The organism is Microbacterium sp. S1037 (assembly GCF_048381605.1).
GTDB lineage: Bacteria > Actinomycetota > Actinomycetes > Actinomycetales > Microbacteriaceae > Microbacterium > Microbacterium testaceum_B.
Window position 1 is genome coordinate 280,804 of the sequence record NZ_JBLWIG010000003.1, and the last position, 111,793, is coordinate 392,596.

Here is a 111,793-nt window from a genome sequence, read left to right on the forward strand (position 1 = left end):
GGCCTTCAGCCCGGCCCGCACCTGCTGCACGGCCTGACCGCCGGTGTAGGCGCCGAGGGCCCGGACGTACTCCTCGGTGTGCAGGAGGTTCCAGAGGTTCTCGGCCCCGCGGCGGGCGAGCGTCGCCTCCTCGCGGACGCTGCCGCGGAGGCGGACGACGTCGTCGGCCGAGAACGTGCGCTCGATGCCGTCCCAGCGGGGGTCGGCATCCCAAGCGGCACGGAGCTCGGCGGCGGTCTCGGTCTGGTCGCCGGGGCGGAGCGGCGGCTGCGCGGGGGTGGCCTGGATCGTCATGAGCGTTCTCCTTCGGGATTCCGGGGCGTCGGTGCCCCGTGGAGACCACTGTGGGCGAAGAACAAGATCCATTCCCGACATTTCTCGTGTGAAGATCGCGCGATCTTCCGCTTCTGTGAGAACCTGCCGGTATGGACACCGGCGTCTCGATTCCCGCGGCATCCCTCCCGCTCGACGATGAGGGAGTGGACACGCTCACCATCGGCCGACGCATCCGACAACTGCGCACCGCGCGCGGCATGACGCTCGACGACCTCGCCGGAGCGGTCGGTCGCGCGCCCAGCCAGATGTCGATGATCGAGAACGGTCGCCGTGAGGCGAAGCTCACGCTGCTGCAGGCGATCGCACGTGCACTGGAGTGCAAGCTCGACCAGATCCTGGATGCCGAGCCCCTCGACGCCCGCGCCACCCTCGAGCTGTCGGTGGAGCGGGCGATGCGCGGGCAGACCTTCCAAGCGCTCGGGATCGCGCCGTTCCGCGTGGGCCGTGCGGTGCCGGACGAGGCGCTCGCCGCGATGCTCGCTCTCCAGGCCGAGATCGAGCGCCTCCGGGAGGAGCGGTCGGCGACGCCCGAGGAGGCCCGGCGCGCGAACGTCGCCCTCCGTCGCCTCATGCGCACGCAGGACAACCATTTCCCGGAGCTCGAGCGCGTGGCATCCGGAATCCTCGAGGCCGTGGAGCACCCCGGCGGGCCCCTCACCCAGCGCGGGGCGAGCGACATCGCCGCGCACCTCGGCTTCACGCTGCACTATGTGCCCGACTTGCCGTCGTCGACGCGCAGCATCGCCGACGTGAAGCATGGTCGGCTGTACCTGTCGACGAAGGTCGCGAAGGGCGACCCGCGCGCGGCGGTGCTGCAGGCGCTGTCGAGTCGGATCCTCGGGCACGGCGAGCCGACGAGCTACGACGAGTTCCTCCGTCAGCGCGTCGAAACGAACTACCTCACCGGCGCGCTGCTCATGCCCGAGTCGCACGTCGTGGCGGCCCTGCGCGAAGCGAAGGAGCGGCGGACCATCAGCATCGAGGACCTCCGCGACGCGTACTCGGTGTCGTACGAGACCGCCGCGCACCGCTTCACCAACCTCGCGACCGTGCACCTCGGCATCCCCGTGCACTTCCTCAAGGTGCACGAGTCGGGGACGATCACGAAGGCGTACGAGAACGACGACGTGAACTTCCCCACCGACCGGCTCGGCTCGATCGAGGGGCAGATGTGCTGCCGGCGGTGGACGAGTCGCGTGGTGTTCGAGGAGGACGACCTCTTCAACCCGTACTACCAGTACACCGACACCGGCAACGGGACGTACTGGTGCACCGCGCGCGTTGAGCAGTCGAGCGAGGGCGCGCACTCGGTGAGCGTGGGCGTGCGGTTCGACGACACGCGGTGGTTCCGGGGGCGGGATACGCCGAATCGCGGCGTGTCGCGGCACGCGGTCGAGACGTGCTGCCGCCGGGCTCCCGCGGATCTCGAGGCGACGTGGCGCGGGCAGGCGTGGCCGAACGTCCGCACGCCCCGGACGCTCCTCGCGACACTGCCGACGGGGGCGTTCCCCGGCGTCGACACGACCGAGATGTACGAGTTCCTGCAGGCGCACGCGCCGGCGGACTGACGGCGGGTTGGTTCCCGGCTGAGGGTGTGGCGTCGGGTCGAGTCTCGGGCGCTCGGGTTGAGGTCGGCGGCGCTGCGGTGGTCGGGGTGTGCCGTCGGGCGGAGTTCGGGGGCTGGGTGGTGGCCGGGGGCTGTGCCGTTGGGCGGAGTTCGTGGGGGACACGCCGGTTCGGGATGCCGGTGGCCCGGCGTGTCGGGTCGGGACTCCGCGTGACGGTCCGGCGGCGAGCCCCGGCCGCGGCGTGGGTGAGTCTCACCGAGGCGCCGAACCGAGGCTCACGGTTTGACCAGAAACCTGACACGTGTAAGGTTTCTGGTCAGTGAGCTCCACATCCCCCCGGAGCGCTTTCGATGAGGAGAGCAGTCATGAAGCACACCCTCGCGGCATCCACCGCGATCGTCGGACTCGTCCTGGGCGGTTTCGCCGCGGCATCCCCCGCCGTCGCCGCGCCGCCCTCGGCCCCGACCGAGAAGCCCGGGCCCCCGGGCCACGCCGGTCCGCCCACGCACGTCGGCCCCGGCGCGCGTGACCTCGAGCGGTACGCCGCGGACACCTGGACCTCGCTCGCGGCGATGGCCCACGACAACACGGGCCTGCCCGACGACAACATCGGCGGTGCGCTCGATGAGTCAACGGCATCCGGATACACCTCGCCGACCAACATCGGCGGCTACCTCTGGTCGACGGTGACGGCACGCGACCTCGGCATCATCGACGCCGACGAGGCGCGCGAGCGCCTCACCGCTACTGTCTCCACGCTCGAGAAGATGGAGCGCAACGAGGGCAGTGGCATGTACTACAACTGGTATGCCCCCGACACCGGCGCGAAGCTGGAGATCTTCCCGACCTCGGGTGAGGTCATCCACCCGTTCCTCAGCACGGTCGACAACGGCTGGCTCGCGGCGGGCTTGCGGATCGTCCGCGAGGCGGAGCCGACGCTCGCGGACCGCGCCGACGCGCTGTACGAGTCGATGGACTTCTCGGCCTTTTTCGACGCGGCGGGCGCGGCGGGTCTTCCGGCCGGAACGAACCGCGGCGGCTTCTGGGAGGCTCCTCCCGGTGACGGCTGCGCGGTCGAGGCACCGATGTACAACGGCGGTGGCGAGACGGCGTTCTACACGTGTCACCACTACGACACGACGGTGAGCGAGAGCCGCATCGCGACCTACCTCGGTATCGCGGAGGGTTCCATCCCGGCATCCGGTCTGTACGGCACGCACCGCACCATGCCGGCGGGCTGCGACTGGGCGTGGCAGGAGCAGCTGCCGACCGGAGACACGCGCACCTACGACGGTGTCGATGTCTTCGAGGGCGTGTATTCCTACGACGGCATGAGCTTCGTCCCGAGCTGGGGAGGCAGCATGTTCGAGGCGCTCATGCCCGACCTGCTGATTCCCGAGGCCGAGTGGGGTCCCGACTCCTGGGGCGTGAATCACCCGATCACGGTCGAGATCCAGAAGCGTCACGGCCTCGACGAAGCCGGATACGGCTACTGGGGCTTCTCGCCCGCCAGCAACCCGTTCGGCGGCTACAGCGAGTACGGCGTCGACATCGCCGGCATCCGGTCCGATGGCTACACCTCGGATGCCGAGAAGACCGACGTCGACATCGACCGCCCCGGCTGCTCGGAGGGCACGAACCCGAATCCGACGTTCGGCGATGGCGTCGTCACGCCGCACGCCGCGTTCCTCGCCCTGCCCTATGACCGCCAGGGTGTGCTGAAGAACCTCCGCGGCCTGGAGAAGAAGCTCGGCGCCTACGGCCCCGGCGGCTTCTACGACGCGGTCGCCGTGAAGAGCGGCACGGTCGCCGAGCGGTACCTCTCGCTGGATCAGTCGATGATCATGGCGGCGATCGGCAACGCTCTCACGGACGACTCCCTCAAGGACTACATGGTCGATGACAGGATGGAGCAGAACCTCCGGCCCGCCATCGAGCAGCAGGTCTTCGGCTCGTCGTGGGGCGCCTCGCGTCCCTGACGGCATGACGCTCGATGTCCGGTACCGCGAGGCGGTACCGGGCATCGGTGTGTCCGGGATGGGGGAGAGGATGCCGATGACCGACGCTCCCGCGCCCCGCGCGCGCCGCGGCAGTTACGCCAAGGGGCAGCAGACGCGGCAGCGCATCGTCGACGAGGCCGTCGTGGTGTTCGGGCGGTCGGGTGTCACGGCCGGCTCGCTGCGGGAGGTCGCCTCGCGCGTCGGCCTCACCCCCGCGGGCCTCATGCATCACTTCGCCTCCAAGGAAGAGCTGTTCGCGGAGGTGCTGCGCCAGCGTGACGAGCGTGTCCGGGCTGCGGCCGGCGATCCGCACGAGCACACCCTCGTCGAGCAGATGCAGAAGGTCGTGGCGCACAACGCCACGACCCGCGGCCTCACCTCGCTCTACACCCTTGTCGTCGCCGAGGCGGGGGACCCCGCTCACCCGTCGCACGAGGCTTTCGCAGAGCGCTATCGCCACGGTGCCGAGACGGCTGCCGATCTGCTGCGCGCGGGGCAGGCCGCCGGCGAGGTGCGCGCCGACATCGACCCCGAGCATGCCGCGCGGTTGCTGAGCGCGGTGATGGACGGCCTGCAGCAGCAGTGGCTCCTCGACGACTCGGTCGACATGCCCGCGCTGTTCGCCGAGTTCGTGCGGGGTTATCTGCGGCCTCCGGCTTGAGCTCTGGCATCCGATGTTCCGTCGCACGTTCGTGTTCGGGTGTGTCGGTGCGCGTGGGGAGCCCGGGGGTGGGCTGTCAGGCGAAGTTCGGGGTGACACACGGGGTCTGGATGCCGCTGGCTCGGCGTGTCGGCGGAGAACTCCGCGTGACGGTGCGGGTGGTGCGGCACCAACCCCCGCGCGACGGCGCGCGCCGCGCGGTGGGGAACGCCGCGTGAGGCGACACCCCGCTCGGGCGTGAGAGGAAAGACCGGTTACGACTGCGCGCGGTGCAGGCCGCGATCGACGTGGGCGCGGATCGCGAGCTCGACCGTCGGCCAATCGTGCACGACCATCGCGTAGTCGAAGCGCAGGGTGACGAAGCCCCACGCGGCGGCGTGGGCGTCGCGCACGAGGTCGCGGTGCCTGTGGTCGGGGGCGGCGTGGTTCTCGGCGCCGTCGACCTCGACGATCAGGCGCTCGCCGATGAGAAGGTCGACGCGTCCCACGGAGACGACGCCCTGCTGCGTCCGCACGTCGATTCCCCAGTGGCGCAAGCGCCACCGGACCAGGGTCTCGAGTCCGCTCTCGGCGTCACGTCGGGCGAAGGCGATCGCCTCGCGACCTGCGGCGTTCGTGTGAGCTTCGAGCCACGTGAGATCGGCATCCTGGATCTTGTTCTGGTGGAGTGCCGATTCGAGGGCGACCAGGAACTCCTCGACCCCGCGGCACCGGAGTACCTGCCGGAGGGTCTGCGCCACCGCGGGGAGGCCGAAGGCGTCGACGGTGTCACGGTCCCAGTGCGAGACCTCTCCGTCTGCGCGTCGATGTCCGCGCGGCTTCAGTCCGACGTGCAAAGGTTCGGGGTCGGCGAGGATCCAGAGGCCATGGTGTCGCGCAGCACTGACGCACGCGGGCGGTCCCCCGAGGAGCGCCGCGCGGATCACGGGCTCGCAGGCGTCGGCATCCGCATACACTCCGCGCCGCAGGCGGATGAGAGACCCCGCCCGCAGCGCGCGGTCGATCGCGCGGCGAGTCATGCCCGTGGCGAGCAGCTCTGCCCGGGTGCGGACGGATGACGTGTGGCACATCGTCCGAGGATGGCCGAAGCGGCCCGCTGCTCGGGGCGGTCTCGCCGCATTCCGTGGATGGGTCGGCGGATTCGTCGTCTGGGGAGGAGGAGTCCCTCGAGTCCCGGGTGTGCCGTCAGGCGGAGTGTGACCCCGACACGCCGCTACGGCGCGCGCCGAAACGGCGTGTCGGCTCCGAACTCCGTCTGACGGCACGGCGGCACGGCGGCACGGCGGCACGACGGCACCACGCGCGTGAGCGGCCGCCCCCACACGTCCCCGGGTTGCACCACGCGAGGTTATGCGCTTAAACTCGACACGACGCACGGAAGGAGCACCCGACGACGGGTGCCTGTTCGAGGAGGAACACGATGAAGAAGACCCGATGGAGCGCCGTGGCCGTGATCGCCGCCGCGGCGATCGCCCTCACCGGCTGTGGGCGCACCTCCGACACCGGTTCCGGTCCGAGCGAGGCGGGCACGATCGGTGACGCCAAGGCCGAGGGCACGCTCACGATGTGGGCGATGGGCGCCGAGGGCGAGGCGCTGCCCGAGTTCGTGAAGACCTTCGAAGAGGCCAACCCCGGTGTGACCGTCGACGTCACGCCCGTTCCGTGGGATGCGGCCTACAGCAAGTTCCAGACCGCGATCGCCGGTGGCAACACCCCCGACCTCGCCATGGTCGGGTCGACCTGGATGGCCGACTTCGGCGACGCGCTGCAGACGGTCCCCACCGACCTTTCCACCGACGGCATCTTCCCCGGCGCGATCGACTCGACGATGATCGACGACCGCGCGACGGGCGTGCCGTGGTACGTGGACACCCGCGTGCTCTACTACCGCACCGACATCGCCGCTCAGGCCGGCTGGAACCAGGCGCCCACCACGTGGGACGAGCTGAAGCAGATGGCCGCCGACATGCAGTCCAAGGGCGGGGCTGACTACGGCATCCGTCTCCCCGCCGGCAACGACTCGTTCCAGGGGAACCTCTGGATGCCGTGGTCGAACGGTGCCGAGCTCGAGAACGGCTCGACCTGGACCCTCGACACCCCCGAGACCGTCGAGGCACTCGACTACTACCAGAGCTTCTACACCGACGGCATCGCCAACCCCGCCGCCGACCGCTCGGCCGGCGCGCAGGAGGCGGACTTCGTCTCGGGCAACACGCCGATGTTCATCGACGGGCCGGCGTTCATCGGTCTGCTCAACGACCTCGGCGGCGAAGGCTTCGGCGACAAGATCTCCACCGCGGTGCTGCCCGCGAAGAAGTCGTCCACCTCGTTCAGCGGCGGTGCCAACCTCGCCGTCTTCGACAACTCCGACAACGCCGCCAGCGCCTGGAAGCTCGTGCAGTGGCTGACCGAGCCCGAGACGCAGGCCGCCTGGTACGAGGCGACCGGTGACCTCCCGGCCGTCCAGGATGCCTGGAAGTCCGACGCCCTGGCCTCGTCGAAGACCCTCGCCGCTTTCGGCACCCAGCTCGAGACCGCCAAGTCGGTGCCCGCCGTCACGACCTGGGTGCAGGTCGCCGCGGCCGGTGACGCGATGCTCGAGAAGATCCGCCTCGGCCAGCAGTCGCCGGCCGACGGTCTCAAGGAGCTCCAGGCCACCGCCGACCAGCTGGGCCTGGGCTGAGATCATGACGCAGGCAGTCGTGGGCGCGACCGGAACGCGTCGTGCGTCCGGTCGCGCCCGCGCCGGCGGGGGATCGAGCCGCCGCCGGCGCCAGGGATGGGTCGCGTGGGGCTTCGCCCTGCCGTTCGTCGCGGTCTTCGCGGTCTTCATGGTCGTGCCGATCGTGGGCTCGTTCGCGATGTCGTTCACCGATTTCACGGCGCGCGACATCCGCTCGCCGTTCGCGGTCAACTTCGTCGGGCTCGAGCAGTACCTCTCGGTGCTCGGCGACCCGGTGTTCCTCACCTCGCTGGGCGTGACCGCGACGTTCGTCGTCGTCGGCATCCCGGTCACCATGGCGATCGCGCTGGCTCTCGCGCTCGCGCTCAACGCCAGCAAGGGACGCTTCGTCTCGATCCTGCGCGTCGGCTTCTACGCCCCGGTCGTGACGAGCATCGTCGCTGTCGCGGTCGTCTGGCGCTACATCCTGCAGCCCGAAGGCCTGCTCAATTCGGCGCTCGCGATCATCGGCATCCAGGGTCCGGACTGGCTCAACGACACCCGCACCGCGCTTCCCTCGCTCATCGCGATGGCGGTCTGGCGCAACGTCGGCACCCTGATGGTGATCTTCCTCGCGGGGCTCCAGGCGATCCCCACCGACGTGAAGGAGGCCGCCCTCATGGACGGCGCCTCGTCGTGGCGGCGCCTGACCTCGATCACGCTCCCGCTGCTGCGCCCGACGCTGCTTCTGGGTGCGGTGCTCATCTCGGTCGGGTTCCTGCAGTTCTTCGAGGAAGCGTTCGTGATGACCCAGGGCGGCCCGCTCAACTCCACCCTCTCGGTGGCCTATTACACGTTCAAGCAGTTCGGCTTCGGGCAGTACGGCACGGCCTCGGCCGCGAGCTACCTGCTGTTCCTGGCGATCGCGCTGCTCAGCCTGGTGCAGTTCCGCGTGCTGCGCTCGAAGGATTGAGGGAGGATGCCATGACACTCACGTCCCCCGCGGCTCCGGCCGTGGTCGCGGATACCGTCGAGCCGCAGCGCCGCCGCCGCCGCTCCGAGAATCGCGTCACCCCCGGTCGCGCACTCACTTACGGCGTACTGGTTGTCGGCCTGATCGTCTGGATCCTGCCCTTCGCCTGGATGCTGCTGGGCTCGGTCAAGACGCAGCGCGAGATCCTGCAGCGTCCGCCGACGTGGTGGCCGCAGGAGTTCACGTGGGAGAACTTCGGCGCCTGGTTCGGTCAGCTGAACTTCGGCCAGTTCTTCGGCAACAGCATCGTGGTGGCGCTGTTCACCGTCGCCGGCAACCTCGTGTTCTGCTCGATGGTCGGCTACGCGCTGGCGAAGATGGACTTCCCCGGCAAGAAGGCGCTGTTCGTCGTCGTCATGGTGACCCTGATGGTCCCGGGCGTCGTCACCTTCGTCCCGCTGTTCGTGATGGTGTCTTCGCTCGGCCTCGTCGACAGCTACGCCGCTCTGATCCTGCCGTTCGTCACGACCCCGCTCGGCGTCTTCCTGATGCGGCAGTTCATGCTCGGCATCCCGGATCCGCTTCTCGAGGCCGCGCGCATCGACGGCGCGGGGGAGCTGCGGATCTTCGCCCGGATCGTCATGCCGCTGTGCGGGCCGCCGCTGGCGACGCTCGGCATCCTGACCTTCCTCGCCTCGTGGAACAACTTCCTCTGGCCGCTCGTGGCGGCGCAGACCGAGGCGAAGTACACCCTTCCCGTCGCGCTGTCGCTGTACTCGACCGGGCAGAGCGCGACGAACTACGGCCTGCTGCTGGCGGGTTCGGTGCTCGTCATCGCGCCGATCATCCTGCTGTTCGTCTTCCTGCAGCGCTACTTCATCCAGGGCATCGCCTCGACCGGCCTCAAGTGAGGCGTGGGGCGTGCCCGCGCGCCCGCCCCGCCCTCCCCGCCCCTGAGCTCCCGCCGGTCCGCGCACCGGCGGCCCCGAAAGGATCCCCCGCATGACCTCCGCCCGCTTCCTCACCGCGCCCGACGGCACGCGCTTCCGCGACCTGAACGGCAACGGCGTGATGGACCCGTACGAGAACCCGACCCTCAGCGTCGACGAGCGGACGGAGGACCTCCTCGGCCGCCTGAGCCTCGAGGAGAAGATCGGGCTGATGTTTCAGACCGTCATCGAGGTCGGCGACGACGGCGAGGTGCTCGAGGCCCCCGGCAAGATCTCGAAGTCGCCGACGACGACGGTCGTCGTGCACAAGAACATGAACCACTTCAACGTGCACGCGATCCGCACCGCCCGGCAGGCGGCGACCTGGAACAACAACCTCCAGGCTCTCGCCGAGACGACGCCGCACGGCATCCCGGTCACGATCAGCACCGATCCGCGTCACGCCTTCGTCGAGAACACGGGCGTGGCCTTCTCTGCGGGTCCCTTCTCGCAGTGGCCCGAGGGGCTGGGGCTCGCCGCCCTCGACGACGTCGAGACCGTGCGCGAGTTCGCCGAGGTCGCCCGCCGCGAGTACGTCGCGGTCGGCATCCGCGCGGCCCTGCACCCCCAGATCGACCTCGCCACCGAGCCGCGGTGGGGGCGGCAGGCGCAGACCCTGGGCCAGGATGCCGCGCGGGTCACCGAGTTCACCGCTGCCTACCTGCAGGGCTTCCAGGGCGACGAGCTCGGACCCGACAGTGTGGCCTGCACCACCAAGCACTTCCCGGGCGGCGGGCCGCAGCTGGACGGCGAGGACGCGCACTTTCCCTACGGGCGCGAGCAGGTCTACCCCGGCGGCATGTTCGACTATCACCTCGAGCCGTTCCGCGAGGCGATCCGTCGCGGCACCGCGGGCATGATGCCGTACTACGGCATGCCGGTCGGCCTCGAGGTCGACGGGCAGCCGATCGAAGAGGTCGGCTTCGGGTACAACCGGCAGATCATCACGGGGCTGCTCCGCGAACAGCTCGGATACGACGGCGTCGTCGTCACCGACTGGGAGCTCGTGAACGACAATCACGTCGGCGACCAGGTTCTGCCCGCCCGCGCGTGGGGAGTCGAGCACCTCTCCGCGGTGGAGCGCATGGAGAAGATCCTGGATGCCGGGAGCGACCAGTTCGGCGGGGAGGAGTGCGTCGAGATGCTCGTCGACCTCGTCCGCTCGGGCCGGGTGTCCGAGGAGCGCATCGACGCGTCGGCGCGGCGCCTCCTGCGGGTGAAGTTCCAGCTCGGGTTGTTCGACGACCCGTACGTCGACGTCGACGAGGCCGAGCGGATCGTCGGCAACGCCGAGTTCCGGGCCCTGGGGGAGCGGGCGCAGGCGCGCTCGCTCACCGTGCTCGTGAACGAGGGCGGCGTGCTGCCGCTGCGTCCCACCGGCGCGGTGTACGTCGAGGGCTTCCGCACCGACGACGTCGCCGAGCTGGGCAGCGTCGTCACCGACCCCGCCGAGGCCGATCTCGCGCTCGTCCGCATCGGCGCGCCGTTCGAGCCGCGCGACGACCTCTTCCTCGAAGCGTGGTTCCACCAGGGCTCCCTCGAGTTCGCGCCGGGCCTCGTGTACCGGCTGCAGCAGATCGCGGCATCCTGTCCTCTCGTTCTCGTCGTGAACCTGGACCGGCCGGCGATCCTGACCCCGTTCGTGGATCACGCCGCGGCGATCGTCGCCGACTATGGAAGCTCGGCCGCGGCCGTGCTCGACGCCCTCACCGGCCGCGTGCCCCCGCGCGGGCGCCTGCCGATCGAGATCCCCCGGTCGATGGATGCCGTGCGTTCGTCGCGCGAGGATGTACCGTCGGACACCGGCGACCCCGTCTTCCCCGTGCACCACGGGCTCGAGCTGGAGGAGCCGGCGACCGTGGGGCAGAGGGGGTAAGGGCGGCTCATGGCTGAGGGGCAGACGACGCGACGACCGACCGTGTACGACGTCGCGAGCGAGGCGAACGTCTCGATCGCGTCGGTGTCGTTCGCGTTCCGTCGTCCCGACAAGCTCAGCGACGCCACGCGGCAACGGGTGCTCGACGCGGCGCGGCGCCTGGGGTACGCCCCCAGCGGCGCCGCCCGGGGGCTCGCGCGGGGGCGGACCGGCACGCTGGGCCTGCACGCCTTCGACCTGCTGCTCGAACGCGCCGACCCCCTCGCACAACCGCTGAGCGGCATGCAGTCCCCGCCGCTCGACACCGGGGGAGTGATCCCTTGGGATCAGACCGACGACGACGTGCTGTCGGACCCGCGGGCCTTCCCCCTGTATGTCGACGAGGTGCAGCGCGGCTTCGAGCTGGAGTGCTGGGCGCTCGGACGCCCGGTGATGCTGAGCAGCGGATCGGATGCCGACGTCTCGGTCGCCGACACCGTCGGGCGCGTCGACGGGCTGGCGATCTTCCCCTCCCCGCAGACCGCGCCGACCCTCGCCCGGCATTCCCTGAGCATCCCCATCGTGCTGTTCAGCGCCGCACCGGCCGACGACGCGCACCACCGGGTCCGCGTCGACAACGCCCGCGGGATGCGCGCGCTCGTCGCCCACCTCGTCGATGAGCACGCCGCGACCGACCTCGCGTTCGTGGGGCGTCTGGAAGCGACGGATGCCGTGGAGAGACGCGACGCGATGATCACGGAGCTCGAGGCCCGTGGCATCCGAAGCCGTCCCGAGATCGTCGACGCGACGGTCCGCGGCCAAGACGACCTGGTGCCGCAGGTGAGGGCGCTGATCGCGGACGGGCGGATGCCGCAGGCCTTCGTTTGCGCGACCGATCAGAACGCGTTCACGCTGCTCGACGTGCTCGCGGCCGAGGGGGTGCGCGTGCCCGAGGACGTGATCGTCACGGGCTTCGACGGCACGCTCGGTTCGCGCCTGACCAGTCCGCCGTTGACGACCGTGCGCCAGCCGATGGAGGCCATGGGGCGAGCCGCCGCGCGGATCCTCGCGGGCGCGGCCGGGGCCCCGCCCGCCGGCGGCCCGTTCGACGTCGTGTTCGAGCCCCGGGTGCTGGTGCGGGAGAGCTGCGGCTGCTGACGTCGGCGCCTGACCGTCGGCGGGTGTGCCGTTGTTCCGGTTCGTCCGGCTCGCGACGGGCCGGGGCAGCCGTGCCGTCGTGCGGAGTCCGTGGGTGACACGCCGGTTGGGGATGCCGTGGCCCGGCGTGTCGGCGGCGAACTCCGCCTGACGGTCCCCGAGGGCCGGTCAGGCCGCGTTCCACCTCAGCCGCGGGGCGCCCAGGCCCGCCCGCACGCCGCCGGGATCGGCCACCGGGAACATCGTGACGATCCGCCCGTCGACGGCGTACGCCAGAGCCACGGAGCCGTCGGGCAGCGGGACGCCGAGCGCGATCCGTGCCGTGCGGCCCCCGAACTCCTCGGTCACGGCGTCGGCGCGGGCCAGCAGGGTCGAGGCCGCCGCGGTCGCGCGTGACAGCAGCGTCTCCGGCGGCGCCCAGGGCAGCAGCGCCCCGGTCTCGAGCCCGCACGCGCGCTCCAGTTCGCCCGACAGCCACCGCTCGCGCTTCAAGCCGTACGGGGTGGGCGTCGTCGAGAGCAGATAGCCGTAGACGTGCAGCACCCCGGCGTTGCCGATCGGCCACTCCGCCGCGAGGCCCGCCCGCTCGTGCAGTTCGTCGAACACCCCGCGGGGGAGCACGGCCGCCCCGATGTTCTCATCGATCACCGTCGAACGTCCCCACGCGTCGAAGCGCCCGGCGGTGCGGTCGTCGGCGAGGGCGGCGGCGAGCCAGGGGAGCGAGTCGATCGCGGACGCGGGGTCGGAGACGGCGAGGTGCGCGGCGGCGTCGAGGGTCTGCACCGCTCCACGCTACGACGCTCCCGCGCATCGTTTACACGGCGTTCATCTGACGTGGACATTCCGTCCACATTTGGAGCGCATCATGGACGCAACGTCCACGACAGGAGCTTCCTTGCCTCGCCCCGTCCTCATCTTCGACTTCGACGGTACCGTCGCCCTCGGCGACGGCCCCCTCTTGGCCTATGCCCGCGCGGTCGCCGCGCACGCGGCATCCGCCGACGCCCTCGTCTCCGCCGTGGCCGCTCGCCTCGCGGAGCCCTCGGGCGACGCGATCGACGGTTACGACGTCGTCCGCCGCGTCGCCGAGGCCGAGGGGATCGGCGACGACGCGCTCGCCGCCGCCTACACCGCCAGTCGCGCCCAGCTCGGCACCCCTGACGCGCCCGTCGCGGTCGCCGCCGGCCTCGCGGAGTTCCTCCGGACCACGGATGCCGAGCGCCTCCTCGTCACGAACGCGCCGGCGACCCGGCTCGACGAGGCCCTCGCCTCGCTCGGCCTGGCGGGACTGTTCGACCGCATCGTCACCGACGCGGCCAAGCCCGCGGGGCTCGAGGCCTTGCTCGACAGCCTCGAGGCGGGCACCCCCGTGCTCACGATCGGCGATGTCTGGCGCAACGACCTCGTACCCGCGCACGCCCGCGGCCACGCGACCGCCCTCGTCGGCGGCTACCCCGACCCCGCCGCCCACCCCACCTACCGCGCCGACACCCTCGACGAGCTCCTGCCGGCGCTCGCCCAGTGGGTGCAGGCCGCCCGTCTTCCGTTCTCCGCCTGATCTCCACCCGACCCGCAGAAGGAATCATGAACACTCGTCGTCTCCGTCTCGCCACGGCCCTCGCCGCGGCAGCCCTCGCCTCCGTCTCGCTCGCCGGGTGCTCCGGCGCCGCCGGTGCCGCGTCCGAGCCTGCCGCCGACCCGAGCTCGCTCGTGCTCGCCCTCGTCCCCTCCCAGGATCAGGCGAACCTCGTCGACACCGCGAAGCCCCTCACCGACATGCTCACCGAGAAGCTCGGCATCCCGGTCACCGGTGTGGTGTCGAAGGACTACCAGGCCGCCGTCGAGGCCATGGGTGCGGGCCAGGCCCAGATCGGCTTCCTGCCGTCGCTGCAGCTCTGGCAGGCCAACGACCGCTACGGCGCGTCGGTCGTCCTCCAGACCGAGCGCAACGGCAACATCACCTACCCCGGCCAGTTCATGACGAACAACCCCGACAAGTACTGCTCGACGCCCGTCGTCGAGCGCGACGGCATGAGCTTCTGCAACGGCGCCGACGCGCTGAAGGGCCCGGCCGGGCTCGACTCGATCACCAAGATCGCGGGAGCCAAGGTCGCCGTGCTCGGTCCCGGCTCGCCCGCCGGGTACATCTACCCGATGCTCGCGCTGAAGGAGGCCGGCGTCGACATCGACAGCGGCTTCCAGAAGGTGCCCGTCACCGCCAACGACGCCTCGGTGCTCGCGGTGTACAACGGCGACGCCGAGGTCGGCTTCAGCTTCTGGGACGCGCGCACGCTCGTGCAGAAGGACAAGCCCGACGTGGGCCAGAAGGTCGTCGTCTTCGGCCTGACCAATGAGATCCCCAACGATGGCGTCGCCGTGTCGAAGGACCTCTCGCCCGACCTGCAGAAGAAGATCTCCACGGCTCTCGAGGAGTACTCCGCGACTGACGAGGGCTCCGCCGCGCTCAAGGCCGTGTACTCGATCACCAAGCTCGCCCCGGCCGACCCCTCGTCGCTCGACGTCGTCGCCCGCGCCGCGCAGGAGCTCGGACTCCAGTGACCACCGGTTCTGCGACCCGGGGCGTCGAGGTTCAGACCTCGGCGCCCTGGGGCATCCGTCTCGACGGTGTCTCGGTGCGCTACCCCAACGGCACGATGGGGCTGCGCGACGTGAGCGTCGACATCGCCCCGGGCGACCTGGTCGCCGTCGTGGGGCTCTCGGGCTCGGGCAAGTCGACGCTCATCCGCACGATCAACGGCCTCGTGCCGGCGACCTCGGGCTCGGTCGAGGTCGGTGGACGCCGCATCGACGGCGCCTCGGGGCGGCGACTGCGCGAGACGCGCGGGCACATCGGCATGGTGTTCCAGAGCTTCAACCTCGCGGGGCGCACGAGCGTGCTCAACAACGTGCTCGTCGGCCGCCTGGCGCACACCCCGCTGTGGCGCACGCTCCTCGGCGCGTACCGGCCCGAGGATCGCGAGCTCGCGTTCGAGGCGCTCGACCGAGTCGGGATGCTGCCCAAGGTCTGGGACCGCGCCTCGGCGCTTTCCGGCGGCCAGCAGCAGCGCGTCGCGATCGCCCGCGCGCTCACGCAGCAGCCGCGCATCGTCCTCGCCGACGAACCCGTCGCGAGCCTCGACCCGCCCACCGCGCGCGGCGTGATGAACGACCTGCGCCGCATCAACGACGACCTGGGCATCACGGTGCTCGTGAACCTGCACCTGCTCGATCTCGCCCGCGAGTACGGCACGCGCATGATCGGCATGCGCGCCGGAGAGATCGTGTATGACGGGCCCGCGGCATCCGCCACCGATGCCGACTTCGCCGAGATCTACGGTCGCTCGGTGACCGCGGCCGATCGGCTCGAGCGATGACCTCCCTCACCGTTCCTCCGCGTCCGAGAGGACGATGGATGCCGTGGACCGCCGCGCTCGTGATCGTCGCGGTCACGGCGGTCATGTGCCTGCCGGGGGTCGGTGTCGGTCTCGACCTCGCCGCGATCGCGCGCAACTGGCAGCAGGGCGCACTCCGCATCGTCGAACTGCTCACCCCCGACTGGACGTTCTTCCCCCGCACGGTCGGCCCGATCCTCGAGACGCTGCAGATGGCCGTCATCGGCACGGCCGTCGGGGCGGCGATCTCGCTGCCGGTGAGCTTCTGGGCCGCGCGGCCCACCAATCCGTTCACCCCGACGCGGGCTCTCGTGCGCGGCATCCTGAACGTGATCCGCGCGGTGCCCGAGCTCGTCTACGCGGCGGTGCTCGTCGCGATGGTCGGGGTCGGGGCGCTGCCGGGCATCCTGGCGCTCGTGCTGTTCAACGTCGGCATCGTCGTGAAGCTCGTGTCCGAGTCGATCGACGCCACCGACGCCGGCCCGCTCGAGGCCGGGCGCGCCGCGGGCGGCTCGCAGACGCAGATCAACCGCACGATCGCGCTGCCCGACACCTGGCCCACGTTCGTCTCGCAGACGCTGTACGTCTTCGAGCTCAACGTCCGCGCGTCCACGGTGCTCGGACTCGTCGGCGCGGGCGGCATCGGCCTCCTCATCGACGCGGTGCGCACCTTCTACCGCTACGACCAGCTGTCTCTCGTCATCCTCGAGATTCTCGTGATCGTCGTGGTGCTCGACACCGTCAGCGACGCGATCCGCCGGAGGCTCGTATGACCGTCCTCGCCCCCGCCCGCCCCGCGGCGCTCGCCGTGCCCGCGCGCCGGCGTCGGCCGCTTCGCACCCTGTCGTGGGTCGCGGTCAGCGTCATCGTGATCGCGGCCTTCTGGTCGGCCGACATCACGTGGTCGCGGCTCGGCGAGCTCCCCGCCGAGATCGTCCGCTACCTCGGGTTGATGTTCCTCTCGCCCAACTGGGCGAAGCTGCCCGAGGCGCTCTGGCAGACGTGGCGCAGCGTCGAGATGGCGTGGATCGGCACGGTGCTCGGCATCCTGATCGCCACCCCGCTCTCGCTCATCGCGGCGCGCGGTTTCGGACCCGCGCCCGTGCGGGTCGCCCTGCGCTTCGTCTTCTCGCTCGTGCGTGCCGTGCCCGAACTCGTCTTCGCCATCATCATCCTCTCGGTCACCGGCCTCACCCCTCTCACCGGCGCACTCGCCCTCGCGGTCGGGGGAGTGGGAACGCTCGGAAAGTGGGGCTACGAGGCGGTCGAGAACGTCGCCCCCGGCCCCATCGAGGCGGCGCGGGCCGCCGGCGGATCGACCGCGCAGGTGCTGCGCTGGGGAGTCTGGCCGCAGGTGGCGCCGACGTTCTTCTCGTTCTGGCTGTACCGCTTCGAGATCAACGTGCGCGCGTCGGCCGTCCTGGGCCTGATCGGGGTGGGCGGCATCGGCGACATGCTCACCTCGTACACCCAGTACCGTGAGTGGTCGACGGTGGGGATGCTCCTGATCGTCGTGGTCGTCGTCACCGTCGCGATCGACGCCGTGTCGGGTCGCATCCGTCGCCGCATCATGGAAGGTCCCCGTGTCCGCTGAGGTGCCCGTCACCGCGCGCATCGCCGCGGTGCGCAACTCCCTGCAGCCGAGCGAGCGCCGCGTCGCCGACCTCATCGTCGACGATCCGGATGCCGTCATCGAGCTCACCGCGCAGCAGATCGCCGACCGCGTGGGCGTGGGGCGCTCCTCGGTCGTCCGCGCGTGCCAGACCTTCGGATACCGCGGGTATCCGCAACTGCGCGTGGCGCTCGCCGCCGAACGGGGTCGCCGGGCGGTCGCCCCGGTCGCACAGGATGGCGCGCTCGGCGGCATCCGTTCCGCGATCGATCGCATCGCCGACGACCTGCGGGCGGTCACGAGTCTGCTGGATGCCGAGGGGGTCTCGGACGCCGTCGCCGCGGTCGTCGCCGCCCGGCGGCTGCTGGTGGTGGCCAGCGGCCTCTCGGCACCGGTCGCGACCGACCTCGCGATGCGTCTGACCGCCGTGGGCCGCCCGGCCGAGACCGTGGGCGACCCGATCGGGCAGCAGATCGCGGCCCGGCACCTCGCTCCCGAGGACGTGTGCGTCGTGATCAGCGGCTCGGGGGCGAACGAGGCGAGCCTGCGCGCGGCGTCCGCCGCGCGTGCCGCGGGGGCGCGGGTGATCGCCCTGACGTCGTTCTCGGCCTCGCCGCTGACCGAGCGCGCCGACCTCTCCCTCGTGCTCGCGTCGGGTGGCACGTTCCGCGACGAGCTCGAACACACCTCCCGCATCGCGCACGCGGTGTTCGCCGAGGCGTTCGTCGACGCGGTGGCCGCCGTCCGCGCCGGCGAGGCCGACCTCTCGCGGTCCCGCGTGCTCGAGATCCTCTCCGACAACCTCGGCGACGCGGGCTGACGTTCCCCGGCCCGTAGGCCCGTGGCATCCTGTGCCGTCGTGCGGAGGTCGTGGCCGACACGCCGGTTCGGGAAGCCGGGATCCCGGCGTGTGGGTGTGGGTTCCGCCTGACGGCTCGGGCCCGTCGGTCCTCGGCATCCTGTGCCGTCGTGCGGAGGTCGTGGTCGACACGCCGCTTCGGGATGCCGAGATCTCGGCGTGTCGGGTGTGGGTTCCGCCTGACGGCTCGGGCCGAGCGGGCGACCGCGGCGGCCGCGTCGGTCCGTGGCATCCTGTGCCGTCGTGCGGAGGTCGTGGGCGACATGCCGGTTCGGGATGCCGGGATCTCGGTGTGTCGGGTGTGAGTTCCGCCTGACGGCCCGGCCCCAGCCCCCGCCCGAACTCCGCCTGACGGCCCGCCCCCCGACCTGACGCCCTGGACCGAACTCCGCCTGACGGCTCGGCCCCAGCCCCCGCCCGTTGGTCCGGTGCCCGACGGCCCCGCCCTACTCCGCCAACCGCAGCGCGGCCCACAGCTCGGCGCGGGCCGAGAACGACGACAGGTCACGACCCAGCACCCGTTCGGCCTGAGCGATCCGCGCCCGCACGGTGTGGCGATGGATGCCGAGCGCCTGGGCCGTCGCCTCGTGCGAGCAGTCGTGCGCGAGCCAGGCGTCGAGCGTCTCGAGCAGCGCCGACCCCTGCTCGGCGTCGTACTGCTGGAGCGGAGCGAGGGCCCCGGCCGCGACGGTGCGGGCGGCCTCCGAGCCGAGGGCCGCGAGCAGACCCGCGCGCGCGGTGTCGGTGAAGTCGGCGACACCGGGCGTCGCGGTCCGGTCGCGCGCGGTGCGGGCCTGGGTCACGGCGCGCGAGAACCCGTCGTACCCCGTCGGGGCGGAGGATCCGACGACGGTCTCGAAACGGTCGGCGATCTCGGCGAGGATGCCCGTCGCCCCCGTGGGGACCACGATGACGAGCCCGTCGTCGCCGCGGCCGAAGAAGAGTTCGCCGCGTCGCTCGTGCGCGCGCATCTCGAGCCACTCCGTCATCGCGGTCGAGCGCGACAGCGCCGCCGGGGTGAGCCCGACCACGACGGGGGCGGTGGGCAGCGGCCCGAAGAGGTCTCGGGCGGCGCGCCGCGCGAGCCCGGGGTCGTCGCTCCCGAGCGCCTGGACGAGCCCGGCGCGGAAGGTGCCGATCGCCCGGCCCAAACCGTCCTGCTGCTCGAGCGCGAGGGCCGCCATCGCGACGACAGCCGTGACGACGCTTCGCGCTTCGTGGTCGAGGTCGTCCGCGGCGATGGCGAGAGCCCCGCGCAGGTTCCCCCCGCGCCCCAGCGTCTGGACGCTGACCGAGACATCGTCGACTCGCAGCGTCGAGGCCGCGCGGGTTCCGCGGCGGAGCATCGTCTCGACCTCGGCCGCGACGCCGTCGACGGCCGCGTCGGCGAGCGAGCCCGCCGGGTGCGCGGTGCGCAGGGCTCCGGCCGCATCGAAGAGCCCGACCCAGCAGTCGAGCTGCCGCGAGAGCTCGGCGAGGGTGGCCGAGAGTCCGTCGGGGCGAAGGGCGGCGAGAGAGACCGCGCGCTGGGCGGCGAGCGACCAGCTGCGGCGGGCGTACGCGTCGGCCGCGATCGCCTCAGCGCCGGCACGGGCCACCGCGATGAAGGGCGTGCGGTACGGCACCTCGAACAGGGGCATCCCCGCCGCCAGACACGCGTCGGTCAGGCCGGACGGGATGCCGTCACGCACGACCTCCGTTCCGAAGCCGAGGGCGCGCACGCCCCGCGCCCGCAGACGCCCCACGTAGGCGGCGTAATCGTCGTCGGAGGCGAACTGCGTCCCGGTCGTCAGGAGGACGAGACCCTCGCTGAGGAACGGCGTCGGATCGGCGAGGTCGCTCGAGTGCACCCACCGCACCGGGCGATCGACGCTCCCGGCGGGGAGCTCGGCCTCGTCCACGGCGAGACGCAGGTGCAGATCGCCGCGCGCGAGGAGGGCGCGCAGGCTCGGCGGCGAGACGGCGGAGTCGGGCATCGATGCTCCTGTACGAGACGTATATGGCAGTGCGAGTGACTGTACAGGGGGGAGAGTGCACCGCGTTGCGCGCCGTCCGTAGCATCGCCGCCATGAGCCTCGACACCCTCCCCACCGTCGGCGGTCCCTCGCTCGCCCAGGAGCGCCGCCTCGTCACCGCCATCCCCGGCCCCCGCTCGCAGGAGCTGCTCGACCGCAAGGCCGCCGCCGTGGCATCCGGGGTCGGGCACACCGTGCCCATCCACGCCGTCGCCGCGGGTGGGGGAGTCGTCGTCGACGCCGACGGCAACTCCCTGATCGACCTCGGCTCGGGCATCGCTGTCACGAGCGTCGGCAACGCGCACCCCGCCGTCGTGAAGGCCGTCCGGGACCAGGTCGCCGCCTTCACCCACACGTGCTTCATGGTCTCGCCCTACGACTCGTACGTCGCGGTCGCCGAGGCGCTCAACCGTCTCACCCCCGGTGACCACGCCAAGAAGAGCGCGCTGTTCAACTCGGGTGCCGAGGCCGTCGAGAACGCCGTGAAGATCGCGCGCAAGCACACCGGTCGTCAGGCGGTCGTCGCCTTCGACCACGCGTACCACGGCCGCACCAACCTGACGATGGCGCTGACCGCCAAGAACATGCCGTACAAGAGCGGCTTCGGCCCCTTCGCCGCCGAGGTCTACCGCGCGCCCCTGTCGTACCCCTTCCGCGACGGCCTCTCCGGCCCCGAGGCCGCCGCCAAGGCCATCAGCCTCATCGAGAAGCAGGTCGGCGCCGAGAACCTCGCCGCCGTCATCATCGAGCCCATCCAGGGCGAGGGCGGCTTCATCGTCCCGGCCGACGGCTTCCTCAACGCGATCGTCGACTGGTGCCGCGACAACGGCGTCGTCTTCATCGCCGACGAGGTCCAGTCCGGCTTCGCCCGCACGGGCGCGATGTTCGCCTCCGAGCTGTTCGGCATCGTCCCCGACCTCGTGACGACAGCCAAGGGCATCGCGGGCGGCCTTCCCCTCGCCGCCGTCACCGGCCGCGCCGAGATCATGGACGCCACCCACACGGGCGGACTCGGAGGAACCTACGGCGGCAACCCGATCGCGTGCGCCGCGGCTCTGGCATCCATCGACGCCTTCGAGAACGAGGGGCTCGTCGAGCGCGCCCGAGAGATCGGCACGCTCCTGAAGGCCCGCCTGCACGACCTGCAGGCGAAGGACCCGCGCGTCGGGGACGTCCGTGGACACGGCGCGATGATCGCGGCCGAGTTCGTCGACCCGGCGACCGGCGCGCCCGACGCTGCGCTCACCGCGGCCGTGGCCAAGGCCGCGATCGCCGAGGGCGTCATCGTGCTCACGTGCGGGACCTACGGGAACGTCATCCGGTTCCTCCCGCCGCTGTCGATCGGCGACGAGCTGCTGAACGAGGGTCTCGACATCGTCGAGGCTGCCCTCGCCCGCAACTGACGAACGTCCCGGCGGCGGCGTCGACCCGACTCCGCCGCCGCCGGGGCCGGCGGGCCCCCCGGCCTCCGCCGGTGCAACACACAGACGTGAACGAGAAGAGAGAAGAGCTCATGGACGAGATCACCCGTGACGTGGTCGTCATCGGAGCCGGTGCCGCCGGCCTCACCGCCGCGAACGACCTGCGCAAGGCCGGCCTCTCGGTCGCTGTCCTCGAAGCGCGTGACCGCGTGGGCGGGCGCCTGTGGACCGACGTGATCGACGGCGCGATGCTCGAGCTGGGCGGCCAGTGGGTCTCGCCCGATCAGACGGCGCTCATCGACACGGTCGCCGACCTCGGGCTCGAGACCTACAGCCGCTACCGCGAGGGCGACAGCGTCTACGTGGGTCCGGACGGCGTGGCCAAGCGCTTCACGGGCGAGATGTTCCCCGTCGCTCCCGAGACCGAGCGCGTCATCGACGAGATCACCGCGCGCCTGGATGCCATGGTCGCCGAGATCGACCCGGACCGTCCGTGGGCGCACCCGAAAGCCGCCGAGTGGGACAAGATCTCGTGGGACGCGTGGCTCCGCGAGCAGACCGACGACGACGAAGCGGTGCGCAACCTCGCGTTCGCGACGGGATCGGCGATGCTGACCAAGCCCACGCACACCTTCTCGCTCCTTCAGTCGCTGTTGATGGCTTCGTCCGCGGGCTCGTACTCGCACCTCGTCGACGCCGACTTCATCCTCGACAAGCGCGTCACGGGCGGCCTGCAGCAGGTTCCCGAGCTGCTCGCCGAGCGCCTGGGCGACGACGTCTTCCTGAACCAGCCGGTGCGCCGGCTCATCTGGGGCGCCGAGACCACGACGCCGGAGCGCGCCGCGGACACGGCGACCGGTCGGCGCGTCGACGACCTTCGCGCCCTGACCGCGCGCGTCGAAGCGGCGAAGTCCTCATCCGCCGGCGTCACGGCGATCGCCGACGGGATCACCGTCCGCGCGCGCTTCGCCGTCCTGGCGCTGGCTCCCGTCCTGTACTCGCGCATCTCGTTCGAGCCCCCGCTCCCGCGTCTTCAGCACCAGATGCACCAGCACATCTCGATGGGCTTCGTCATCAAGGTGCACGCGGTCTACGAGACGCCGTTCTGGCGCGACAAGGGCCTGTCGGGCACCGCCTTCAGCCCCTACGAGCTGTCGCACGAGGCGTACGACAACACCAATCACGGTGACGAGCGCGGCACCCTCGTGGGCTTCGTCTCCGACCAGAACGCCGACGACCTCTTCCGTCTGAGCGCCGAGGAGCGCAAGGAGAAGATCCTCGAGTCGCTGTCGCACTACTACGGGCCCGAGGCCAAGAACCCGATCGTCTACTACGAGAGCGACTGGGGCACCGAGGAGTGGACCCGCGGTGCGTACGCCGCGAGCTTCGACATGGGCGGCCTTCACCGCTACGGCGCCGACCTGCGCGAGCCCGTCGGCCCGATCCACCTCGCCTGCAGCGACATGGCCGGAGCCGGTTACCAGCACGTCGACGGCGCGATCCGCCAGGGACACCGCGCCGCCGACGAGATCCTCGACCGAGCCCGCGGATGAGCGCCGCGGTCGTCGTCGGGTACACCGCGACCGATACCGGGGCCGACGCCCTCGCCCTCGGCATCCGCCTCGCCCGCGCGATCGAGGCACCGCTCGAGGTCGCGCTGGTCCTGCCCGGCGACGCCCGCAGCGTCATCACCCCGCCGGACGCGGCCTACACCCGCCACATCCGCGAGCAGGCCGAGAGCTGGTTGAACGACGCGGCGCGTCGGATTCCGGATGCCGTGCCCCACCGCACCCGCATCCGTCACGCCGACTCGTTCGCCGAGGGTCTCGTGGCCTTCGCCGACGAGATCGGTGCCGGCTACATCGTGGTCGGCGCTGCGAACGGGGGACTCCGCGGCCGCCACCGTCTCGGGACCGTCGCGTCGGAACTGCTGCACTCCTCCGACGTCCCCGTCGTCCTCGCTCCCGAGGGGTCTCGCCTCATCGACCCGGCGCTCGGCATCAGCCGGGTCACCGCCGCGATCGGCAGCCGACCCGGAGCCGACGTACTGCGCGACGAGAGTGTGCAGCTCGCGGCAGCGGCATCCGTTCCTCTTCGACTTCTATCGCTCGTGACCGTCGATCTGCCCGCGGGGCTCGAGACGGGCGCGATCCGCATCGCGGGTGCCGCGCACTCCGAGGAAGTGCTGGCACAGGCTCGCGCCGAGCTTCCCGCCGACGTCGCCGCCGAGGTCGTCGTCGCCGACGGAGACAGCATCGAAGAGGCGGTGCGCGATCTCGCGTGGGATCCCGCCGAGCTCGCGATCGTCGGCTCCAGCCGGCTCGCCCAGCCGCGACGCCTCTTCCTCGGCTCGACCGCGGCGAAGATGCTGCACGAACTCCCCGTTCCTCTCGTCGTCGTGCCACGAAGTCGTGCCGACGTTCCCGTCCAGGAAGGACCGCGGCCATGACCGCACCCGCACCCGCCACCGGCAGTGAGGCCGGCGGTCTGTCGAAGAAGGGCCTGAGCGCCGGCACGATCGGCCTCATCGGCGCCGTCGTCATCGGCATCTCGTGCATCGCGCCCGCGTACACGTTCACCGCCGCGATCGGTCCGACCGTGGGTGCGGTGGGCGTCCAGGTGCCGGCGATCATCCTCGTCGGCTTCATCCCGATGCTGCTCGTCGCCTTCGGCTATCGCGAGCTGAACAACCGGATGCCGGACTCCGGCACGTCCTTCACCTGGGCCTCGCGGGCCTTCGGACCGTGGATCGGCTGGATGGCGGGATGGGGCCTCATCGCCGCCACGATCATCGTGCTGTCGAACCTCGCCGGCATCGCCGTCGACTTCCTGTTCCTGTTGATCTCGCAGCTCACCGGCCAGCCCGGCATCGCCGATCTGGCCTCGAACCTCGGCATCAACATCGTCGTGTGCCTGCTGTTCGTGCTCGGAGCCACCGTGGTGTCGTACCGCGACATGCAGACCACGCAGAAGCTGCAGTACGTCCTCGTGACCTTCCAGGTCCTCGTGCTCGTCGTCTTCGCGGTGGTGGCGATCACCCACGCGGTGCAGGGCAACGCCTTCGACGCGACGCCCTTCTCGTGGGAGTGGTTCAACCCGTTCGCGGTGTCGTCGTTCAGCGCCTTCGCGGCAGGGGTGTCGTTGTCGATCTTCATCTTCTGGGGGTGGGACGTGACGCTCACCATGAACGAGGAGACGAAGGACCCCGAGAAGACACCCGGCCGCGCGGCGACCATCACGGTTCTCACGATCGTCTCGCTCTACCTGCTGCTCGCGGTGTCGATGATCATGTTCGCCGGGATCGGCGACGGGGAATTCGGACTCGGCAACCCGTCCATCCAGGACAACGCCTTCTTCGCCCTGGCCGGCCCGATCCTCGGGCCCTTCGCGGCGTTCGTGTCGCTCGCGGTGCTGACCAGCTCGGCGTCGTCGCTGCAGTCCACCTTCGTCGGCCCGGCCCGCACGCTCCTCGCGATGGGGCACTACGGCGCCCTGCCCGAGCGGTTCGCCAAGGTCAGCCCCCGCTTCTTCACGCCGGGGTACGCCACGATCGTCTCGGCGATCGTCGCCGCCGGGTTCTACGCCGTCATGCGGGTGGTCAGCGTCAACGTGCTCAGCGACACGATCCTCACGCTCGGCATCATGATCTGCTTCTACTACGGGCTGACCGCGTTCGCGTGCGTCTGGTACTTCCGCAAGCAGTGGTTCGACTCGGTGCGCAACGTCTTCTTCACGCTGCTGTTCCCGCTCGTGGGCGGGGTGATCCTCGCCGTCATCTTCGTCACCACGCTGATCGACAGCATGAACCCCGAGTACGGCAGCGGTTCCGAGATCGGCGGCGTGGGACTCGTCTTCATCCTCGGAATGACCATCATCCTGCTGGGAGTGGCGATCATGGTCTGGCAACGTGTGCGCCGCCCGGCCTTCTTCCGGGGCGAGACCCTCTCGATCGACGCTCCCGCCAGCGCTCGCCGCGATCGCCGCGCCACCGCACGTCCCTGACCGACCACCCACCACGACAGAAACGGACCGACACCCATGAGCGATTACGCCGTCGTCAACCCGGCCACGGGCGAGACCCTCGCCGAGTACGACACCCTGTCCGACGCCGGAGTGGAAGCCGCCATCGCGTCGGCCCACGACGGGTTCCGCGTCTGGTCGCGGACCGCGCCCGCCGAGCGCGCCGAGGGACTGCGCCGCGTCGCCGAGCTGCACCGGGAGCGTCGCGACGACCTCGCCGCGATCATCGTGCGCGAGATGGGCAAGCCCCTCGAAGCCGCGCTCGGTGAGGTCGACTTCGCCGCCGACATCACGGAGTACTACGCCGACAACATCGACAGGATCACCGGCGACACCCCGATCGACATCCTCGGCGAGGGCACCGCGGTGATCCGGCGCTCGGGCCTGGGCGTGCTCCTCGGCATCATGCCGTGGAACTTCCCGTACTACCAAGTGGCCCGCTTCGCCGCTCCGAACCTCGCGGTGGGCAACACCATCCTCCTCAAGCACGCGCCCCAGTGCCCCGAGTCGGCCGAGGCCCTCCAGCTGATCTACCGCGACGCGGGGCTCCCCGAGGGGGCGTACGTCAACGTCCGTGTGACCAACGACCAGGCGGCGACCATCATCGCCGACCGCCGTGTCCAGGGCGTGTCGGTCACCGGTTCCGAGCGGGCCGGGTCCGCGGTCGCCGAGATCGCCGGCCGCCACCTCAAGAAGGTCGCGCTCGAGCTCGGCGGCTCCGACCCCTTCATCCTCCTGTCCACCGACGATCTGGATGCCGCGGTCCAGGCCGCCGTGGATGCGCGTCTCGACAACGTGGGCCAGTCCTGCAACGGCGCCAAGCGCTTCATCGTCGTCGACGACCTCTACGACGCGTTCCTCGAGAAGTTCACCGCCGCCCTCGGCGAGGCGAAGGTCGGCGACCCGTTCGCCGAGGACACGGTTCTCGGCCCGCTGTCGTCGCTCGCCGCTGCTGAGCGCCTCGATGAGCAGGTGCAGCGCGCGGTCGCCCAGGGCGCGAAGATCGAGGTCGGCGGCACGCGCGACGGCGCCTTCTACCCGGGCACGGTCCTCACCGGCGTCACGAGCGACATGGACGCGTACGGCGAGGAGTTCTTCGGCCCGGTCGGCACGGTCTACCGCGTCTCGGGCGAAGACGAGGCGGTCGCCCTCGCCAACGACACGAGTTTCGGTCTCGGTTCCTACGTGTTCACGACGGATGCCGATCAGGCGGAGCGCGTCGCCGACCGACTCGAGGCGGGCATGGTCTACGTCAACCTCGTGCTCGCCGACTCCCCGGAGCTCCCGTTCGGCGGAGTGAAGCGCAGCGGGACCTCGCGGGAGCTGGGCCTGCTGGCGGCGGACGAGTTCGTCAACAAGAAGCTCATCCGCACGGCCTGACGCCGACGAGAAGACGGCGGCATCCTTTCTGGATGCCGCCGTCTTCGCGTTTTTCGCGGGGCGTCAAGCGGGCAGGGTGCTCCGGACCTCCGCGGCCTCCCCGTGGCGGCCGAGGCCCTCGAGCGCGTCCCCGAGGTCGATCGCCACCGCCTGGCGCAGCTGCTCCTCGTCGGCCGCGTGCTCGAGCGCCGAACGCAGGACCGCGACGGCTTCCTCGGTGCGCTCGGCGCCGAGGAGGATGCGCGCGGCGACGAATTCGGAACCGCCCGCCTGCGGGACGCCCCCGACCGAGAGGAACCCGTCGGCCGCCTGCAGCGCGCAGGCCACCGCTTCGTCGACCCGACCCGCGTTCGCGAGGAACCGGGCGCGCGTGTCGAGCAGATCGGCGACGAGCCACGGAGCGTCGTCCGCGCGACCGATCTCGATCGCTTCGTCGAGGGGCGTGAGAGCGTCGTCGTCGCCCCGGTACGCCTTGACCTGGGCGAGAGAGTGCAGCGCGTCCGCGAGCATCCCGCGGTTCTCCGGGTCGGTTCGCGCGACCTCGACCGCCGTGGTCAGGGTGTCGACCGACTCGTCCGTCTCGCCGAGGCGTCCGAGCAGTTGGGCCCACGCGACGAGTGCCGAGGCGCGACGAGCGGGTTCGTCCGCTTCTTCGTGCAGGTCGGCGGTGATCTCCCAGGCGCGCAGCGCGTTCCCCCACTCCTCGGCGTGCTCGAAGGCGCGAGCGAGCAGACCGACCGTGATCGCGCGCGACCCGGGAGCCTCGCCGGCCGCCGTCTCGTCCTGCAGGACCTCGTCGATCACCTCCACGGCCTCGTGCGCGGCGCCCGTCGCGAGGAGTGCGCGGCCGAGCCCGTACCGCAAGGCGACCGTCGACTCGCCGGCGGCCTCGAGGCGCTGCACCGCGACGCGGTAGCTCGCGACGGCGCGCTCGTTCTGGCCGGCGCGCTCCGCGAACTGAGCGCCCAGAGACAGGGCGGTCGCGACCACCTGCCCGTCGGCGTCCCACGTGAGGAGGAGTCGAGCTGCCTCGTCGGCGTCGTCGGCTCCGCGGGAGGGGTCCCCCAGGGACTCCCGGAGCACCGCCCGGTCGGTCAGGACGTGGACTCGCCGTCCGACCTCCAGTCGGTCATCCGCGAGGAGTTCGTCGAGCACCGCGATCGCGTCCGCGGGCGCCTGCTTCTCGCGATGGATGTCGGCTTCCGTGTGGGCGAGCGCGTGGACACGATCGATGTCGCCCACCCGTGCGTGGAGCTCGCGTGCCTCGCGGACCGTGCGGAGGGCCTCATCGAGACGGCCGGCGACCATGTGCCCGTACGTCACGATCGTCAGGAGTTGACCTCGCACCCCCGCCGGAGCATCCGGGTGCTCCTCGAGCGCGCGGGAGGCGAACACGTCGTCCTTCCCGAAGAGGGCAGGCCCGAGCTTCTCCTCGAGGTCGGCTCGCGCCTCGTCGCCGACGGCGCGCAGCGCGTCCACCCGTGCGGCGAGCACCTGCGCGGCGTCGTCGAGGCGTTCCTCCGCGAGCAGGCCGCGCAGCAGCTGGAAGGTCAGGGGCAGGCGGTCGGCAGCGTCGGCGTCGTCGAGCACGTCGGCGATCGCGTCGATCGACGAGGCGGTGCCGAGAGCCCCGAGCATGCGCGCGCGCACACGCCTCTCCGCGGGCGTCCATTCGCGAGGCGCCGACACCGGAGCCGCGAAACCCCCGGACGACAGCGGGACGTCGTAGTGCTCGTCGGCCAGGGCGCGCGTGCGCTCGAGGCGCCGCGCGTGCGCGTCGGTCCCGTTGCGTTCGTCGAAGGCTCGCGCGATCTCCTCGGCCCGAGCCCAGCAGAGAACGGCGAGATCGGATGCCGTCAGCTCCGCGTCGCGCGAACCGAACAGCGGCGCGAGCTCCGCGGCATCCGATCCCCGCACCGGAGTGTCGCCGTGGCCCGAGCGGGTCACGGCATCCAGGGCCAGGCCGAAGGCGGCCAGGGCCTCCTGGTGAGCCTCCGCGTTGAGACCGTCGTGGGTGAGCCAGCGCAGATGCTTCTCGATCAGGCTGAGAGCGCGCGCTTCGTTGCCGGTCACGGTGCAGAAGACCACGTGGTCGGCGATGATCGTGAGGTTGTCCGGGTTGTCGCGCGCGAGGCGGTAGCTGCGCGAATGGAAGGAACGGGCCTCGTCAAATCGTCCGGCGCGCAGCAGCGGGAGCAGCACGAGAGCGAGGGCGCGCTCGGGCTCCTCGCCGCAGGTGAATCCGCCCTCCACCATCTCCTCGACGAGGCGGATCGACTCGTCTTCGCGCCCGGTCTCGGCGAAGAAACCGGCGAACTGGCTGCGCACACACGCGTCGCAGTGGCTGTAGTCGTCGCGCGGGGTGGCCTCCAGGCGCTCGCGCAGCGCGGCCGCCTCCTCGATGCGGCCCGCGGCCCACGCGTCTTCGAAGCGGGCCATGAGCGCGCCGCTCAGGCCGACCCCGGCTCGGCGGTAGTGCTGCTCCATGTCGTCGAGCACCGCTTCGATCTGCTCGCTCGCGAACTCGGGCGAACCGCGCAGCGCGCCCGCCATCCACTTGTACTGCCACAGCAGGTCGCCCGCGGGCTCGAGCTCCGCGGGGAACCGCTCGGGGTCGGACTCGTGCTGCGCGAGGCACCAGGCGAACGAGGTCAGCATGAGGTCGGTGTCGCCGATCATGTTGGCGCTCGAGGTCTGCCGGAGACGTGCTTCGTACTCCAGTCGGGTGTCCCCGCTCTCCTGCGCTCGCGCGACCGCCTCGGCGACGAGAGCCCTCTCTTCCGGTCCCCAGGGCGTCCGGTCGATCTCGTCGAACAGGGCGCGGATGCTTTCGGCGGCGGCGGTCATGCGGATCCTTCCGGAGAGATGCGAGGTGAGACGGTCGGGCCGTCGTCGCCGGGCTGCGGCGCCGCGGCGGGCGTGAGGGACGGCGAGGTGGCGAGATCGACGAGGTCGGCGAGAGCCGACGACATCAACGCGCGATCGGCGGTGCCGAGGGGATGATGCCCGGCGAGCAGCGCCTGCACGTACAGCACCTGCACGCCGGCGCTGAACGCCCGGCCCTCGGGAGCGTGCGCGAGACGCTGCACGGTCGGGTTGGTCCAGTTCAGGCACAGGCGCGACGACGGCGCGGCCTGCGTCTCGTCTCGCCCGCGCGTGCCGGCGCGCTCGGCCCGATCGAGGACGCCCGCCCACAGCGCCCCGCCCGCGCTGCGGGCACGGCCGCGATCGAGCGCGCGCAACACCTCGGGGTCGGCGACGAAGAGCGCGGCGGCCTCGGGCCGTTCGAAGGAACGCACGACGACCTCCACGGTCGCGAGAGCGTCTCGCGCGCGGCTCTCGAGCGAGACCACGGCGGCTCGCTGGTCCAGCGGCGGGGGAGCGAGCCGGTCGATCTCGTCGGCCACGTCGACGGCTTCGACACGCACGTCGGGGAACACCTCGGGAAGCAGCCGGACCAGCTCGTCGTCGTAAAGGTAGCCGCCGTTCACGAGCGTCGTTCCGGTGGGCGCGACGCTCACGACCTGCCGGAACGCCTCGACCGTCTCCGCGTAGCGGACGGGGGAGGAACGCCGCACGAGGTCGTCGATCCGCAGTCGTCCGACGTTCGTCTCGACCGACAGCCACGGCACGATGAAGCGCGCCAGCTCGTCGTCGTGACGCACGAGCGATTTCAGGGCCACCTCGTGCACGCCGACGAACTGCGCCAGACGCAGGGGATCGCTCAGCGCGAGGTCGAGGATCCACCGACGCACGGCATCCCCCAGCTCGGTCCGGGTCTGCTCGAGTGCGTCGTCGTCGACGAGCGCCTCGCGGCTCGCGGTGGGGTGAAGGCCCGCCGAATCGACGACGGCCCGCACGAAGAACGCCCAGTCCGGCAGCAGATCCTCGGCCCTCTCGGTGAGCAGCATGCGCTGGAGGTAGACGCGTGTGCTCTGGCGGGCGGTGGATGCCGGGGCGAACGGCAGCACGAACGCCAAGCCGCGCGTCTGCGTGGCGGGCACCGACAGGGGGATGACCGCAAGCGGCTCGGCGCCGAGGAGTTCCCGGCCGTAGGCCGCCTGTTCCTCGCGGTCGTCGCCGAGGAACGGGGGAGGCGCGGTGACGGTCGTCTCGCCGCCCGACGGGAGGTCGACGCTCACCGTCACGGGAAGATAGCGGCCGAACGTCTCGGCGAGCTCGACGATGGTCGCCGTGCTCAGCAGCGAGCGGCTGTCGCCGCGCGGTCGCAGGTGCACGCTCGTTCCCACGGGGATGTCATCGGCGCCGGGGCCGACCTCGAAGGTGCCGTCGGCGTGACCGACCCACTCGACCGGGTCGGTGCCGTGCGCGCTGCGCGAACGGATCACGATGTCATCGCACACCATGAAGCACGACAGCATCCCGATGCCGAACTGCCCGAGGAAGTCGGAGCGCGGCAGGTCGAACATGTCGCGCTTGGAACTGCGGCCGACGGTCGCGAGCAGATCCGCAACGTCGTCGGGGGTCAGACCGACGCCGTCGTCGCGCAGGACGAATTCTTCGGATGCCGCGCTGACCGGCGTGATGCGGACGCGCCCGCCCGCGCCGTCGACCCCTCGGCGTGCGGCGATCGCGTCGACGGCGTTCTGCAGGAGCTCTCGGAGGAACACGCGGGGACCCGAATAGATGTGGCGGCTCAACAGGTCGATCACGCCGCGCAGATCGACCTGGAACTGCTGGGCGGGGGGCTGTGAGCTCATCCGTGGTCCTCGATCCTCACCGGTCGCCGCAGTGTCGGGGGCCAGAATGGCGACCATCCTCCAGCCTATCCAGAGGCCCTCTGCGCGGCACGGCGGGGTGGGGGAGTTCGTCGGCGGTGCGCCCGATGCCGTACACTTGCAGTGCAGTCGAAATCTGCATTCTTTCGCCGTGCCTCGCGCACAGGCGGCATCCCTCCCCGAGAGATCCGTGGCGAAGGCGTGCCGGGTTTCGAATCCTGGATCCATCCGGATCTTAGGGCGGTAGCTCAATTGGCAGAGCAGCGGTCTCCAAAACCGCAGGTTGCAGGTTCGATTCCTGTCCGCCCTGCGCACAGCACACGCTGGCAACGAATAGCGACCTAGGTGGTTCGATGACGCAGGACGAGGCGAAGGGCGAGGTCGTCGCTGACCGCGGCGCGCCCCGCGAGAAGAAGCTCAACTTCTTCGCGCGGATCGCTCTTTTCATCCGTCAGGTCTTCACGGAGCTGCGCAAGGTCGTCACGCCCACGCGGCAGGAGCTGATCAAGTTCACCCTCGTGGTCCTCGGGTTCGTCGTCGTGATGATGGCGCTCGTGTACGGCCTCGACCTGCTGTTCGTGTGGCTGACCAGCGCCGTCTTCGGCGTCCCGAGCACCGCCGGCGCCTGACCGGCGCTACGGCGACGAGCGGCCCCACGAGCGGTCGCACTTCAACGGAAGAGATCATCAGTGTCTGAAAGATATGTCGACGACGCCGATTGGGCGACGGCTGCCGAGCAGTCCAGCGAAGACGACGAAGCCCAGGAGGGCAACGTGCTCGCCTCGCAGGAGCACGCCTCCGACGCGGCTGAGCACACCGCCGTCCACGTCGTGGACGACGCCGACGACGCGGATGCCGACGACGATCTCGACGACATCGACATCACCGACCCGGAGGCTGACGCGATCGTGAACGACGCTCTCGAGATCGACGAGACCAGCGAGGCCGAGGCCGCCGCCGAGGTCCTGAACGACGCCCTCGCCGAGGAGCAGGCCGAAGAGGCCGCCGAAGCCGCCGACGAGGTCACCCCCTACGACGGTCCCGACATCAACGGCGAGCCCGACGCGCCGGTCCTCGACGACGAGTTCGTCGACGAGGTGCAGGCCGCCGCCGGCGTGGTCGACGAGGTCGAGGCATCCGAGTCTCCCGCCGACGCGGCGACCGACGTCGACGAGATCGACGAAGACGCCGACCCCTACGAGGCGTTCCGCGCCGAGCTGCGTTCGCTCCCCGGCAAGTGGTACGTCATCCACTCCTACGCCGGCTTCGAGCGCAAGGTGAAGGCCAACATCGAGCAGCGCAAGTCGACGCTCGAGGTCGAGGACGACATCTACCAGGTCGAGGTCCCCATGGAGGACGTCGTCGAGATCAAGAACGGCCAGCGCAAGATGGTCAACCGCGTGCGCATCCCCGGCTACGTGCTGGTGCGCATGGACCTCAACGAAGACACCTGGTCGGTCGTCCGCCACACCCCCGGTGTCACCGGCTTCGTGGGCAACGCCCACAACCCGACGCCGCTGCGTTTCGAAGAGGCCTTCAACATGCTGAAGAGCCTCGTCGAGGTCAAGGAAGCCGCTCCGGCCAAGGCGGGTGCCGCCAAGGGCGCTCCGGTCGCGACGCGCTCCATCCCGGCCGAGGTCGACTTCGAGACCGGCGAGACCATCACGATCAAGGAAGGCTCCTTCGCGGGCCTGCCCGGCACGATCAGCGAGATCAAGCCCGAGAGCGGCAAGCTCACGGTGCTCGTGTCGCTCTTCGAGCGTGAGACCCCGGTCGAGCTTTCGTTCGACCAGGTCACCAAGATGATCTGACGCCCCGCGCGTCCTCGCGAACGCCCCGTCCGGCCCCGCCGGCGGGGCGTTCGCCGTTCCCCGCGGCTCGTCCCGCGTCGGACGTGTGCGCGACCTCCGCCGGGGCTCCTGCACGCGCGGCCGCTGTGTGGGCCACGCATAAACGCGATCCACTCGCATAAACGCGCTGTGCACGTGTTTTTGTGAGCGAACGGCGTTTATACGCGGCTGCCGCCCGTATGGCGGCGCCGCCGGGTCCCCGGCGCACGGTCGCACGCCCACGGACGCGTCGCTTGCTGCGCGCCGTGCTCGCCGCCCCGCCGTTCCGCCGCACATAAACGCGATCCACTCGCAGAAACGCGCTGTGCACGTGTTTCTGTGCGCGAACGGCGTTTATGCGCGATTGGCGCCCGCGTGGCGGAGCCGCCGGGACCCGGCGCACGGGCGCACCCCGCGGACGAGTCGCTTGCTGCGCGCCGTGCTCGCCGCCCCGCCGAACATAAACGCGATCCACTCGCAGAAACGCGCTCTGCACGTGTTTCTGTGCGCGAACGGCGTTTATGCGCGGCTGCCCCAGTCGGCCGGGGCTTCGCTTCTGCACGTCTCGGTGCGCAACGGACCGCGCTGCACGCCGAGGCTCAGGTCGAGCGCGGATTCCGACCCACGGCCGAAAGGGCTGCGAGGTCGGGGCGTCGCACCGGACGCAACCCGGCTGCGAGCAGCGCATCGCGCAGGGCGTCGACCCCGAGAGCGCCCGCGTAGTCCCAGCGTGCGACGCGCCACCCCTGTCGGCGAAGGGCGTCTTCGCGCTGTTTCTCCGCGCGCAGCGCTTCAGCAGCCGCAGCGGGATCATGCAGGCCGTATTTCGACCACCCGTCGCTCTCGCCGATCACTCGATGTTCCGGCCAGCAGAAGTCCGACCTGTACGTGCGCCCCTCGACTTGATGCTCCGTCTGAAGCGCCGGAGCGGGGAACCCGCACCACTCGATGACGGCTCGGCTGATCGACTCGCCCGGCGACTCGGCCATCGGCACGGCGCGCGTCAGCGCCCACTGCGCCCGGCGCACTCCGAACGTGTTGCTCTGTTCGAGCAGACGTTCCAGGAACTGTTCGGCGTCCAGGCCGAACGTCCGTGACGCCGCATCCGCGACCGCCAGCCCGAGCGCCGGGGGGAGAGCGCGGGCGAGGTCGACGACGACGTTCGGGATGGTCGTGATCCGGATGCCGGCCACCTCGCACGTCGATCGCGGATCGGCGCTCGTGTGCACGGTGACGTCGCCGTAAGACACCGACCGCGCGCGACGTCCGTCGAAGATGTGGATCATGCGCGGCTCCCCGAACACCGGCAGTCCGACCAGCGCCGCTGCGGACTCGTGCGAGAACACCGCATCTCTTCGTGCCACGGCGAACGCGTGGACTCGTACCAGGTAACGCTCCCACGGTGCGAGGCCGTCCCACGCGGTACGAACGGTGTACACACCCGAGCGGACGCGCAGCAGCGACTCGTCGCGCCAGAGTGGCGGTCCGGATCGCGGCGCGCCCGAGGCCACGATCAGCGGTGCGGGCGAGGCGCGGAGCGCCCGGGGTGCGGTGTCCATTCCGCGAGGGTGCCACGTTCTCGCGCGCCGCTCGGGACGCCTGTGGATAACCACCGGCGCGGTCGCCGCATAAACGCGATCCGCGCGCAGAAACACGTGCGCATCGCGTTTCTGTGCGCGGAGAGCGTTTATGCGTGGGGGAACCGCCGCGCCGCACCCGCCCACCCGCGCCGCGGACCGCCCCGCCGGCCAGCGACGCGGCCCCGCCCCCGGCACTCACCCGCGCCGTGACCCCGCCCACCCGCGACGCCGGACGCCAGACGCCCGACGCCGGACGCCAGACGCCGGACACCGGATGCCGCGACGTGGCGTATGATGTGAAGGTTGCTCGTGCGTCAGCACGGCGACGACCGCTGTCCGGAACCGCCGGACGTGCGGGAGAGAGGGAGCCGCGAGGCACCCGCTCGAGAGAGGAAAAGGATATGGCACCCAAGAAGAAGGTGACCGGCCTGATCAAGCTCCAGATCAACGCCGGTGCCGCCAACCCGGCGCCGCCGATCGGCCCCGCGCTCGGTCAGCACGGCGTCAACATCATGGAGTTCTGCAAGGCCTACAACGCCGCGACCGAGTCGCAGCGCGGCAACGTGATCCCCGTCGAGATCACGGTGTACGAGGACCGCAGCTTCACGTTCATCCTGAAGACGCCCCCCGCGGCCGAGCTCATCAAGAAGGCCGCCGGCCTGCAGAAGGGCTCCGCCACCCCGCACACGACCAAGGTGGGCAAGCTCACCAAGGAGCAGGTGCGTCAGATCGCCGAGACCAAGCAGCCCGACCTGAACGCGAACGACATCGAGGCCGCCTCGAAGATCATCGCCGGCACCGCCCGTTCCATGGGCATCACGGTTGAGGACTGAGGGAGATAACAATGGCTACCAAGTCCAAGGCATACCGGGCCGCCGCTGAGAAGGTCGCGCCCGACACGTTCTACACCCCGACCGAGGCCGTTGCCCTCGCGAAGGAGACCGGCTCGAAGAAGTTCGACTCGACCGTCGAGGTCGCGCTGAAGCTCTCGGTCGACCCCCGCAAGGCCGACCAGATGGTCCGCGGCACGGTCATCCTGCCCCACGGCACGGGTAAGACCGCGCGCGTCATCGTCTTCGCCAACGGCCCCGCGGCCGAGGCGGCTCTCGCCGCCGGCGCCGACGAGGTCGGCGGCACCGAGCTCATCGAGAAGGTCGCCGGCGGTTACACCGCGTTCGACGCGGCCGTCGCCACGCCCGAGCTCATGGGCCAGGTCGGTCGCCTCGGTAAGGTCCTCGGACCCCGCGGCCTCATGCCGAACCCCAAGACCGGCACCGTGACCCCCAACCCGGCCAAGGCCGTCGAGGAGATCAAGGGCGGAAAGATCGAGTTCCGCGTCGACAAGCACGCCAACGTCCACTTCGTGGTCGGCAAGGCGTCGTTCTCGGCCGAGCAGCTCGACGAGAACCTGAAGGCCGCGCTCGAGGAGATCGTCCGCCTCAAGCCGTCGAGCTCGAAGGGCCGTTACATCCAGAAGGGCGCTGTCTCGACCACGTTCGGTCCCGGCATCCCGCTGGACGTCAACGTCCTCGTCTGACGACCGTCACCGGAAGCCCCGCTGCGCCTCGCGCCGGCGGGGCTTCCGCGTGTCAGCAGCACCCCGCACCTGCACGGACGTGCAACACGGCGTCATCCGGGAAGACTCCCACCGCGCTCCGTGTTGTGCTGAAAGGCGCTTTCGCGCCTCACCTCCCACCCCCACCACCAAGGAACAGCTATGCCCCGTCGCCGTTTGACCGTCCTCGCCGCCACCCTGGGCCTGAGCGCCCTCGCGCTGACCGCCTGCAGCGGCGGCACGACCTCCGGAGCGACCCCCGGCGCGGGATCGGAGTACGGCCTCGTCTCGGACGGCACCCTGACGGTCGCGACCGAGGGCACCTACCGCCCGTTCTCGTTCCACGAGGGCGCGGGCGACCTGACCGGCTTCGACGTCGAGATCGCGAAGGCCGTGGGTGACAAGCTCGGCCTCGAGGTGAAATTCCAGGAGACGCAGTGGGACGCGATCTTCGCGGGCCTGGATGCCGGCCGCTTCGACGTCATCGCGAACCAGGTGTCGATCAACCCGGAGCGTCAGCAGAAGTACACCTTCAGCGACCCGTACACCGTGTCGCGCGGCGTCATCGTCACCACGGACAGTGACACCTCGATCTCGAGCTTCGCCGACCTCGCAGGCAAGACCACCGCCCAGTCGCTCACGAGCAACTGGTACGAGCTCGCGACCCAGAGCGGCGCCCAGGTCGAGGCCGTCGAGGGCTGGGCGCAGGCCGTCGCCCTGCTCAAGCAGGGTCGTGTGGATGCCACGATCAACGACCAGCTGACCTACCTCGACTACGAGAAGACGAACAGCCCCACGGGCCTGAAGATCGCGGCCCAGACCGACGACACCTCCGAGAGCGCCTTCGCGTTCAAGAAGGGCCAGGACAAGCTCGCGGAGGCCGTGAACGGTGCTCTCGAGGAGCTTCGCGCCGACGGCACGCTCGCCGAGATCAGCCAGAAGTACTTCGGTGAGGACGTCACCCAGTAAGCACGCGCTGTAAACCCCCGCGGACCGCCCCCTCCTCACCTCTAGCGTGGGACGGGGCGGTCCGCCCCGCGTGATGAATCCCGGGCACGCGCCCGTGCGAAGCGGGCGCCCCGCCCGCGTGAAGAAGGAGGCCCATGAACGACGTCTGGTCGTTGATGCTCGACTCGTTCTGGCCGATGGTGCTGGCGGGACTGCGGGGAACCATCCCGCTGTCGCTCGCCTCGTTCGCGATCGGCCTCGTCATCGCGCTCTTCATGGCGCTGCTCCGGCTCTCGCGCAACGTCGTGCTCTCCGGCTTCGCCCGGTTCTACATCTCGATAATCCGCGGCACGCCGCTGCTCGTGCAGCTGTTCGTGATCTTCTACGGTCTGCCCACGATCGGTGTGACGATCGACCCGTTCCCCGCGGCGGTCATCGCGTTCTCGCTGAACGTCGGCGGGTACGCTGCCGAGGTCATCCGCGCCGCGATCCTGTCGGTCCCGCGCGGGCAGTGGGAGGCCGCTCACACCGTGGGGCTCTCGCCGCGCAAGACGCTGACCCGCATCATCCTCCCGCAGGCGGCTCGCGTCTCGGTGCCCCCGCTGTCGAACACGTTCATCTCGCTCGTGAAGGACAGCTCCCTGGCATCCCTCATCCTCGTCTCGGAATTGTTCCGCCAGGCGCAGAACATCGCCGCGTTCTCGTACGAGTTCATGGCCGTCTACCTCGAGGCGGCGTTGATCTACTGGCTGTTCTGCCTGGTGCTCTCGTTCGGCCAGAACGCGCTCGAGAAGAGATTGGACCGCCATGTCGCCCACTGACACTACGCTGCTGCAGGTCACGGGTCTGGAGAAGAGCTTCGGCACCAACCGCGTGCTCGACGGCGTCGACCTCGAGGTCCGCCGCGGCGACGTGCTCGTGCTGATCGGCCCCTCGGGCTCCGGCAAGACGACGGTTCTGCGTTGCCTCAACGGCCTGGAGACCCCGGATGCCGGTGTCGTGGCGTTCGACGGAGGGCCGAGCGTCGACTTCGCAGGGCGTGTGAGCAAAGCCGATCGCACGGCTCTGCGCGACCGATCGGCGATGGTGTTCCAGCACCACAACCTCTTCCCGCACCTCACGGTCCTGCAGAACGTGATCGAGGGACCGGTGCAGGCGCACGGTGTCCCGCGAGCGGATGCCGTCGCGCGCGCCGTGACGCTGCTCGACCGCGTCGGACTGACCGAGAAGCGCGACGCGTACCCCTCGGAACTCTCCGGCGGACAGCAGCAGCGCGTCGGCATCGTGCGCGCCCTGGCGCTTCAGCCGCAGCTGCTCCTCTTCGACGAGCCGACCAGTGCGCTCGACCCCGAACTCGTCGGCGAGGTGCTCACCGTGCTGCGCGAGCTCGCGAACGAGGGCTGGACGATGGTCATCGTCACTCACGAGCTCGGTTTCGCACGCGAGGTCGCCGATGAGGTCCTTTTCTTCGACGAGGGCGTGATCGTGGAACGCGGTGCCCCGTCGGAGCTGCTGCGCCGACCGAAGAAGGAGCGCACGCAGCGCTTCCTCAACCGCCTGCTCCGCCCCCTCGACGGCCCCGATCCCGCCTGACGCCCGGGCGGGTAGCGTCGGAGCATGCGCCTCGAGAACCTGCTCGACATCGACGTCCCGATCGTCCTCGGTCCGTTCGGCGGCCTCTCCTCGGTCGCCCTGACCGCGGCGGTCAGCGACGGCGGCGGCCTCGGTTCGTACGGTTTGTACGGATACACGCCCGACCGCATCCACGACACGATCGCTGCTCTGCGGGCGGCGACCTCACGGCCGATCGCGGTGAACCTCTGGCTCCCGCGGGGCGACGAGGTCACCCCCGCCGACGTCGACGTCGACCCCTTCCTCCGTGCTGCGGCGCCCCTCTACGCGGCCGCGGGTGTCGCACCGCCCGTGCCCCCGGCATCCTTCCTGCCGCCCCTCGACGAGCAGCTCGACGCCGTGTTCGCCGCGCGACCCGACGTGTTGAGCGTCGTGTTCGGGGTTCCGGATGCCGCCACCCTGGCTCGCGCGAGGGACCTCGGCATCCGCGTCCTCGGCACGGCCACCTCGGTCGCCGAGGCGGTCGCCCTCGACGCGGCGGGGGTCGACGCGGTGGTCGCGACCGGAGCGGAAGCGGGCGGGCATCGCGTGTCGTTCCTGCGGGACCCCGCCCAGTCGCTCGTCGGCACGTTCGCGCTGATCCCGCAGGTCGTCGACGCGGTGGACGTTCCCGTGATCGCGGCCGGGGGGATCGCCGACCGACGCGGGGTGGCGGCGGCGCTCGCGCTCGGTGCGGCGGGCGTGCAGGTCGGGACCGCGTTCCTGCGCACCCGCCAGTCGGCCGCGACCCCGGGCCACCGGGACGCGATCGCCGCGGCGGCCGACGTCGACACCGTGCTGACGCGAGCGATGAGCGGACGCCTGGCCCGCGGCATCCCGAACCGCGCGATGCGCGAGCTCGAGGAGACGGGCATGATCGCTCCGTTCCCGGCGCAGAACTGGCTGACCGGGGTGTTCCGGGCCGCGGCGGGCGCGGCGGGCGAGCACGACCTGGTGTCGCTGTGGGCGGGGCAGTCCGCGGGGCTCGCGCGCCTCGACGACGCGTCCGAGGTGCTCGCGGAACTCCGCGCGGGGTTGCCGGGCTAGGTGACCACGCGCCTCAGGCGGTTGCGCGGATCTCGAAGGCGTCGGGGGCCGTCTCGGAGCCGGCCGCGACGTCGACGCGCTCGACCGCGGCCGACGGTGGGCCGTGATGCGCCCACGCAAGGACATCGGCGACGATCGCCGGGTCGCCCGACAGCAGAGCCTCGACCGTGCCGTCGCGACGGTTGCGGACCCACCCCCGCACGCCCGCGCGCTGCGCTTCGTCTCGCAGCGCGTACCGGAACCCGACGCCCTGCACCCGTCCGTGCACCGTGATGGTCACCGTTCGCATGGAGCCATTCTCGTCGCCGAGCCTCCGGCAGCGCGGGGCGTGTTCGTCACGTCGGCGCGCGAGAACCGCGCCCCGACCCCGGCGATGGGGGAACGGACGCGACCGCCGCTCAGTGCGGGAGTACGAGCGAGAATGCGAGCGCGAACATGACCACGGCGATGATCGCGTCGAGGATGCGCCACGCGCGCGGCGTATCGAGCCATCGCCCGAGGAAGCGGGCACCGAAGCCCAGGCCCGAGAACCACACGAGGCTCGCCAGGCACGCGCCGAGCGCGAACGCCCACCGCCCGTCACCGTGAGTGGACGCGACCGAGCCGAGCAGGAACACCGTGTCGAGGTATACGTGGGGGTTCAGCCAGGTGAGGGCGAGACAGGTCAGCACGGTTGTGACGAGGGTCGTGCGGGCCGGGCGGGTCTGCACGATCGTGGCTCCGGCATCCGGAATCGACGGGGATGCAGCGGTGTCGATGCGCAGCGTCTCGCCGCTCGGACGCACGGCCCGCCGAGCGGCAAGGACGCCGTATCCGACGAGGAATGCGGCACCGGCCCAGCGCACGACGACGATGAGCCAGGGGACCGCCTGCAGCACGAGCCCGATTCCCGAGACGCCGAGGAGGATGAGGATCGCGTCCGAGACCGCGCAGACGGCGACGACGGCGAACAGGTGTTCACGTCGAACGCCCTGGCGCAGCACGAACAGATTCTGCGCGCCGATGGCGACGATGAGCGAGAAACCGAGGCCGAGACCGGCGAGCAGGGGAGCGAGCACGCTCCGACGATAGGGGTGCGCGCAAAGAAAGCCCAGCTCAGGATTCTGACGTGCCGTTAGCATTGCTTCATGTCGATCCCCCTCGATCTCGCCCGCACCCTGGCCGTCGTCGTCGAGGAGGGGACTCTGGATGCCGCGGCCCGTCGCCTGCACGTCACTCCGTCAGCGGTGAGTCAGCGCCTCCGCGCGCTCGAGGATCAGCTCGGTCGCGTGGTGCTGGTCCGGTCGAAGCCGGTGCGGACGACCGAGGCCGGCGACGCCGTGGTGCGCCTCGCGCGCCAGCTCGCGCTGCTCGAGCACGATGCGCTGACCGCGATCGGCACAGAGGACGGGGCCGTGGCATCCGTCCCGCTCGCCGTCAACGCCGACTCGCTCGCGACGTGGTTCCTGCCGCCGCTGGCGCGGGTGTCGGCCCGTCGACCGGTCGTGTTCGACCTGCACCGCGACGATCAGGATTTCACGGCGGGGCTCCTCGAGGCGGGCACGGTGATGGCGGCGGTGACGTCGCGCGAGACCCCCGTCGCGGGATGCCGCGTGCGTCCCCTCGGAGTCCTGCGATACGAAGCGGTCGCGACCGTCTCCTTCGTCTCCCGCTGGTTCGCCGACGGCGTCGACACGGCCTCACTGGCGGACGCGCCCGTCGTCGACTTCGACCGTCGCGACGACCTGCAGACGCAGTGGTTGGCGCGTCGGGGAGTGGCGGCGGGGTCGCCTCCGCGCCATCGGGTCCCGGCATCCCAGGACTTCGCCACCGCCGTCGAGTTGGGCCTCGGATGGGGGCTGCTGCCGCGCTTCCAGTCGGCCGCCGGCCTGGCCGAGGGCACGCTGGTGCGCCTCGGGGACGATCCGATCGACGTGCCGCTCTTCTGGCAGCAGTGGAATCTCACGTCTTCCCTCCTCGACGACGTCGCCGAGGAGGTCGTCGGGGAGGGGCGGCGGGTGCTCGCGAACGGCTGAGTCAGTCGTCGCTGACGTGCAGCACGATCTTGCCGCGGGTGTGTCCGCGCTCGAGCTCGGTGTGCGCGGCGGCTGCCTCGTCGAGGTCGAAGACCCGGTCGATGAACACGCGTACGGCACCGGAGTCGATCAGGCGACCGATCGTGGCGAGCGCTGCGCCGTCGGGGATCGTCTTGTAATCGGTGGACCGGATGCCACGCGCCGAGGCCGCCTCGCGGAATCCCGGCCAGGCGCCGGTCGGCACCTCGATCAGCAGACCGCCGGGACGCAGCACCTCGAGTGATCGCGTGCCCGTGTCGTCGGCGACGTTGCCGATGAGGTCGATGACGACGTCGACGTCGGCCACGACGTCTTCGAAGCGGGTCGAGGTGTAGTCCACGACCTCGGCGGCGCCGAGTTCACGCAGCCAGTCGAGGTTGTGGGGAGACCCCGTGGCGATGACGTGTGCGCCGAAGTACGCGGCGAACTGGACGGCGAAGTGCCCCACGCCGCCGCTCCCGGCGTGCACGAGGATGCGCTGACCCTGGTGGGCGAGCGCGGTCTCGACCACGAGGCCCCACGCCGTGAGAGCCGCGACGGGGACGCCCGCGGCCTCGACGTACGAGAGGGCGGCGGGCTTGCGAGCGAGCGAGAGGGTGGGCACGACGGCGTACTCGGCGTAACCGCCGGGGGTGCGGGGGACGGCGGCCATGCCGTACACCTCCGTGCCGACGGGGAAGGGGTGCGCGTCGAACGGGGCCTTCACGACGACTCCGGACACGTCGAGTCCGAGAACGGACGGCCACGCGTCGATCGCGCCCGACATTCCGCGGCCCGCGCGGGTCTTGGCGTCGATGGGGTTGATACCGGCGGCGACAACCCGGATGAGCACCTCGCTGAGCACGGGTGTCGGGACGGCGACCTCTGCGACCCGCAGCGCGTCGGCGGCGCCGGGAGCATCGAAGACGACCGCCCGCATCGTGTCGGGGACCGCGGGGGCGGGGTCGATGCTCGTCTCGGGACGCGTCGATCGGAATCTCATCGGGCGCTCTCTCTCGCGTACAGGCGGCGACGCCGCCGCGGTTCCCCCAGTCAATCGCGCCATTGTCTCCGCGGTGTTACACCTCGGTCACCGTGTCGCGACGGCGCGTTCAGCGCCCCCGGGCCGCGGTGTGCGGTCCGCGTGTCGCCCGTGTCTCTCGCACGCCGACGGCGCTGCGGGCCCGCGTGCTCCGATCGAGTGTCCAAAACACCCGGACGATTCGAGAAATCGTCCAGGTGTCTTGGACACTCAGCGCGGGTTCGCGGCGAGGGGCTTCCGCGGCGCGGGGCTTCCGTGGCGCGGGGCTCCCGCGCAAGGTCGGCGCTCAGTCGCGCGAGGGGACCTCGCCGACGGCGAGGGCGTGCAGCAGCGTCGAGAGGTGACGGATGTCGACGACCGACCAGTCGGCCATCGCCTCGTACAGCCGGCTCTCGTGCGGGGCGCGCGCGTCCGCGAGGCGTTCGTGGCCCAGTTCGGTGACTGAGATCAGCCGCGAGCGACCGTCGTTGGGGTCGGGTGTGCGGCTGACGAGACCCAGGTCTTCGAGTTCGCTGATCGACCGACTGAGGAAGCCCTTGTCGGCCGCCAAGCGCTCGGCGAGAGCCGACAGGGTCAGCGGACCGAAGCGGCTGACGACGGAAAGGGCCTTGAACGTGGCCGGAAGCATCCCGGGGCTCACGCGTTCCGCCGCCTCGGAGACGAAGCGGCGGAACACGGTCATGAGCTCCGAGAACGACGACTCCAGGGCCTGCACGGCCTCGCGGCGCTCGTCGCTCAGTTCGCTCGTCACGTCAGACATCCTCTCCCATCTGAGCCTCGCGACGTGCGCGGCGGGAGGGAGTGGCATCCTGTGTCGGCACCGCGCCGGTCGCGGCGAGGGTCGACATGCCCGCCGGAACCGACACGGTGGCGAAGTCGGCCTCGCTCGCCGCGACGCGCTCCGTGGTCGTCATACGGGTCAGCGGACGGTTCGGCAGGAAGAGGATCGCGATGAGGCTGACCACGGCGACCGGCACCGCGATGAGGAACGAGTGGGCGATCGACTGGGCGTAGATGTCCTCGACGATGACGCGAACGCTGTCGGGCAGCGTCGACACCTGCGGGATGGTGCCCGACTGGAGCGACTGGGCGACCGAGGCACCGTTCGCGCCGAGCCCCATGATCGCCGTCTTCAGGTCTTCGGCGCGGTCTGTGAACAGGCTGGTGGCCATGCTGGCGAGCGCGGCGCCCATGACCGAGACGCCGATCGTGCCCCCGAGGCTGCGGAAGAACGTCACGCCCGAGCTCGCCGCGCCCATCTGGGTGGGGTTCGCGGTGTTCTGCACGACGAGGACGAGGTTCTGCATCGTCATGCCGACACCCGCGCCGAGGAAGAACATGTAGAGCGAGACGAGGGCGAAGTTGGTGTCGTAGTGGATCGTCGACAGCAGGAACGACCCCGCGATCAGCAGCACGCCTCCGGCGATGAGGAACGGCTTCCAGTGGCCGAAGCGCGAGATGAGGGCGCCGACCACGATGGACGAGACGAGCAGGCCGCCGATCATCGGGATGGTCATGACGCCGGCCTCGGTGGGCGTGGCGCCGCGGGCCATCTGCATGTACTGGCTGAGGAACACCGAGGTGCCGAACATCGCGAGACCCGTCGCGATCGAGGCGATCGTGGCAAGGGTGAACGTGGCATCCCGGAACAGGGTGAGCGGCACGAGCGGCTCGGAGGAGCGCAGCTCGACGACGACGAAGAGGACTGCGGCGAGGACGGCGCCGCCGACCATCAGCATGGTCTCGGTGCTGGCCCAGTCGAAGGACTTCCCGGCGTTGGTGACCCAGATGAGGATGAGCGAGACCGCGGTCGACAGCAGGACGATGCCGAGGTAGTCGATCTTCACGGTCCGCTTCGCGCGCACCGGCAGGTGCAGGGTGCGCTGCTGGATGAGGAGCGCGGCGACGGCGAAGGGGAGGGCGACGAAGAAGTTCCAGCGCCATCCGAATGCGTCGGTTATCACGCCGCCGAGCAGCGGCCCACCGACCGTGGCGACGGCCATGACCGCACCGAACAGGCCCATGTAGCGACCGCGCTCACGGGGGCTGATGATGTCGGCCATGATGACCTGGCTGAGGGCGGCGAGGCCGCCCGCGCCGAGACCCTGCACCGCGCGGAAGGCGATGAGCATGTCGGTGTTCTGCGAGAACCCGGCTGCGGCGGTGGCGAGCACGAAGATTGCGATCGCGATCTGGATGAGCACCTTGCGATTGAACAGGTCGGCGAGCTTGCCCCAGATGGGGGTCGAGATCGCGGTGGTGAGCAGGGTCGCGGTGATGACCCAGGTGTAGGCGTTCTGGTCGCCCGACAGGTCGTGCACGATGACGGGCAGCGACGTCGAGACGACGGTCGAGGCGAGCATCGACACGAACGTGCCGAGCAGCAGCCCGATGAGGGCCGGGAGGACGCGCCGCTGAGCGGGCGCGTCGACGGAGGTGGTTGCCATGCGGAACTCCACGGAAGGGGGACGGATGCCGCGACGACGATGGCGCGATTAGTTGACTGATGTCAACGATACGCCTGATGCTTGACTTGCGTCAACTATCAATCGAGGAGCGCGAGGGCGCGATACCTCTCCGTGGGTTCCTGTCGTGCCGGGGTCGGTTGGCGCGCCTGCATGGTGCGGCGGTAGAGCTCGTCGATGAGCGAGGTCGCGAGCCCGACGAGTTTGGCGATCTCGCGCTCGTCGCGGTCGATCCACTGGCAGCGCGGCTCGTCGTGCAGGGGGACGAATCCGTCGTGCTGCTCCCATGCCACGAGGGTCCGTTCCGCGCCGAGGACGTGCTGCTGCCACCAGATCTGCCGCATGTACGTGCGGGGGATGGAGCGCCATGCCTTGTTGGTCGTCTTGATCTCGGCGAGCACCACGCGGCCCTCGCCGTCGACGACGACGCCGTCGGGAGTGGCCAGATGCCGCTTCTCGACGACCGCGTGATACAGGGCCGACGAGGGCTGGATGCCGTGCGTCGCGGCCACCCACGCGGCGATCTCGGGCTCGCGCCGACGACCGTGCGCCGTGAAGGCGTTGCCCGAGAAACTCGAGCCCATGAGCTTGGCGTCCGCCGCGCGCGAGATGGCGTTCGCGCTGGTCAGAGTGGCCACGTCGGTCGCGGTGATGCCGCGCGAGCGCGCGCGGATCCAGGCGACGCGATCGCGCGAATCCGCGACGATCCGGGCGTCGAGGTCGGCGCTGCGGGAGGCGACGAGCTCGGGGGACATGCGTTCGACCCTAACCCCGCTCGGCGGCGGATCGACTGTGAGGCTCGGCGCGTCGGCATCCGGGGTCTTGTCATCGAAGTAAGGGTGACCTAAGTTAAGGGCATGACTCCGGATGCCGAGCACCTCCGTCGCCCCGACGGCGGCCGCTGGAGCGAGCTCGAGGGGGCCGTGCTTCTCGGCGGTGACGCGCGGAATCTGCCCGAGATGCGGCGGATCGCCGCCGCGCTGTCGCCCGCCGCGCACGTGACGATCGCGATCGAGGCGTCCGGCGAGAGGGAGATCGAGCCGTTCGACGCGGGCGACGCGCGGGTGAGCTGGCTCGATCGTTCGCTCGGCGGTCGGATCCGCCCGCGTGGCGAGCGCTTGGCGCAGGCGATCCACGCCTGGTGCGCCGAGTGGGCGTGCGGAGACTCCCCGGTCTGCACTGTCTGGCTCGGCGCACGGACGCCCACGCGCATCGTGCGCATGACCCAGGCGCTACTCCCCGCCCCGCGCGTCTCCTGACGCGCGCGGGGTGCTTCGCCGATGCCGCACACGCGGCGAGCCGTCGCGCGGACTTCTTCCGCGGCGCGCCGACGTGAGGCGCCGCGGGGCGGCGTGTCGGGCCGGATCTCCGCGCGGCGGTACGGTGTGGGAGGGGAGGCGTGCGGACCGGATCTCCGCGCGACGGCACGGCGGGCGGGCAGTGAGCGGCACCGGATTGGCGGGGAAGCGCGGCGTCGGGTAGAGTGGAGCCCAAGCCAAAGACCGTCGGTCATCGGAGTGCGTGCACGCCGATCGAAGCGTCTGCTGAAAAGCAGGGGACCTACGCAGGTAAACGAACTCTCCTTCGGGAATCCGAGCTCCGTGCGCCTGCGCCGGAGCTCTTCTTTTTTGCCCAGACCCCGGTGTCTTCGGCCGGCGCCCCGCCTCCGCGGAGCGCCTCGTACACACAAGGAGTGGCCATGGCGCAGAAGGATGCATCGGTCGCCGAGCTCACGAAGAACTTCGAGAACTCGACCGCCGTTCTGCTGACCGAGTACCGCGGTCTGACGGTTGCCCAGCTCAAGCAGCTGCGCAACGACATCCGTCAGGACGCGGATTACGCCGTGGTGAAGAACACGCTGACCAAGATCGCCGCCGCCAAGGCGGGGGTCACGGGACTGGATGACGAGCTCAAGGGCCCGTCCGCCATCGCGTTCGTGCACGGTGACCCTGTCGCCGTCGCGAAGGGCCTGCGTGCCTTTGCCAAGGCTAACCCTCAGCTCGTGGTGAAGGGCGGCTACTTCGATGGCGCCGCTCTGACCGCGGATGAGGTCAACAAGCTCGCCGATCTCGAAAGCCGTGAAGTCCTGCTGGCGAAGCTCGCCGGTGCGATGAAGGCGACGATGACCAAGGCGGCATACGTCTTCCAGGCGCTTCCGTCAAAGGCCGTTCGCACGGTCGACGCGCTGCGCGAGAAGCAGGACACCGCGGCCTGACCCGGCCCGGCTGATTAACCCGATCAAGGAGATACAACATGGCTAAGCTCAGCACCGAAGAGCTGCTCGACGCGTTCAAGGAGCTCACGCTCATCGAGCTGTCCGAGTTCGTCAAGGCGTTCGAGGAGACCTTCGACGTCACCGCCGCCGCCCCCGTGGCCGTGGCCGCTGCCGGCGCTGCCGGTGGCGCCCCCGCCGAAGAGGTCGAGGAGAAGGACTCGTTCGACGTCGTCCTCGAGGCCGCCGGCGACAAGAAGATCCAGGTCATCAAGGTCGTCCGCGAGCTCACCTCGCTCGGCCTCGGCGAGGCCAAGGCCGTCGTCGATGGCGCTCCCAAGGCCGTGCTCGAGGGCGCGAACAAGGAGACCGCCGACAAGGCGAAGGCTGCCCTCGAGGAGGCCGGCGCTACGGTGACCCTGAAGTAATTTCGCTTCACGGTCGCAGCAACGCGATTCAGAAGGCCCGGATGCCAATGGCATCCGGGCCTTCTTCGTCGTCAGGCGAGAGGGGCCCGTAGATACCCATGGCATCCGGGCCTTCTTCGCCGGACAGCGTGTTCACACGATGGCAACGAAAGAAGCCTGGGAATTCCTGATGAGGTCGTCTACGGTCGAAGAGACCCCCCCGTCGATCCCCCCACCCGACGATGTCCGTCGGATTCGCAGGAGACCCATGTCACCCGTGCCTTCTCGGCGACCCTCGGGCCGCACCGCGACAGCGCTGAGCGCTGCCGTCGCCGCCGCCCTTCTCGGTTCCGCCCTCGTCGCCCCCGCCGCCACCGCGGCATCGCTCGCGCCGACCACGCCCGTTCCCACGGACACCGCCGCGCCGACCTCGACGCCGCCCGCGGAGCCCGCACCGACGGAGACTCCGGCAGCCGGTGCCCCGGCGAAGGCCGCCGAGACCGCCGCTCCGGCGCAAGAGGCCGAAGCCGCGGCCGACATCACGCCCATCCGCGACATCCAGGGAGAGGGCGACAGCACCCCGCTCGACGGTCAGACCGTCACCACGCGCGGCATCGTGACCGCCGCGTACCCGACCGGCGGCTACAACGGCTTCTTCCTCCAGACCGCCGGGACCGGTGGTGAGCTGGGTGCCGAGCACACGGCATCCGACGCCGTCTTCGTCTACGGCTCGCGTGCGGTCGCCCAGGTCGCGATCGGCGACTACGTCGAGGTGAGCGGCACGGCGGGGGAGTACAACGGGCTCACCCAGATCGTCTCGGATGCCGACCTCGTCACCGTTCTCACCGAGGGCGCGGAGCCGGTCACCCCGGCCGAGATCGCGTGGCCGCGAACCGACGAGGAGCGCGAGCGCTTCGAGGGAATGCTGCTCGCGCCGCAGGGCGACTTCACCGTCACCAACACCTACATCACCGGCCAGTACGCGGAGATCGGGCTCGCGGCGGGCACGACGCCGCTGCTCACCCCCACCGAGGTCGCTCGACCCGGCACCCCGGAGTTCGACGAGGTCGTCGCCGACAACGCCGCGCGGGGTGTGGTGCTCGACGACGGCGCGTCGCTGAACTTCCAGCGCTCCGCCACCGACGTACCCCTGCCGTACCTGTCGCTCACCGATCCGGTGCGGGTCGGTGCTCCGGTGACGTTCACGCGTCCCGTCGTGCTCGACTACCGGTTCGACGCGTGGAAGCTCCAGCCCACGCAGCAGCTGACCGTCGACAATGCGGCCGAGGTGCAGCCCGCGACGTTCGCGAACACGCGTACGGAGCGTCCGGCCGACGTCGGCGGGACGGTGCAGCTCGCGAGCTTCAACGTGCTCAACTACTTCACGACCACCGCGGAGGACGTCGGTTGCGACTCGGTCTACACCGACCGCGAGGGCAACCCGATCACGGCGAATCGCTGCCCCGAGCCCGGTCCGCGCGGCGCGGCGAATGCCGAGAACCTGCAGCGCCAACAGGCGAAGATCGTCGCGGCGTTGAACGCGATGGATGCCGAGGTCGTCTCGCTCGAGGAGATCGAGAACTCCGCTGCCCTGGGTGAGCCCCGTGACGAAGCCCTGTCCACCCTCGTCGCCGCGCTGAACGCCGATCTCGGCGAGGACGCGTGGGCCTTCGTGCCGTCGCCGACCGCCCTCCCGGCCTCGGAGGACGTCATCCGCACGGCCTTCATCTACAAGAAGGCGGCGGTCAGCCCCGTCGGCGACAGCGTCATCCTCGACGACCCGGCCTTCTCCAACGCGCGCCAGCCGCTCGCCCAGGCGTTCGCGCCCGCCGGTCGCGACGACGCCGCCTTCGTGGCCATCGTGAACCACTTCAAGTCGAAGAGCGACAGCGACCCGGCCGCGGAGGGCGACAACGCCGCGGGCGACCAGGGGGCCTTCAACGGCGACCGCGTCCGCCAGGCGCAGGCGCTCGTCGCCTTCGCCGGAGAGCAGGCCGAGAGCGTCGAGGGCGGCGCCGTGTTCCTCCTCGGTGACTTCAACGCCTACACGCAGGAGGACCCCATTCAGGTGCTCCGCGACGCGGGATACGTCGACCTGGGCGGTGACACCGGCAAGTACACGTATTCGTACGACGGTCAGTCGGGCTCGCTCGACCACGTGCTCGCATCGCCGGCGGCACGGGAGCTCGTGACCGGCACGGATGTCTGGAACATCAACGCCGGCGAGGCGCTCGCGCTGGAGTACAGCCGCTACAACGCCAACGTGCGCAACTTCTACGACGCCTCTCCCTACCGGTCGAGCGACCACGACCCCGTGGTCGTGGGCATCGACCTGTCGGGGACGACCGAGCTCAACCTGTTGAACATCAACGACTTCCACGGGCGCATCGACGCCAACACGGTTAAGTTCGCCGGCACAATCGAGCAGCTGCGAGCCGAGAAGGGCGACGACCGGTCGCTCTTCCTGTCCAACGGCGACAACATCGGTGCCTCGCTGTTCGCCTCGGCCAACGCCGACGACGCTCCCACGATCGACGTGCTCAACGCGCTCGAGGTGGCGGCATCCGGAGTCGGGAACCACGAGTTCGACAAGGGCATCGACGATCTCACCGGTCGCGTCACCGAGCGTGCGGCATTCCCTTACCTCGGGGCGAACGTCTACCGCGACGGCCAGCCAGTGCTCCCCGGGTACGAGATCGTCGAGGTGAACGGCCTGCGGGTCGGTGTCGTCGGCGCCGTCACCGAGGAGACCGCCTCGCTCGTCAGCCCCGACGGGATCGAGGGCATCGAGTTCCGCGAGCCGGTCGCCGAGGTGAACCGCGTCGTGGCCGAGATCCGCGATCAGGTCGACATCCTCGTGGCGGAGTACCACGAGGGCGCCCTCCAGGGAGAGACGTCGGGAGGCACCCTCGACGACGCGATCGCCCGCGGCGGCGCGTTCGCGCGCATCGTCACCGAGACGGATGCCGATGTCGACGCGATCTTCACCGGTCACACGCACGAGGAGTACGCGTGGGACGCACCGATCCCCGGCACCGACGGGACGCGTCCCGTCCTGCAGACCGGCAACTACGGCGAGAACATCGGCCAGGTCGTCCTGACGATCGACCGCGCGAGCCGCGACGTCATCGGTCATGAGGCCCGCAACGTCCCGCGGCTTTCGGCCGAGGAGGTCGAGGGTGACGACGAGCAGACCGCGGAGAACAGCAAGGCCCTGGATGCCGAGCTCATCGCGACCTACCCCCGTGTCGCCGAGGTGGCCGACATCGTCGACCGCGCTCTCGCCGAGGCCGAGCGGGTCGGCTCGCAGCCGGTCGGCTCGGTGTCGGCGGACATCACGACGGCGTTCCTCGGCGGCTCGTACGTCGACGGTGTCTACCAGGGTGGTGAGCGCGACGATCGCTCCAAGCAGTCCGCGCTTGGCAACCTCGTCGCGGATGCCCTGCACGACACGCTCGCCGACCCCGTGCGCGGTGACGCCGACCTCGCGGTGGTGAACCCGGGCGGTCTGCGCGCGGAGCTGCTGCGCGGCGACGACGGCGTGATCACCTTCGCCGAGGCAAACGCGGTGCTGCCGTTCGTGAACAACCTCGGGACCACGAGCCTCACCGGCGATCAGCTGCGCCGTCTGCTGGAGCAGCAGTGGGGCGACGCGGCCGGACGTGCGGCGACGCTGTCGCTGAGCGTGTCCGAGAACGTGCGCTACACCTTCGACGCCACGCGCGCGCCGGGCGAGCGCATCACGGGCATCTGGATCGACGGGACGCCGGTCGACCCGGCCGCGTCGTACCGGGTGGGTTCGTTCAGCTTCCTGCTCTCGGGAGGCGACGCCTTCACGGTGTTCGACGAGGGGACGGATTCGCGCGATTCCGGTCTGATCGACCGGGACGGCTGGATCGCGTACCTCGGGTCCCACCCCGACCTCGCTCCCGACTTCACCGCGCGGGGCGTTCAGGTGACGGGTGCGCCGGCAGAGGCGGCCCGCGGGACCGAGGCCTCGTTCACCGTGTCGGGCCTCGACCTCACCTCACTCGGCAGCCCCGCGGCCACCGAAGCCAGAGTCACCGTCGGCTCGGGTGAGTCGCAGACGGTCCCCGTGAGCGACGGCGTCGCCGAGGTGACGGTTGCCGTTCCGGCGGATGCGCCTGACGCGCTCGACATCACCGTCTCGACCGCCTCCGGCTCCACCGCCACGGTTCCCCTGCGCGTGCTCGGCGGCGCCGAGGTACCGGCCGGACCCGGTGGCGGCGAGGGCGGCGAAGCGGCGCCGCCGCGCGGCCCCGACGGACTCCCGCGCACCGGTGCCGATACGGCGTGGATGGGTGGCGGAGTCCTCGCAGCCCTCGCCCTGCTCGCGCTCGGTGTGGCCGTGCGGCGTCGCGGAGTGCGTCAGGCCGACTGAACTCGGCAGAGAGCAGGGCCCCGGATGCCACGGCATCCGGGGCCCTGCTCTGTCACGCGCTCCGCGGAGGAGCCGTGGAGGCGCGCACGACCAGGCGTGTGACCGCCTCGGTGCGTCGGGCTGGTTCGTCGGTGCCCTCGATCATCGACAGGAGCAGTCGCGTCGCTTCGACCCCCTGGTCGAGGGGATACTGCTCGACGGTGGTGAGGGAGAACATCTCGGCGTAGTCGTGGCCGTCGATGCCGACCACGCTGAGCTCGGTCGGGACCGAGATGCCCATGCGGCGTGCGGCGATGATGACTCCGATCGCGACCTCGTCGCACGCGGCCACGACACCGGTCGGACGTGACCCCGCGTCGGCGAGGAACGACGCAGCGGCCGCGTAGGCGTCGGTGATCGTCAGCGTCGACGGGACGCTGCGGATACGGACGGCGAGCCCGTGGTCGTTCATCGCCTTTCGGTAGCCGATCGAGCGCTCGTCGACGTCTTTCGCCGGGGCGTCCGTCGGGGGAGTGCTGCCGACGAAGGCGATGTCGGTGTGTCCCAGCGCGATCAGGTGCTGCGTGATGATGCGCGTGATGGCGACGTTGTCGAGGCCGAGTGTCGGGACTCCGGAGAGCGCGTTGCCGATGCTGACGACGGGCTTGCCGATGTTGGCCAGGCGCTCCAGGTCGGCGTCGTCGGGCTCGAGTGCGACGGCGATGATTCCGTCGAATCGCTTCCGGGCGAGGTACGTCGAGTAGAGGCTTTCGCGGTCGTTGGAACCGGGCTCAGCGACATAGAGGGTGACGTCGTATCCGCGGGGGATGAGCGTCTGTTCGACGCCCTCGACGATGGCGCCGAAGTACCACCTGTTCACCTTGGGGACGATCAGGGCGATGGTACGCGTGCGACCGGTCGCCAGGCTCACGGCGCTGGTGGACGGCACGTATCCCAGGGCCGACGCCGCGTCCGAGACGCGTCGACGGGTGTCGTCGGAGACGTAGCCGCCGCCGGTCAGCGCACGACTCGCCGTCGATTTCGACACGCCTGCCAGGCGAGCCACATCGGCGATTCCGCTCATCGGTGTGTTCCTCGGTGTCCGGTCGACCTCCGTGTCGACATCGAAGCAGATTACCTGAGATTCACCCTTTATGGAACCGGTTCCCCCGCGGATCATCGTCCGAGAGCCGCGTGATTTCGCCAGTTATGCGTTCGTAATATTTCGGCGTTGCGCAACTTCTGGTTCTCGCCTACGGTGATCTGGAATCGGTTCCTGACAGAATCCGATGCACCATTGAACTCGAAGAGGAGAGACCACATGGGTATGTCACAGCGGTATCGCCTGCTGGCCCCCGTCGGCCTGCTGGCGGTCGGCGCGATCGCACTCGCAGGCTGCGCCGAGGGTGACAGCGGGGGCGGCACGAGCTCCGGGGGCGAGACCACCGTCCGCATCTCCGGCGGTATCACCGGCAGCGAAGCCGACCTGCTGAACCAGTCGTTCGAGAAGTTCACCGCCGACACCGGCATCAAGGTCGTCTACACCGGCGACAAGAGCTTCGAAGGCAACATCGTCACCAAGGTGACGGGTGGAGACGCCCCCGACATCGCCATCGTCCCGCAGCCGGGTCTGCTGAAGACCCTCATCGGCACCGGTGACGTGCAGAAGGCGTCCGACACCGTCTCGTCGAACGTCGACAAGTACTGGGGCGAGGACTGGAAGTCCTACGGCAGCGAAGACGGCACGTTCTACGCCGCTCCCATGCTCGCCAACCTCAAGGGCTACGTCTGGTACTCGCCGGCGAAGTTCAAGGAGTGGGGCGTCGAGGTCCCGAAGACGCTCGACGAGCTCATGACCCTCACGGCGACGATCCAGCAGAAGACCGGCGCCGCCCCGTGGTGCGCGGGCTTCGCGTCCGGCGACGCCTCGGGCTGGCCGGGCACCGACTGGATCGAGGACATGGTCCTGCGCCAGTCCGGACCCGACGTGTACGACCAGTGGGTCGCCAACGAGGTCAAGTTCACCGACGCGCCGATCAAGGAGGCGTTCGACGCCACCGGCAAGATCCTGCTGAACCCGCAGTACGTCAACGCCGGTTTCGGTGACGTCAAGAGCATCAACTCGGTGGCCTTCGCCGATGTGGCCGCCAAGGTCGCCGACGGCAGCTGCCCGATGACGCACCAGGCGTCGTTCCTGTCGTCGAACTTCCAGACGGTCAAGACCGCCTCGGGCGGCGAGGTGAAGGTCGCTCCCGACGGTGACGTCTACGCCTTCCTGCTCCCCGGCGTGACCGAGGGCAAGCTCGCGGTCGAGGGTGGCGGCGAGTTCGTCACCGCGTTCTCCGACGACGCGAACGTGCAGAAGGTCGTGGAGTTCATGTCGACGCCCGAGTTCGCGGATGCGCGTGTCAAGCTCGGCGGCGTGATCTCGGCGAACAAGGGCGCGGACCCCTCGCTGGCGTCCAGCGAATTCCTCACCGAGGCGATGAAGACGCTGCAGGACCCGAACACCACGCTGCGTTTCGACGCATCCGACCTGATGCCCGCGACCGTCGGTTCGGGATCGTTCTGGAAGGGCATGGTCAGCTGGATCGACGGTACGCCGACCGACCAGGTCCTGAGCGACATCCAGGCCGGCTACAACAACTGACCTCTTGAGGTCCACCCGATGGGTCGTCCGTGCTGCGGGCGGCCCATCGGGTCCATACTTCTCATCTGCCCGGCATGGCCCGGGCACTCATCGGTGAGCACGAAGGCGTGTTCGGGAGGGACGTCATGACCGAGATCACACACGTGGAGAAGACGCCGTCGGCGTCGCCTCCGCCGCGGGGGCGAGCGGCGGCAAAGCCGCGAGACTCCGCGCCACAGCGCCGGACCACGCTCCTCGTGGTCATGGTCGGGCTCATCCTCGTGGTGGCGCTCTTCCTCTTCATGGTCACGAGGGCCCCGGCCGAGACGAAGCCCACGACGCTGGGCTTCTCGCTCAACAGTTTCTTCAACTGGCTCGGCGGACTGAACCCGCTCGTGCAGATCCCCCTCGTGCTCCTGGTCTTCGGCGCCGTCGTGGGACTCCTGCTGCTGCTCATCGAGTACGCGCCGCGCTCCGGAAAGGGCTACTTCTGGCTGCGGCTCGTCGCGTGCTTCGCGATCCCGGTCCTCGCGTTCATGCTCCTGCGTCCGTATCAGAACGCGGTCATCTACGTGCTCGGCATCGCGGTGCTCCTGGGCGCGATCCTCTTCTACGCCGACTACCGTTCGCGCCAGGGAGCGGGCTACCTGTTCCAGCTCATCCTCTTCGCGGCTCCGGCCGCCATCCTGCTGCTGCTGGGCCTGGTGTACCCGGCCATCACCACGTTCTTCCAGTCGTTCTTCGACAAGACCGGTGACAACTTCGTCGGACTCGACAACTACGTCTGGACCTTCACGAACCCCGAGGGCTTCTGGTCGGTCATCAACACCCTCATCTGGGTGCTGCTCGCCCCGACGATCGCCACCGCGATCGGCCTGGCCTACGCGGTCTTCATCGACCGGGCGGCGGGCGAGAAGTACCTGAAGGTGCTCATCTTCATGCCTTTCGCGATCTCGTTCGTCGGTGCCGGCATCATCTGGAAGTTCGTCTACGACTTCCGTCAGGGCGACCAGATCGGCATCCTGAACGCCATCGTCACCGCCTTCGGTGGGCAACCCGTCTCATGGCTCGCCGCGACGCCCCTGGTCAACACCCTTCTCCTCGTCGTGGTGTTCATCTGGAGCCAGACCGGTCTCGCTATGGTCATCCTCTCGGCCGCGATCAAGGCCGTGCCGCCGGAGCAGATGGAGGCCGCCGAACTCGACGGGGCGAGCGCGTGGGAGCGGTTCATCAACGTCACCGTTCCCGGCATCCGCTCTTCGCTCATCGTGGTGCTCACCACGATCGCCATCGGCGCGCTGAAGATCTACGACATCGTCGCCGTCATGACAGGTGGTCGCAATGACTCGACCGTCCTCGCGTTCGAGATGGTCAACCAGCAGCAGCGGTTCCAGAGCTACGGGCACTCCGCGGCCCTGGCGGTCGTGCTGTTCGTCTTCGTGCTGCCGCTGATCATCTTCAACGTGCGCCAGATCCGGAAGCAGAGGGAACTGCGATGACCACCTCGACCGTCGTTCTCGAGCCGACGTCCGACGGGCGGAGCGCTCGTCAGGTCGCCCGCGACACGCGCAAGCACGAGGCCATGGCGCGCAAGCGCCTCACGTCCAAGGGCGCGACGATCGCGGCCGTCGTGATCGCCTTCTTCTGGACCATCCCGACGTTCGGCCTGTTCGTGACGTCGTTCCGGCCCGGATCCGACACCCAGTCGACCGGGTGGTGGACGGTGTTCACCGACCCCAGCTTCACGCTGGAGAACTACCGGCTGGCCTTCACCTCGGGTGGCACGGCGCTGACCCTCGCGCAGTCGTTCCTCAACTCCCTGGCGATCACGATCCCGGTCGTGCTGTTCGCCCTGGCGATCGCGTCGCTCATCGCGTACGCGTTCGCGTGGATCGACTTCAAGGGGCGGAACTTCTTCTTCATCTTCATCTTCGCTCTGCAGATCGTGCCGCTGCAGATGGCTCTCGTGCCGCTGCTGAGCCTGTTCTCGCGTGGTCTGACGATCAACGAGGTCACGATTTTCCCGGGCTTCGACCTGCGCGGCGTGGAGCACAGCTTCGCGACCGTGTGGATCGCGCACGTGATCTTCGCGATGCCGCTGGCGATCTTCCTGCTGCACAACTTCATCGCCGAGATCCCGCACGAGGTCATCGAGGCGGCGCGTGTGGACGGCGCCGGGCACGGTCAGGTGTTCTTCCGGATCATCCTCCCGCTCGCGGCTCCCGCGCTCGCGTCGTTCGCGGTGCTCGAGTTCATCTGGGTGTGGAACGACCTGCTGGTGGCGACCATCTTCGCGCCGTCGTCATCGCTGCCGTTGACGCAGTCGTTGAACTCGCTGTCGGGCACCTGGGGCGACCAGTGGTTCCTGCAGTCGGCCGGTACGTTCATCTCGATCCTCGTGCCGATCATCGTGTTCTTCCTCCTGCAGCGGTTCTTCGTCCGCGGCCTCCTCGCCGGAGCCACGAAGGGCTGACGTCGGGCACGACCGGAGGGGCGTGGCATCCATTGGGGGGTGCCACGCCCCTTCCTGTGTCGGGTGCGCTCACGGGCGCTTGTCGGTTGCGCGGGTGGCGGCGGCGCACACGGGCGCTTACCGGGTGCGCGGGTGGCGGGTGTCGGTACACGGGGCGGGTGTGCGGTGTGGGTGTGTGGTGTGGGTGTGGGTGTGTGGTGCGGGTGTGCGGTGTGGGTGTGCGGTGGCGGTGTGAGGGTCGCGCCCACGCATAAACGCGATTCGCGCGCGGAAACGCGGTGCACTCGTGTTTCTGTGAGCAGATCGCGTTTATGCCGAACGCAGGGGAGCCGGTGCGGGATGAGGGACGCCGGGCAGTGTGCGCCGGGTGGTGGCCCCGGGTCGGGGGCTGCGTTCACGCATAAACGCGATTCGCGCGCGGAAACACGGGGTGCTCGCGTTTCTGTGAGCAGATGGCGTTTATGGCGGATGCCGCGGAGCCGGTGCGGGATGAGGGATGCCGGGCAGTGTGCGCCGGGTGGTGGCCCCGGGGCGGGTGGCTGCGTTCACGCATAAACGCGATTCGCGCGCGGAAACACGGTGTGCTCGCGTTTCTGTGAGTGGATCGCGTTTATGGACGGCCCCGCCCCGCGCCCGACCCGGCCCGGCCCCGCGCCCGGCCCAGCCCGGACCGCGCGGGGCGGCGCGCGGGTCAGGCGGTGCAGGCGAGGCGGGACTGGATGTCGCGCATCGCGTCGATCTCGGCCGACTGGCCGGTGATGATCGCTCGCGCGACCTCTGCCACGCGCGGCTGGTCGCCCAGCTCGATGACCGCCTCTGCCATGGGGATCGCGCCCTGGTGATGGCGGATCATCAGGGAGAGGAACAGGCAGTCGGCGGGCTGGCCCTCGAGGGTGCGGAGCTGGTCGAGCTCGGCATCCGTCGCCATTCCCATCTGCGACAGCAACTCGTCCTGCGTGAGGGCGGAGGTGTCGCCGTGGCTGTGTGCGCCGGACGCCTGCATCCAGGTCATCAGCGGCTGCGGGGACGATTGCGGGAGCCCCCACTGCACCAGCCAGCCGTACATCTCACCGCGCTGGCCCGACTGAGCCGTGGCGATGTCGTACGAGAGCGTGCGCAGTTCGTCGTCGTCCGTCTTGCGGTAGATCTCCATCGCCATCTGCACCGCCTGGGTGTGGTGCACCTGCATGTCGCGGGCGAAGCCGGCGTCGGCCGAGGTCGTGGAGGGATACGTGGGCGCGGCCGTCGCGCCGAACGCCGTGAAGCGTCCGATCGCGAAGGCCACGGCCACGATGGCGACGGTGACGACCGCGACCACGATCCACCGGACCGCGGGGCGTGCGACCGGAGCGTCGTCGGTCATGTCAGGCCTTGCCCGGCCCATCGATCGCGCCGGAGCACGAGGCGTTCGGCTCGGGCACGTTCTGGCTCCGCCAGTACTCGGTGAAGAACTCGCCGATCCGCGGGTCGGTGGGGGAGTCGACCTTCAGCTGGTGGTTCCAGCCGCTCACCGCGACGGGGGTGTCGAGGCCGGGGTACGGCGAGAGGATCGCGTAGCTCGACGGCATGACCGCCTTGAGCGCGTCGATGCCGGCCTGATCGACCTCGTCGGGGTTGTAGGTGATCCAGATCGCCCCGTGCTCGAGGGAGTGCACGGCGTTCTCGTTCTGCTGCGGCTCGGTGTAGACGCCGCAGTTCAGCCAATACGGGTTGTGGGGGCCACCGGCCGGAGGGGTCTGCTCGTACGTGACGGCACCCTGCACGTGGTCGGAGCGGTTCTCGAAGGTCTGCACGCCCTCGATCACGCGGCCCGTGCTGTTCCCCGCCTGGTAGCTCGTCGGGGGAGCGGGGGCGAAGACGAAGGAGGCCACGACGACACCGACGACGGCGAGGGCGGCCGTCGATCCGACGACCCACCACACGAGCTTGCCGCGCTTACGACGCGCGAGCTCTTTCTGGTACTCGGCGAGCTTCGCCTGCCGCTTCTGCTCGCGCTGCTGCTTGACCGTGAGGTCGATCTGGGACTGCTTCGCCGGGTTTCCGCTGCTGCGTTTTTCAGGGGGAGGCGTCATGTGCGGTGTTCGTCTCTCTTCGGGGCGGGACACGTCGGCTCGGGCCGATTCGTCCAGCCTATGCGGATGAATACGGCGTCGGCCTGGGAGGAACCCGCATACCGGGATGGTGGGATGCACGGACCGCGCGATAGTATGACGATGTCGAATCGATTCGAGGTTCGATGATCCCCCATCTTTTTTTCGGCCCGACTCGTTCGGGCTGTCTGTGTTGCGAAACGAATTGACGCGTGCTCGATACTGCTTCTCTCCCCGTCGTCCCCCCGACCTCCGCGCCTGACCGCTCACCGACCGGCGCCATCCGCACCCTCGGCAAGAACCCCGCCACGGCGCCGATCGTGCTGCACCCGGGCGATGCGATCTCCGCCTCCCGCCGCGTGCTGTACATCATCGTGCTCGGCGCGTTGACGGCGCTCGGCCCGTTTACGATCGACCTCTACCTCCCGGCGTTCCCCGTGCTGGAGGCGGATTTCCAGACGAGCGCCGCCGCGATCCAGCTCACCCTCACCGGAACGATGATCGGTTTCGCGCTCGGCCAGCTGATCGTCGGCCCCCTGAGTGACAAGGTCGGTCGACGTCTGCCGCTGCTGTCGGTCACGGCGTTGCACGTGGCGGCGAGCGTCTTCGCCGCGCTCGCCCCCACGCTCGAGACCCTCTCGGTCGCGCGGGTGCTGATGGGGGCCGGAGCCGCCGCGGGAGGCGTCGTGGCCGCGGCGATCATCCGCGATCTCTTCGGGGGACGTCGCCTCGTCGTCATGCTGTCGCGCATGGCGATGGTCTCGGGCGTCGCCCCTGTGCTCGCACCCCTCGCCGGGTCGGCGCTGCTGCTTGTGATGAACTGGCGGGGCATCTTCGTCGTGCTCGCCGTGTACGGAGCGATCATGCTCGTCTCGGCGGTGTTGTTCGTCCCCGAGACGCTGCCGCCCGCGCGCCGCAGCGGCCCCGGCACCACGACGGTCTGGCAGCGCTACGCGAGCGTGTTCCGCGACCGCGTCTTCATCGGCGTGCTCATCATCGGCGCGATGGCCTTCAGCGGGCTGTTCTCGTACCTTTCGGCATCCTCGTTCCTGTTCCAGGTCACCTACGGCTTCAACGCGCAGCAGTACGGCGTGCTGTTCGCGGTGAACTCGGTCGGTGTCGTGGTCGGTGTGCAGATCGCCTCCCGCCTGGCTGCGCGCTTCGGACCACAGTGGGTGCTCGCGGTGTCGACGATCGTGCTCGTCCTCGCGGGTGGGACGATCGTGCTCACCGACCAGTTGGGCCTCGGGCTGTGGGGCACCGTCATCCCGCTGTTCTTCTTCATGACGGCGTGCGGTTTCACGTTCCCGTGCGCGCAGGTGCTCGCCCTCGACCGTCACGGCAAGGCGGCGGGTACGGCGCAGTCGATCATCGGTGCGGCGAACTTCGGCGTGGCGGGCATCATCTCGCCGGTCGTCGGGCTGCTGTCCGCCGGCGCGGGGATCACCGCCACGACCATGGCATCCGTCATGGTGGGCTGCGCGGTCATCGGCGTGCTCGCGCTCTGGCTGCTCGTGCGTCCCCGCACGGTCGAGCGCCTCGCGCCCTGAGAACAGGCGCGAAGGCGCCCTGAGGACGGGTCCGGGTGCGCCGGGAGAACGGGCCCAGAAGACTAGCAGAGCGCGCGCCGAGCTCCCGCGGTGACCCGAGAGACGGCATCATGAACCGATGGATGCCGAATCCGCCGACGAGTCCGCCCCCGCCCTGCGCTCCGAGCGCATCCGGGGGGTCATCGGCTTGACGCTCGTGGCCCTCGCGTGCGGACTCGGCGCCTGGGTCTTCTTCCGCGGGCCGACGCCGTTCGCGATCGACGTGTGGTGGAACCACCTGTTCGTCGCCGCACCGTCACCGCCGCTGCTGGCGTTCGCGTTGGCGATGGATGCCGTCGGCGGACACTGGGTGGCCGTGTTCGTCGTTCCGCTGGGCGGGGCTCTGGCGCTGTTCCTCGCGGGACGACGCTGGGGAGCGTTGTACTTCCTCGCGGCCTCCGTGGGCAGCGCTCTGATCGTGCAGGTGCTCAAACACACGTTCGGCCGCGCGCGACCGGAGGACATCCTCGTGCTGTCCGATCACGGGTCCTTCCCCTCGGGCCACACGGCCAACGCCGCCACCGTCGCCGTGGTCGCCGTCGTGATCTTCCCCGCCCTGTGGGTGCGGATCGCCGGCGTCGCGTGGGTGATCGCGATGGCGTTCAGCCGCACCTATCTGCACGCGCACTGGCTCTCGGACACCCTCGGCGGCGCCCTGGTGGGTGCGGGGATGGCGCTCATCCTCGCCTCGCTCTTCGCCCACCTGCGTCTCCGGGACGATGACCGGCTGGCCGTCCGACGGACCCTGCGACGACCGGATGCCACGATCTCGGGCGCACCGTAGGCTGGCCGCCATGAGCGACAACGGAGCGTCGTCCGCCGGTCCCTCCGACGATCCCGAGGTCGCGCGCCTGCGCGCGGTGGCCGAGGCCGCGGAGGCGGAGGTGCGGCTCGCGCGGGCGCGGGCCGATCTCGCCGAGGCGGAAGCTGCTGCGGCGCGGGCGCGCGCGGCGGCGAGCGGGGGAGATGGGGCTTCCCCCTCGGCGGAGGGAACGGACGGGCCGCCGGTCGTCGGCGGCGAGGTCGCGGACGCCTCGGCCTCCGAGGCCCCGACCCCGCAAACTCCGGCACCGCCGGCATCCGCACCCCAAGCCCCGACCCCCCTCACCGACGCCGAGGTCGCCGCAATCGCCGCCGGCTACGCCTCGGACGCCGCTGCTCTCGACCTCGGCGTGCTCATGAACGGTGGGCCGGTGGCATCCGTCCCCGTCCGGATCCCGCTCGCGATGACCAACCGCCACGGACTCGTCGCGGGCGCCACCGGAACGGGCAAGACGCGCACGCTGCAGCTGCTCGCCGAGCAGCTCTCCGCCCACGGCGTGCCGGTCTTCGCCGCCGACATCAAGGGCGACCTGTCGGGGATCGCCGCTCCGGGTGTGTCCAGCGACAAGCTCACCGCGCGCACGGCGGCGCTCGGACAGGACTGGTCGCCGCGGTCGTACCCCGCCGAGTTCTTCGCGCTGGGCGACGACACCGCCTCGGGGATTCCCGTGCGGGCGTCGGTCTCGGGGTTCGGCCCGCTGCTGCTCAGCCGCGTGCTCGGCCTCAACGCGACGCAGGAATCGAGCCTCGGACTCGTCTTCCACTACGCCGACGAGAAGGGCTTGGCCCTCGTCGACCTGCCCGACCTCCGCGCGGTGCTCACCTTCCTCACCAGCGACGAGGGGAAGGACGAGCTCAAGGGCATCGGCGGTCTCTCCGCCGCGACGGCCGGGGTGATCCTGCGCGAACTCGTCGCCTTCGCCGCCGCAGGAGCCGACACATTCTTCGGCGAGCCCGAGCTCGACGTCGCGGTCTTCCTGCGCACCGCGCCCGACGGCGCCGGCATCGTGAGCCTGCTCGAGGTGCCGAACGTCGCGTCCCGGCCCGAGCTGTACTCGACGTTCCTGATGTACCTGCTCGCCGAGCTGTACGAGGTGCTCCCCGAGGTCGGCGACCTCGACAAGCCGAAGCTCGTGTTCTTCTTCGACGAGGCGCACCTGCTGTTCCGCGACGCCTCGAAGGCGTTCCTCGCGGCGATCACCCAGACGGTGCGACTCATCCGGTCCAAGGGCGTCGGCGTGTTCTTCGTGACGCAGACCCCCAAGGACGTACCGGCCGACGTGCTGGCGCAGCTCGGCTCCCGTGTGCAGCACGCGTTGCGCGCGTTCACCCCCGACGACGTGAAGGCCCTGCGGGCGTCGGTGCGGACCTATCCCGACTCGGGCTACGACCTCGAGCGTGTCCTGCAGGAACTCGGCACCGGCGAGGCCGTCATCACGGTCATGAGCGAGCGCGGTGCGCCGACCCCGGTCGCGTGGACCCGTCTGTTCGCCCCGCGCGCCTCGATGTCGCCCATCCCCGCCGAGACCATGGCGGCCGCGGTCACGGCATCCCCCCTCTTCGCCACCTACGGCACCCCGATCGATCCGGAGTCGGCCCGCGAGATCCTCGGGGCTCGGATGCAGGCCGCTGCCGACGCCCGCGCCGCGGCGGAGAAGGCGAAGAAGGACGCCGCCGACGCCGCCGAGTACGCGAAGCAGAAAGCCGCGATCGACAGGGCGAACGCCGAGGCGCAGAAGAAGGCGCAGCGCGAGTACGAGCGGATCCTCAAGAGCACCGCGGCGCCACGTCGGCGCTCGAGTGCGCCCACCTCACCGCTCGACGACGTGCTGGGGCGAGGGGCGACGAAGAGCATCGTGACCGATGTGATCCGCGGTCTCTTCGGTACGAGCCGGCGGCGCTGAGACACGGCGCTGAGCCACGGCGCTGAGACACGGCGCTGAGACACGGCCCGCACGCCTCGGGGCGTACGGCGGAAGGACCGTGGATGCCAGGGGTCCGGCATCCACGATCCTCCGCGTCATGACCGGCGTACGGAAAGCGGCATCGTCGAGGTGTCGATGAGGGGATCGGAATCCTGCCGCTCCACGAGGGCAGCGGCCTCGGCGGGCGTCTCGACCGCGGGGACCGACCCGAGCAGCGGGCGCTTCGCCGTCTCACGCATCGCGAGGAGGGCGACGAGGCCCAGCGCCGCGAAGAGCATGATGTAGAACGCCGGCATGAGGGTGTTGCCGGTCGCGGCGATGAGGGCCTGGCTGATGAGCGGTGTCGTGCCGCCGAAGAGCGAGACGGCGACGTTGTAGGCCACCGCCATCGCCCCGAAGCGCGAGGCGGTCGGGAAGAGCGCCGGAAGGGCGGATGCCGAGATCGCCACGTAGAACGCCACCGGGACGGCCGCCATGCAGAGGGCGACCATCACGGCCCACATCTCGCCGATCTGCATGATGAGGAACGCCGGCACGAGCAGGACGAGCGCGGAGCCCGCGGCGATCGCGTACACGGGCTTGCGTCCGATGCGGTCGCTCAGGCGTCCGATGAAGGGGAGGGCCGCCGACATCACCACGAGCACGGGAACCGTCGCGACGGCGGCCGTGAGGTTCGACACCCCGACCTCCTCTTCGAGGTAGACGGGCATGTAGCTCGTCAACGCATAGCCCGCCGTGTTCGTGGCGGCCACCAGCGCGATGCCGATCAGCAGCGCACGCCAGTGGTGCCGAACGATTCCGCCGAGACCCTGGCGAGCCAGCGGATCGTCGGCGTCGCGCTCGTCGACCGCGCTCGTCTGCTCGAAGGACGGCGTCTCGGGGATGCGCAGACGGAACCAGATCGCGACGATGCCGAGCGGGATCGCGAGCAGGAACGGGATGCGCCAGCCGTACTCGACCATGGCGTCGGGACCCGAGATCGAGGTCGTGATCGCCGTGACGATCGCCACCGCCGACGCTCCGGCGGCGAAACCGATGTACGACCCGACGTCGAGGAACGACGACCAGAACCCGCGGGTGCGGTCGGGCGAGAACTCCGAGACGTAGGTCGTCGCACCGGCGTACTCGCCCCCGGTCGAGAAGCCCTGCACCATCTTGAGCACGTAGAGCGGCACGATCGCCCACAGGCCGATGGCCGCGGAGGTCGGGAGCAGGCCGATCAGGGCGGTGGCCGCGGCCATCATCGCCATCGTGAGGAAGAGCACCTTCTGCCGGCCGATGCGGTCGCCGAGCGGGCCGAGGACGAAGCCGCCGAACGGTCGCACGAGGAAAGAGATCGCGAAGCCCAGGAGCGTGACCAGCAGGCCCCATGGGTCGGGGAGGTCGGAGGTGAAGACCACCGACAGCGTGACGGCGAGGTAGCCGTAGATGCCGAAGTCGAACCACTCCATGAAGTTGCCGACGACGGTGCCGCCGATGGCGGTGCGGACGCGTTTCTTGTCGACGATGATGACGTCGTCGACGTCGAGCCGGGGAGCGGGGGATGCCGAGGGGGGATTCTCGTTCATCCTTCTAGCGTTACCCCGATCGGTGCCCGGATGCCAGCCGAGGCGCCTCGGCCGACTCGGTGCTAGCGGAAGGTCAGCACCTCGTCGCCCCACGCGCGGCGGAGATCGCCGTCGAGATCGGCGACGACCTGGTCGTGGCGGTCGATCACGAGCGTCGCGCGCGCGTCGGCGCCCGCGGTCGTGAAGGCCGGCCACACGGGCGCGTCCGGCGCCGCGGGCTCGTCTCCCCGGGCGAAGGCGATCCACCGCGCCTGCATGCGGGCCGAGATCAGCTCCGCGACCCGCTTGCCGCCCAATCGGAACGTCGGGTCCTTCGGGCCGCTGACGAGGTTGCCCCACACGTAGGGCAGCTCCGCCGCGTGCGTGGCGCCCAGGCCGATCAGGCGCAGGAACGGCGAGGCGTGATCGAAGCGGTAGAGCCACACCGGGGCCGCGGTGGCGTGTCCCTCCGCCGCCCAGAGCGTCGGCAGGCGGAATCCGATGTCGCGCGCGACGCCGAGCCCCACCGCGCGGTGGCGCACGTGCTCGTAGGCGGCGAGGACCTGCTCGCGGCTGGGCAGTTCGACGCCGGGGTTCTGTTCCGCCATGTCGGCGAACATCTTGTCGATCCGGTCGCCCGTGATGGGGATCAGCGGCGACTTCATGTACGAGAACAGCGAGGCCTCGTCCTTGTTCGTGCCGATGATCAGGGGCACGGGGATGCCGCGGCCCTGGCGCAGCACCGTGATGGGCGCCTCGGGCAGGAGGTCGCCGTCGACGACGGGGGCGAACGCGAGCGTGCCCGGATCGGTCACGGGAACCGCCGAGTACACCGTCCAGCCTGCGGCGACGACCGCGTCGACGGGAGCGTCGCGCAATGCAGCCGGATCGGCGGCATCGACGCCCAGCGCATCGAGGAACTGCTCCGCGACCCGGGTCGCACGCTCGCGGCCGTAGACGCTGGAGACCGGCGACGATTCGGCGATCGCCCGGGAGAACAGCCCGCGCGCCGACGGCGTCGCCAGCAGCGTCGTGACCAGTCCGCCGCCCGCGGACTCGCCGAACACGGTCACCCGCGCGGGGTCGCCGCCGAACGCCGAGATGTTGCGCTGCACCCAGCGCAGGGCGAGCAGCACGTCCTTGAGGGCGAGGTTCCCGTCGAAGCCGGCCCCCGGCACCGCGCCCGAGAGGTCGAGGAACCCGAGCGCGCCGAGGCGGTAGTTGACCGTGACCACGATCACGTCGCCGGTGTCGACCATCGTTGTGGCGTCGTACATCGGCTGGCGCGACGACCCGAAGGTGTACGCGCCACCGTGCAGCCACACCATGACCGGACGCGGGGCCGCGTCGTCGCCTGGAGCCCAGACGTTCAGCGACAGGCAGTCCTCGTTCTGGACGGTGCCCTCACCGAGCGGCATGGCGGGGTTCGTGGGCTGAGGGCACACGGGCCCGAAGGCTGTGGCATCCACCTCTCCCTCGGCATCCGGGGCCGCCAGGGGATCGCGCCAACGACGCTCGCCCGTGGGGGCGACGGCGAAGCGGATGCCGCGCCACGACCGGACCCCGCGGTCGAGGAGGCCACGGAAGGTTCCGGCGGGGGCGGTGATGAGGGGAGAGGTGTCCATGGGCGTCCTCACGCGGTGAGCTGGTGGATCAGGTGGGCGGCTTCGGTCGCGGCGAGGATCGCGAAGAGCACCGTCATGATGACGGCATTGTGCGCGATCATCTCGTCCTTCAGACGGCGCAACGCGGAGACGACGGCGGGGAGGCCCGTCGCGCCGAGCAGCGTGGGCAGCACCAGCGCGAGGGATCCGGCGACGGCGAGCGCGACGCACAGCAGGACGGTCACGGCGACGGGGAGGTGCGCGGCGCCCAGCAGCGCGCCGCCCTTCAGCTCGAGGGGGAGGTTCTTGCTGTTGGTGGCGGCCATCAGCACGCCGAGCCCGGCGGCGCGCGCGGGAGTGATGGCATCCACCGCCGCCAGCCAGCCCGGGGCGACGGGAGCCGTGCCGGGCTTCGGGCGGCCGCGCCAGCTGACCACGGCGAACACGGTGAAACCGACCGTGAGCAGGGCCGTCAGCACGAGCACGACGATCTTCCCGCCCTCGCCGTGCGAGGCGGCCGAGGCCCCCGCCGATGTCGCGGCGCCGACGCCGATGACGGCGAGCGTGACCAGCAGGAACGCGCCGGTGTAGGCGGGGGCGGCGGTGCGGCCGCGCGCCGAGAGCAGGATCGCGACGACGGCGACGATCGGAAGCGGCGAGATCGCCATGCCGACGGCGAGGGGCAGGAGGGAGGAGAGCTCGGACATCGACGCCGACGCTACGCGCGGCGTTCCGGCGTCCCGTCGGAATGTTCGGTGCACACGACAGAACCCGCCGCTGCGGCCGCGTCGTCGACCGCGAAGACCGCCTCGAGCACGGCATCCGCCCCCTCCACCGTGAGTCGCGCCCCCAGGCGCTCGGCGTTCGATCCGGGGCGCAGCCGCGCGTGCGGGGTCGGTGCGCCCGGCGAGACGATCCGCACCCGCAGGCGGGGGCCGCCGGCGGTTGCGGCCACGCGCAGCTCGACGCGCGCGGTGCGTTCGCGCGCGTGCTTCGCCGCGTTCAGCAGGCCCTCGCTCACGACGTCGATGACGTCGCGCGCGAGGGCCGGGTCGGTGCGCAGCGCGGCGCTCGCCGCGTCGGAGACGTCGGCGGAGACCGGCATCGCGGCTCCCCAGGTCTGGAGCACCGGGCCGAGCGAGTCCGCCGCGGCGGGGGCGGTGGGGCGATCGAGAGCGGTGCGGAGCTGCTCGCTGAGCATATGCAGATCGGCGGCGAGGACGGCGACGTCGGCGGGGGCGGCGTCGGGATGCCGGAGGGCGAACTGCACCGCCGCCCCCTGGGCGTCGGTGTGCAGGAGGCCGACCGCGCGGCGCAGGGCAGCGCGGACGCGGCGGGTGCCGAGGTCGTCGGCGCGCCCGCGCGCGGCCACGGCACCGGACAGGCGCCGACGCTCGACGCGCAGCGCATGGGCCGTGCTGCGGCCCGCGGCGAGGGCGAAAGCCAGAGCGGGATAGGCCAGAACGGCGAGGGAGGCTGCGGCGAGCGGCACGCCCTGCCCGACGGCGACCGCTGCCAGCGTCAGGCCCGCGAGCAGGGTGGTCGCGACGAAGACGGCACCGCGGGCCCGGGGTCGGCGCCGCAGCGAGGGGAGTCGGGCCGCGAGATCGGCTGCGCCGCCGGCGAGGAGGGCGACGCAGAAACCGACGACCAGGTCGATCGGCGCGACGCTCCGCAGCGCGTAGGGGAGGACCGCCAGCGCATAGACGCCCGCCGCGAGCCCGGGCGGGGGAAGGCGCAGCGGTGACGCCCGCCGACGGAGGGCGCGCGGAGCCTGTGCGTCGAGCGGATCACCCGGCGCGGGCGGAGCAGCGGCGCGCTCGTCGAGCCGGTGGGCGTGCGCGCGGACATCGACGGCGAGAGCGCGCACGTCGGCCGTGGTCTCGCACCGAGCGGTGGTCAGGAGGTCGGCGGCGGCGAGGATGTCGGCCCGCGCGGCGGCGGCGTATTCGCGCACCCGCGCGGCACTGCCTTCCCACTGGGCGAGGACCTGCGCGAGCAGCGCGTTGGTTTCGCGGATCGACCGCGCCGCGTCCACGAGCGTGGCCGTTCCGATCAGCGCGATCGTCCAGACGACGAGATTCGTGAGGATCCGCAGGGGCGCGTCGGTGGGCGGGGGAACCGGCAGGCCGCCGAGCCGCGAGAGGGCGTCCTGTAGCGGCGGCCGCGCGGCCGCGGTGAGCACCAGCGCCGACACGATCACCGCCGCGCGTACTCGGGGGTCGGAGGCGGCGCGTTCGATCAGGGCGACCCCCGCCCAGACCACCGAGATCCCGGCCGCGCCGGCGGCACCGACGAGCGCGCGCTGGAGCACGGAGAGCCCGACCGGGAGCGGCGCGAGCAGCGTCACCGAGACGACGAACACCGCCGCGAACGTCCACGCGGTGACGAAGTGGCCCCCGGTCACCGCGCGACGCACGGCGGGCCACAGCGTGATCACGCGACGGGGCCGAACTCGGCGAGGTAGAGAGCGCTCGCACGCACGCGGGGGTTCGTTCCGCCCGCCGCGCGCAGATCGAGGCGCGCGAAGATACGGCTCATCGCGCGCTCCACCGCCCGCGTCGTGGTGCCGCGCTCGCGCGCGATCTGCTCGTTCGACCAGCCGCGCGCGACGAGCGCGAGCACCTCGATCTGACGCCGGGTGAGACCGGCCAGAGCGGAGGCGCGCACCGGCGTCGGCGCGGGCGGTGTGGCTCGGCGCAGTGCCGCCTCGACGGCATCCACCACCACTTCGGCCGAGGTCACGTCGAGCTTCGAGACGAACACGGCCCCGGCGGGGCCGCGGTGCCCGGCGACGGCCCCGGGGAAGCTGCTGAGGAACACCACAGCCAGGTGCGGGGCCAGACCGGTGAGCATCGTGGCCAGCTCGACGCCGGACGGGCGCGAGCCCAGGTCGATGTCGGTGAGCAGGACGTCGGGGTCGCTGTCGGCGAACAAGCGCGTCGCCTCGGCGGCGTCCGCGGCTCCGGTGGCCTCGAATCCGCGGTGGACCAGCATGTCGCACAGCAGCGCTCGCATCGCCGGCTGATCCTCCACGACGAGCACGCGTCGCACCCACGCGGTCACCACGCGCCTCACCCTAGCGCCGTCAAGCCCCCGTCGTGGGCGAGGCCGCGGCGTACCGTGTCGGGCATGAGCGAGCTGTCCGCCCCCACCGGCCGTGAACCCGCGCTCGTCGCGCAACCCCGCCCCGACGGGTCGGCACCGCGAGCTCTCGTGCTCGGCGCCACGGGCTACCTCGGCGGACGGCTCGTGCCGCGGCTGCTCTCCGCGGGATATCGCGTGCGGGTGCTCGCCCGCGACGCGCGGCGAGTGGAGGCCTTCCCGTGGGGGCACGACGTCGAGACGATCGAGGGCGATGCGACGGATGCCGAGGCGGTGGCCCGCGCGGTCGACGCGGTCGACGTGCTGTACTACCTGATCCACTCCATGGGCGGCGGCCGGAACTTCGAGGACACCGATCGCCGCGCGGCGAGCACCGTCGCCGACGCCGCGGCCGCGGCATCCGTCTCGCGCATCGTGTACCTCGGCGGGCTTCACCCCGACGACGCCCCGCTGTCGGCGCACCTGCGCTCGCGCGTCGAGGTGGGCGAGATCCTGCTCGCCAGCGGCGTGCCGACGCTCGTGCTGCAGGCCGGGGTCGTGATCGGGTCGGGCTCTGCGTCCTTCGAGATGGTGCGTCATCTCACGGACGTGCTCCCGTACATGCCCGCGCCGAAGTGGGTGCGCAATCGCATCCAGCCCATCGCCGTGCGCGACGTGCTGCACTACCTGCTCGGGGCGGCGCGGGTCGCCCCGAACGTCAACCGCGCCGTCGACATCGGCGGCCCCGACGTGCTGCGGTACGGCCAGATGATGAACGGATACGCCCTCGAGGCCGGACTCCACCAGCGCGCCATCGCGTCGCTGCCCGTGCTCACGCCCCGGCTGGCCTCGCACTGGGTCAACCTCGTCACACCGATCCCCAAGTCGATCGCCCGCCCGCTCGTGGAGTCGCTGCAGAACGACTGCGTGGTGAAGGACCGCGCGATCGACGATCTCGTGCCGCGGCCAGAGGGCGGACTGTTGCCGTATCGCGAGGCCGTCCGACGCGCGCTCGGGCGCGTGAACGACGACGCGATCGAGACCAGCTGGCAGGATGCCGAGGTCTCCGGCGCCCCGAGCGATCCGCTGCCGAGCGACCCGGACTGGGCTGGACGGCTGGTGTACACCGACGAGCGGACGATGCGCACGAGCGCGAGCCCCGCGCAGCTGTGGTCGGTCATCGAGGGGATCGGCGGAGAGAACGGCTGGTACTCCTCGCCGCTGCTGTGGGCCATCCGGGGGTGGATGGACCGCCTGGTCGGCGGCGTGGGCCTCGCGCGCGGCCGCCGGAGCCGGAGCGTCGTGACCGTCGGCGACGCGCTGGACTTCTGGCGCGTGGAGGCGATCGAGCCCGGACACCTGCTGCGCCTGCGGGCCGAGATGAAGGTGCCCGGCGGCGCGTGGCTGGAACTGCGGGCGAGTCCCGACGGCGACGGTGCGAGGTTCGACCAGCGCGCGCTATTCTTCCCGACGGGGCTCGCCGGGCGGCTCTACTGGCTTTCGGTGCTGCCGTTCCACGGCCTCATCTTCAGCGGCATGGCGCGGCGCATCACCGCGGCGGCCGAGTCGGTCCAGCGCGACGACCTCGAACCGAAGGCGAAGGCTGGGCGCATCGCCCCTGAGGTGCCGGAGGTCGAGACGATCCCGTCGGCGGCCGACGCGCGCGCCTAGGCTGGAACGGTGCCGTACACCGCCCGGGTCATCACCGTGTCCGACCGTTCCGCTGCGGGTCTGCGGGAGGACCGCGGGGGTCCGCTCGCGGTGTCGCTGTTGCGCGAGGCCGGTTTCGACTGCGACGAGCCCGTGGTCGTGCCCGATGGCGCCGACAGCGTCGAGGCGGCCCTCCGCGCCGCGATCTCGGCGGGTGCCCGGCTCGTCGTCACGACCGGCGGTACCGGCATCGCGCCCACCGACCGCACGCCCGAGGGCACGGCCCGGGTCCTCGATCGCGAACTCCCCGGCATCGCCGAAGAGCTCCGCCGACGGGGACTCTCCGACACCCCGCTCGCGGTGATCTCGCGCGGTCTCGCCGGGATCGCCGACCCCGGCACCCTCGTGGTGAACCTTCCCGGATCCACGCGGGCCGTGGCATCCGGAATCGCCGTGCTCGCCGAGCTCGCCCCGCACGTCCTCGACCAGCTCGCCGGAGGAGACCACTGATGAGCGCCGTCCGCATCGCCCGCCTGTCCGACGAGCCGCTCGATCTCGACGCGCACCTGCGCGCGGTGGAAGACGACGCGTCGGGCGCCGTCACGACCTTCGTCGGTCGCGTGCGCAACACGGATCCGGATGCCGATGACGCCGTCGTCGCGCTGGAGTACAGCTCGCACCCCGACGCGCCCGCAGCTCTCCACCGCATCGCCGAGGAAGCCGCCGCGGGCACCGACGCGATCGTCGCCGTGAGCCACCGTGTGGGTCGGCTGGAGGTGGGGGAGGCCGCCGTCATCATCGCCGTGGCATCCGGTCACCGCGCCGAGGCGTTCGAGGTGTGCCGGACCGTGATCGAGACGATCAAGACCGATCTGCCCGTGTGGAAGCGTCAGGTCGAGGCCGACGGCACGACGGCGTGGAAGGGCCTGGGCGGCTAGACCGGTCGCGCGACGGTGTGCGCGGCGGGCGGGGAGTGGGGCGCGCGCGGCGCGCAGCCGGCGGGGAGTGGCGCGCGCGGCGGGCGGGGGATCGCGGCGCGCAGCCGGCATAAACGCTATCCGCGCACATAAACGCGTGCAGAGCGTGTTTCTGTGCGCGAACAGCGTTTATGGGGAGCGAACGACGCGGAGCGGTCCGCTCAGCCGCCCGCGAACGGCGGGAGCACGTCGACGTGCGTGACGCCCTCGAGCGGCGCGTCGTCATCATGACGGGTGCCGTCCAGCAGCACGGCGCAGCGGTCCAGGATGCCAGCCAGCGCCGGGTGGTCGGCGACGACCGCCGCTCGCAGCGCCGACAGGGAAGGCTCGGTGCGGTCCTCGGCATCCGTTCCCGCGGCCTCCGCGGCAGCGGCGAAGTACCGGACGCGGACGCTCACGCGCCGGCTCCCGCGTCGGGGGTGGAGCCGGCCGGTTCGCCCGGCCTCGCCCAGTCGCCCGACTTCCCGCCGGTCTTCGACACGATGCGGACGTTCTCGATGAACGTTCCCTTGTCCATGCCCTTCACCATGTCGACGATCGCGAGGGCTGCGACCGAGACGCTCGTGAGCGCTTCCATCTCGACGCCGGTGCGGTCGGCGGTGCCGACGGTGGCCTCGATCTCGACGCCGTCGTCGGTGATCTCGAGATCGACCGACGCACGGTGCACGCCGATGACGTGCGCGAGCGGCAGCAGGGCGGGCGTGGACTTCGCGGCCTGGATGCCGGCGATCCGCGCCACGGCCAGCACATCGCCCTTGGGCGCGGTGCCGTCGCGGAGGGCGGCCACCACCTCGGGCGCGCAGCGCACGAAACCGCGAGCGGTCGCGGTGCGGACCGTGGGCTGCTTGAGCGTGACGTCGACCATGCGGGCGTGGCCCGCGGCATCCAGGTGCGTGAAGGTCATGGAATCAGCATGACATCGAGTGCGTCGCCCACCGACACGGCGGACACCTCCGCGGGCACGACCGCGAAGGCTTCAGCGCGCGCGAGGGAGGCGGCGAGGTGCGAGCCCGAGCCCCCGGCCGTGGCCGGGCGGACGGTTCCCGCGACGAGATCTACCGCGGCCGGGAGGTACTGGCGGCGTCCGGGCGGGGTCGTCCAGGCCTCGGATGCCGTGAGCCGGGCGATGCGCCGATCGAGCACCGCGCGGCCCTGCAGGGCCAGGAGGGCGGGCCGCACGAACACCTCGAACGACACCGCGACGCTCACGGGGTTGCCGGGGAGGCCGAACACGAGCCGCCCGTCGGGGAGGACGCCGAAGGCCTGGGGCTTACCGGGCTGCATCGCCACTCTCTCGAAGGCGATGCGGTCGGACAGGGCGAGGCGCACGGGCTCGTAGGCCCCCGCGCTCACGCCGCCGGTGAAGACCACCACGTCGGCGCGCGAGGCGCGCGCGAGGACGGTCTCGATTCCCGCCGGATCGTCGCCGACTCGGTCGACGAGCTCGATGTCGGCATCGGCCTCGGCGACGAGCGCGGCCAGCAGCGTCGCGTTCGAGTCTGGCGTCTGTCCGCGGCTCGGTGCGGTGCCGGGTGCGACCAGCTCGCTCCCGGTCGAGACGACCGCGACGCGGGGGCGGCGCCGGACGACGATCTCGGCGACTCCGGCCGCAGCGGCAGCCGCGAGAGAGAAGGGGTCGAGGCGCTCTCCGGCCGAGAGCACGACATCGCCGGCGCGGGTATCGCCGCCGCGTCGGCGGATGAACGCGCCCCGTGACGTCGGCGCTCGCCGCACCTCGACGGTGTCGAGGGAGTCGGCGAGGCCGCCGGCGGTGTCCTCGAACGGCACGATCGCGTCGGCGTCGGCGGGCACGGCGGCGCCCGTCATGATGCGCGCCGCCTGACCGGCCGCGAGCGTCGGGTCGTCGGAGGTGCCGGCGGGGAGATCGGCGACCACTCTCAGTGACGCCGGGTGTTCGGCATCCGCCCCCTCGACGTCGGCGAAGCGGACCGCGAAGCCGTCCATCGAGGAGTTGTCGAAGCCGGGGAGGTCGTGCGCGGCGAGCACGGGCTCGGCGAGGGTGCGGCCGGAGGCCTCGGGCAACGGAACGGTCTCGGCGGGGAGCAGCGAGACGGCGGCGAGCACGCGGGAGCGGTGCTCTTCGACGGTCAAGAGGTCGGTCACGTGAGGGCCTTTCGAACCGATGCGGCGTCGGATGCGTTGTCTGCCGCCCGCGGATTGCGCGGAGGTGCGCCGTTCGTCCAGCGTGAGTGCGCCGCCGCGTGCATTTCGCGCAACTTACCGGGGGAGGGGGCTCTCATGGGCGCCTCGCGGGACTCAGGGGGATGACGTCGTGACGGGCGCGCAGCGCGTCGATGACGACCACGCGCCCGAGCAACGGTTCACCGGCGCCGGTGACGAGCTTGATCGCCTCGGTCGCGAGGAGGCCACCCACCTGCACGCAGAGCGAGCCGAGCACGCCGACCTGGGCGCACGTCGGCGGTTCGCCCGCCGATCCGGGCGGAAACAGGTCACCGAGCACGACGGGTGCGTGCCCCTCGGGCGGGGTCGACCAGAACACCGTCACCTGGGCGGCCCATTCCTGGACGGCTCCCCAGACGAGGGGGATGCCGAGGGCCTCGGCCGCGGCGGCGACCGCCTCGCGCGTGTCGAAGGTGTCGCTGCCGTCGATCACGAGGTGGGCGCCGTCGAGCAGCTCGCGGGCGTTGTCGGAGGTCAGGCGTACCGTGCGTTCATGGACGACGGTGAGCGGCGAGAGGGCCTGGACGGCCCGGGCGGCGGAGGTCGTCTTCGCCGTGCCGATGTCGTCGACCCGGTGAGCGAGCTGGCGCTGCAGGTTGGTGCGTTCGACCGTGTCGTCGTCGATGATCACGAGCTCACCGACGCCCGCCGCCGCGAGGGCGAGCAGCACCGGAGACCCGAGGCCGCCGGCTCCGATCACCGCGATGCGCGCGGCCGCGATCCGCCGCTGCCCCTCCTCACCGATGCCGGCGAGCACGGCGTGACGAGCCGTGCGGATGAGTTCTTCGGGGGCGAGGGATGCCACCGGCTCGACGAGCGGCCTCATCCGCCGATCGCGCTCATCGTGCGCTCGGGCTGGACGAAGTCGGCACGCGCGAGCCCCACGCGATCGGAGCCGTGGGCGCGGGGCTTGAGCCACATGGCATCCCGCCAGATCTGCGCGAGACCCTCGTCGTCGGCGCCGTCGCGGAGCGCCGTGAGCAGGTCCGTCTCTTCGTGCGAGAACAGACACGACCGGATCCGGCCGTCGGCGGTGACGCGCGTGCGCGAACAGGCGGAGCAGAACGGTTCGGTGACCGACGAGATGATGCCGACGTGCCCGGCGAGGGCGGTCTCGCCGAGGCGGCGCACCTCCCAGCGCTCGGCGGGGGCTGCGCCCCGGCCGCGGGGGTCGGCGGTGAGGGTGAAGGCCTCCTCGATCGCGGCGCGGATGTCGCGGGCCGGGATGACGTTGGTCGCGCTCCACGACCGGTCGCCGTCGAGGGGCATGTCCTCGATGAAGCGCATCTCGAAGCCGTTCGACACCGCCCAGTCGACCAGGGGGACGACCTCGGTGTCGTTGACGCCCCGGAGGAGCACCGCGTTGATCTTGATGGGGCCGAGGCCCGCGGCGCGCGCGGCCTGAAGTCCCGAGAGCACCTTGTCCAGGTGTGGGCGGCGCGTGAGCTCGGCGAACGTTTCGGGGTGGAGGGTGTCGAGCGAGACGTTGATCCGGTTGAGGCCCGCGTCCTTCAGGGGCTGGGCGCGGCGGTCGAGGCCGACAGCGTTCGTCGTCAGCGAGATCGGCAGGTCGGGATTGTCGGCACGGATGCCGGCGATGATGTGCTCGAGATCCTTGCGCACGAGGGGCTCGCCGCCGGTGATCCGCAGTTCTTCCGCGCCCAGGGAGTGCACAGCGACGCGGACGATGCGCCGGATCTCGTCGGCGCTCATCAGCTGCGACTGCGGGAGCCACGGCATCCCGTCGGCCGGCATGCAGTACGTGCAGCGGAGGTTGCACTTGTCGATCACCGAGACGCGCAGGTCGGTCGCGACCCGGCCGAAACGGTCGAGGAGACCGCCGCTCCGCGGAGCGCCGGCGACAGGTTCGTGCGCGGGGCGCTCAGGATTTGCCGTCGCGGGGCGGACCCCGCCGGTCGTGCGGACCGCGCCGAGCCCGCTCGCCGCGCCGTTCGCGGTCACGGTCGCGCCGAAGGGGACGGCGACCGGACCACGCGTCGCGCTCGCGTGCTCGGCATCCATGGGTCGAGCCTAGGTCAGCGGGAAGGGGGTGAGGGCGTCGCTCGAGAACCGCGCGATACGGTCGTCGCATGCCGAACGCCTTCCGTATCGCCACCGCGGCGCGCCTGCTCGGAGTCAGCGACGACACCGTGCGGCGCTGGATCGACCAGGGCGTGCTGCCGACGACGGGGGCGTCGCCGGTGGAGATCCCGGGCGCGGCCCTCGCCGAGCGGGCGGTCGCGCTCGCCGACGAGCCCGACGACCCCACCGGGATCGCCTCGAGCGCGCGCAACCGCTTCGTCGGCATCGTCACGCGCGTGCGCATCGACGGCGTGATGGCGCAGGTCGACCTGCAGTGCGGGCCGCACCGGGTGGTGTCGCTCATGTCGGCGGAAGCGGCCGAGGAGCTCGCGCTCGAGCCGGGCTCGCTCGCGGTGGCGTCGGTGAAGGCGACGGTCGTGACGGTGGAGGCGCCGCGCGGCTGATCGGCTCGGACTCGATGCGAGCGAAACTCCTGACTTTCGCCGTCGCGCCGCGCTGTGGGGCGTGGTGGGTACCCCTTCCTGATGGTTTCTCAGGAGTTTGGCCCGCTGGTGACCGCGGTCGCGCCACGAGGGATCGGGCATCAGCGGCCCGAGCGGGCGGAGAGCGGATATATTCGACCTGAATATCCGCAAATGCGGATTCATGTCGAGGCGCGTGGCGCCGGGAAAGGAACTCCCATGCGCCGCCCTCTCCGTCTCGCCGGTGTCCTCGCCGTCGCCGCCCTGCTCGCCGCGTGCGCCAGCCCGACGCCTCAGCCCGCGGCATCCGGGGGTCAGCTGGGCGGGACGCTCGAGGTCTACGCGGCGGCGTCTCTGCAGCGCTCCTTCGACGAGATCGCGACGGCGTTCGAGGCCGCGCACCCCGGTGTCACCGTGTCGCCCGTGTACGACGGATCGAGCACGCTCGCCACCCAGATCGGCGAGGGGGCGCCGGCTGACGTGTTCGCCTCGGCCGACGAGAAGAACATGTCGAAAGTGGCGGCCCAGGCCCCTGGCCCGCGCATCTTCGCGGCCAACACCCTCGTCATCGCGGTGCCCGCCGGCAACCCCGGGGGCGTCGAGACGCTCGAAGACCTTTCCCGCGTGACGACGGTGCTGTGCGCCCCGGAGGTTCCCTGCGGTGCGGCATCCCAGACGCTGCTGTCGAACGCCGGGGTGACGGTGAGCCCCGCGAGCGCGGAGCAGAACGTCACGGCCGTGTTGACGAAGGTCGCCGCGGGCGAGGCCGACGCCGGACTCGTCTACGCCACCGATGTCGTCGGGCGCGACGACGTCGAGGCGATCGTGCCCGACGGGGCTGACGCGGTCGTGAACCGGTACCCCATCGCGGCCCTCACGGATGCCCCGAATCCCGCGGCGGCGGCCGCCTTCGTCGCCTTCGTGCTGTCGGACGACGGTCAGCGTATCCTCGCCGACGCCGGGTTCCGCGCGCCGTGAGGGCTCAGGGGTACGTCCCCCGCTGGCTGATCCTACCGGCCGCCGCGGGGCTGCTCTTCCTCCTCGTGCCGCTGACCGCGCTGATCGCACGGGTCGAGTGGGGCACTCTTGTCGGCGATGTGACGTCGGATGCCGCGCTGTCGGCGCTCGGCCTGTCGCTGTCGACGGGGGCCATCGCCACCCTGGTGTGCGCGGTCGTGGGCATCCCTCTCGCGCTGGTGATCGCCCGGAGTCCCGCGCGGACCGCCGCTCTGCTGCGGGCACTCGTGACCGTGCCGCTCGTCCTGCCGCCGATGGTCGGCGGTGTCGCGCTCCTCTACCTCTTCGGCCGCAACGGCTGGTTCGGCGCGCTCGGGCTGCCGTTCACCACCCCCGCGGTCGTGCTCGCGCAGGTGTTCGTCGCGCTGCCGTTCCTCGTGCTCGCGGTCGAGGGCGCGCTGCGCAGTACGGGGGTCGAGTTCGAGCGCACGGCCGCGTCGCTCGGCGCATCGCGCGCGACCATCCTGCGGCGAGTGACGCTGCCCCTCGCCGCGCCCGGGATCGTCGCCGGGGTCGTGCTGTGCTTCGCGCGCGCGATCGGGGAGTTCGGGGCGACCGCCCTGTTCGCCGGCAACCGTCCCGGCGTGACGCAGACCATGCCGCTCGCGATCTACACCGCATTCAACGGCGCCGGCGTCTCGCAGGGAACCGCGGTCGCCCTGTCGCTCCTGCTGCTCGTCACGGCCGTCGCGGTGCTGCTGCTCGTGCGCGGGTGGCGGCCCGGGGCGGGGCGATGAGCGGGTGCGGACCCGCCGATCCGGCGGTCCACACGATCCCGGATGCCGCAGCGCTCCGCGCCCGCGTCGTGGTCCGCCGTCGAGACTTCGCCGTCGACATCGCCCTCGACGTCGCGCCCGGCGACACCGTCGCGGTCATGGGTCGCAGCGGCGCCGGCAAGTCGACGCTCCTCGGAGCCCTCGCCGGACTCGTCCCGCTCGACGGGGGAGAGATCGTGCTCGACGGACGAGTCCTCGACCGCGCTCCGCGCGTGCGCACCGCCCCGATGCACCGCGGGATCGTGCTGCTCGGGCAGGACGCGCGCCTCTTCCCGCACCTGAGCGCCCGCGAGAACGTCGCCTTTGGTCCGCGGGCGGCCGGGGTCCCAGCATCCCTCGCCCGTTCGTCGGCCGACGAATGGCTGGCGCGAGTGGGACTCCCCGGTGCGGGGGATCGCCGTCATGCACAGCTCTCGGGCGGTGAGCAGCAGCGCGTCGCGGTGGCCCGCGCGCTCGCCGCGGAGCCCCGGGTCGTGTTGCTCGACGAGCCGCTGGTGGCCCTGGATGCCGTGACCGCGTCGGAGATCCGCGCGATGCTTCGCGAGTGCCTCGCCGGGGTCACGACGATCGCGGTCACGCACGATGCGGTCGACGCGGCCGCGCTGGCCGACCGGCTCGTGATCGTCGAGCGAGGAAGGGTGACCCAGGAAGGGCCGGTGCGCGAGGTGCTGTCCGCCCCGGCGACCGAGGTCGCCGCGAAGATCGCGGGGCTCGAGCGGCTCGTCGGTGTGGCGCGCGCGGGCGGTTGGGAGGGGGCCGGAATGCGCCTGGAGTCGACGGATGCCGCCTCTCGCGCTCTCGTCGGGAGCGACGGGGTCGCGCTGGCTGCCGTCTTCCGCGCGTCCGACCTGCGGCTGGGAGAAGGATTCCCCGCGATCGTGTCGCACCTCGAGCCGACGCCGTCGGGCGTGCGCGTCGTCACCGACCGCGGGGCTGCCGAGGTGGCGCCGAGTGAGGCCGCGGGGCTCGGTGCGGGAGACGCCGTGCGGGTGAGCGTGGCGCCCGATCGGGTGCGGTTCGTCGCGGCATCCTGACGCTCGCGCCTCTCCGATATCGCGCGGAGCGCCCGCCGGTGGGAGCGCGCCCGCCGTGGCCACGGCTCGCAGTGGCGATGTCGGACCCGTGGGCGACAATCGGCCTATGAGCGAATCGACCGTCACCCGAGCAGCGGGGGCGCGCCTGCTGAGCATCGGCGAGTTCTCGCGATACGTCGGCATCAGTGTGCGGATGCTGCGCCACTACGACGAGCGCGGACTCCTCACGCCCGCATCGGTCGACGCATTCACGTCGTACCGGCGGTACACGCCCGATCAGCTGCGCGTGGCGGGCCGCATCCGCACCCTGCGCGACGCCGGTTGCGGCATCTCGCTCATCGCGGAGCTCCTCCCGCTCTTCGCCACCCCCCACGTGCTGCGGGCGCGCCTCGCTCAGCACGCGGCCTCGCTCGAGACCGCGGCCGCCGAGCTTCACGCGCAGCAGCGTCTGACGCTGTCGTTGGCCGACGCGCTCGACACGTCGCCGGCCGTGGTCGGTGAGCGGGTCTTCCCCGCCGTGCGGACGCTTCGGCTGCGGCGCACGGTGGCCTGCTATCCGGCGGAGGGTGAGCTCTGGGCCGACCTTCGCGACCTGATCGCCCGCCCGGACGGCGCTGACCCGGCGCGCTTCGGCGAGCTGGTCGGCGCCACCTACTTCGACGAGGAGTTCCGCGACGACGACGTCGAGATGGCGATCTGGCGCGACTACAGCGGGCCGTTTTCGCCGCGGGACGGGTTCGACATCGCTGAACTCCCCGCGCAGCGCGTCGCCTGGACCATCCACAGGGGAGACTTCGACACCATCGGGCGCGCGACCGAGATCCTCGGCACCTGGATCGCCGAACACGGGTTCGCGCGGGCGGGTGCCCTGTTCAATGTCTACGTCGTGGGACCCGGGCGCGAGAGCGACCCCGCGAAGTGGGTCACCGAGGTCAACGTGCCGATCGCTTGACCCTCTCACTGTGGCAGGTCCCACTCTCGATGCAGAGGGCGGACGAGCCGCCCGAGACGAGAGAGGTCACACCCATGAGCGACACGAACACCGTGAACTACTTCGAGATCGGCACTCCCGACCCGCAGGCCGCTCGCTCCTTCTACGGGCAGCTGTTCGGCTGGCGGTTCGCGGCCGCCAATCCCGGCGGCTACGCCGCCGTGAACGAGAACGCCGGCGGGCTCTGGGACACGTCGCAGATCGGCGGTGAAGCGTGGGCGGTGTTCTACGTCGAGGTCGCCGACATCCGCGCGACGCTGCAGACGGCGATCGAGCAGGGCGCGGAGACGGTGCGGCCGCTCGTCGACAACGGGACGATCCTCTTCGCCCACCTCGCCGATCCGGCCGGCAACCGGTTCGGCGTGTGGCAGCGCAAGCTCACCGCCTGACGCGTCGCGGAGGGGCTGCGCCGTCGGTGGGCGTCCACGGCACCCGGACGCCGAGTCCGTGCCGCACGACACTCAGCCCGCCGGCAGGGCACCGGCGGGGCTCGGCGCGGCGACGGGACGTGATCAGCGGCGGGACGGACGGGTCAGCCGGAGACGACCCGCCCGTCCTCCATCCGCACCTCGCGGTCCACCAGTCCGGCGGGCACCTCGACGTGCGACACGAGCAGCACGGCACGGTCGCGATCGACCGCGCCGAGAAGGTCGTGCAGCAGGGCCTCGGATGCCGCGGGGTCCACGCCCGCGGTCGGCTCGTCGAGCACGAGCACCGGGAACCCGCGCAGGAGCGCCCGTGCCAGAGCCAGTCGTTGCGCCTGCCCGCCCGAGACGAGGACGCCCCGGTCGCCGACGCGGGTGTCGAGGCCGCCGCGCTCGCGGACCCAGCCGTCGAGCCCCACGCGTGCGAGGACGGCCCACAGGTCGGCGTCGCTCGCCGTGTCGAGAGCGAAGAGCAGGTTCTGGCGCACCGACTCGTCGAACAGGAACGGCGCCTGCTCGATCAGCCCGACCGTCCGGCGCAGGTCGTCGCCGGAGAGGTCGCGCGCCTCGATGCCGCCCACGGTGTACGACCCCGCGTAGTCGAGGAAGCGCACGAGAACGTGGGCGAGCGTCGTCTTGCCCGCGCCGCTCGGGCCCGAGACGAGGACACGCTCTCCGGGGCACACGCGCAGGTCGACGTCGTCGAGCCGCCCGGCGTCGCCGTCGGAGTCGCTGCGGGCGGGCCAGTGCGCCGCCAGCCCGCGGAGCACGAGACCCTCGCCCAGTGCGGGGCCGGTGCCGGTGGCCGCGGGTTCGGTCTGTGGCAGGCCGTCGGGGATGGTCTCGGGCACCGCTTCGGCGATCCGCTCGGCCGCAGCGCGCACCTGCCGCCAGGACGCGAGGGCGAGAGGAACCGGTCCGAACACCTCGAACACGGCCATCGGCAGCAGCACGACGACCGCGAGCCCCGGCCCCGAGAGGGTCCCGCCGGTGACGCCCGGGGCCGCGACCGCGAGGGCGAGCAGCGAGGCGGCGCCGGCGAGCACCGAGACCGTACCGGAGGTGAGCCCCTGCGCCACGCCCCGGCGGACCAGCGCCCGGCGCAGAGCGGCGTCGGCGGAGCGGACGCGCTCGCGCGCGGCATCCAGAGCCCCGTAGGCGGTCAGCACGTCGAGGTTCGTCAGGAGGTCGTGCACCGCGTCGGCGACGGCGGTGCGAAGCGGCGCCACCGAGCGCTCCGCGCGGGAGCCCGCCGCCCACCCGACGGCCACGGCGACCCCGAAGGCCACGACGAGGCAGGCGAGCAGCACGAGTGCGGCCGGCCACGAGATGAACGCCGTGAAGACGACCGCGGCGAGAGAGGTCAGGGCGGCGGCCGACAGGGGCAGGACGACCCGCAGCGGAAGGTTCTGCAGCTCCTCGACGTCGTCGACGACGCTCGACAGGAGTCCTCCGCGGTGCGCGCGCCCGAGCCCGTCCGGCGCCAGGGGCACCAGCTCGCGCACGAGATCGGCGCGCACGCCCGCCAGCTGGTGCAGGGCCGCATCGTGGCTCGTCAACCGCTCGAGGTAGCGGAACACCCCGCGCGACAGCGCGAACGCGCGCACCCCGACGACGGCGGCCGACAGGTACATCACGAGCGGCTGCTCCGCCGCCCGCGCGATGAGCCACGCGCTCGCCGCGAGCAGCGCCACCGCGCTCAGCGCGGTGCCGAAGCCCGACAGCACCGCGGGCGCGAACCGACGACGCGAGGGCATCGCCGAGCTGAGGATGCCGCGTACCCGGGCGTTCACTCCTGCACCCCTTCGCTGCGCAGTGAGTTGCCGCGATTCGACGCTTCGAGGTCGGCTGTGGCGACGATCTCCGGCAATTCACCCGCGGGGTGGAGCCCGATCACGCGATCCGCGATCGACCGCGCGGACGGGCGGTGCGACACCAGCAGTACCCCGCGGCCGGCGTCGGCCTCGCGACGCAGGGTCGCCCACAGGTGCGCTTCGGTCGTGGCATCCAGGGCGCTCGAGGGTTCGTCGAGCACGAGCACGGGAGCTCCCGCGACCCGGGCGCGATACAGCGCTCGCGCCACGGCGACCCGCTGCGCCTGCCCGCCCGAGAGGCCCGACCCTCCCGCGCCGAGCGGGGTCGCGGGGTCGATGTCGGCGGCGCCCGCGTCGTCCAGCGCTCGCGCTACGGCGACGGGATCGAGGGTCGACCCGAGCGCGACGTTCTCGCCGACCGTTCCCGAGACGAGTCCGGGCCGTTGCCCCGCCCACGCGACGGCGGCGCGCGCGTGGGGCACGGCCACGCCGTCGACACGCACCTCGCCGTCGTGCTCGGCGTATCCGAGCAGAGCGGCGATCAGCGACGACTTTCCGACGCCGCTCGGGCCGGTCATGAGCACGATCTCACCCGGTCCCACCGACAGCGACGCCGTCGGCATCCGGTGCACTCCGCGATGCACGCGCACCTCGTGCAGCGCCACGGTCGACCCGGTCGCGGGGGTCTCGGCATCCGGGTCGGAGGTCTTCCGGGCGGCATCGAGGGCGTCGAAGATCTCGCCCGTTGCCGCGACCCCCTCCGACGCCGCGTGGAACTGCACGCCGACCTGGCGCAGGGGAAGGTAGGCCTCGGGCGCGAGCAGCAGCACGAACAGCCCCACCAGCAGCGAGAGGTCGCCCGCGAGGAGCCGGAAGCCGATCGTCACGGCGATGATCGCGACGGAGATGGATGCCAAGAACTCGAGCGCGAAGCCGGAGAGGAACGACACGCGCAGCACCGTCATCGTCTCGCGCTTGTAGTCGCGCGTGACGGTCTCGATCGTGTCGGCCGCGCGATGCTGCCGACCGAATGCCTTGAGCGTGCCGAGGCCCTCGACCGTGTCGGCGAAGCGGGCGGCGAGCCTTCCGAGCGTGCGGTACTGCTTCTGCTGCACGGCGCGCGTCGCCAGTCCGATCAGCACCATGAAGATCGGGATGAGCGGGATCGTGAGGACCACGATGAGGCCGGAGAGCGGATCGGCCAGGGCGATCGCGCCGATGAGGATCGGCATCGTGATCGCGGTCGCGACGAGCTGAGGAAGATAACGCCCGAAGTAGGCGTCGAGCGCCTCGAGTCCGTGCCCCGCGGTGGTCGCGAGCGACGCGGTGTTGCGCCCGGCCAGCCACCGGGGGCCGAGCCGGGCGACCGCGGCGACGAGCTTCTCGCGCAGCTGCAGGGAGGCGACCGCCGCTCCGCGCGCCGACACGCGCTCCGACGCGACGATCAGGAACCCGCGCAGGAGGACCAGGGATGCCGCCACCCCCACGTACCCCCACAGTTCCGCCGGCGGTCGCCCGCCGATCGCGCCGACGAGCGCTGAGGTCACCGCCCACGCGAAACCGACGATCACGCCGGTCTGCGCCAGCACGATGGCGGCGGTGATGACGAGGAACCCGCGGGCGGCCGTGGCGTATCGCACGAGCCGCGGGTCTACGGGACGCATCTTCTCTGCTCCCACGTCGCTCACGACAACGATCCTTCCAGACGGGTCGCCCCGCTCTCCCCGGGGGTGGTGCGGGAGAGCGGGGCGACCGGCGTCAGTGGGCGACGAGGGCGGCCTTCTCGATGCGGGCGCGGGTGACGCGCTTGCGGAACACCCAGTACGTCCATCCCTGATACGCGAGCACCAGCGGCAGGAAGATCAGCGCCGCCCAGCTCATGATGGTCAGCGTGTAGTCGGTGCTGGACGCGTTCTCGATCGTCAGACCCGAGCCCGCCTCGAGCGTCGAGGGCATCACGTTCGGGAAGAGCGCGAAGAACAGGGCCGCCACCGCCGTGACGATCGTGATCGCGCCGAGCGTGAAGGCGGTGCCCTCGCGGTCGCGGAGGTTGGCCACCCACGATCCGATCAGGGCGAGCGCAGCGATGCCCGAGAGGGCGACGACCCCCAGCAGCAGTGGCGCTTGGTTGTTCGCCGCCTGGACGATGGTCCAGACCAGGAACAGTGCTGCGGCGACGATGGTCGCGAGGCCCGAGGTCCGGGCGAGCTTCCGCGCATCCGTCCGCACCTGCCCGTCCGTCTTCAGCGCCACGAAGTACACGCCGTGGGTGAAGAAGAGCAGCATGGTCACCAGGCCACCCAGGATGCCGTAGGGGTTGAGCAGCGTGAACAGGGTGCCGACGTACTCGTGATCGGCATCCAGCGGCACGCCCTGCACGATGTTGGCGAACGCGACCCCCCAGAGGAAGGCGGGGACGGCGGAGCCGATGACGATCATGCGGTCGAACCCGCGCTTCCACTTCGCCGAGTCCCGCTGGTGGCGGTACTCGAACGAGACGCCCCGGGCGATGAGCGCCAGCAGGATCAGCAGGAGCGGCAGGTAGAAGCCGCTGAAGAGCGTGGCGTACCACTCGGGGAACGAGGCGAACAGGGCCGCTCCCGCGACGATGACCCACGTCTCGTTGAGGTCCCACACGGGGCCGATGGTGTTGATGATCTGCCGGCGGGCGATGTCGTCCTTGCCGAGGAACGGCAGCGACATCCCGACGCCGAAGTCGAACCCGTCGAGCACGAAGTAGCCGATGAAGAGGAATCCGACGATCCAGAACCAGAGGTATGCGAGGTCCATGACTGTGCTCCTAGTAGACGGTCGTCGGGGTGTTCTCGACGGTGTCGGGCTCCCGCGGCGCGTTCGGATCCGGCAGCGGGTCCGGTCCCTTCTGCGCGTACTTCTTGATGAGCCCGAACTCGACCACCGCGAGGCTCGCGTAGGTGAGGGTGAAGGCGATGAGCGAGACGAGCACGCTCCATCCCGGGACGCTGGGCGAGACGCCGTCCTGCGTGAGCATGAGGCCGAAGACGATCCACGGCTGGCGGCCCATCTCGGTGAAGACCCACCCGACGAGGCTCGCGATCATCGGCAGGGGAGCGGCCCAGATCGCGACGCGCCACATCCACTGCTTCACGGGGCGGGTCGCCTTCTTGCGCGTGACCCACAGGCCGACCGCGCTGATGAGGGCGGTGAGGCCGCCGAGCGCGATCATCCAGCGGAAGGCCCAGTACGTGACCCACAGCACCGGCGCGAAGTTCCCGTCGACCTGGTCGGCGAACTGCGGGAACATCTGCTGGCTGTACAGCGTGTTCAGGTCGTTGATGCCTTCGACGCAGCCGTCGAGCGAGTGCGTCGACAGGATGCTGAGGAGGAAGGGCACGCGGATCGAGAACAGCTCGCTCGTGCCGTCGGGGGTGCCGAGCGTGAAGATCGAGAACGAGGCATCCTGTCCGCAGACGGTGTTGAACGTCGCCTCGGCCGCGGCCATCTTCATCGGCTGGGTCGCCACCATCACCAGGCTCAGCTGGTCACCGGCGACAGCCACGAGCACGAAGGATACGATCGCCGACCACAGGCCGAAGCGGAGGGTCGTGCGCATCATCTCGACGTTGCGACCGCGAGCGAGGTGCCAGGCGGAGATCGAGGCCACGATCATCGCCGCGAACATCCAGCCCGAGAAGATGGTGTGCGGGAAGGCCGCGAGCGCCACGGGGTTGGTCAGCATCGCCCAGAAGTCGACGAGTTCGGCGCGGTGGCCGTCGGCGGCCATCTGGTAGCCGACCGGGTTCTGCATGAACGCGTTGGCGGCGATGATGAAGTACGCCGAGAACGTCGCTCCGAGGGTCGCCATCCAGATGCTCGCGAGGTGCGCGAGGCGGGGGAGCTTGTCCCAGCCGAAGATCCACAGGCCGATGAAGGTGGCCTCGAGGAAGAAGGCGAGGAGTCCCTCGAAAGCGAGCGGTGCGCCGAAGACATCGCCGACGAAGCGAGAGTACGCCGACCAGTTCATGCCGAACTGGAACTCCTGGACGATGCCGGTGACGACGCCCATGGCGAAGTTGATGAGGAAGATCTTCCCGAAGAACCGGGTGAGGTGCAGCCACTTCACGTCTCCGGTGCGGTACCAGACGGTCTGGAAGATCGCGACGACGAGCGACATTCCCAGCGTCAGAGGCACGAAGAGGAAGTGGTACAGGGTCGTCAACCCGAACTGCCAGCGGGCGAGAGCGAGGGGGTCGAGCCACTCCACGAGGAGCCTCCGATCAAGCTGTGCTATGTGGTCAGACCACATGCTACGCCGCGCCGCACGGCGTCATTCCGGGTTGATTCGGCATCGAACCATATACTCGGAAAGTCATTTCTCGAGCGTGTTCGGAGAGTCCATGTCGGTGCGTCAGAGCCTGCTCGCGATCCTCGATCAGGGCGCCTGCTACGGCTCCCAGCTGCGCGCCGAGTACACCCGTCGTACCGGAGCGGCGGTGAACGTGGGGCAGGTCTACACGACGCTCGAGCGCCTCGAACGCGACGGCCTGGTCGACAACCGCGGAGTCGACGACGACGGGCGGATCCTCTGGAGCGTCACGCCGGCGGGTCGCGCGGAGGCTCGCGCGTGGCTGAGCGCGGCGACCGTGACCGACGGCCGTGACGAGGTCGCCCTGCGCATCGCGCTGGCGGTCACCCTTCCGGGCGCCGACGTCGCCGGCATCCTGGCCGCTCAGCGCGCCGGCGTGCGGGCCGCCCTCGCGGATGAGGCGACTCGGAACGACGGAACGGATGCCACTGGCACGGCGATCGTCGCCGCGGCCCGGCGCGCTCGTCTCGAGGCTGAACTGCGCTGGCTGGACGAGGTGGAGGTGCTCGCGGCCGGGGCGACCGGACTCGCGATCTCGGACGAACGTCCCCGACGGGGCCGCCCGGCGCGGGCTGTGCTGTGAGAGTAGTTAGCCGCGCGTAGGGGTTTCGTCAAGGGCGGCGCGGATCAGAACCTCGGAGAGCAGGGTGAGAGCACACCCGGACGACCGAAGGAGTCACACATGGTCATGGAAGCACCGCTCAGCCGCCCGGGTCGCGTCGTCGCCGCTACGGCGGCCCCGTCGTCGGCACCCGTGGCCCCGGTCGAGATCCCCTGGACGCGCATCGACATGGACCTCTACGAGGTCGCGCGCGACGGGTACATCGTCGGTTACGTGGAGGTCGTCGGCTCGGTCTTCGTGGCGCTCGGCGGAACGCGCTACGACCGCGCGGTCGAGGTCGCGCAGCACCTGACGTTCCACGCCGCCGTCGACGCGGTCCTGCGTCGCTCCGCGTGAGCGGTCAGCGCACGAGCGCGTAACCGGCTTCGTCGATCGCCGCCGCCAGCTCGTCGTCGCCGGCGGTGCCGTTCGACCGGATGCGGACGATGGACACACCCCCGACGTTCAGGTCGATGCCCGCCACCTCGACACCGTCGAGAGCGTCCAGCTCTTCGGTCACCGCGCGGACGCAGTGCGCGCACGTCATGCCTTCGACGCGGAGCTCGCTGTCGGAGAGGCCCTCGCTCACCGAGGGGGTGGGGGCGTCGGCGTGGCCGCACCCGCAACCGTCGCCGCATCCTCCGCCGGAGGGCGTCGAGGCGGTCAGTCCGAGTTCGATGCGCTGCGTGGCCATGGGGGTCTCCTTCACGAACGGACCAGGCGGGCGATCGCCTGGTTGGCTTCCTTGAGCTTCTCTTCGGCGACGGGACCGCCCTGCGCCGCCGCCTCGGCCACGCAGTGCGACAGGTGATCGTCGAGGAGGGAGAGGGCGACGGTCTCGAGTGCCTTCGTCACGGCGGACACCTGGGTCAGGATGTCGATGCAGTACTGGTCGTCGTCGACCATGCGCGCGATGCCGCGCACCTGGCCCTCCGCGCGACGCAGACGCTTCAGCAGGTCGTCCTTGTGGCCCACGTATCCGTGCATGCGTCGATGATACCCCCATGGGGTATACGTAGCATCGACTTCCGGCCTGTCAACCCCCTCGGAATTCCGAGCTCGCCGACGGATGGTCGACACATCAGGAGGTCGACATGTTCTCTCGTCGTACCGGTGGTGGTCAGCGATGACCGCCGACCCCTTCCCCACCGGTCCCCATCGCCCCGTGCGGATTCCGCATCTGCCACCGCTGCGCCAGACCCGTGCCCAGCGTCGAGAATTGAAGGATGACGCGAACGCTGGCCGCGCTCCCGGGCGCCGCACGCAGGCTCTGCCTGAGCCGGAGGAACGGGGAGATCTGCACGCGTGAGGACGGCCATCGCGGCCTCCACCATCGCACGGGGGGACGACTCCTGTGGAGCGACCTGCAGGCCGACCCACCCGCCTGCCCCGCGGCGGGAACACCGGCCGATCCCGCGCCCCTCCTCGCGGACGGCTTTCCCGGAGGCCGCGCCGTCTGCCCGGTCTGCTGGGCCTTCGTCGACCGCGACGGCGACGGCCTGATCGAGCCCCACGACTCGTGGCGGGGAGACGAGTCCCGCGGCGAGGCCGACCGCCGTCGCGAGTGGTTCAACGCGTACGGGTGGTGACGAGGGCCGCGCGTCCGTCGACGACCTCGACCGTCTCGTCGAGCGCGTCGCGGTGCACGAGATCGTGCGTGACGAGCAGCGTGGCCGTCTCCCTCTCTCGCGTCAGGCGTGACAGCAGCGCCATGATCTCCGCACCGCGTGCGCTGTCCAGGGCGCTCGTGGGCTCGTCCACCAGCAACACGCGCGGCTCGTGCACGAGAGCGCGGGCGATCGCCACACGCTGTCGCTGACCGCCCGACAGCTGCGCGGGGCGGCGATCGCCGAACCCGCCGAGGCCGACGGCATCCAGGAGCTCGTCCACCCGGGACCGCACAGCGGTGCGACGTTCACCGCGCCCTCGCCCGCCGAGCTCCGCCATCACGCGCAACTGCTCGCGCGCGGTGAGCGAGGGAAGCAGCTGGGGCTGCTGGAAGACGATACCGATCCGCTCTCGTCGCAGCGCCGTTCGTTCCGCCGCACTCAGACCGGTGGCGTCCACCCCGTCGACGATCACCCGGCCGGAGTCCGGGCGGATCAGGGTCGCCGCGAGCGCCAGCAGGCTCGACTTGCCCGAACCCGAGGGGCCGGTGATGCCGGTGACCACTCCCGGCCGGCCTTCGACCGTGGCGCGATCGACGGCGGTGACGCGGGTGTCTCCGTCTGGGTAGGTGAGGGTGACGTCGTCGAGAAGGATCATCGAGTGCTCCCGAGTGCGGTGAGGGGGTCGGACGAGGTGACGGTGCGCAGCGAGACGGCCGCGCCGAGCAGGCCGAGCGCGATCATGATCGCGGCGGGGGCGAGGGTCGTCAGGGGGCTCAGGACGAAGGGCAGAGCCCCGCCGGCCAGCGTGCCGAGCAGTGCCGTGAGGCCGATGCCGACCCCCACCCCGACCGCGAGGACCACCAGCGCTTGACCGAGAGCGTCGCGGACGAGGGAGGGAGTGCTCCCCCCGAGGGCCTTGAGCACGGCGATGTCGGCCGAGCGCTGCATGGTCCACACGGTGAAGAACGCGCCGACGACGAGCGCCGAGACGCCGAAGAGCATCGCGATCATCAGCGCGAGCGAGCCGATCTCGGAGCGGAACGTCGACAGGGCGGTGAGGCTCGACAGGGGAGAGGATGCCGTGGTGCCGGTGTCGGCGGCGACCGTGTCCCACGCGGGTGAGCCCGAGACCGCGAGCACGGTCGGCTCTCCCGTTCCGCCCAGACGCTCGTCGAGGGCTGCCCACGCGGTCGACGTGAGCGTGACAACCGGCGTGTGGCTGTACCAGTCGTCGCCCCCGATCGCCGTGACCCGATAGGAGGAACCCGCGATCGTGACCTCGTCTCCGACCGCGGCGCCGAGGTTCTTCGCCGCTCCCGTCGACAGGTCGATCTCGTCGTCGTGGCGGGGAGCGGCGAACGTCGTGCCGGTGTCGAGGCCGAACAGGGCCACCGCGGTGGAGGCTCCGGGTCCCTCGGCCCGCGTCTGCGCGATGCCGACGGGGGTCACGGCGTCGACGCCCGCGGCCTCGCGCCACGCGTCGACGGTGTCCTGACCGATCGAGGAGTCGGCGAACGTCGCCGCGGCGTCGCCCGCCGGCTGCAGCACGAGCCGATCGGCGGGGAGCGCGAGCACCGCCGAGACGTTCTGGGCGGCGAGGCCACCGGTGAGGCCGGAGAGGAATCCGACGAGCAGGGTGATGAGGGCGACGACCGCCCCGATGAGGGCGAATCGCCCGCGAGCGAAGCGCAGATCGCGCCATGCGACGTACACGCCGCCTCCTTCCGGCCGACGGGTCTCGTCGACGTCCTTCCACCCTCGTCACCGGATGCCGCCGGGTCATCGCCGTCCCGGGCGAACTCTCGTTCCACCTTTCGGATGATCCGCCGGGGGCTCGGCATCCGTAGCCTGGATCGCGACATGTCTCATCGACCCCTCGCCCCCGTGTTCGCGGGCCTGCGCATCGGGCTGCACGCGCTCTTCGCGGGCCTGCTGGCGCTCGTCGTCGTGCGCGTCGTGCTCACGGGCGCGGGCGCGATGCCGATCGTCCTCGCCGTGGTGCTCGGCGCGATCTACGGTGCGGGTGCCTGGGTCGCGCGCGGCGGACGCTCCGCGGCGGGGGTGATCTGGGTGCTCGCCCTCACGGTGGTGTGGGCAGCGCTGGTGTGGCTGGTGCCCGAGGCGGCGTACCTCGTCTTCCCCCTCTTCTTCCTCTACCTGCACGTGCTGCCGGGCGCGGCCGGACCGCTCGCGGTGGTGGCGACCACGGCGCTCACCATCGCCGCCTTCGCGCTGCACGGCGGCCTCACCGTGGGCGGAGTGGTCGGCCCCGTCGTGGGTGCCGGCGTCGCCCTGCTGATCGGACTCGGATACGCGGCCCTCGAGCGTCGCGCCGCCGAACGCGAAGAGCTGATGGCCGAGTTGCTCGCGACGCGCGATCGCCTGGCGGCCGCGGAACGCGAACAGGGCACGCTCGCAGAGCGCGGGCGGCTCGCGCGCGAGATCCACGACACGGTCGCCCAGGGGCTGTCGAGCATCCAGATGCTGCTGTACGCGGCGGAGCGGGCGGATGCCACCGGCCCCGGCATCGACCACATCCGTCTCGCGCGACAGACCGCCGCGGACGGCCTCGCCGAGACGCGGCGGTTCATCCGCGAGCTCGCGCCCCCCAGCCTCACGCACGGTCTCGGACCCGCGCTGGAGCGCCTCGCGCGCGGGTGGGGAGAGCACGCGGGGGTCGCGGTCGATGTCGACGTCCCCGACGAGGTGATCCTGCCGATGGATGCCCAGACGGCTCTTCTACGCATCGCGCAGGGAGCCCTCGCCAACGTCGCTCAGCACGCCTCCGCGACGCACGTGCGCGTGAGCCTCGGCACCTCGGAAGGCGCGGTCCGTCTGACGGTGTCCGACGACGGTCGCGGCTTCGACCCGGCCTCGGACGCGGCGCAGGACGGGGGAACCGACTCCTTCGGCCTTCGCGCGATGCGCGAGCGGGTCGACCAGCTCGACGGCACGATCGAGGTGACGAGCGCACCCGCGAGGGGAACGACCGTCGCCGTCACGTTGCCGAGAGGGGGAACCCGATGATCCGCGTCGTGATCGCCGACGATCACCCCGTCGTCCGCGCGGGCGTGCGCGCACTGCTCGATGCCGAGTCCGACATCGACGTTGTCGGGGAGGCGGCGACGCCCGACGAGGCGGTCGACCTCGCCGGCCGCCTCTCGCCCGAGCTCGTCCTGATGGACCTGCAGTTCGGCGATCGCGCCGCCGGGGCCGAGGCGACGAGACGCGTCCGCGAGCTCGCCGCGCCGCCGTACGTCCTGATCCTCACCAACTACGACACCGACGGCGACATCCTCGGTGCCGTCGAGGCCGGCGCGAGCGGCTACCTCCTCAAGGACGCGCCGCCGCACGAACTGCTCGCGGGTGTCCGCGCCGCCGCCGCGGGCCACAGCGCCCTCGCGCCGGCGATCGCGGGCCGCCTCATGGCTCGCCTGCGCGAGCCCCGCATCAGCCTCTCGGCGCGCGAGATCGAGGTGCTGCGGCTCGTGGCGCGCGGCGCCTCGAACGCCGAGGTCGCGGCCCGCCTGCACATCACCGACGCCACCGTGAAGTCGCATCTCGCGCACGTGTTCTCGAAGCTCGGCGTCACCTCGCGCACGGCTGCCGTGTCGGCGGCCCGCTCGCTCGGCATCCTGAGATGAGAACCGCCCGGCTACGCGTTCGCAAGGCGGGCCCCCAGCGGTCTCGCGCTCCTAGACTCGCGGAAGGGGCCTCTCGCGGCCTCGACGCACGATGAACCATCCACGATGAACGGGGATCCAATGCAACTCGCCATGGTCGGTCTCGGACGAATGGGCGCCAACATCGTCCGCAGGCTCATGAAGGACGGTCACGACTGCGTCGTCTTCGACGTGAATCAGGATGCCGTGGCCGCCCTCGTCGCGGAAGGCGCGACCGGTGCGACCAGCATCGCCGACCTCGCCTCGAAGCTGACCAAGCCCCGCGCCGTGTGGCTGATGATCCCCGCGGGCTTGACCGGCACCGTCGTCGACCAGGTCGCCGAGGTCTTCGAGCCCGGCGACATCATCATCGACGGCGGCAACTCGAACTACCGCGACGACGTGCGTCGCGCGGCGAAGCTCAACGACTCCGGCATCCACTACGTCGACGTGGGAACGAGCGGCGGCGTCTTCGGTCTCGAGCGCGGGTACTGCCTGATGGTCGGCGGCCACGACGAGGCCGTCGCCCACCTCGAGCCGGTGCTCCGCACGATCGCGCCCGGGCCGGGCGACGTCGAACGCACGCCCGGCCGCACCGGGGAGTACTCGACCGAGGAGCGCGGATACCTGCACTGCGGCCCCTCGGGGGCGGGCCACTTCGTGAAGATGGTGCACAACGGCATCGAGTACGGCATCATGGCGGCGCTCGCCGAGGGCCTCAACGTGCTCAACAACGCCGACGCGGGTCTGCACCAGGGCGAGCACTCCGCCGAGGTCGCGCCGCTCGAGGAGCCCGAGTTCTACCAGTTCGACATCGACACCGCGCGCGTGACCGAACTGTGGCGTCGCGGCTCGGTCATCTCGTCGTGGCTGCTCGACCTCACCGCGGCCGCCCTCGAGCAGAACCCCACGCTCGACGGTCTCGCCGGGCGCGTCTCGGACTCGGGAGAAGGCCGCTGGACCGTCAAGGCGGCGGTCGACACGGGCGTTCCGGTCCCGGTTCTCGCGGCCTCCCTGTTCGAGCGTTTCGCCTCGCGCGGTGAGGACCACTTCGCCAACCAGGTGCTGTCGGCGATGCGTCTGCAGTTCGGCGGGCACCAGGAGCTCCCCGCCGGTGACGTTCTCGAGGCGGGATCGAAGAAGGCGGACAGCGGGAAGAGCTGATCCTCGGACGGTGCCCGCCGTGCCGCGTGTACGGCGGGCACCGGAAAGCAGCGAGACTGGAGGGATGAGCACGTCTGCCCCTACCCCCTCTGACCGCTACGTCGTCGCGACCGACGGCGCCTGCAAGGGCAATCCCGGCCCCGCCGGGTGGGCGTGGGTCGGCGAGGACGGGCACTGGGCCGCCGGGTCCATCCCCGAGGGGACGAACAACATCGGCGAGCTCCTCGGCCTCCTGCACGCGATCACCGATCACGCCGACGTGCGCGAGCTGGTCGTGCAGGCGGATTCGAAGTACGCGATCGACACGTACTCGTCGTGGATGGACGGGCATCGCCGCCGGGGGTGGGTCACGAGCGCGAAGAAGCCCGTCGCCAACCGCAGCATCCTCGAGGCGCTGATCGCGGCGAGAGACGCCCGGCGCGCGGCGGGGCTTCCGGATGTCGTCCTGGAGCACGTCCGTGGACACAGCGGGCACGTCCTGAACTCGTGGGCCGACGAGCGGGCCGTGCGCGCATCGCAGCACGCGGCCAAGGGCGAGGAGCTGATCTGGACGTCGTTGCGCGGTCTCGAGCGGCTCGACGTCGCGTCGGCGCCGCCGCGTTCCGCGGCCGACCGCAACGGGCGCTGAGGCGCGGCCGGCGGGGGCGAGCCCGGGGCGGCGCCCCGCGGGCGGCGTTCGGGCCGCCGAGGCGCGGCCATAAACGCTCTCCGCGGCAGTGGGGCACGGCCATAAACGCCATCCACTCACATAAACACGTGCGCAGCGCGTTTATGTGAGTGGATGGCGTTTATGCGGCATCCCGATGCGGCTCCTGAGCGGGGCTGACCCGGACGACTCGCTCAGAAGTCCTTGCTCGCGAGCGCGGGGGTGCGCAGCAGCGCGCTCTTGAGGACGCTCTCGCCGGGGTACAGGCGCGTGCCCTTGAGGCTCCCGAACGCGAACGGCGCGCGCATGTGCCAGATCGAGACGCCCGTGCACCAGCGCGACTGCAGCGGTGCTTGCAGGACCGACTGGTACAGCAGCCCCTGGACGTCGAAGTTCTCGACGCCCGTGGGCGGAGAGCTGTTGTCCTGCTTGGCGAGACCGTCGACGCGGGGTTGCACACCGACCTCTGTGACCAGGAACGGGATGCGCAGGGCGTCGCAGACGGTCTCGAGCTTGCCGAGGTGGTCGTCGGTCTTCCCCCCGCCGCCCCGCCATCCCGCGGCGAGCTCGTCGACAGTGATGTTCGGCGTATCCGGCGTGTAGACCTTGTCCGTCAGAACGACCCACGAATTGATGCCGAACACATCGAGCAGCCGTGCCATGTGCGGCGTCGACTGCGGGATCCAGAAGGTGTACAGCAGGAAGAGCTCGAGCGTCGTGAATGCAGCGGTGAGTTTGAGCGCCGGCTCCGCGTCGCGGAGCTTCTGGATCAACGGCACCCAGCGGTCGTAGGTGGCGGCATCCGTCTGATGCGGCTGCTCGCACGCGAGCGAGAGGTACTCGACGTCATTGCGGGCGCAGAGATCCGCGAAGAAGAGAAGCTGGTCTTCCCAGTTCGCGAAGAACTCATCGAGGGATGCCGGGGTGTAGTTGCCGCGGTAGAACCCGTCGCCCTGGTCGTTCGTGACGATGTGCGGCTTCACGAGCGTGATGCGGACGCCGCGTTCGCGAGCCTGCTGGAAGACCTTGTCGATCCGATCGTCGGTGACGCGGGTGAAGGTCGTGGAGGTCGGATCGGAGATGAAGCAGTAGATGACGAGCGTCGCATTCGCGCCGAGCCGGGCAATCCGGTCCAGTTCTTTCGCCGTGACCGACATCGGCGTGCGCTGGTCGAGACTCAGCGAGATGCTCAGGTCGCGCTTGAGCGGTGCGACCTTCCCGGCGAAGGTGCGGGTCGATCGCTTCTTCCCCTCGGCGACCTCGAGGGAGAAGCGGTAGGCGCCCTCCTCGGTCGGGCGTCCGACGAGGCTCCCCGCGGCGATGCTCACGCCCGCGGGCAGGGTCCCCGACGTGAGCGCGAGGGTGGCGTCGGCGGCATCCGAGATCCGGCGGACGACGCTGTCCCACGCGGAGAGGCGAAGGTCTTCGGGGCCGTCGGTGGGCGACGGGCTGGAGCGCGGCGTCGGGGTGGCAGAGCTCGCCCGCGCGCTCGGCGCGGACATGGGCTTCTCGGGGGCGCCGTGGGTCATCACGGTGGCGGCGGCGACGCTTCCGACGCCGAGACCGAGGACGCCCAGGGCGCCGACGATCATGCTCCGCCGTGACAGCTCCATCAAACCCCTCCCGATGCGATGGCTTCGTCGACCGAGAAGAACTCGTGCTCTCCCGCCGGATCAGCGTAGGGCGCGCGGATGAACGGCGTGCCCCACGAGGCCGAATCGTCGGCATTTCAGGGGCTTCTCTCGGTCGAGCGCGGTCAGACCAGCGTGAGTCGCCGCCGACCCGAGTCGAGCACCCATCGTGGGGCGAGGGGCGCACGCAGATGATCGATCAGGGGTACGTGGGTCGTGGGCACCCCGGTCGCGCCGCGCAGCCAGACGAGCACGATGAGCGCGATGAAGCCGGTGAGGAGTTTGTCGATCACCGAGGTGAACAGGTTCGTCGAGAAGGCCGCGGCGACCATCGGCAGCCCCATGGTCTCCAGCGACAGCGTGACGGTGTCCGATCCGTGCCCGGAGAAGCCGGCGAAGAGCAGCACGTTGAGGGGTGCTCCGACCAGCGAGCACGCGAGGGCCACCAGCAGGTTCAGCTGGAAGTACCGCACGATGTCGCCGCCCATCCCGAAGCGGCGGACCCCGTAGCCCCAGACGAGCGCGCCGACCGCGTTCACGAGCGCGAAGGGCGCGGCCCCGGGGATCCCGACGACGACGCCGCACAGGTTCGTCAGCAGACCCATGGCCACGCCGTACCAGGGCCCGAACACGATCGCCGCGACGGCGGTGCCGACCATGTCGAGGTAGAGGGGCAGATGGAGATGCTGCACCACGACGAGTCCCACGACGTTCAGCAGGAGGCACCCGACGAGCGTCAGAGGCGCGAAGCGGCGACGGGTGGGTGCTGCGGGCAGCAGGCGGGGTCGGTCGATCGGTGCCGGAGCGTCGACGGCCGGGGTGGGCCGTTGACGAGCGGAGGGTTCGGTGAGGCGGCGCACGCGGTGGTAGCGCTCGACCCAGGTGTCGGCCTCCGCGTCGTCCGCTCCGAGGGCGCGGACGATGTCGTGCACGAGAACCGGGTCCATGCGCGAGCGTCCGGGACGGAAGACGTCGTAGACGGTGGTGCGAGCCGGGTACGCGGATGCGGCGGGAATTCCGCGCTCGATCCGGAGCTCACCGACGCGACGCGCCAGTTCGCCGTACGAGAGGGGGCCGCGGGCGTCTTTGAAGACCACGAGGTCGCGCGCGATGCGGTCCAGGGAATCGGGTTGATCCTGCGGTGAGGCGGAGAGGACCACGGCAGCCCCTTCTGTCGATCACGATGGTGCGCTGCTCACCCTATCCGCGCGATCCCTCCTCGTTACGCTGGAGTCACCCCTGTGATGTCGACGCTCCGCGTCGCGCTCTAAAAGGAGCACCTCATTCCCGAGTCCCGTATCCGTGCCCTTCGCACCGCGTCCCTCGTCATCGCGGGCCTCGGTGCCTCCGCCACCATGAGCACCCTCGGTTCGTGGTGGACACCGCTCATCCTCCTGATCGCCACCGCCGGCGCGCTGCTGGTGGTCTTGCGCACACCGGCCGGGGCCGTGGCATCCCGTGCTCTGGTGCCGGTGCTCATCGTCGTGGTGGCGCTGACGGTCGCGGGTGTCCTCGGGGCGCTGGGCGTCCTGCCGAACGGATGGGTCTGGGCTGCGCTCGGCGCGTACATCGTGGCGTGGGGCGAGTACCTCGTGTCGCAGACGATCGCGCGGTCGCGGGGAACGACGGCCCGCTGAGGCTTCCCGCTACGCGACGGTCGTGCCCTGATGGAAGAGGCACCGCGGGTCGGGCGAGACGGTCCACAGTGACGACCGGCGGCTCACGCGACCGTCGAAACACAGCACGTACTCGAGCAGCACGATGTCGGACGCGATCGTCCGGGCCGCACGTTCCGTGATCGTCCCCGGCGCCTCGCCCGGCTCGTCGCTCAGTGCTTCGATGATCGCTCTCTTGGTCCAGCGGCGTCCGGACTGGCCGATCTCGACGAAGGCGTCGTCGAGCAGTCGGTCGACATCGGCAGGGACGCGGCGGACGGCCGGGTCGAGCAGACGTTCCTCCGCGGCCCAGGCTGTCGCGACCAGTGCATCGGCGGCCTCGACTCGGAGCCGTGTAAGGGTGTTCGGCACAGGGGTCGTGCGCCCGGAGAGGTGGTCGCGGCGCAGCACGCTGTAGGCGACGGATGCCACGGGCTCAGCGCCCTCGACCGGCCACCCGTAGCGGTAGTACGCCTCGCACACCCACCCTCCGCGCTCGAACGCGCGGCGCATCGCGAGGTTGTCCTCACGTGTCTGTCCCTCGAGTCGGAGGACATTCGCCCGGCTCGAGAACACGCGATCACGCGCCAGCGCGAGGGCCGTCGTCCCGAAGCCGTGCCCGCGCCAGACCTCGGCGAGGCGGAGGTCGATCATGGCCGTGGCGTCCCCGAGGTCGTCGAGCCGGACGAGCCCGACCCGGCCGCGGTCGCCGTCGAGCCAGTGGGCCTCGATGTCGTCGCCGTGCCACACGCCGTCATCGATCGCCCGCTCCACGTCTGGAGCCGTCAGGCGCGCTCGCACGTGGAAGGGGAAGACGTTCGTCGTGAGGAAAGCGATGAGCTCCGCGCGGTCCCGCCTCGACGGATCCATGGGGGTGAGCGACAGGGACATTCCCCCACCGTAAACACCCGCACTCACCGACGCCGAGGGCCCGGACGCCGAGCGGGTGGCATCCGGGCCCTGCGGGAGATCGGTCAGGCCGTGACCGACGTGGTGGTCGGGACCCAGCCGAGGGCCGGGGCGACGTGGCGCGCGAAGTTCTCGACGAGTCGGAGGTTGAACTCGACGCCCATCTGCGACGGGATCGTGAGCATCAGGGTGTCGGCGCTCATCACGGCGGCGTCGTTCTGCAGCTGCTCGACGAGCACGTCGGGGGTCGCGGCGTAGGTCTTGCCGAAGGTCGAGCGCATGCCGTCGATCACGCCGATCTGGTCGCTGCCGGCCGAGCCGCCGAAGTACATCTCGTCTTCGGCGGTGACGATCGGGAAGATGCTGCGGCTGACCGAGGTGCGCGGCTCGCCCTCGTGCCCTGCCTCGCGCCAGGCGGCGCGGAACGCGTCGAGCTGCTGCGCCTGCAGGAGGTCGAACGGCGTGCCGTCCGCCTCGGTGAGGAGCGTCGACGACATGAGGTTGACGCCGACGCGGCCCGCCCACTCGGCGGTCGCCGTCGTGCCGGCGCCCCACCAGATGCGCTTCCGGAGCCCGGGGGAGTGCGGCTCGATGCGCTGCAGACCGGTGCCGCCGCCGAACGGGCTCATCGGGTCGCGCTCCGCGAGACCCTCGCCGTCGATCGCGCGCAGGAACAGGTCGAAGTGCTCGCGGGCGATGTCGCCGCCGCGCGGGTCCTGCGAACCCGTGTATCCGAACGCCTCGTATCCGCGCACGACCGTCTCGGGTGACCCACGGCTCACACCGAGGGCGAGGCGGTTGCCGCTGATCAGGTCGACGGATGCCGCCTCCTCGGCGAGCATGAGCGGGTTCTCGTAGCGCATGTCGATGACGCCGGTGCCGACCTCGATGCGCGAGGTGCGGGCCGCGATCGCCGCGAGGAGGGGCATGGGCGCCGCCTGCTGGCGCGCGAAGTGGTGCACGCGGAACGAGATGCCGTTGACCCCGAGGTCGTCCATACCCTGGGCCAGGTCGATGGCCTGGAGCATCGAGTCGCCGGCGGTGAGCTGGCGACCGCCGCCGAGGGGGCCGTAGTGGCCGAAGGAGAGTGTGCCGAAGGAGCGCATGTACGGTGCAACGCGGCATCCGTCAATCTATTCCCACGCATGAACTTGCCGTGACACGATGCACAGGATGGACGCGGATCACGGCAGCGAGCTCGAGCGTCTTCGCGCGCGGGCGTACGGTCCGAACGCCGACATCGAGGGCGACCCCGCTGCCGTCGCGCGTCTGCGTGAACTCGAAGACCTCGAGCGGATGCGCGCCGCCCCGCTCGAGGCCGAGGCCGAGACCGAGGCGGATCCGGGCGACGACGCCGACGTGCCCCAGCCGGACCCGGAACCGGAGGAGGCGGAGCCCGCCCCGCGGCGCCCCCTCCTCCGCTCACGTCGGCGCGTGTGGGTCGCGGCAGTGGCGGTGGCGGGAGTCGTGGCACTCACGAGCGCGGCGACTGCGGCCGGAGTCAGTGTCACCGCGGTGGACCGCACCGCGGGGATCGCGCAGACGGACACCCTCACGGCCGATCCCGACGCGCAGCTCGGCTCGGCCGGCTACCTGGGATTCGATCCCGAACAGACCCGGGGATTCGCCGACTACTACGGGCTGACGGTGTTCTCGGGCGTCTCGCAGATCGACTCCGAGGGCAATCAGGCGGAATGCCTCATCGCGCTCGACACCAGCGAGGTGCGCGAAGCGGACTCCCCGCGCTCCGCGCCCCGGGGGATCCGGGTCGGGGGCTGCGGCGCCGGTCCTTTCCCGGCCAGCGTCGAGTTCATCGTGACGTCGTCGTTCCCCGAGCCGTTCCGCGCCCGCTATCCCGTGGGAACGGCGATGCAGTTCGTGCTCGACGACGGCAACGTCGGGGTCTTCAGCGCCGACGGTTGAGTCGACGAGCGGTGGCGGTCCATCTGCATGACCGGTGGGGCGGGTGGGGCGCCCGGACCTCCGCGAGAGCACTCCCGCCCCTCGGATCATGCAGATGAGCCACGCCCCCGCCGGGCGAGACCCCGGCGGATGAGAGGGTGGAACCGTGACCCCCCTCCTCGAGCACGTGCCCGCCGGCAGCGATCCGGATGCCGTGTACCTCGGCTTCGTCGAGTGGGCGGCGTCGCGCGGCCTCTCGCTCTATCCCGCGCAGGACGAGGCGATCATCGAGATCGTCTCGGGAGCGAACGTGATCCTGTCGACCCCGACCGGTACGGGCAAATCGCTGGTCGCGGTCGCGGCGCACGCGGCATCCCTGTCCCGGGGCGGCCGCAGCTACTACACCGCACCGATCAAGGCGCTCGTGAGCGAGAAGTTCTTCGCGCTCGTCGACATCTTCGGGGCGGAGAACGTCGGGATGGTCACGGGTGACTCGTCGGTGAACGCCGACGCCCCGATCGTCTGCTGCACCGCGGAGATCCTCGCGAACCTCGCCCTGCGCCAGGGGTCTGACGCCGACGTGGATCAGGTCGTCATGGACGAGTTCCACTACTACGGCGAAGCCGACCGCGGCTGGGCGTGGCAGGTACCGCTGCTGCTGCTGAACCGCGCGCAGTTCATCCTCATGTCGGCCACCCTCGGCGACGTCGAGGACATCGCCGACGACCTCTCGCGCCGCACGGGGCGCCCCACCGCGCGGGTCACCGGCGTCGAGCGCCCCGTGCCGCTGCACTTCGAGTACGCGCGCACCCCGGTCCACGAGACGGTGCAGGAGCTGCTCGACACGAAGCAGGCGCCCATCTACGTCGTGCACTTCTCGCAGGCCGCGGCGATGGAGCGGGCGCAGGCGCTGTCGTCGATCCGCATCATCGGGCGCGAGCAGCGCGACGAGATCGCCGAAGCGATCGGCGGCTTCCGCTTCACCACCGGTTTCGGCAAGACGCTCTCGCGATACGTCCGCGCGGGCATCGGCGTGCACCACGCCGGCATGCTGCCGCGCTACCGGCGGCTGGTGGAGACGCTCGCGCAGCGGGGGCTCCTGCGCGTCATCTGCGGCACCGACACGCTCGGGGTGGGTATCAACGTGCCCATCCGCACGGTGCTCCTGACGGCGCTGACGAAGTACGACGGCACGCGCATGCGTCAGCTCTCGGCGCGAGAGTTCCACCAGATCGCCGGTCGCGCGGGTCGTGCCGGGTACGACACCGCCGGCACGGTCGTCGTCATGGCGCCCGATCACGAGATCGAGAACGCCGCTCAAATCCTCAAGGCCGGCGACGACCTCAAGAAGCAGAAGAAGATCGTCCGGAAGAAGGCGCCGCAGGGCTTCGTCAACTGGACCGAGCAGAGCTACGACCGTCTCGTCGCGGCCGAGCCCGAACCGCTCGCGCCGCAGATGAAGCTCACCGCGGCGATGCTCATCAACGTCATCGCCCGCGGCGGCGACGTCTTCGCCAACGTCCGGTCACTCGTCTTCGACAACCACGAGCCGCGCGCACGGCAGTACGAGCTCGCCCGCCGAGCGATCGCCATCTTCCGCACGCTCGTGCAGGCGGGCGTGGTCGAGGCGGGGGCCGACGGCATCCGGCTCACCGTCGACCTGCAGCCGAACTTCGCGCTCAACCAGCCGCTGTCGCCGTTCGCGCTCGCCGCGATCGAGATGCTCGACCCCGAGGTCGAGCTCGGGCGGGGACCGGATGCCACGCCCCCGGCGACATCGGTCGGCACCGGGCACTACGCGCTCGACGTCGTCAGCGTCATCGAGGCGACGCTCGACGACCCGCGTCCGATCCTGTCGCAGCAGCAGTTCCGGGCGCGCGGCGAGGCGGTCGCGGCGATGAAGCGCGAGGGCATCGAGTACGACGAGCGCATGGAGCTGCTCGAGGAGATCACGTGGCCCAAGCCCCTCGACGAGCTGCTCGCGCAGGCGTACGAGGTGTTCGCGTCGAGCCAGCCGTGGATCCGCGACTTCGAGCTGTCGCCCAAGTCGGTCGTGCGCGACATGTTCGAGCGGGCGTGCTCGTTCGGCGAGTACGTCTCGCTGTACCAGCTGGCCCGGAGCGAGGGGCTGGTGCTGCGGTACCTCAGCGATGCGTACCGCGCGATCCGCCAGACCGTGCCGGTCGACGCGCAGACGCCCGATCTGCTCGACCTCATCGCGTGGCTCGGCGAACTCGTGCGGCAGGTCGACTCGAGCCTGGTCGACGAGTGGGAGCAGCTCATCAACCCGGCCGACGACCCCACCGCCCCGGTGGTGCCGCCCGCGCCGCCGTCGATCCTCACCAACCGCCGCGCGTTCGTCGTGCTCGTGCGCAACGAGATGTTCCGCCGCGTGCAGCTCGCCGCGCTCCAGCGAGACGACGAACTCGCCGAGCTCGACCCGGACGTCGACTGGTCGGCGGCACTCGACGCCTACTTCGACGAGCACGACACGATCGGCACGGGCGGTGCCGCGCGGTCGTCGGCGTACGTCGACATCGACGAGTCGGCCGCTACCGAGGGCCTGTGGCGGGTCGAGCAGACGATCGACGATCCCGCGGGCGACCACGACTGGCGCATCCGCGCCGAGGTGGATCTCGCCGCCTCCGAGGAGGAGGGGACGGCCGTCGTCCGCGTCACCGAGGTGCTGCGGCTCTGACATATCGTCCACATCGGGCAGGCGGGTGAAGTTCTGCACGGCACGACGATGACCCGCGCTCCGCAAGACGACGGTGGTCTACAGTCGGGGCATCCGATCGCGAAAGGACCGCCCGATGGAAACTCTCCCTTTGCTCTCGACGGCAGTCGGTTCGGTCGTGACCTTGTCTGTCGCGATCCTCGGCGGGACGAAATGGATGCTCGGTCGCGTCGAGCACCGTTCCGACTCCCGGTTCGCGGGGATGGATGCCCGCTTCGACCGTGTAGACGCGCGCTTCGACCGCCTGGAAGCCCGCACCGACGCGCGCTTCGCCGAAGTGGACCGCCGCTTCGCGGAGGTGGACCGCCGCTTCGCCGAAGTGGACGGCCGCTTCGCGGAAGTGGATCGCCGCTTGGCAGAGGTGGGAGCGTCTCTCGTGGACCTGAAACTCGGCGTCGCCCGTCTCGAGGGACCCCACCCGCCGTTTCTCATCGCCCGAGGCTGACCCTCTCACGCTGTGGTCTGCCGACACGGCACAACCGGTCGAGGGGCCGACCTGCCGCACGAACGACGGATGCCGAGGCCCTGAGGCCCCGGCATCCGGTGTCTTCGTCCGTGCTTACGACTTGCGGGCGACGCGGTTCTCGGCGCTGACCATCCACGAGAGCTGCTCGAGGCGCTCGAGCACGCCGTGCAGGATGTCGGCGCTGGTGGGGTCTTCGTCGTCGACGTCGTCGTGCACCTCGCGGACCGTGCCGACGGTCGCGTCGAGGCGTTCGGTGATGAGGTCGATGACCTCGGACGTGTCGACCTCTCCCTGCGGGAACTCGGGCAGGGTGGTCGTCTCGGCGATCGTGTCGCTGCGCCCGTCGGGCAGCGCGTGCAGGGCGCGCATGCGTTCGGCGACCTCGTCGCTGAACTCGCGCGCGGCGTCGATGATCTCGTCGAGCTGCAGGTGGGTGTCGCGGAAGTTCTTCCCGACGACGTTCCAGTGCGCCTGCTTGCCCTGGATCGAGAGCTCGATGAGGTCGACCAGCACGGCCTGGAGGCTGTCGGTGAGCTTCTCCGACGCCTGGAAGCCCTTCTCGGCGTTCTGCTCGTCGGTCGTCTCGGGGCCGCTGCCGCCGCGCGCGGGGCGGCGACGGTTCTTGGTCGGGGTGTCCTTGGTGGTCGTGGACATGCACGTTCCTTTCACTCGCGGTGTCAGCGACATTAAAGGTGCCGGCCGACAGGAGGGCGGGGGTTGTGCGTCCTCGGGTGTCGCGGTAACCGGAGGCGGACGGCACGGATCGTCGCGTTCGTCGTCGAGCGCACCGTGGCCGCGAACGTGCCGTTGTCGCGGATCCCGCTGCTGCCGTCGACACGACGCTCCGTAGCCGCTCCCCGCCAGATGGACAACCCCGGCGTACCGAGACGGGAGCGTTCTTAGCGTGGGGACGTGCTCTCGACCCCGCCTCCGCCCTCCCGGCCGCTCCGCGACTACGCCGCGATCGGCGACGGGCGAACGGTCGCGCTGATCGGCCGCGACGGATCGATCGATTGGCTGCCGCTGCCGAACATCCACTCGCGTCCGGTCTTCGCGCGGCTCGTGGACGAGTCCGCCGGCGGGTGCATCGAACTCGCTCCGGTGGGGGAGTACGAGGTGACCCGTCGCTACATCCCGCGCACCAACGTGCTCGAGACCACGTTCACGACCGCGACCGGCGTGGCGACGCTCACCGACGCCATGGTCACCGGCATCGCCGGCCGCCTGCCGTGGGCCGAGCTCGCGCGCCGCGTCGACGGGGTGAAGGGCGAGGTGGAGTTCGCCTGGTGCGTCCAGCCCGGCACCATGCTGCGCTCGGCCGCGCCCTGGACGGAGCGCATCGACGGCTTCTCGGTCATGCGCATCGGCCATGTCTCGCTCGCCGTGGTCGGTCACGAGCACGGCATCCGGGGAGAACCGGATGCCGGGAACGAGAGCATCGAGGGCGGCTTCACCACCGCGAAGGGATCGCGTCATCTCCTCGTGATCGCGGCGACCGAGGGCGAGCCGCTGCGGATCCCGGACGCGCAGAACGTCGATCGGGGTATCGATCGCACCGTGGACGGCTGGTCGACCTGGTCGGACGAGTTCTCCTACGACGGGCCGTGGGCCGATGACGTGCAGCGAAGCGCACTCGCTCTGAAACTGCTGCTCTTCAGCCCCACCGGCGCGATCGCCGCCGCGGCGACGACATCGCTCCCGGAGAACCCGCGCGGCGGGAAGAACTGGGACTACCGCTACGCGTGGGTGCGCGACCTCGCCTACACGGCGCACGCGTGGGTGGGATTCGGGCTGCGCGAGGAGACGCACGCGGCGATCTCGTGGCTGCTGCGCACGATCCGCAAGAACGGTCCCGAGGTGCAGGTCATGTACACCCTTGACGGTGACGCCGAGATCGGGCTCGAGAAGCACGAGGTCCCCGGCTGGAACGGCAATCAGCCGGTGGTCACCGGCAATCCCGCGCAGGGCCAACTGCAGCTCGGTGTCTACGGCGACCTCATCGCCCTGTGCCGCACGTATGTCGAGGCCGGCAACCGCCTCGACATCCAGACCGGCCGTCTCCTCGCCGACGTCGCCGACCGGACCTGCGACCTTTGGCGTCGCGAGGACTCGGGCATGTGGGAGCTCCCGGAGCTCCGCCACTACACCTCGTCGAAGATGGGGTGCTGGAAAGCCCTCGACGACGCGCAGTGGCTCGCCGACGGCGGCCACATCCCCGACAACGGAGACCGCTGGCGCGCCGAGCGCGACCGCATCCACGCGTGGGTCGAGGAGCACTGCTGGTCGGAGAAGCTCGAGGCGTACACGATGGCACCCGGCACCGAGGATCTCGACGCCTCGGTGCTTCTGCACGCTCCCACGGGTTTCGACCGCGGTGAGCGGATGTCGAAGACCCTCGACGCCCTCACCGAACGCCTCGGCACCGAGAACCACCTGGTCTACCGCTACACCGGCATGGACCAGGAGGAGCAGACCTTCGTCGCGTGTGCGTTCTGGCGGGCCACCGCGCTGGCCTGTGTCGGCCGGCATGCCGAGGCCATCGAGGCGATGGACGCCCTCGTCGCTCAAGCGAACGATGTGGGCGTCTACTCCGAGATGATCGCCGAGTCCGACGGGGCGTTCTGGGGCAATCTCCCGCAGGCGTTGAGCCACCTCGCCCTCATCAACGCCGCTCTCGTCATCCGCGATGTCGTGGATGCCGACGAGCTCGGCGGCCGTTGAACCGGCCGGGTACGTGACACCCGGCATCCATCCCCCATCGAAAGGACGTGTCATGAGCACGCAGTACACCTTCACCGACCCCACGAAGCTCTACGCCGACATCGAACCGCAGGCGCAGGACCAGCCCGAACCCGGGCTCGACGCGAAGTTGACCCCGAAGGCCGCTCTCGGCGAGGACACCTACGTCGGCAGCGAGCGACTCGTGGGACGCAAGGCCCTCATCACCGGCGCCGACTCGGGTATCGGCGCGGCCACCGCGATCGCTTTCGCCCGCGAGGGCGCCTCGGTGGCGATGTCGTACCTGCCCGAGGAACAGGTGGATGCCGACCGCATCGCCGGCATCCTGCGCGAGGCCGGCGCGACCGTCGTGCAGATCCCCGGTGACCTGCGCGAGCGCGAGTACGCCACGAGCCTTGTGAAGGAGGCGGTCGAGGGCCTCGGCGGCCTCGACATCGTCGTCAACAACGGCGGCAAGCAGATCTTCAACGAAGACGTCACGACTCTCTCCGATGAGCAGTTCGACGACACGTTCAAGACCAACGTGTACGCGATGTTCTGGATCTGCAAAGAGGCGGTGCCTCACCTGAAGCCCGGTTCGACGATCATCAACACCACGTCGATCCAGGCGTACTCGCCGGCGCCGATCCTCGTCGACTACGCGTCGACGAAGTCCACGATCAACACCTTCACGAAGGCGCTCGGCCAGCAGCTCGCCCCGAAGGGCATCCGCGTGAACGCGGTGGCCCCGGGACCGATCTGGACGCCGCTGCAGGTCACCGACGGCCAGCCGAACGAGAATGTCGACGAGTTCGGCGAGGAGACCCCGCTCGGACGCATGGGTCAGCCGGCCGAGCTCGCGCCCGCGTACGTCTACCTCGCCTCGGCGGAGTCGAGCTACGTGATCGGTGAGACGCTCAACGTCAACGGCGGCATGCCGACGCCGTAAGCGCTGCGCCGGGAGGGGCCGTCGTCCGGATGCGGGCGGCGGCCCTTCTGCGTGTGCCGGTCCCTTCGACGAGCTCGGGGACCTGGCAGCGCGGAGGGGCCGGAGCTCGTCGAAGCCCCCGGTCAGATGAGCCGCTTCCGGTAGAAGATCTCGCCGTCGGCCGTCTCCTCGGTGCGGTGGTACCCCTCGCGCTCGTACAGGCGCTGGTTCGCCTCGCTGAGGCCGCCCGTGAAGAGCTCGGCCTCACTCGCGCCGGCCTCACGCCCGCGTTCCTCGACGGCACCGAGCAGGAGCGTCCCGAGTCCCTCGCCCTGCTGGTCGGGCGCGATCGCGAGACGCCCGATCAGGAGCAGGTCGCCGTCCCGCCGCGCGCGTACGGCACCGACGATGCGGTGATCCGACACGGCGACGCAACCGAGGTTCTCGACGAGTTCCGCGCGCAGCTCCTCCAGGGTCTGGGTCAGCGGCGGCATGTCGGGGTCGCCGTAGATGAGCGCCTCGCTCGCGAAGGCCGCGCGCTGGATCGTGAGCACCTCTCCGGCGTCGTCGGGGGTGATGGGGCGTACACGGGGGCTGCCGGTCATGATCGCTTTCCGGGAAGAGGTGAACAAAAAGGGCCGAGATGACGGCGGTCCGAGACCGCGAGGTTAACTACGATGATCGTGGACAGCCATGAACGACTTCTTCGATACCCGCGTCCGCACCGACGACGTCGCCGACACGCTGACGTGGCTGCAGGCTCAGTACGGGCACGTCGACGTCCAGGCCGATGACGCGTCGTTCGCCGAGCACGCGATCGGGGATGGGGCGTTCTCGTTGCGCCACCTCGACTGGGACTGCCGTGCCGAAGTCATCTACGAGGCCGATCGCTTCTTCGTGGCGACCTCCACGCCCGGATACGCCTGGAGCATCGGATCGGATGCCGGGGAGTACAGCGTCGAGCCGGGAATCGTGCAACCGGGCCAGGAGTTGATCGGCCGCCCGCAATCGACGAGGCTGCAGCTCGCCGCCCTCGATGCTGCCCGGCTCACCGAGACGGCGCGCATGATCTACGGCGATGAGACGCTCACCGTCCGGTTCGAGGGGACGGCACCCGTCTCGCGCCGGATGCGCGAGTACTGGCTCGCCACACTGCGCTGGTCGCTGACCCAGGAGCCGGTCATGTCGGAACCGCTCGTGCGGGCCCAGGTCTACCGCTCGCTCGCCGCCGCCACGCTCGAGACGTTCGCCCTCATGGGCGATCCGCGCGAGCGCCGCGCGTCGGCGATCGAGCAGGCGGCGATCTACGCCTCGGCGACCGCGTGGCTGGACGATCACGCTTCGCTGCCCATCACGATCGATGACGCCGCCGCCGCGGTGGGCGCTTCGACCGAGGGGCTGCGGCGCGCCTTCGCGGCGAATGGCCAGCTGGCGCTGACCCCCGAGGCGTACCTCGCCGCGGCGCGAATCAGCGCCGCCCATGCCGATCTCGTCGCGGCCGACGCCGCGGTCACCACGGTCGCCCAGGTCGCGGCCCGTTGGGGCTTCACCGCTCCGGGACGCTTCGCCCAGGCGTACCGCGCGGCCTACCGCGTGGATCCACAGGTGGTCCTCGATCGCTGAACCGTTCAGCGGTCGCGGTCGGTGTACTCGCCGGGGTGCTCGAGGTCCTCGCGGTCCTCGTGCCCCGACGGCAGTTCGACATCGGTATAGGCGCCGGCTTCATCGGAACGGGGCCGCGATTCGGTGCCGTCCGAGTTCTCCCGATCGACGTATTCGCCGGGCAGATCGGAACTGCCGTGGTCCCGCTCGCCGTCGGGGAGTTGCACGTCGGTGTACTCGCCTTCGTCGGGTCCGGTTCCGCGGCCTGTGGTGTCGCGTTCGCTCATCGTTGGGTCTCCCGCCGTCGTGATGTCCTCGACCGTAGACCCGACTCCGCGAGGCCGCCCGGCCTTGACACGACGGCCTCTCGGGCTCGTGTCAAGGGTGGTCGCCCGAGGAGGTCGGCGGGACAGAGTGAACACATGCCAGCTCTCGCCATCATCCTCATCATCGTCGGACTCGTCCTGCTGTTCCTCGGCGTCTTCGTCGAGGCCGTGAAGTTCCTCCTGTGGATCGGGATCATCATCCTCATCGTGGGTGTGATCGCGGCCCTCATGCGGTTCATCCGTCGAAACGCCTGACCGACTCTCCCGCCCGCCCGATCTGCTCGGGCGGGCGGTTCGTCATGCCGAGAAGAGGTCGCGTGCGCGCGGGCGACGCACCGAGGCCACGGCATCCAGAGCCGGACCCAGCTCCGCATGCCGGAAGCGGAAGCCGGCCTCGGAGAGTACGCGCGGCACGGCCCACCGGCTCTTCAACACCAGCTCGGGTTCGTTGCGCAGCACCGCCATCGCGGGGTCGAGCATCCACCGGTAGGCGGGAAGGCCGAGCCTCCTCCCCGCGACGCGCCGGACCTCGCGCATGAGCGTGCGGTTGTCGCTGACGCCGGGCGCCGCGAGGTTGACCGGTCCCTCGAGATCGGCGCGATCGCGGAGGAACAGGACGGATGCCACCACGTCGTCGATGTGGATCCAGCTGAAGCGCTGGCGGCCCGACGTCCGGTGCCAGCTCGACCAGACCGGCCCGGTCGGATGCGCGCCGATCCCGCGGTAGCGGCGGTGCGGGAACCACCAGCTGTCGATCTGCGCTCCACCGAGTCCGAGACGCCCGAGCGCGAGGAGCATGCGTGTCGCCGGTCCGTCGCCGAGGACGATCGCCATGCGCAGCGCGATGCGGCGGGTCTCGGGGAGGTCGCCGTCGAAGAACGCCCGCTCCCACGAGGTCGCCACGTCGACCGAGAATCCGTCGCCGATGACCCCGTCGCGTTCGTCGTTCCCCCGCTCCGTCTCGTGGCGGTAGATCGTGGCGGTGGAC

General features: G+C 70.8%; 104 protein-coding genes and 1 tRNA gene (2 of these 105 running past the window's edge). 63 read left to right on the forward strand and 42 right to left on the reverse strand.

The features are described 5' to 3' along the window. On the reverse strand, positions 1–294 hold the beginning of the coding sequence (gene aceA / locus ACMW4R_RS16390) for an isocitrate lyase (protein WP_058628102.1). It extends 1,023 nt beyond the left edge of the window; 294 of the gene's 1,317 nt are visible here — the first part of the coding sequence; its start codon is at positions 292–294; its stop codon lies beyond the left edge, outside the window. A gap of 131 nt (positions 295–425) precedes the next feature. Here aceA and ACMW4R_RS16395 point away from each other — a divergent pair, with 131 nt between their 5' ends. The 3 genes from ACMW4R_RS16395 (at position 426) to ACMW4R_RS16405 (ending at position 4,565) form a co-directional block, all read left to right on the forward strand. After that, positions 426–1,904: a helix-turn-helix transcriptional regulator gene (locus tag ACMW4R_RS16395; RefSeq protein WP_058597602.1), complete on the forward strand. Its 1,479-nt coding sequence runs from the start codon at positions 426–428 to the stop codon at positions 1,902–1,904. Between the two features lie 365 nt (positions 1,905–2,269). Next, positions 2,270–3,883, forward strand: coding sequence for a glucoamylase family protein (locus ACMW4R_RS16400; protein ID WP_418300442.1), 1,614 nt, complete (start codon positions 2,270–2,272; stop codon positions 3,881–3,883). A gap of 76 nt (positions 3,884–3,959) precedes the next feature. Then, on the forward strand, positions 3,960–4,565 hold the full coding sequence (locus ACMW4R_RS16405) for a TetR/AcrR family transcriptional regulator (RefSeq protein WP_153003283.1): 606 nt from the start codon (positions 3,960–3,962) through the stop codon (positions 4,563–4,565). A 254-nt stretch (positions 4,566–4,819) separates the two neighbouring features. Here ACMW4R_RS16405 and ACMW4R_RS16410 read toward each other — a convergent pair whose 3' ends face one another. Further along, a complete protein-coding gene (locus tag ACMW4R_RS16410) occupies positions 4,820–5,635 on the reverse strand; it encodes a type IV toxin-antitoxin system AbiEi family antitoxin domain-containing protein (protein WP_058595807.1) in 816 nt (271 codons plus the stop codon). Between the two features lie 350 nt (positions 5,636–5,985). Between ACMW4R_RS16410 and ACMW4R_RS16415 the strand changes: the two genes are divergently transcribed. The 5 genes from ACMW4R_RS16415 (at position 5,986) to ACMW4R_RS16435 (ending at position 12,202) form a co-directional block, all read left to right on the forward strand. Next, positions 5,986–7,248, forward strand: coding sequence for an extracellular solute-binding protein (locus ACMW4R_RS16415; RefSeq protein ID WP_418300443.1), 1,263 nt, complete (start codon positions 5,986–5,988; stop codon positions 7,246–7,248). Between the two features lie 4 nt (positions 7,249–7,252). Next, the gene (locus tag ACMW4R_RS16420; protein WP_058595809.1) at positions 7,253–8,200 is read left to right on the forward strand and encodes a carbohydrate ABC transporter permease; all 948 of its coding nucleotides are present in this window, start codon (positions 7,253–7,255) and stop codon (positions 8,198–8,200) included. Positions 8,201–8,211: 11 nt separating this feature from the next. After that, positions 8,212–9,111 (forward strand): carbohydrate ABC transporter permease, encoded by a 900-nt coding sequence (locus ACMW4R_RS16425; RefSeq protein ID WP_418300444.1) that lies wholly within the window; start codon positions 8,212–8,214, stop codon positions 9,109–9,111. A 91-nt stretch (positions 9,112–9,202) separates the two neighbouring features. After that, positions 9,203–11,065 (forward strand): glycoside hydrolase family 3 protein, encoded by a 1,863-nt coding sequence (locus ACMW4R_RS16430; RefSeq protein WP_418300445.1) that lies wholly within the window; start codon positions 9,203–9,205, stop codon positions 11,063–11,065. A gap of 9 nt (positions 11,066–11,074) precedes the next feature. Further along, complete coding sequence (locus ACMW4R_RS16435; RefSeq protein ID WP_058615017.1) at positions 11,075–12,202, forward strand: LacI family DNA-binding transcriptional regulator; 1,128 nt, start codon at positions 11,075–11,077, stop codon at positions 12,200–12,202. A 168-nt stretch (positions 12,203–12,370) separates the two neighbouring features. Here the strand turns inward: ACMW4R_RS16435 and ACMW4R_RS16440 are convergent, their stop codons facing one another. Further along, a complete protein-coding gene (locus ACMW4R_RS16440) occupies positions 12,371–12,985 on the reverse strand; it encodes an amino acid deaminase (protein ID WP_418300446.1) in 615 nt (204 codons plus the stop codon). A gap of 112 nt (positions 12,986–13,097) precedes the next feature. Here ACMW4R_RS16440 and ACMW4R_RS16445 point away from each other — a divergent pair, with 112 nt between their 5' ends. From ACMW4R_RS16445 to ACMW4R_RS16470, 6 genes are read left to right on the forward strand one after another with little or no spacing between them, the layout of a single operon-like run. Beyond that, positions 13,098–13,760: an HAD family hydrolase gene (locus ACMW4R_RS16445; protein ID WP_418300447.1), complete on the forward strand. Its 663-nt coding sequence runs from the start codon at positions 13,098–13,100 to the stop codon at positions 13,758–13,760. Positions 13,761–13,786: 26 nt separating this feature from the next. Further along, positions 13,787–14,761, forward strand: a complete 975-nt coding sequence (locus tag ACMW4R_RS16450) for a phosphate/phosphite/phosphonate ABC transporter substrate-binding protein (protein ID WP_418300448.1) — start codon at positions 13,787–13,789, stop codon at positions 14,759–14,761. Continuing rightward, entirely contained in the window at positions 14,758–15,576 is an 819-nt protein-coding gene (phnC, locus tag ACMW4R_RS16455; RefSeq protein WP_418300449.1) for a phosphonate ABC transporter ATP-binding protein, read from the forward strand. Before ACMW4R_RS16450 ends, phnC begins: the two co-directional genes overlap by 4 nt. Then, positions 15,573–16,367: a phosphonate ABC transporter, permease protein PhnE gene (phnE, locus tag ACMW4R_RS16460; protein WP_058630102.1), complete on the forward strand. Its 795-nt coding sequence runs from the start codon at positions 15,573–15,575 to the stop codon at positions 16,365–16,367. Before phnC ends, phnE (ACMW4R_RS16460) begins: the two co-directional genes overlap by 4 nt. Next, complete coding sequence (gene phnE, locus ACMW4R_RS16465) at positions 16,364–17,188, forward strand: phosphonate ABC transporter, permease protein PhnE (protein ID WP_418300450.1); 825 nt, start codon at positions 16,364–16,366, stop codon at positions 17,186–17,188. Before phnE (ACMW4R_RS16460) ends, phnE (ACMW4R_RS16465) begins: the two co-directional genes overlap by 4 nt. After that, the gene (locus ACMW4R_RS16470) at positions 17,178–18,026 is read left to right on the forward strand and encodes a MurR/RpiR family transcriptional regulator (protein WP_058626995.1); all 849 of its coding nucleotides are present in this window, start codon (positions 17,178–17,180) and stop codon (positions 18,024–18,026) included. Before phnE (ACMW4R_RS16465) ends, ACMW4R_RS16470 begins: the two co-directional genes overlap by 11 nt. Before the next feature lie 485 nt (positions 18,027–18,511). Here ACMW4R_RS16470 and ACMW4R_RS16475 read toward each other — a convergent pair whose 3' ends face one another. Continuing rightward, a complete protein-coding gene (locus tag ACMW4R_RS16475; protein WP_418300451.1) occupies positions 18,512–20,041 on the reverse strand; it encodes a PucR family transcriptional regulator in 1,530 nt (509 codons plus the stop codon). A 92-nt stretch (positions 20,042–20,133) separates the two neighbouring features. On the opposite strand from ACMW4R_RS16475, the gene gabT reads away from it, so the two are divergent. The 5 genes from gabT to ACMW4R_RS16500 all read left to right on the forward strand — a co-directional run bounded on the left by gabT (position 20,134) and on the right by ACMW4R_RS16500 (position 26,901). Then, a complete protein-coding gene (gene gabT, locus ACMW4R_RS16480) occupies positions 20,134–21,483 on the forward strand; it encodes a 4-aminobutyrate--2-oxoglutarate transaminase (protein WP_418300452.1) in 1,350 nt (449 codons plus the stop codon). Between the two features lie 110 nt (positions 21,484–21,593). Beyond that, the gene (locus tag ACMW4R_RS16485; RefSeq protein WP_058626548.1) at positions 21,594–23,054 is read left to right on the forward strand and encodes a flavin monoamine oxidase family protein; all 1,461 of its coding nucleotides are present in this window, start codon (positions 21,594–21,596) and stop codon (positions 23,052–23,054) included. Further along, the gene (locus ACMW4R_RS16490; RefSeq protein WP_058597567.1) at positions 23,051–23,950 is read left to right on the forward strand and encodes a universal stress protein; all 900 of its coding nucleotides are present in this window, start codon (positions 23,051–23,053) and stop codon (positions 23,948–23,950) included. The genes ACMW4R_RS16485 and ACMW4R_RS16490 overlap by 4 nt, the downstream gene beginning before the upstream one ends. Beyond that, a complete protein-coding gene (locus tag ACMW4R_RS16495; RefSeq protein ID WP_058597566.1) occupies positions 23,947–25,503 on the forward strand; it encodes an APC family permease in 1,557 nt (518 codons plus the stop codon). The genes ACMW4R_RS16490 and ACMW4R_RS16495 overlap by 4 nt, the downstream gene beginning before the upstream one ends. 36 nt (positions 25,504–25,539) lie before the next feature. Continuing rightward, a complete protein-coding gene (locus ACMW4R_RS16500) occupies positions 25,540–26,901 on the forward strand; it encodes an NAD-dependent succinate-semialdehyde dehydrogenase (protein ID WP_418300453.1) in 1,362 nt (453 codons plus the stop codon). A 63-nt stretch (positions 26,902–26,964) separates the two neighbouring features. Here ACMW4R_RS16500 and ACMW4R_RS16505 read toward each other — a convergent pair whose 3' ends face one another. Both ACMW4R_RS16505 and ACMW4R_RS16510 read right to left on the reverse strand, forming a co-directional pair. Continuing rightward, a complete protein-coding gene (locus tag ACMW4R_RS16505; protein ID WP_418300454.1) occupies positions 26,965–29,748 on the reverse strand; it encodes a hypothetical protein in 2,784 nt (927 codons plus the stop codon). Next, complete coding sequence (locus tag ACMW4R_RS16510; protein WP_418300455.1) at positions 29,745–31,622, reverse strand: HSP90 family protein; 1,878 nt, start codon at positions 31,620–31,622, stop codon at positions 29,745–29,747. The genes ACMW4R_RS16505 and ACMW4R_RS16510 overlap by 4 nt, the downstream gene beginning before the upstream one ends. Positions 31,623–31,877: 255 nt before the next feature. Between ACMW4R_RS16510 and ACMW4R_RS16515 the strand changes: the two genes are divergently transcribed. The 3 genes from ACMW4R_RS16515 (at position 31,878) to nusG (ending at position 33,451) form a co-directional block, all read left to right on the forward strand. Further along, positions 31,878–31,950: transfer RNA gene (locus tag ACMW4R_RS16515), tRNA-Trp, on the forward strand. 43 nt (positions 31,951–31,993) lie between these two features. Continuing rightward, positions 31,994–32,269 (forward strand): preprotein translocase subunit SecE, encoded by a 276-nt coding sequence (gene secE, locus ACMW4R_RS16520; protein ID WP_058597563.1) that lies wholly within the window; start codon positions 31,994–31,996, stop codon positions 32,267–32,269. Positions 32,270–32,329: 60 nt separating this feature from the next. After that, complete coding sequence (nusG, locus tag ACMW4R_RS16525; protein ID WP_058615249.1) at positions 32,330–33,451, forward strand: transcription termination/antitermination protein NusG; 1,122 nt, start codon at positions 32,330–32,332, stop codon at positions 33,449–33,451. A gap of 617 nt (positions 33,452–34,068) precedes the next feature. On the opposite strand, the gene ACMW4R_RS16530 is transcribed toward nusG, so the two are convergent. Then, positions 34,069–35,028 (reverse strand): hypothetical protein, encoded by a 960-nt coding sequence (locus ACMW4R_RS16530; protein ID WP_058615250.1) that lies wholly within the window; start codon positions 35,026–35,028, stop codon positions 34,069–34,071. A 422-nt stretch (positions 35,029–35,450) separates the two neighbouring features. Between ACMW4R_RS16530 and rplK the strand changes: the two genes are divergently transcribed. From rplK to ACMW4R_RS16560, 6 genes are all read left to right on the forward strand, one after another. Continuing rightward, positions 35,451–35,882, forward strand: a complete 432-nt coding sequence (gene rplK, locus ACMW4R_RS16535; protein ID WP_058595375.1) for a 50S ribosomal protein L11 — start codon at positions 35,451–35,453, stop codon at positions 35,880–35,882. A gap of 11 nt (positions 35,883–35,893) precedes the next feature. Further along, the gene (gene rplA, locus ACMW4R_RS16540; RefSeq protein ID WP_058595376.1) at positions 35,894–36,586 is read left to right on the forward strand and encodes a 50S ribosomal protein L1; all 693 of its coding nucleotides are present in this window, start codon (positions 35,894–35,896) and stop codon (positions 36,584–36,586) included. 180 nt (positions 36,587–36,766) lie between these two features. After that, positions 36,767–37,573 carry an amino acid ABC transporter substrate-binding protein gene (locus ACMW4R_RS16545; RefSeq protein ID WP_058595377.1) on the forward strand — a complete coding sequence of 269 codons (807 nt, stop codon included), beginning with the start codon at positions 36,767–36,769 and terminating at the stop codon, positions 37,571–37,573. Between the two features lie 134 nt (positions 37,574–37,707). Next, positions 37,708–38,373, forward strand: a complete 666-nt coding sequence (locus tag ACMW4R_RS16550; protein ID WP_058595378.1) for an amino acid ABC transporter permease — start codon at positions 37,708–37,710, stop codon at positions 38,371–38,373. After that, positions 38,360–39,145, forward strand: a complete 786-nt coding sequence (locus ACMW4R_RS16555; protein ID WP_418300456.1) for an amino acid ABC transporter ATP-binding protein — start codon at positions 38,360–38,362, stop codon at positions 39,143–39,145. The genes ACMW4R_RS16550 and ACMW4R_RS16555 overlap by 14 nt, the downstream gene beginning before the upstream one ends. Before the next feature lie 24 nt (positions 39,146–39,169). Beyond that, the gene (locus ACMW4R_RS16560; protein WP_058615079.1) at positions 39,170–40,210 is read left to right on the forward strand and encodes an NAD(P)H-dependent flavin oxidoreductase; all 1,041 of its coding nucleotides are present in this window, start codon (positions 39,170–39,172) and stop codon (positions 40,208–40,210) included. 13 nt (positions 40,211–40,223) lie between these two features. Here ACMW4R_RS16560 and ACMW4R_RS16565 read toward each other — a convergent pair whose 3' ends face one another. Further along, positions 40,224–40,499: an acylphosphatase gene (locus tag ACMW4R_RS16565; protein ID WP_418300457.1), complete on the reverse strand. Its 276-nt coding sequence runs from the start codon at positions 40,497–40,499 to the stop codon at positions 40,224–40,226. Positions 40,500–40,608: 109 nt separating this feature from the next. Continuing rightward, the gene (locus ACMW4R_RS16570) at positions 40,609–41,268 is read right to left on the reverse strand and encodes a LysE/ArgO family amino acid transporter (protein ID WP_418300458.1); all 660 of its coding nucleotides are present in this window, start codon (positions 41,266–41,268) and stop codon (positions 40,609–40,611) included. 69 nt (positions 41,269–41,337) lie between these two features. On the opposite strand from ACMW4R_RS16570, the gene ACMW4R_RS16575 reads away from it, so the two are divergent. Beyond that, positions 41,338–42,225 (forward strand): LysR family transcriptional regulator ArgP, encoded by an 888-nt coding sequence (locus ACMW4R_RS16575; RefSeq protein WP_418300459.1) that lies wholly within the window; start codon positions 41,338–41,340, stop codon positions 42,223–42,225. Position 42,226: 1 nt separating this feature from the next. On the opposite strand, the gene ACMW4R_RS16580 is transcribed toward ACMW4R_RS16575, so the two are convergent. The 4 genes from ACMW4R_RS16580 to ACMW4R_RS16595 all read right to left on the reverse strand — a co-directional run bounded on the left by ACMW4R_RS16580 (position 42,227) and on the right by ACMW4R_RS16595 (position 46,505). Further along, entirely contained in the window at positions 42,227–43,246 is a 1,020-nt protein-coding gene (locus ACMW4R_RS16580) for an NADP-dependent oxidoreductase (protein WP_058626474.1), read from the reverse strand. 325 nt (positions 43,247–43,571) lie between these two features. Then, positions 43,572–44,045, reverse strand: a complete 474-nt coding sequence (locus ACMW4R_RS16585; protein WP_058595385.1) for a MarR family winged helix-turn-helix transcriptional regulator — start codon at positions 44,043–44,045, stop codon at positions 43,572–43,574. Further along, positions 44,038–45,732, reverse strand: a complete 1,695-nt coding sequence (locus ACMW4R_RS16590) for an MDR family MFS transporter (protein ID WP_058595386.1) — start codon at positions 45,730–45,732, stop codon at positions 44,038–44,040. The genes ACMW4R_RS16585 and ACMW4R_RS16590 overlap by 8 nt, the downstream gene beginning before the upstream one ends. 98 nt (positions 45,733–45,830) lie before the next feature. Further along, positions 45,831–46,505 carry a YqaJ viral recombinase family protein gene (locus ACMW4R_RS16595; RefSeq protein WP_058595387.1) on the reverse strand — a complete coding sequence of 225 codons (675 nt, stop codon included), beginning with the start codon at positions 46,503–46,505 and terminating at the stop codon, positions 45,831–45,833. Between the two features lie 102 nt (positions 46,506–46,607). Between ACMW4R_RS16595 and ACMW4R_RS16600 the strand changes: the two genes are divergently transcribed. The 4 genes from ACMW4R_RS16600 to ACMW4R_RS16615 all read left to right on the forward strand — a co-directional run bounded on the left by ACMW4R_RS16600 (position 46,608) and on the right by ACMW4R_RS16615 (position 52,771). Next, positions 46,608–47,009 carry a hypothetical protein gene (locus tag ACMW4R_RS16600; RefSeq protein ID WP_058595388.1) on the forward strand — a complete coding sequence of 134 codons (402 nt, stop codon included), beginning with the start codon at positions 46,608–46,610 and terminating at the stop codon, positions 47,007–47,009. A gap of 440 nt (positions 47,010–47,449) precedes the next feature. Continuing rightward, entirely contained in the window at positions 47,450–47,965 is a 516-nt protein-coding gene (gene rplJ / locus ACMW4R_RS16605; protein WP_058595389.1) for a 50S ribosomal protein L10, read from the forward strand. A 38-nt stretch (positions 47,966–48,003) separates the two neighbouring features. Continuing rightward, the gene (rplL, locus tag ACMW4R_RS16610) at positions 48,004–48,390 is read left to right on the forward strand and encodes a 50S ribosomal protein L7/L12 (protein WP_058595390.1); all 387 of its coding nucleotides are present in this window, start codon (positions 48,004–48,006) and stop codon (positions 48,388–48,390) included. 247 nt (positions 48,391–48,637) lie between these two features. After that, positions 48,638–52,771 carry an ExeM/NucH family extracellular endonuclease gene (locus ACMW4R_RS16615; protein ID WP_418300460.1) on the forward strand — a complete coding sequence of 1,378 codons (4,134 nt, stop codon included), beginning with the start codon at positions 48,638–48,640 and terminating at the stop codon, positions 52,769–52,771. Positions 52,772–52,823: 52 nt separating this feature from the next. On the opposite strand, the gene ACMW4R_RS16620 is transcribed toward ACMW4R_RS16615, so the two are convergent. Then, positions 52,824–53,834 carry a LacI family DNA-binding transcriptional regulator gene (locus ACMW4R_RS16620; protein WP_058595391.1) on the reverse strand — a complete coding sequence of 337 codons (1,011 nt, stop codon included), beginning with the start codon at positions 53,832–53,834 and terminating at the stop codon, positions 52,824–52,826. Between the two features lie 237 nt (positions 53,835–54,071). On the opposite strand from ACMW4R_RS16620, the gene ACMW4R_RS16625 reads away from it, so the two are divergent. The 3 genes from ACMW4R_RS16625 to ACMW4R_RS16635 all read left to right on the forward strand — a co-directional run bounded on the left by ACMW4R_RS16625 (position 54,072) and on the right by ACMW4R_RS16635 (position 57,852). Then, positions 54,072–55,400: an ABC transporter substrate-binding protein gene (locus ACMW4R_RS16625; RefSeq protein WP_058595392.1), complete on the forward strand. Its 1,329-nt coding sequence runs from the start codon at positions 54,072–54,074 to the stop codon at positions 55,398–55,400. 125 nt (positions 55,401–55,525) lie between these two features. Further along, on the forward strand, positions 55,526–56,878 hold the full coding sequence (locus tag ACMW4R_RS16630; RefSeq protein ID WP_081317225.1) for a carbohydrate ABC transporter permease: 1,353 nt from the start codon (positions 55,526–55,528) through the stop codon (positions 56,876–56,878). Continuing rightward, positions 56,875–57,852, forward strand: coding sequence for a carbohydrate ABC transporter permease (locus ACMW4R_RS16635; RefSeq protein ID WP_058595393.1), 978 nt, complete (start codon positions 56,875–56,877; stop codon positions 57,850–57,852). Before ACMW4R_RS16630 ends, ACMW4R_RS16635 begins: the two co-directional genes overlap by 4 nt. 691 nt (positions 57,853–58,543) lie before the next feature. On the opposite strand, the gene ACMW4R_RS16640 is transcribed toward ACMW4R_RS16635, so the two are convergent. Then, complete coding sequence (locus ACMW4R_RS16640) at positions 58,544–59,215, reverse strand: DUF305 domain-containing protein (protein ID WP_418300461.1); 672 nt, start codon at positions 59,213–59,215, stop codon at positions 58,544–58,546. 1 nt (position 59,216) lies between these two features. Then, a complete protein-coding gene (locus tag ACMW4R_RS16645; RefSeq protein ID WP_058597772.1) occupies positions 59,217–59,924 on the reverse strand; it encodes a DUF3105 domain-containing protein in 708 nt (235 codons plus the stop codon). A 230-nt stretch (positions 59,925–60,154) separates the two neighbouring features. Between ACMW4R_RS16645 and ACMW4R_RS16650 the strand changes: the two genes are divergently transcribed. From ACMW4R_RS16650 to ACMW4R_RS16660, 3 genes are all read left to right on the forward strand, one after another. After that, the gene (locus ACMW4R_RS16650; RefSeq protein WP_193751306.1) at positions 60,155–61,492 is read left to right on the forward strand and encodes a multidrug effflux MFS transporter; all 1,338 of its coding nucleotides are present in this window, start codon (positions 60,155–60,157) and stop codon (positions 61,490–61,492) included. Positions 61,493–61,610: 118 nt separating this feature from the next. After that, positions 61,611–62,315 carry a phosphatase PAP2 family protein gene (locus ACMW4R_RS16655; protein WP_418300462.1) on the forward strand — a complete coding sequence of 235 codons (705 nt, stop codon included), beginning with the start codon at positions 61,611–61,613 and terminating at the stop codon, positions 62,313–62,315. Positions 62,316–62,325: 10 nt separating this feature from the next. Beyond that, positions 62,326–64,257: a helicase HerA-like domain-containing protein gene (locus tag ACMW4R_RS16660; protein ID WP_418300463.1), complete on the forward strand. Its 1,932-nt coding sequence runs from the start codon at positions 62,326–62,328 to the stop codon at positions 64,255–64,257. A 116-nt stretch (positions 64,258–64,373) separates the two neighbouring features. Here ACMW4R_RS16660 and ACMW4R_RS16665 read toward each other — a convergent pair whose 3' ends face one another. The 5 genes from ACMW4R_RS16665 to ACMW4R_RS16685 form a co-directional block, all read right to left on the reverse strand. Beyond that, a complete protein-coding gene (locus tag ACMW4R_RS16665; RefSeq protein WP_058597775.1) occupies positions 64,374–65,846 on the reverse strand; it encodes an MFS transporter in 1,473 nt (490 codons plus the stop codon). 62 nt (positions 65,847–65,908) lie between these two features. Further along, entirely contained in the window at positions 65,909–67,450 is a 1,542-nt protein-coding gene (locus tag ACMW4R_RS16670; protein WP_418300464.1) for a carboxylesterase/lipase family protein, read from the reverse strand. An 8-nt stretch (positions 67,451–67,458) separates the two neighbouring features. Next, on the reverse strand, positions 67,459–68,136 hold the full coding sequence (locus ACMW4R_RS16675) for a GAP family protein (RefSeq protein WP_418300465.1): 678 nt from the start codon (positions 68,134–68,136) through the stop codon (positions 67,459–67,461). 11 nt (positions 68,137–68,147) lie between these two features. Further along, positions 68,148–69,869, reverse strand: a complete 1,722-nt coding sequence (locus tag ACMW4R_RS16680; protein ID WP_418300466.1) for a hypothetical protein — start codon at positions 69,867–69,869, stop codon at positions 68,148–68,150. Continuing rightward, the gene (locus ACMW4R_RS16685; RefSeq protein ID WP_058615002.1) at positions 69,866–70,498 is read right to left on the reverse strand and encodes a response regulator; all 633 of its coding nucleotides are present in this window, start codon (positions 70,496–70,498) and stop codon (positions 69,866–69,868) included. The genes ACMW4R_RS16680 and ACMW4R_RS16685 overlap by 4 nt, the downstream gene beginning before the upstream one ends. 63 nt (positions 70,499–70,561) lie before the next feature. On the opposite strand from ACMW4R_RS16685, the gene ACMW4R_RS16690 reads away from it, so the two are divergent. The 3 genes from ACMW4R_RS16690 to ACMW4R_RS16700 are packed head-to-tail and all read left to right on the forward strand — an operon-like array spanning position 70,562 to position 73,101. Beyond that, on the forward strand, positions 70,562–72,184 hold the full coding sequence (locus ACMW4R_RS16690; RefSeq protein ID WP_058615009.1) for an SDR family oxidoreductase: 1,623 nt from the start codon (positions 70,562–70,564) through the stop codon (positions 72,182–72,184). 9 nt (positions 72,185–72,193) lie between these two features. Further along, positions 72,194–72,673, forward strand: coding sequence for a MogA/MoaB family molybdenum cofactor biosynthesis protein (locus ACMW4R_RS16695; protein WP_418300467.1), 480 nt, complete (start codon positions 72,194–72,196; stop codon positions 72,671–72,673). Next, complete coding sequence (locus ACMW4R_RS16700) at positions 72,673–73,101, forward strand: molybdenum cofactor biosynthesis protein MoaE (protein ID WP_058615000.1); 429 nt, start codon at positions 72,673–72,675, stop codon at positions 73,099–73,101. Before ACMW4R_RS16695 ends, ACMW4R_RS16700 begins: the two co-directional genes overlap by 1 nt. A 200-nt stretch (positions 73,102–73,301) precedes the next feature. Here ACMW4R_RS16700 and ACMW4R_RS16705 read toward each other — a convergent pair whose 3' ends face one another. The 5 genes from ACMW4R_RS16705 to moaA form a co-directional block, all read right to left on the reverse strand. After that, on the reverse strand, positions 73,302–73,538 hold the full coding sequence (locus tag ACMW4R_RS16705) for a MoaD/ThiS family protein (RefSeq protein ID WP_058597780.1): 237 nt from the start codon (positions 73,536–73,538) through the stop codon (positions 73,302–73,304). Beyond that, positions 73,535–74,044 (reverse strand): cyclic pyranopterin monophosphate synthase MoaC, encoded by a 510-nt coding sequence (gene moaC / locus ACMW4R_RS16710; RefSeq protein ID WP_058597781.1) that lies wholly within the window; start codon positions 74,042–74,044, stop codon positions 73,535–73,537. The genes ACMW4R_RS16705 and moaC overlap by 4 nt, the downstream gene beginning before the upstream one ends. Next, positions 74,041–75,264, reverse strand: coding sequence for a gephyrin-like molybdotransferase Glp (gene glp, locus ACMW4R_RS16715; RefSeq protein WP_418300468.1), 1,224 nt, complete (start codon positions 75,262–75,264; stop codon positions 74,041–74,043). The genes moaC and glp overlap by 4 nt, the downstream gene beginning before the upstream one ends. A gap of 133 nt (positions 75,265–75,397) precedes the next feature. Further along, entirely contained in the window at positions 75,398–76,168 is a 771-nt protein-coding gene (locus tag ACMW4R_RS16720) for a HesA/MoeB/ThiF family protein (protein WP_058629382.1), read from the reverse strand. Continuing rightward, on the reverse strand, positions 76,165–77,364 hold the full coding sequence (gene moaA, locus ACMW4R_RS16725) for a GTP 3',8-cyclase MoaA (RefSeq protein ID WP_058594959.1): 1,200 nt from the start codon (positions 77,362–77,364) through the stop codon (positions 76,165–76,167). Before moaA ends, ACMW4R_RS16720 begins: the two co-directional genes overlap by 4 nt. A gap of 68 nt (positions 77,365–77,432) precedes the next feature. On the opposite strand from moaA, the gene ACMW4R_RS16730 reads away from it, so the two are divergent. The 6 genes from ACMW4R_RS16730 (at position 77,433) to ACMW4R_RS16755 (ending at position 82,053) form a co-directional block, all read left to right on the forward strand. Further along, entirely contained in the window at positions 77,433–77,828 is a 396-nt protein-coding gene (locus tag ACMW4R_RS16730; protein ID WP_058594960.1) for a TOBE domain-containing protein, read from the forward strand. A 237-nt stretch (positions 77,829–78,065) separates the two neighbouring features. Then, positions 78,066–78,824 carry a molybdate ABC transporter substrate-binding protein gene (gene modA / locus ACMW4R_RS16735; RefSeq protein ID WP_418300469.1) on the forward strand — a complete coding sequence of 253 codons (759 nt, stop codon included), beginning with the start codon at positions 78,066–78,068 and terminating at the stop codon, positions 78,822–78,824. Then, a complete protein-coding gene (gene modB / locus ACMW4R_RS16740; RefSeq protein WP_418300470.1) occupies positions 78,821–79,600 on the forward strand; it encodes a molybdate ABC transporter permease subunit in 780 nt (259 codons plus the stop codon). The genes modA and modB overlap by 4 nt, the downstream gene beginning before the upstream one ends. After that, the gene (locus ACMW4R_RS16745; protein ID WP_418300471.1) at positions 79,597–80,673 is read left to right on the forward strand and encodes a sulfate/molybdate ABC transporter ATP-binding protein; all 1,077 of its coding nucleotides are present in this window, start codon (positions 79,597–79,599) and stop codon (positions 80,671–80,673) included. The genes modB and ACMW4R_RS16745 overlap by 4 nt, the downstream gene beginning before the upstream one ends. Positions 80,674–80,779: 106 nt before the next feature. Further along, on the forward strand, positions 80,780–81,625 hold the full coding sequence (locus ACMW4R_RS16750; protein WP_418300472.1) for a MerR family transcriptional regulator: 846 nt from the start codon (positions 80,780–80,782) through the stop codon (positions 81,623–81,625). 74 nt (positions 81,626–81,699) lie between these two features. Next, positions 81,700–82,053 carry a VOC family protein gene (locus ACMW4R_RS16755; protein WP_418300473.1) on the forward strand — a complete coding sequence of 118 codons (354 nt, stop codon included), beginning with the start codon at positions 81,700–81,702 and terminating at the stop codon, positions 82,051–82,053. Positions 82,054–82,196: 143 nt separating this feature from the next. Here ACMW4R_RS16755 and cydC read toward each other — a convergent pair whose 3' ends face one another. The 4 genes from cydC to ACMW4R_RS16775 form a co-directional block, all read right to left on the reverse strand. Continuing rightward, complete coding sequence (cydC, locus tag ACMW4R_RS16760; RefSeq protein ID WP_418300474.1) at positions 82,197–83,882, reverse strand: thiol reductant ABC exporter subunit CydC; 1,686 nt, start codon at positions 83,880–83,882, stop codon at positions 82,197–82,199. After that, positions 83,879–85,591 carry a thiol reductant ABC exporter subunit CydD gene (gene cydD / locus ACMW4R_RS16765; RefSeq protein ID WP_418300475.1) on the reverse strand — a complete coding sequence of 571 codons (1,713 nt, stop codon included), beginning with the start codon at positions 85,589–85,591 and terminating at the stop codon, positions 83,879–83,881. Before cydD ends, cydC begins: the two co-directional genes overlap by 4 nt. Positions 85,592–85,661: 70 nt before the next feature. After that, the gene (gene cydB / locus ACMW4R_RS16770) at positions 85,662–86,693 is read right to left on the reverse strand and encodes a cytochrome d ubiquinol oxidase subunit II (protein WP_418300476.1); all 1,032 of its coding nucleotides are present in this window, start codon (positions 86,691–86,693) and stop codon (positions 85,662–85,664) included. A gap of 10 nt (positions 86,694–86,703) precedes the next feature. Beyond that, positions 86,704–88,146: a cytochrome ubiquinol oxidase subunit I gene (locus ACMW4R_RS16775; RefSeq protein WP_363375158.1), complete on the reverse strand. Its 1,443-nt coding sequence runs from the start codon at positions 88,144–88,146 to the stop codon at positions 86,704–86,706. 133 nt (positions 88,147–88,279) lie between these two features. On the opposite strand from ACMW4R_RS16775, the gene ACMW4R_RS16780 reads away from it, so the two are divergent. Together ACMW4R_RS16780 and ACMW4R_RS16785 are read left to right on the forward strand one after the other, a co-directional pair. Further along, entirely contained in the window at positions 88,280–88,831 is a 552-nt protein-coding gene (locus ACMW4R_RS16780; RefSeq protein WP_058629412.1) for a PadR family transcriptional regulator, read from the forward strand. A 99-nt stretch (positions 88,832–88,930) separates the two neighbouring features. Next, positions 88,931–89,206: a hypothetical protein gene (locus ACMW4R_RS16785; protein ID WP_058594970.1), complete on the forward strand. Its 276-nt coding sequence runs from the start codon at positions 88,931–88,933 to the stop codon at positions 89,204–89,206. Positions 89,207–89,210: 4 nt separating this feature from the next. On the opposite strand, the gene ACMW4R_RS16790 is transcribed toward ACMW4R_RS16785, so the two are convergent. Both ACMW4R_RS16790 and ACMW4R_RS16795 read right to left on the reverse strand, forming a co-directional pair. After that, positions 89,211–89,543 (reverse strand): heavy-metal-associated domain-containing protein, encoded by a 333-nt coding sequence (locus ACMW4R_RS16790; protein WP_418300477.1) that lies wholly within the window; start codon positions 89,541–89,543, stop codon positions 89,211–89,213. An 11-nt stretch (positions 89,544–89,554) separates the two neighbouring features. Then, the gene (locus ACMW4R_RS16795) at positions 89,555–89,836 is read right to left on the reverse strand and encodes a metal-sensitive transcriptional regulator (RefSeq protein WP_058594971.1); all 282 of its coding nucleotides are present in this window, start codon (positions 89,834–89,836) and stop codon (positions 89,555–89,557) included. 239 nt (positions 89,837–90,075) lie between these two features. Here ACMW4R_RS16795 and ACMW4R_RS16800 point away from each other — a divergent pair, with 239 nt between their 5' ends. Next, a complete protein-coding gene (locus ACMW4R_RS16800) occupies positions 90,076–90,438 on the forward strand; it encodes a hypothetical protein (RefSeq protein ID WP_241490555.1) in 363 nt (120 codons plus the stop codon). Here the strand turns inward: ACMW4R_RS16800 and ACMW4R_RS16805 are convergent. Then, entirely contained in the window at positions 90,419–91,114 is a 696-nt protein-coding gene (locus ACMW4R_RS16805; RefSeq protein ID WP_058594972.1) for an ABC transporter ATP-binding protein, read from the reverse strand. The two genes, ACMW4R_RS16800 and ACMW4R_RS16805, sit on opposite strands and share 20 nt — an antisense overlap. Continuing rightward, the gene (locus ACMW4R_RS16810; protein WP_418300478.1) at positions 91,111–92,172 is read right to left on the reverse strand and encodes an FtsX-like permease family protein; all 1,062 of its coding nucleotides are present in this window, start codon (positions 92,170–92,172) and stop codon (positions 91,111–91,113) included. The genes ACMW4R_RS16805 and ACMW4R_RS16810 overlap by 4 nt, the downstream gene beginning before the upstream one ends. Positions 92,173–92,319: 147 nt before the next feature. Here ACMW4R_RS16810 and ACMW4R_RS16815 point away from each other — a divergent pair, with 147 nt between their 5' ends. The 4 genes from ACMW4R_RS16815 (at position 92,320) to ACMW4R_RS16830 (ending at position 95,913) form a co-directional block, all read left to right on the forward strand. Further along, the gene (locus ACMW4R_RS16815) at positions 92,320–93,486 is read left to right on the forward strand and encodes a sensor histidine kinase (protein ID WP_418300479.1); all 1,167 of its coding nucleotides are present in this window, start codon (positions 92,320–92,322) and stop codon (positions 93,484–93,486) included. Then, a complete protein-coding gene (locus ACMW4R_RS16820) occupies positions 93,483–94,103 on the forward strand; it encodes a response regulator (RefSeq protein WP_058594975.1) in 621 nt (206 codons plus the stop codon). The genes ACMW4R_RS16815 and ACMW4R_RS16820 overlap by 4 nt, the downstream gene beginning before the upstream one ends. Before the next feature lie 120 nt (positions 94,104–94,223). Continuing rightward, positions 94,224–95,285 (forward strand): phosphogluconate dehydrogenase (NAD(+)-dependent, decarboxylating), encoded by a 1,062-nt coding sequence (gnd, locus tag ACMW4R_RS16825; protein WP_058594976.1) that lies wholly within the window; start codon positions 94,224–94,226, stop codon positions 95,283–95,285. A gap of 64 nt (positions 95,286–95,349) precedes the next feature. After that, positions 95,350–95,913, forward strand: a complete 564-nt coding sequence (locus ACMW4R_RS16830) for a ribonuclease H family protein (RefSeq protein ID WP_418300480.1) — start codon at positions 95,350–95,352, stop codon at positions 95,911–95,913. Positions 95,914–96,125: 212 nt separating this feature from the next. Here the strand turns inward: ACMW4R_RS16830 and ACMW4R_RS16835 are convergent, their stop codons facing one another. Together ACMW4R_RS16835 and ACMW4R_RS16840 are read right to left on the reverse strand one after the other, a co-directional pair. Continuing rightward, a complete protein-coding gene (locus ACMW4R_RS16835) occupies positions 96,126–97,544 on the reverse strand; it encodes a hypothetical protein (RefSeq protein ID WP_418300481.1) in 1,419 nt (472 codons plus the stop codon). A 143-nt stretch (positions 97,545–97,687) separates the two neighbouring features. Continuing rightward, a complete protein-coding gene (locus ACMW4R_RS16840; protein WP_418300482.1) occupies positions 97,688–98,722 on the reverse strand; it encodes an ECF transporter S component in 1,035 nt (344 codons plus the stop codon). A 195-nt stretch (positions 98,723–98,917) separates the two neighbouring features. Here ACMW4R_RS16840 and ACMW4R_RS16845 point away from each other — a divergent pair, with 195 nt between their 5' ends. Continuing rightward, the gene (locus ACMW4R_RS16845; RefSeq protein WP_058594980.1) at positions 98,918–99,199 is read left to right on the forward strand and encodes a hypothetical protein; all 282 of its coding nucleotides are present in this window, start codon (positions 98,918–98,920) and stop codon (positions 99,197–99,199) included. Positions 99,200–99,208: 9 nt separating this feature from the next. Here ACMW4R_RS16845 and ACMW4R_RS16850 read toward each other — a convergent pair whose 3' ends face one another. Together ACMW4R_RS16850 and ACMW4R_RS16855 are read right to left on the reverse strand one after the other, a co-directional pair. Next, complete coding sequence (locus tag ACMW4R_RS16850) at positions 99,209–100,108, reverse strand: GNAT family N-acetyltransferase (protein ID WP_418300483.1); 900 nt, start codon at positions 100,106–100,108, stop codon at positions 99,209–99,211. An 83-nt stretch (positions 100,109–100,191) separates the two neighbouring features. Next, complete coding sequence (locus tag ACMW4R_RS16855) at positions 100,192–101,232, reverse strand: LLM class flavin-dependent oxidoreductase (RefSeq protein WP_418300484.1); 1,041 nt, start codon at positions 101,230–101,232, stop codon at positions 100,192–100,194. A 67-nt stretch (positions 101,233–101,299) separates the two neighbouring features. Between ACMW4R_RS16855 and ACMW4R_RS16860 the strand changes: the two genes are divergently transcribed. From ACMW4R_RS16860 to ACMW4R_RS16870, 3 genes are all read left to right on the forward strand, one after another. Next, positions 101,300–102,049, forward strand: a complete 750-nt coding sequence (locus ACMW4R_RS16860; protein WP_058594982.1) for a hypothetical protein — start codon at positions 101,300–101,302, stop codon at positions 102,047–102,049. A 145-nt stretch (positions 102,050–102,194) separates the two neighbouring features. Continuing rightward, a complete protein-coding gene (locus ACMW4R_RS16865; RefSeq protein WP_058613190.1) occupies positions 102,195–104,726 on the forward strand; it encodes a DEAD/DEAH box helicase in 2,532 nt (843 codons plus the stop codon). Between the two features lie 115 nt (positions 104,727–104,841). Beyond that, the gene (locus tag ACMW4R_RS16870) at positions 104,842–105,210 is read left to right on the forward strand and encodes a hypothetical protein (protein ID WP_418300485.1); all 369 of its coding nucleotides are present in this window, start codon (positions 104,842–104,844) and stop codon (positions 105,208–105,210) included. 114 nt (positions 105,211–105,324) lie between these two features. On the opposite strand, the gene ACMW4R_RS16875 is transcribed toward ACMW4R_RS16870, so the two are convergent. Further along, entirely contained in the window at positions 105,325–105,885 is a 561-nt protein-coding gene (locus ACMW4R_RS16875; protein ID WP_058594985.1) for a Dps family protein, read from the reverse strand. 258 nt (positions 105,886–106,143) lie between these two features. Here ACMW4R_RS16875 and ACMW4R_RS16880 point away from each other — a divergent pair, with 258 nt between their 5' ends. Continuing rightward, on the forward strand, positions 106,144–107,952 hold the full coding sequence (locus tag ACMW4R_RS16880) for a glycoside hydrolase family 15 protein (protein WP_058594986.1): 1,809 nt from the start codon (positions 106,144–106,146) through the stop codon (positions 107,950–107,952). A gap of 52 nt (positions 107,953–108,004) precedes the next feature. After that, positions 108,005–108,898: an SDR family oxidoreductase gene (locus ACMW4R_RS16885; protein WP_418300486.1), complete on the forward strand. Its 894-nt coding sequence runs from the start codon at positions 108,005–108,007 to the stop codon at positions 108,896–108,898. Positions 108,899–109,020: 122 nt separating this feature from the next. On the opposite strand, the gene ACMW4R_RS16890 is transcribed toward ACMW4R_RS16885, so the two are convergent. Further along, entirely contained in the window at positions 109,021–109,482 is a 462-nt protein-coding gene (locus ACMW4R_RS16890) for a GNAT family N-acetyltransferase (RefSeq protein ID WP_058594988.1), read from the reverse strand. A gap of 88 nt (positions 109,483–109,570) precedes the next feature. On the opposite strand from ACMW4R_RS16890, the gene ACMW4R_RS16895 reads away from it, so the two are divergent. Next, a complete protein-coding gene (locus ACMW4R_RS16895) occupies positions 109,571–110,500 on the forward strand; it encodes a helix-turn-helix domain-containing protein (RefSeq protein WP_418300487.1) in 930 nt (309 codons plus the stop codon). Positions 110,501–110,505: 5 nt separating this feature from the next. On the opposite strand, the gene ACMW4R_RS16900 is transcribed toward ACMW4R_RS16895, so the two are convergent. Beyond that, positions 110,506–110,766 (reverse strand): hypothetical protein, encoded by a 261-nt coding sequence (locus ACMW4R_RS16900; protein ID WP_058627607.1) that lies wholly within the window; start codon positions 110,764–110,766, stop codon positions 110,506–110,508. Positions 110,767–110,901: 135 nt separating this feature from the next. Between ACMW4R_RS16900 and ACMW4R_RS16905 the strand changes: the two genes are divergently transcribed. Then, on the forward strand, positions 110,902–111,060 hold the full coding sequence (locus ACMW4R_RS16905) for a hypothetical protein (protein ID WP_193751287.1): 159 nt from the start codon (positions 110,902–110,904) through the stop codon (positions 111,058–111,060). Between the two features lie 42 nt (positions 111,061–111,102). Here ACMW4R_RS16905 and ACMW4R_RS16910 read toward each other — a convergent pair whose 3' ends face one another. Further along, positions 111,103–111,793 carry the 3' portion of an epimerase gene (locus tag ACMW4R_RS16910; RefSeq protein ID WP_058627608.1) on the reverse strand. It continues 314 nt past the right edge of the window, so 691 of the gene's 1,005 nt are visible here — the last part of the coding sequence; the start codon falls outside the window, past its right edge; it ends in the stop codon at positions 111,103–111,105.

Excerpts from the sequence above, each read along its gene's own strand:
- phnE (WP_418300450.1), top strand. The coding sequence starts at position 16,364 with ATGACCGTCCTCGCCCCCGCCCGCCCCGCGGCGCTCGCCGTGCCCGCG.
- modA (WP_418300469.1), top strand. The coding sequence starts at position 78,066 with ATGCGCCGCCCTCTCCGTCTCGCCGGTGTCCTCGCCGTCGCCGCCCTG.
- ACMW4R_RS16870 (WP_418300485.1), top strand. The coding sequence starts at position 104,842 with ATGGAAACTCTCCCTTTGCTCTCGACGGCAGTCGGTTCGGTCGTGACC.
- ACMW4R_RS16415 (WP_418300443.1), top strand. The coding sequence starts at position 5,986 with ATGAAGAAGACCCGATGGAGCGCCGTGGCCGTGATCGCCGCCGCGGCG.
- ACMW4R_RS16835 (WP_418300481.1), bottom strand. The coding sequence starts at position 97,544 with ATGGAGCTGTCACGGCGGAGCATGATCGTCGGCGCCCTGGGCGTCCTC.
- ACMW4R_RS16895 (WP_418300487.1), top strand. The coding sequence starts at position 109,571 with ATGAACGACTTCTTCGATACCCGCGTCCGCACCGACGACGTCGCCGAC.
- ACMW4R_RS16450 (WP_418300448.1), top strand. The coding sequence starts at position 13,787 with ATGAACACTCGTCGTCTCCGTCTCGCCACGGCCCTCGCCGCGGCAGCC.
- ACMW4R_RS16410 (WP_058595807.1), bottom strand. The coding sequence starts at position 5,635 with ATGTGCCACACGTCATCCGTCCGCACCCGGGCAGAGCTGCTCGCCACG.
- ACMW4R_RS16395 (WP_058597602.1), top strand. The coding sequence starts at position 426 with ATGGACACCGGCGTCTCGATTCCCGCGGCATCCCTCCCGCTCGACGAT.
- rplA (WP_058595376.1), top strand. The coding sequence starts at position 35,894 with ATGGCTACCAAGTCCAAGGCATACCGGGCCGCCGCTGAGAAGGTCGCG.
- ACMW4R_RS16530 (WP_058615250.1), bottom strand. The coding sequence starts at position 35,028 with ATGGACACCGCACCCCGGGCGCTCCGCGCCTCGCCCGCACCGCTGATC.
- ACMW4R_RS16805 (WP_058594972.1), bottom strand. The coding sequence starts at position 91,114 with ATGATCCTTCTCGACGACGTCACCCTCACCTACCCAGACGGAGACACC.
- ACMW4R_RS16400 (WP_418300442.1), top strand. The coding sequence starts at position 2,270 with ATGAAGCACACCCTCGCGGCATCCACCGCGATCGTCGGACTCGTCCTG.
- ACMW4R_RS16800 (WP_241490555.1), top strand. The coding sequence starts at position 90,076 with ATGACGCGAACGCTGGCCGCGCTCCCGGGCGCCGCACGCAGGCTCTGC.
- gabT (WP_418300452.1), top strand. The coding sequence starts at position 20,134 with ATGAGCCTCGACACCCTCCCCACCGTCGGCGGTCCCTCGCTCGCCCAG.
- ACMW4R_RS16600 (WP_058595388.1), top strand. The coding sequence starts at position 46,608 with ATGACTCCGGATGCCGAGCACCTCCGTCGCCCCGACGGCGGCCGCTGG.
- ACMW4R_RS16855 (WP_418300484.1), bottom strand. The coding sequence starts at position 101,232 with ATGCGCTCCTTCGGCACACTCTCCTTCGGCCACTACGGCCCCCTCGGC.
- gnd (WP_058594976.1), top strand. The coding sequence starts at position 94,224 with ATGCAACTCGCCATGGTCGGTCTCGGACGAATGGGCGCCAACATCGTC.
- ACMW4R_RS16720 (WP_058629382.1), bottom strand. The coding sequence starts at position 76,168 with ATGAGGCCGCTCGTCGAGCCGGTGGCATCCCTCGCCCCCGAAGAACTC.
- ACMW4R_RS16500 (WP_418300453.1), top strand. The coding sequence starts at position 25,540 with ATGAGCGATTACGCCGTCGTCAACCCGGCCACGGGCGAGACCCTCGCC.
- ACMW4R_RS16635 (WP_058595393.1), top strand. The coding sequence starts at position 56,875 with ATGACCACCTCGACCGTCGTTCTCGAGCCGACGTCCGACGGGCGGAGC.
- ACMW4R_RS16510 (WP_418300455.1), bottom strand. The coding sequence starts at position 31,622 with ATGAGCTCACAGCCCCCCGCCCAGCAGTTCCAGGTCGATCTGCGCGGC.
- moaA (WP_058594959.1), bottom strand. The coding sequence starts at position 77,364 with ATGGATGCCGAGCACGCGAGCGCGACGCGTGGTCCGGTCGCCGTCCCC.
- ACMW4R_RS16730 (WP_058594960.1), top strand. The coding sequence starts at position 77,433 with ATGCCGAACGCCTTCCGTATCGCCACCGCGGCGCGCCTGCTCGGAGTC.
- ACMW4R_RS16780 (WP_058629412.1), top strand. The coding sequence starts at position 88,280 with ATGTCGGTGCGTCAGAGCCTGCTCGCGATCCTCGATCAGGGCGCCTGC.
- ACMW4R_RS16660 (WP_418300463.1), top strand. The coding sequence starts at position 62,326 with ATGAGCGACAACGGAGCGTCGTCCGCCGGTCCCTCCGACGATCCCGAG.
- ACMW4R_RS16505 (WP_418300454.1), bottom strand. The coding sequence starts at position 29,748 with ATGACCGCCGCCGCCGAAAGCATCCGCGCCCTGTTCGACGAGATCGAC.
- ACMW4R_RS16860 (WP_058594982.1), top strand. The coding sequence starts at position 101,300 with ATGGACGCGGATCACGGCAGCGAGCTCGAGCGTCTTCGCGCGCGGGCG.
- ACMW4R_RS16585 (WP_058595385.1), bottom strand. The coding sequence starts at position 44,045 with ATGTCTGACGTGACGAGCGAACTGAGCGACGAGCGCCGCGAGGCCGTG.
- ACMW4R_RS16750 (WP_418300472.1), top strand. The coding sequence starts at position 80,780 with ATGAGCGAATCGACCGTCACCCGAGCAGCGGGGGCGCGCCTGCTGAGC.
- ACMW4R_RS16700 (WP_058615000.1), top strand. The coding sequence starts at position 72,673 with ATGAGCGCCGTCCGCATCGCCCGCCTGTCCGACGAGCCGCTCGATCTC.
- ACMW4R_RS16675 (WP_418300465.1), bottom strand. The coding sequence starts at position 68,136 with ATGTCCGAGCTCTCCTCCCTCCTGCCCCTCGCCGTCGGCATGGCGATC.
- ACMW4R_RS16495 (WP_058597566.1), top strand. The coding sequence starts at position 23,947 with ATGACCGCACCCGCACCCGCCACCGGCAGTGAGGCCGGCGGTCTGTCG.
- ACMW4R_RS16595 (WP_058595387.1), bottom strand. The coding sequence starts at position 46,505 with ATGTCCCCCGAGCTCGTCGCCTCCCGCAGCGCCGACCTCGACGCCCGG.
- ACMW4R_RS16555 (WP_418300456.1), top strand. The coding sequence starts at position 38,360 with ATGTCGCCCACTGACACTACGCTGCTGCAGGTCACGGGTCTGGAGAAG.
- ACMW4R_RS16885 (WP_418300486.1), top strand. The coding sequence starts at position 108,005 with ATGAGCACGCAGTACACCTTCACCGACCCCACGAAGCTCTACGCCGAC.
- ACMW4R_RS16560 (WP_058615079.1), top strand. The coding sequence starts at position 39,170 with ATGCGCCTCGAGAACCTGCTCGACATCGACGTCCCGATCGTCCTCGGT.
- ACMW4R_RS16435 (WP_058615017.1), top strand. The coding sequence starts at position 11,075 with ATGGCTGAGGGGCAGACGACGCGACGACCGACCGTGTACGACGTCGCG.
- ACMW4R_RS16755 (WP_418300473.1), top strand. The coding sequence starts at position 81,700 with ATGAGCGACACGAACACCGTGAACTACTTCGAGATCGGCACTCCCGAC.
- ACMW4R_RS16640 (WP_418300461.1), bottom strand. The coding sequence starts at position 59,215 with ATGACCGACGACGCTCCGGTCGCACGCCCCGCGGTCCGGTGGATCGTG.
- ACMW4R_RS16615 (WP_418300460.1), top strand. The coding sequence starts at position 48,638 with ATGTCACCCGTGCCTTCTCGGCGACCCTCGGGCCGCACCGCGACAGCG.
- ACMW4R_RS16655 (WP_418300462.1), top strand. The coding sequence starts at position 61,611 with ATGGATGCCGAATCCGCCGACGAGTCCGCCCCCGCCCTGCGCTCCGAG.
- ACMW4R_RS16630 (WP_081317225.1), top strand. The coding sequence starts at position 55,526 with ATGACCGAGATCACACACGTGGAGAAGACGCCGTCGGCGTCGCCTCCG.
- ACMW4R_RS16900 (WP_058627607.1), bottom strand. The coding sequence starts at position 110,766 with ATGAGCGAACGCGACACCACAGGCCGCGGAACCGGACCCGACGAAGGC.
- cydB (WP_418300476.1), bottom strand. The coding sequence starts at position 86,693 with ATGGACCTCGCATACCTCTGGTTCTGGATCGTCGGATTCCTCTTCATC.
- ACMW4R_RS16690 (WP_058615009.1), top strand. The coding sequence starts at position 70,562 with ATGAGCGAGCTGTCCGCCCCCACCGGCCGTGAACCCGCGCTCGTCGCG.
- ACMW4R_RS16875 (WP_058594985.1), bottom strand. The coding sequence starts at position 105,885 with ATGTCCACGACCACCAAGGACACCCCGACCAAGAACCGTCGCCGCCCC.
- ACMW4R_RS16580 (WP_058626474.1), bottom strand. The coding sequence starts at position 43,246 with ATGAGATTCCGATCGACGCGTCCCGAGACGAGCATCGACCCCGCCCCC.
- secE (WP_058597563.1), top strand. The coding sequence starts at position 31,994 with ATGACGCAGGACGAGGCGAAGGGCGAGGTCGTCGCTGACCGCGGCGCG.
- ACMW4R_RS16850 (WP_418300483.1), bottom strand. The coding sequence starts at position 100,108 with ATGTCCCTGTCGCTCACCCCCATGGATCCGTCGAGGCGGGACCGCGCG.
- ACMW4R_RS16405 (WP_153003283.1), top strand. The coding sequence starts at position 3,960 with ATGACCGACGCTCCCGCGCCCCGCGCGCGCCGCGGCAGTTACGCCAAG.
- ACMW4R_RS16545 (WP_058595377.1), top strand. The coding sequence starts at position 36,767 with ATGCCCCGTCGCCGTTTGACCGTCCTCGCCGCCACCCTGGGCCTGAGC.
- ACMW4R_RS16795 (WP_058594971.1), bottom strand. The coding sequence starts at position 89,836 with ATGCACGGATACGTGGGCCACAAGGACGACCTGCTGAAGCGTCTGCGT.
- ACMW4R_RS16625 (WP_058595392.1), top strand. The coding sequence starts at position 54,072 with ATGGGTATGTCACAGCGGTATCGCCTGCTGGCCCCCGTCGGCCTGCTG.
- ACMW4R_RS16425 (WP_418300444.1), top strand. The coding sequence starts at position 8,212 with ATGACACTCACGTCCCCCGCGGCTCCGGCCGTGGTCGCGGATACCGTC.
- ACMW4R_RS16575 (WP_418300459.1), top strand. The coding sequence starts at position 41,338 with ATGTCGATCCCCCTCGATCTCGCCCGCACCCTGGCCGTCGTCGTCGAG.
- ACMW4R_RS16565 (WP_418300457.1), bottom strand. The coding sequence starts at position 40,499 with ATGCGAACGGTGACCATCACGGTGCACGGACGGGTGCAGGGCGTCGGG.
- ACMW4R_RS16815 (WP_418300479.1), top strand. The coding sequence starts at position 92,320 with ATGTCTCATCGACCCCTCGCCCCCGTGTTCGCGGGCCTGCGCATCGGG.
- ACMW4R_RS16475 (WP_418300451.1), bottom strand. The coding sequence starts at position 20,041 with ATGCCCGACTCCGCCGTCTCGCCGCCGAGCCTGCGCGCCCTCCTCGCG.
- rplL (WP_058595390.1), top strand. The coding sequence starts at position 48,004 with ATGGCTAAGCTCAGCACCGAAGAGCTGCTCGACGCGTTCAAGGAGCTC.
- ACMW4R_RS16820 (WP_058594975.1), top strand. The coding sequence starts at position 93,483 with ATGATCCGCGTCGTGATCGCCGACGATCACCCCGTCGTCCGCGCGGGC.
- ACMW4R_RS16790 (WP_418300477.1), bottom strand. The coding sequence starts at position 89,543 with ATGGCCACGCAGCGCATCGAACTCGGACTGACCGCCTCGACGCCCTCC.
- ACMW4R_RS16550 (WP_058595378.1), top strand. The coding sequence starts at position 37,708 with ATGAACGACGTCTGGTCGTTGATGCTCGACTCGTTCTGGCCGATGGTG.
- ACMW4R_RS16845 (WP_058594980.1), top strand. The coding sequence starts at position 98,918 with ATGAGCACCCTCGGTTCGTGGTGGACACCGCTCATCCTCCTGATCGCC.
- ACMW4R_RS16590 (WP_058595386.1), bottom strand. The coding sequence starts at position 45,732 with ATGGCAACCACCTCCGTCGACGCGCCCGCTCAGCGGCGCGTCCTCCCG.
- phnE (WP_058630102.1), top strand. The coding sequence starts at position 15,573 with ATGACCTCCCTCACCGTTCCTCCGCGTCCGAGAGGACGATGGATGCCG.
- ACMW4R_RS16905 (WP_193751287.1), top strand. The coding sequence starts at position 110,902 with ATGCCAGCTCTCGCCATCATCCTCATCATCGTCGGACTCGTCCTGCTG.
- ACMW4R_RS16430 (WP_418300445.1), top strand. The coding sequence starts at position 9,203 with ATGACCTCCGCCCGCTTCCTCACCGCGCCCGACGGCACGCGCTTCCGC.
- moaC (WP_058597781.1), bottom strand. The coding sequence starts at position 74,044 with ATGACCTTCACGCACCTGGATGCCGCGGGCCACGCCCGCATGGTCGAC.
- ACMW4R_RS16785 (WP_058594970.1), top strand. The coding sequence starts at position 88,931 with ATGGTCATGGAAGCACCGCTCAGCCGCCCGGGTCGCGTCGTCGCCGCT.
- ACMW4R_RS16670 (WP_418300464.1), bottom strand. The coding sequence starts at position 67,450 with ATGGACACCTCTCCCCTCATCACCGCCCCCGCCGGAACCTTCCGTGGC.
- ACMW4R_RS16490 (WP_058597567.1), top strand. The coding sequence starts at position 23,051 with ATGAGCGCCGCGGTCGTCGTCGGGTACACCGCGACCGATACCGGGGCC.
- ACMW4R_RS16665 (WP_058597775.1), bottom strand. The coding sequence starts at position 65,846 with ATGAACGAGAATCCCCCCTCGGCATCCCCCGCTCCCCGGCTCGACGTC.
- ACMW4R_RS16890 (WP_058594988.1), bottom strand. The coding sequence starts at position 109,482 with ATGACCGGCAGCCCCCGTGTACGCCCCATCACCCCCGACGACGCCGGA.
- ACMW4R_RS16745 (WP_418300471.1), top strand. The coding sequence starts at position 79,597 with ATGAGCGGGTGCGGACCCGCCGATCCGGCGGTCCACACGATCCCGGAT.
- ACMW4R_RS16645 (WP_058597772.1), bottom strand. The coding sequence starts at position 59,924 with ATGACGCCTCCCCCTGAAAAACGCAGCAGCGGAAACCCGGCGAAGCAG.
- rplK (WP_058595375.1), top strand. The coding sequence starts at position 35,451 with ATGGCACCCAAGAAGAAGGTGACCGGCCTGATCAAGCTCCAGATCAAC.
- ACMW4R_RS16420 (WP_058595809.1), top strand. The coding sequence starts at position 7,253 with ATGACGCAGGCAGTCGTGGGCGCGACCGGAACGCGTCGTGCGTCCGGT.
- ACMW4R_RS16485 (WP_058626548.1), top strand. The coding sequence starts at position 21,594 with ATGGACGAGATCACCCGTGACGTGGTCGTCATCGGAGCCGGTGCCGCC.
- ACMW4R_RS16830 (WP_418300480.1), top strand. The coding sequence starts at position 95,350 with ATGAGCACGTCTGCCCCTACCCCCTCTGACCGCTACGTCGTCGCGACC.
- ACMW4R_RS16620 (WP_058595391.1), bottom strand. The coding sequence starts at position 53,834 with ATGAGCGGAATCGCCGATGTGGCTCGCCTGGCAGGCGTGTCGAAATCG.
- rplJ (WP_058595389.1), top strand. The coding sequence starts at position 47,450 with ATGGCGCAGAAGGATGCATCGGTCGCCGAGCTCACGAAGAACTTCGAG.